Here is a 115,343-nt window from a genome sequence, read left to right as displayed (position 1 = left end):
GCACGATAGCAGGACGCATCGGCCATGCAAAGGCCGCCGACGCCGCACTGCATCAAATCGGGCTGGAATTGCCCGGAACCGCTGACTATGGTGGAAGTCCACCGGGCCGCCTGCCCAGGGAGAACGCCATGCCCACCCATCCGATGTCCCTGTCCGATCACCGCCGCACGCTGGTCATGCACGTCATGGAAGACCCGCCCGGGCGCTACACGTGGCGCATCGTCGTGGAGGAGAAATGCGGCGGCGCCGACTGCGACAGCATGATCGAAGCCCAGACCGACTATCCGTCCCACGCCGAGGCCGAGGCCGCCTGCTGGGCCACCGGCAACGGCATGCTCGACGGGCGCCGCATTGCCAGCGAAGTGGGTGACCCGGGCGCCGCCCGCGCGGCCCACTGAACGTAGCCACCCGTGAACATGCGTGACATTACGTGACGATGCGACCCAATGAGCGCTTGAAGCGCCGCCGAGCCGCTTGAACCTGGCACGTCCCCGCCATAGGCTGGAGACCCGTAGGGAGACAGCGATGGACAAGCCAACCGTAAGCCCCAGCCGCTTTGTCGAGATCCTGAACGAGCGGCTCACCCAGCATCCCCTCTACCGCGAGGGGATGCACGTCTACGCCATTCCGGCGCATTCCGACCATCCACGCAGCCTGGTCTGCGTGGGGCCGCGCGGCACCGAAGGCATCTGCGCGACGATCGAGAACATCGTGCGCGGCGAGTGCGATGTCTTTCCGGACATCGCGCAGGACTGGCATCGCCAGCCGCCGGGACCGCGCCCGGCACCGGGCGTCCACCACGCGCGCTGACCCGGCCCGGCTGCCGGGCTGACACCGGACGGGGAACCACCTCCCCGTCCGGCTTTCACGACACACGCATCTGCAACAACCGCTCCGGCTGGCTACAATGGCTGCCGCCATCCTTGGCCCGGAGCGCCAGTGACAACACCATGCGACCGCCGCGTGACGGCGCTCCTGGCCAGGAACGAACGGCGCATCGCGGGGTATGATGCGCGCCTCGTCCGCCCCACCATCGTGCCGAATCCGGCCTGGCCGGCGCGACGCTTTCTCAAGTACATCTCATGCTGCTGTTCGGATTGTCCCTGCTGACCCTGGTGGTCTGGTGTGTCCTCGTGTTCGCGCGCGCCGGCTTCTGGCGCGTGCAGAAGCCCCTGCCCTCGCCCGATCCGGCCGCGTGGCCGCCCGTCATCGGCGTGATTCCGGCGCGCAACGAGGCCGACGTGATTGCCCGCGCGGTGACCGGGGTGCTGACCCAGCAATACCCGGGCCGTCTGCAACTGGTGGTAGTGGACGACCATAGCGCCGACGGCACCTCCGACATCGCCCGCGCGGCGGCCGTGTCGATCGGCAAGGCCGACGCGCTGACGGTTATCGCCGCGCGCGACCTGCCGGCTGGCTGGAGCGGCAAGGTGTGGGCCCAGTCCGAAGGGCTGGCCGAAGCTGACCGGCAGATGCCGGACGCGGGTTTCGTGTTCCTGACCGATGCCGATATCTGGCACGGCCCGCAGACCATCCGCGAACTGGTGGCACGCGCCGAGCACGAGCAGCGCGACCTGACGTCGCTGATGGTGCGGCTGCGCTGCGAATCGTGGTGGGAACGCATGATCGTGCCGGCATTTGTGTTCTATTTCGCCAAACTCTACCCGTTTCGCCGCGTGGCAGACCCCCGCAGCAAGGTGGCGGGCGCGGCTGGTGGCTGCATGCTGGCGCGCCGCTCGGCGCTGGCCCGAATCGGCGGTTTCTTGGCCATTCGCGGCGAGTTGATCGACGATTGCAGCCTGGCGGCGAAGATTAAGGCAGGCGGGTCAATCCGGCTTGACCTGGCCGACGACAGCATTTCGCTGCGTCCGTACGACGACTGGCAAAGCCTGTGGAACATGATCGCCCGCAGCGCCTACACCCAGCTCCACTATTCGCCGGCGATGCTGGCGGGCGCCACGCTCGGCATGGTCCTGACCTACCTGGCGCCGCCCGTGCTGGCACTGGCAGGCGGCGCGGCGCTGTGGCCGGCATGGCTGGCGTGGGTGCTGATGGCGGTCAGTTATCGCCCGATGCTGCGCGAGTATCGCCAGCCGGCCTGGCTGGCGCCGCTGCTGCCGCTGACTGCGCTTTTCTACCTGGGCGCGACGCTGGACTCCGCGCGCCGTTACTACCTGCGGCGCGGCGGCCAGTGGAAGGGCCGCAGCCAGGCGCCGGTGCGCTCCTGAGGCCCGGCTCCTGCCCGGGCGGCTACTTCAGGTAGCCGTTGCCGCGGAACCAGTCCAGCGCGTCTTGCAGCGCCTGCTGGTACGGGCGGGCGGTGTAGCCCAGCTCCCGCTCGGCCTTGGCCGATGTGAAGAACATCCGGTATTGCGACATCTTCAGGCCGTCAACGGTCACGAACGGCTCTTTTTTCCTGAACTGGGCGATGGTTTCCGCCACCCGGGCGATCGGGTACAGCGGCCAGCGCGGCAATTCGATGGTCGGCGCCTTGCGGCCCGCCATGCCGGCGATGTCGGCCAGCATCTGCCGCAGCAGCACGTCCTGGCCGCCCAGGATGTAGCGTTCGCCGATCCGGCCTTTGTCCAGCGCCAGGAAATGACCGTTCGCCACGTCGTCCACGTGGGCGAGGTTCAGGCCCGTATCGACGAAAGCCGGGATCTTGCCCGTGGCCGCCTCGACGATGATCCGCCCGGTGGGCGTGGGCCGGACGTCGCGCGGGCCAATCGGCGTGGACGGGTTCACGATGACCGCCGGCAGCCCCTCAGCCACCAGCCGCTCCACCTCGCGCTCGGCCAGCACCTTGCTGCGCTTGTAGGCACCGATGGCCTCGTGGCCGGCCATGGCGGCGGTCTCGTCGACCGGTCCGGTGGCCCCGGCCACCCGCAGCGTGGCCACACTGCTGGTGTAGACGATGCGCTCGACGCCGGCGTCGCGGGCCGCGTTCATCGTGGTCACCGTGCCATCGACGTTCGACCGGACGATTTCCTCCGGATCGGGCGCCCAGAGCCGGTAGTCGGCCGCCACATGGAACAGGTAGCGGACGCCCGCCATGGCCCGCGCCATCGACGCCGGGTCGCGCATGTCGCCCTCCACCACCTCCACGGGCAGGCCGGCCAGATTGGCGCGCGGGCTGGTGGGCCGCACCAGCACCCGCACCTGAAAGCCGCGCTCCAGCGCCTGGCGCATGACCGAAGAACCGAGGAAGCCCGAGGCCCCTGTCACGAGAATGCAATTGTGAATTTCAAATCCCCTGTTGGCGTTGCGTGCACGTTCCGCGACGATGGCGCGTTATCGCGGACGGCAGTCGCGCATTTTCACCGGAATGCCAGTGTTGGCAATACCCCACGCGGCGACTAGAAAATCCGACCCGGTATATAGTACCTACCGTGAACCGGGGAAGTGATGCCGGAATACCAAAAAAAGTAATGTCCAGGAATTGTCACAAGAGGGTCGGGGGGCCGTCTGCATGCAGGTAATACTTGCCCAGCCCAGGGGCTTCTGTGCCGGCGTGGTCCGGGCGATCGACATTGTCGACCGCGCTCTGATCAAATACGGCGCCCCCGTCTACGTCCGCCACGAGATCGTCCATAACAAGCACGTCGTGGCCGGGCTGCGGAAAAAAGGCGCGCGGTTCGTCGAGGAACTCGACGAGGTGCCGGGCGATGCCGTCACCATCTTCAGCGCCCACGGCGTGTCGCGGAAAGTGATTCAAGAGGCGCAGCGACGCGAGCTACATGCCATCGACGCCACCTGCCCGCTCGTCATCAAGGTCCATAACCAGGGCCGCCAGTACGCGGCGGCCGGGCGCCACGTGGTGCTGATCGGCCATGCCGGGCACCCCGAGGTGGAAGGCACGATCGGCCAGATTCCGGGCAGGGTGATCCTGGTGCAGAACGAAGCTGACGTGGCCAGGCTGGACCTGCCGGCCGACGCGCCGGTTGCCTATATCACCCAGACCACGTTGTCCGTGGACGACACCCGTAATATCATTGCGGCGCTCGGCCGGCGGTTTACCGACCTGGTCGGGCTCAGTACGCGCGATATCTGCTATGCCACGCAAAACCGGCAAAGCGCCGTGCGCGACTTGTCCACACGCGTGGATGTGATTCTCGTGATCGGGGCCACCAACAGTTCGAATTCGAACCGGCTGCGCGAGATCGGCACGGAAAGCGGCGTGCCGAGCTACCTGATCGCCGACGGCAGCGAACTGGACCCGGCCTGGGTCCGCGACGCGAATGTCGTGGGCATTACCGCGGGCGCCTCGGCGCCCGAAGACATGGTGGAAGACGTCATTGCCGCCCTGCGACGCCTTGGTCCGGTCGACGTATCGGTCATGGAAGGCATCGAGGAACATGCCGAATTCCGCCTGCCGGCTGAACTAGCCGATGCAACGCTGGCCCCAGGGGCCAGAAGAACAACCGACATCAGTGACGCCCGGCTTGCCAGCCAGACGGCTGCAGGCTGAACCGACACACTGAACCAGAAGGAAGCACCCCCTTGGCCATCCCGTTTCTCCAGGTCGCCCGCGTAGGCGCCTACATCGTCCGCAAGCATCTTTCCGGCCAGAAGCGCTATCCGCTCGCCCTGATGCTCGAACCCCTGTTCCGCTGCAACCTGGCCTGCTCCGGCTGCGGCAAGATCGACTATCCGGACCCCATCCTGAACCAGCGCCTGTCGGTGGCGGAATGCCTGGAAGCCGTGGACGAATGCGGCGCGCCCGTGGTGTCCATCGCCGGCGGCGAGCCGCTGCTGCACAAGGACATGCCGGAGATCGTGCGCGGCATCATCGCCCGCAAGCGCTTTGTCTACCTGTGCACCAACGCGCTGCTGCTGGAAAAGAAGATCGACCAGTACGAGCCGAGCCCGTACTTCGTGTGGTCGATCCACCTGGACGGCGACCGCGAGATGCATGACCACTCGGTCAACCAGGAAGGCGTCTACGACCGCTGCGTCGAAGCCATCCGCATGGCCAAGGAGCGCGGCTTCCGCGTGAACATCAACTGCACGCTGTTCAACGACGCCAAGCCGGACCGCGTGGCCCAGTTCTTCGACTCGGTCAAGGCAATGGGCGTGGACGGCATCACTGTGTCGCCGGGCTACGCCTACGAGCGCGCCCCGGACCAGCAGCACTTCCTGCACCGCGGCAAGACCAAGCAGCTCTTCCGCGACATCCTGGCCCGCGGCAACGCCGGCAAGAACTGGGCGTTCAGCCAGTCGACGATGTTCCTGGACTTCCTGGCCGGCAACCAGACCTACAAGTGCACGCCATGGGGCAACCCGGCCCGCACGGTGTTCGGCTGGCAGCGTCCGTGCTACCTGGTGGGCGAAGGCTACGTGAAGACGTTCAAGGAACTGATGGAAGGCACCGACTGGGACGCCTACGGGGTTGGCAACTACGAAAAGTGCGCCAACTGCATGGTCCACAGCGGCTTCGAGGCCACGGCCGTGGCCGACACGTTCGCCCACCCGATCAAGGCGCTGGGCGTGAGCCTGCGCGGCGTGAAGACCGACGGCCCGATGGCCCCGGACATCCCGCTGGACAAGCAGCGCCCGGCCGAATACGTGTTCTCGCGCCACGTGGAAATCAAGCTGGCCGAAATCGGCAACCTGAAGAAGGCGCAGGGCAGCCGCGCCGAGAAGGTCCAGGCGACCGCCCAGGTCCACTGATCTGGACGTCCCTCTCCCGCGCTGCGGGAGAGGGCAAAACCCAACCGCCTACCGCGCGTTGTGACTGGTCAGGTACTTGATCAGCCCGTCGATCCCGTCGCGTGCCACGATGTCCGCAAACTGCTTGCGATAGACCTCGATCAGCCACGCACCCATCATGTTGATGTCGTAGATCTTCCAGCCGTCGGCGCCTTTCTGCAGCCGGTAGTCGATCAGCATCTCGTCCCCGTTGTTCAGCACCCGCGTCGCCACGACCGAGTCGTTGGCGTTGCTGCCCGTCTTGGCCGGCTTGTACGAGAACTTGGGGCTCTGCTCGCGCAGTTGCGACAGCGACACGGCATAGCTGCGCACCAGCAACGAAGTGAACTGTTCCTGGAGCGTTTTTTGCTGCTCGGGGGTGGCCTGTTTCCAGGCGTTGCCGACGGCCAGCCGCGTGGTGCGGCCGAAGTCGGTGTAAGGCAGGAATTCGCGGCGGACCACTGCGGTAATTTTTGCAAGGTCGCCGGCGCGGGTTTCGGGGTCGGACTTGATCTTCGTGATCACGCCTTCGACAGCCGCCTGCACCAGCTTGTCGGGCGACGCGCTCGCGGTGGCCTGCGCATGGGCGGTGGACACGATGGCCACCATGGCGATGGGCGCGATGATCGCGGCGGGGAGGATTCCGTAACGGTTCATGACTCTTCGGGGCAACACGGCCGGGTTGGCCAGTCGGGCCAGTATATAGCGGATCGCGATGGGGTTCGGGCCGCCCCGCGCGCGCGGGTTACCCGCCTCCAACCGCTATACTCCGGGTGCCGCCCGCGCGCCCCCGCCGCTTGCGGGCGTTGAAGATACACAGACACATGATCAGACCGCTGCTGGTTCGCACCGTTAAGTTCGCCACCGTTCACGCCTGGCTCGTGATCGGCATAACCCTGCTGCTCACCGTCGGCTGCGGCGTCTACGCGGCACGCAATTTCGCCATCAATACCGATATCAGCAAGCTGCTCGAATCGGACGCGCCCTGGGCGACCAACGATGCCGCGATCAGCGCCGCCTTTCCGCAGCGCGACAAGATGATCCTGGCCGTCGTGCAGGCCCCGGCCAAGGAACTGGCCGACGCCGCCGCCAACGAGCTGGCCGACGCGCTGCGCCAGCAGCCAAACCGCTTCAAGGCCGTCGGGCAGCCCGGATCGGGCCCGTTCTTCGAGCGCAACGGCCTGCTGTTCGCCGATACGGCCAGCGTGCACGACATGGCCGACAAGCTCGGCCAGGCGCGCCCGCTGCTCAACAACCTGGCCCACGACCCCACGCTGCGCGGGCTGTCGGACCTGCTGACCACCACGCTGAACCTGCCGCTCCAGTTGGGCCAGGTCAAGCTGTCCGACATGGACAAGCTGCTGGCCGAAAGCGCCCGGACCGTCGATGGCGTGCTGGCCAACAAGCCCGCGGCGCTATCCTGGGCCGGACTCGTCGACGACAGCCTGAAGCCGAATGCCGACGGCCGCGCGTTCAGCTTCGTCACGCTGTCGCCGGTGCTGGATTTCAGCGACCTCAAGGCCGGCTCGGGCGCCAGCGACGCAATCCGCGCCGCCGCCACGCAGCTCAAGCTGGCCGAGCGCTACGAAGCCGTGGTGCGCCTGACCGGCCCGCAGCCGCTGGCCGACGACGAATTCGCCTCGGTCAGCGAAGGCGCCGTGCTCAACGGCGTGCTGACGCTGGTCGTCGTGATCGGCATCCTGTGGATGGCGCTGCGGTCCGCGCGCCTGATCACCGCCGTGCTGGTCAGCCTGATCTCGGGCCTGATCATCACCGCCGCGCTGGGCCTGATGATGGTGGGCGCGCTGAACATGATCTCGGTGGCCTTTGCCGTGCTGTTCGTGGGCCTGGGCGTGGACTTCGGCATCCAGTTCGGCGTGCGCTACCGGGCCGAGCGCCACGACCACGGCGACCTGAACGACGCGCTGACGCTGGCCGCCCGCGACGTGGCCGGACCGCTCACGCTGGCCGCCGCCGCCACGGCCGCCGCGTTCTTCTGCTTCCTGCCCACCGACTACCGCGGCGTGGCCGAGCTGGGCAAGATCGCCGGCGTCGGCATGGTCATCGCCTTCGCCACCACGTTCACGATGCTGCCGGCCCTGATCCGCGTGCTGGCGCCGGGCGGCGAGGCGGAAATGCCTGGCTTCGGCTGGCTGGCCCCGGCCGACGCGTTCTTCGAGCGCCACCGCAAGGGCACGCTGGTCGGCGTGCTGGCCGTGCTGATCGGCGGTTTCCCGCTGCTGCCGCACCTGCGGTTCGACTTCGACCCACTGCACCTGAAGGACCCCCATTCCGAGTCGATGTCCACGCTGCTGGCGCTCAAGGACGCGCCGCAGGCCGGCACCGACGACGTCAAGGTGCTGGCCCCGACGCTGAAGGACGCCGAGGCCGTGGCCGCCCGGCTCAAGGCCGTGCCCGAGGTGGCGCGCGTGGTCACGCTGAAGACGTTCATCCCGGACGACCAGGCCGCCAAGCTGCCAATCATCGCCGGCATGGCGAAGAACCTGATGCCGGTGCTGACCCAGCAGACCGCCACGCCGGCCACCGACGCGCTGCGGGTGGCGTCGCTGCGCAACGCGTCGCGCCAGTTGTCGCTGGCCGCGCTGGACCACCCCGGCCCGGGCGCCGCGTCGGCCGAGCACCTGTCCCGGTCTCTCAAGCAACTGGCCGATGCCCCGCCCGCCACGCGCGACCGCGCCGAGCGGGCCGTGGCGCTGCCGCTGCGGCTGGCGCTGGCGTCGCTGCAACGGGCGCTGCAGCCGCAGACGATCACCCAGCAGACACTGCCGCCCGAGCTGGTGCGCGACTGGCTGGCCCCGGACGGCCAGGCGCTGGTCAACGTCAGCCCCAGGCTGCCGCCCCCGGGCGCCAAGAACGAAGCCGCCCGGCAGGCCACGCTTGACCGATTCATCGACGTGATGGCGCGCGTGCAGCCGGACGCCACCGGCGGGCCGATCGCGATCAAGGGCTCGGCCGACACGATCATGACCGCGTTCATCCACGCGGGCATCTGGGCCGTCATCTCGATCACGGTCTTGCTCTGGATCACGCTCCGGCGTGTCGGCGACGTGCTGCGGACGCTGATCCCGCTGCTGGTGTCGGGCCTGATCACGCTGGAGCTGTGCGTGCTGTTCGGCATCTCGCTGAACTTCGCCAACATCATCGCGCTGCCGCTGCTGCTGGGCATCGGCGTGGCGTTCAAGATCTACTACGTGATTGCGTGGCGCCACGGCAAGACCAAGCTGCTGCAGTCCAGCCTGACCCACGCGGTGCTGTACAGCGCGGCCACCACGGCCACGGCGTTCGGCAGCCTCTGGCTGTCGCACCATCCCGGCACGGCCAGCATGGGCAAGCTGCTGGCGCTGTCCCTGGCGTGCACGCTGGCCGGCGCGGTGTTCTTCCAGCCGATCCTGATGGGCCGCCCGCGCCGCGAGCTGCCCGGCCGGCCCGAGCCGCTCGGCCCGTCGCTGCCGCCACTCACGGTGGCTACGACCATGGCACAATCTGCCGATAATTCAGCAGGGTCGGAATCCGGCAAACCCCGGCGCTAGTCCGGGCGGCCTGCCGACGCACGCCAGACGGCCACGCCCGGCGCCACGGGGCGCGGCCGTCCTCCATGACAAGAACCGAGAAAGACAGACCGTCTCACCATGCTCTCCCGCCTTCCGTCCTTGCGCGCCGCGGCGCCCGTTTCGTCCCGGCTGGCCACCGCGCTGTGCGCGGCATCGCTGACCCTGCTGGCCACCGGCTGCGCCACCGGCCCCAACGCCAACCCGGCCGACCCGCTGGAACCGCTGAACCGGGCCATCTTCACGGTCAACGACAAGGCCGACACCTACGTGGCCCAGCCGCTGGCCAAGGGCTACCAGGCCGTGACGCCGGAACCGGCGCGGCTGGCGGTGACCAACTTCTTCAACAACTTCTCGGACGTCGGCAACTTCGCCAACAACGTGCTTCAGGGCAAGCCCGTGGAAGCCGTGGAAACGATGATGCGGGTGGCGATCAACACGGTGCTGGGCATCGGCGGCCTGATCGACGTGGCCACGGCCGCCGGCATGCCGCGCCATTCCACCGACTTCGGCCTGACGCTGGGCACCTGGGGCGTGCCGTCCGGCCCGTACCTGGTACTGCCGCTGTTCGGCCCCAGCTCGTTCCGCGACGGCGTGGGCGTGGCCGGCAGCATCTTCCTGGACCCGGCGCACTATTTCGACGACGCCTGGCGCTATTCGATGTTCGGCGTGAACCTGATCAACACCCGCGCCAACATGCTGGGCGCCACCGACCTGCTGTCCCAGGCCGCGCTGGACAAGTACGCCTTCGTCCGCGACGCCTACACCCAGCGCCGCCAGTACCTGCTCAGCGGCGGCGGCGACGCCCTGCCGTCCTACGAGGACGACGAGGACACGCCCCCGGCCGACAAGGACGACAAGAAACCTGCCGAAGCCCCGGCCACGCCGGCGCCGGCCACCCCCGCAACGCCGGCACCGGCGCCGGGGATGGCCAAATAGGCGGTCTGGCTTGAGGGGCGGGTATCGCGGTTTGAACGGCTTGCCCTCTCCCCCAGCCCCTCTCCCGCAGGCGGGAGAGGGGAGCTAAACCCCGCAGCCGGTTCGGGCCGCAGCCTAATCAATTCCACCGTCCGACTCCCCTCTCCCGCATCGCGGGAGAGGGGTTGGGGGAGAGGGCGTAGAGGCTCTGCTTGCCGACCACCCCCAAAAAAACGCCCACGCCGGGGCACGACGTGGGCTGGAAGGCCACGGATGCGGTGTCCGTGGTCCGACAGATCGTAGGCAATTTCTGCACAGGGGATTGCCAACAATTGTGTCGGCAGCGGTCAGCCGGCGCGGTAGCGGAGCGGCAGCCAGATCGAGAACGTGGCGCCCTCGCCCGGGGCGCTGCGCAGCATCACGCGGCCGCCGTGGCGCTCGGCCACGGTCTTCACGAATACGAGTCCCAGCCCGCTGCCCGACGGCGCATCGGTCGATGGCGCGTGGACGCGGCTGAACGGGCGGAACAGGCGTGCCTGGGCTTCCGGCGCGATGCCGGGGCCCTGGTCGGTCACCTCGATGGCCATGTACGGGCCCAGCTTGCGCAGGCCCACCGTCACCGGGGCGCCGTCCGGACTGAACTTGATGGCGTTGCTGACCAGGTTGGCGATGGCCCGCACCAGCAGCGCCGGCACGGCGCGCAGCGCCACCCCGTCGCCGTCCAGGTCCAGCCGCAGTTCGATGCCGCGCGACTTGGCCAGCGCCCACATCTCGTCCGTGGCATCCAGCACCAGCGCGGTCAGGTCCGCGTCGGCGAACGGCAGGCTTTGCGATTCGGCCTGGGCCAGCCGGATGAAATCGTCGGCCAGCGCCAGCGTGCGGTGGGCGTGCTCGCCGATGCGGCCCAGCAGCTCGGCCTGCGGCAGCGCCCGCTCCGGGCGCGATTGCAGGTCGATCAGCGCCAGGATCGACGCCTGGGGCGAGCGCATGTCGTGCGACAGGAAGTGCAGCGTCTGCTCGCGCTGGCGCTCGGCGCGGCGCACGGCCGTGATGTCGACCAGCGTGACGATGACGCCGGCCGGGCGGCCCGTCTCGCCGTGCAGCGGCGCGCCGTGCAGCAGGTAGCGGCGGTCATCCTCGGTGGCCAGCTCCACGCCGTGCGAATCGGATGACGACGTGACCGGCGCGTCGGCGTCCAGCGCGCCGCACAGCGCATCCCAGTACGCCAGCCCAGGGCCGGGCACCGGAAACAGTGTCTCGATCACGTCCGGCAGGCCGGGACGGCCCAGCCCGCCGTAGATGTCCGCGTAGGCGTCGCCGCCCATGCCCGCCGCCGACGGCGGCTGCGGCAGGTCGTTGATGCCCCGCAGCACGGCCGGCACCAGCGCCACGGCGCGGCGGTTGGCCACCAGGATGCCGCCGTCGAGATCGCAGATCACGGTGGCCTCGGGCAGGCTCTCCAGCCCGTCGGACAGGAAGCGCCGCATGTCGCGCAACCGCGACGTCATGTCGTACACCGCCTGCATGCGGCCGTCCAGCGAATGGTCGACGCGCGCCGGCACGCCCGGCAGCCCCGGCTCGCGCACCAGCCGCGCCAGTTCCTCGGACAGGAACCGCAGCGCGGCCTCCTGGCGCCGCCAGCTCCAGATCGGATAGACGAGCAGGCAGCCGAACACGGCCGCCGACGGCGCGAACCATAGCTGCAGGCTGCCCATGAGCATGATGCTGCCGCCGACCAGCGCGGCCACCAGCACGGCCACGGCCACCAGCGCGTCGCGCGGCGTCAGCATCCAGACGGCCAGCGCCGCCAGCGTCACGGGCACCAGCGTGGCCAGCCAGCGCACCAGCATCGGCACGCGCGCGATGCCCGGGCCGCCGCGCAGCGCCTCGGGCATGTTGGCCACGGCAAAGTCCAGCACGGCCAGGTCGGCCCGCTCGAAGCCGTTGAAGCGCACCACCAGCGTGGTCAGCACGATGACGGCGGCCAGCATCAGCACCCATTCCACGCGGGTGCGGCGATGGAAGACGACGGCGGCCGGATCGGCGGGGGTGCGGCGGGCCATCACCGCCCGGCGCTCCCGGCGGCGGCGCCGCGGCTAGGCATCGGTGGCACCGGTGGCATCGGTGGCACCGGCGGCCTCGAACCGATAGCCGTGCGAGTAGACCGAGCTGAGCCGCACGCCGTTCTCGGGCCGCAGCGCCAGCTTGATGCGCAGCCGCGACACGTGGGTGTCGAGCGTGCGCGAGCCGGCATCCATCGCCCGGCCCCAGACGGCCTGCTCGATCACCTCGCGCGACATCAGCCGGCCGATATTGCGGAACAGGAACAGCGCCAGGTCGAACTCGCGCGGCGACAGGTCGGCCAGCTGGCCGTCCACCGCGACGGTGCGGCGCCGGGCATCCACCACGTAGTGGCCCTGGCGGATCAGCTCGTCGTCGTGCATGGCCTCGGGATACGCCCGGCGCAGCAGCGCACGCACGCGGGCGATGAACTCGGCCGGGCGCAGCGGCTTGGCCAGGTAGTCGTCGGCGCCCACGCTCAGGCCCGCGACGATGTCGGCCTCGTCGATCCGGCTGGTCAGGAACAGGATGGGCGGCAGGCGGCCCGAGTGCTGGCGCACCCAGCTCACCAGCTCGTAGCCGCTGGTATCGGGCAGTTGCCAGTCCATCAGCACCAGGTCGAACGCCTGGTCGCGCAGCGCGCGCAGGAACGCGGCACCCGTGGCAAAGCTCGTGCAGCGGTAGCCCGCCTCTTCGAGCAGTTGCCGGATCTGGTCGGCCTGTGCGGGATCGTCCTCGACTGAGGCAATTCTCATCTACTTCCCTCTGGTGACTGCGGCCGGTGTCTGGCGCGGCGGCGTCATGTTACCGAAACGCGCCATGGCGCGTCGAGGCTACATTGGAGGGGGGCCACCCATGCGGGTGTTGCAGGCGCGCCGCAGACTGCCGCCTGGACGGCGCGCGCCTTGCGGGCGTAATGAAAACCTGAGCCGCCATGCGCGGATGGCGCATGGCGGAGCGGCGGCACCGGCACATGGCCGGCCCGGCCTATTGCAGCATGTACGTCTCGTATTCCAGCCGGTCGAGCTTGCGGTCCAGCAGGTACAGCGCCAGCGCCACCACGATCAGCAGCGACACCGCGAAGCCGTAGCCGTACCAGGCCGGCCCCAGCGACAGCGTCAGCCGGGTCAGCGCGAAGTTCAGCACCACGAACGTACCCGTCAGCAGCAGCACCTCGCGCCGGCGGTCAAGGTAGAAGTAGATGTTCAGCACGCCCAGCAGCACCACCTGCAGGCTGGCGCCGATCACGTCCACGTACAGCAGCGGCAGGTACAGCTCGGAGATGCCCAGCAGCCGCAGCAGCCAGCCGCCCACCACGAACAGCAGCAGCGACGCGATGGCCTGCACCTTGACGATCTCGTACAGCCCCAGCCGGATGGTCTGGACCATCGTGTTGCGCATGTCCTCGATGTGCTCCAGCGAGCTGCCGCCGCGCACCGCGTTGTAGAACGCGTCGTAGTACTCGACGAAATCGGTCTCGATCCGCACCAGGAACACGGCCATGCCCGGGATGATCGCCAGGTAGGCCAGGAACACCGGGATGTCGTAGATGATCGACGCATGCAGCGGCCCGATCACGGGCTGGCCCGTGGACGGCGCGTACCAGAACATGAACTTGTCGATCCAGATGCCCAGGTTGTAGAACAGGCCGATGGCCACCAGGCTCGGGTAGGCGTAGCGGCGCTGGAAGACCTCGAACGACATGAACCGGTGGCTCGTGTAGTTGCGGTAGATCAGCGTGATCATGCCCACCAGCAGGCAAAGCTGGCCGAACACGAAGCCGCCCAGCAGCCCTTCCAGCCCGTGCGTGCGCAGCGCCAGCGCCGTGAGCACCGTGATCGTGTAGCCCACGGCGAACGTCCAGACGATGGCCTTGTACTGCTTCATGCCCGACAGGAAGATGGCCGCGATCCAGATGTTGCTCATGATCACGAAGCCGGCAATCATCAGCAGCCGGTACAGCACCGACTGGTCGTCGAACGCCCACACCGCGCAGGCCAGGCCGATGGCGCCGGCCAGCCCGGTGCACAGCAGCGCCACCGCGTGGTAGTTCGACAGCACCATGTCCGCGCGCTTCTCGAACAGGCGGTCGGACGTGAAGCGCGTGAACGACAGCTGCATCGGCCCGGTCAGTATCAGGCTGCACGCGATCAGGTACGTGACCGACACCTGGAACTGCGTGATCAGCGCCCCCGGCACGACCCAGCCGATCGACATCATGCCGATCAGCAGGATGCCCAGGATCGACAGCACCCACGGGCCCGAGCTGATGACGCCCGCGTAGGCGTAGGCGCTGAGCATGCCCGACAGGCTGTCCCGCCGGAGCATCTTGCGAAGTTCGAATCCAATGCCGGCCATGTCAGCGTCCTCCCCCGTGCACCGGGCACTTCGCGGGGCTGGCGCCACGCTCGCGGCGCGCGCCGTCGGGCATCGCCATCAGATCCGTATAGAGCGTGCGGTAGCTACCCACCATCTGTTCCTGCGTGTAGTACTTCTCCACCCGCGCGATGCCCGATGCCTGGGCCGCCTGCCAGCGCTGCGGATGCTGCAGCAGCCCCAGCGCGGCGGTGGCCAGCGCGGCCGGATCGGCAATGCGCACCACGTCGCCGGCCGCACCCAGCGCGGCGTCCTCGCCGGGCAGGCCGTAGACCAGCTCGCTGCACGAGCCCACGTCCGTCGTCACGCACGGCACGCCGGCTGCAAAGCCTTCCAGCACCACCAGCGGCAGCGCCTCGGAGATCGAGCTCAGGATCAGCACGCCCACCTTCGGCAGCAGGTCGTCGATCTTCTGGAAGCCCAGGAACCTGACCTTGTCGCCCAGCCCCAGGCTCTCGGCCAGGCTGCGGCATTCGCGCGCGTACTCGGGGTCCTCGTCCTCCGGCCCGGCAATCCAGCCCTCGGCGTCGGGGTACTCGCGCACCACGGTCAGCATGGCGCGGATGAAGGTCTTGATGTCCTTGATCGGCACCACGCGGCCGATCAGGCACAGCACGGGCGGCACGCCGGGCGCGCGCCTGTCGCGCAGGGCGGCCAGGCGCGGCAGGTTGATGCCGTTCGGGATATTGCGCGTGCGCTCGGCCAGCGCGCCGTCCAGCACCTGTCGGCGGCGGTTGCCCTCGTAGAGCGCGGTGATCTCGTCGCCGGCCTCGTAGCAGACCCGGCCGAGCGTCTCGAAGAACCGCACCCACAGCTCGCGGAAGTAGCTGATCTGGGAAATGTCGCGCTCGAAGATGTTCCGGTTGTCGCGGATCCACTGGCTCTGGAACAGGTCGATCTTGCGTTCCTTGGTGTAGATGCCGTGCTCGGACACCAGCAGCGGCCGGCCGTTGCGGTGGCGCAGCATCGCGCCCAGAAAGCCCGCGTAGCCGGTGGACACCGTGTGGTAGACCCTGGCCGGGATCAGCCCGTCGGCAATCCGCACAAGCTGCCACAGCGGCTTGTGCATGATGCGGATGGTCCAGAAGTAGTCGGTGAACGACGGGTCCGTGCAGAACTGGCGGTACTGGTCCGTGATGGTGTCCCAGGCGCGCTTGCTGTACAGGAACGCGTCCTCGGACAGCGCCCCGCCCTCGCGCAGTTGCGGCATCAGCTCGCGGATCAGCGCGCCGGCCTCGGCCTCGCGGCCCGGCTGGCGCAGCAGTTCGTGCAGCGCGTCGGACTTGTCGAACGCGCGCGCGTCGCCGGCCGTGCCGTGTACCAGCGGCGGCGGCGGGAAGTCGTACAGGAAATGGGTTTCCAGGTGCACCACGTTGTCGGGCAACGGGTAGGCCATGTCGCCATAGTCCTCGCGGCGGCTGCCGATGAAGACGATGCCGAAGCGGATATCGGGAAACGCGCGGATCATCTGGTTGACCCAGCTCGACACGCCCCCGCTTACATACGGGAACGTGCCTTCGAGCAGCAGCATGACGTCGGCAGACGTTCCCTTGACCAGAATTTCGCTCATGATTGCCAGTACCGCAGCAGGGGCCGCACCAGCGGGAGCGGCGAAGGACTGTCGAAAGCCGCCATCAGGCGGCGCACCGCGGCATAGTCGCGTTCCAGGTAGGCGGCCTCGGCCAGCAGCGGCAGCACGCGCTCGCGCGCAAAGCCCAGCGCCTCGGCGCGGCCGAGGAAGTCGCGGGCCTCGCCCGGCGCGTTGCGCGACAGCGCCAGCCGGCCGCGCATGTACCACAGCGCGGCATTGCCGTCGTCGATCTCCAGCGCGGCGCTGGCGTAGCGCTCCACCTGGCTGGCCGTGTAACGGTAGACGTCGCCCTGCACCAGGTTCTGGTAGATCAGTTCCCAGTACAGGTCTGCCAGCCGCTTGTTGATTTCCAGCCGGGCCTGCGGTGTGTCGGCGGCCTGCAGGCGCGGCAGTTCGGCCAGGATCTTCTGCGTCAGCTGCTTTTCGGCGCCGTCGAGCATGCCGTAGGCCAGCAGCCGGATGTCGTCGGTGCTGTCGGCCAGCAGCTCGCGCAGCACCGGGCTGGCCGTGCGCGTGGGCATCGACTGCATCGCCACCAGCGCGGTCATCCGTTCCGGCAGCGGCGCGCGCGTATTGCCAAGCTGCGCGCGCAACCGGGCGCCGCCGCCGTGCGTGACACGCTGGATCAGGTGCGTGACGAACTCGGGCAGCGCGATCGACGCAATGCCGGAACTGTCACGCTGCTTCGGGAACAGCTTCGAGAACAGCAGGCTGCCCAGGCACACCAGCGCGCCGCCCAGCGGCACGAAGAAGCAGAACGCGGCCAGGTAGGCGTAGCTCCACGCAAACGGCGTGCGGAAGCGGCGCGGCAGCAGGCGCCACAGCGCCAGGCCCAGCAGCGCCGCGGCCACGGCCTGCAGGCCCAGGAACGACAGCAGCAGCGGCAGGCCCGTATCGCCCCGGAACAGCAGGTACAGGGCCGCGATCTGGATGGCGGTGCCGCCGATGGTCAGCTTGCCCATGCGTCAGCCCGCCTGCGTCTGGCCGGCGGCCGGCGCGGGGCCGGCACCGGGCGTGGCCGCCGCCACCTGGTCCGGCGCGATGCCGTCCAGATGGCAGCGATGCAGCAGCCGCACCAGCGCTTCCTCGGCGCCGGCGGCCGGCACCGGCAGCGTGTACACGCCGATGTGCGCGGTGGCGAAGTCGGTGCCGAACTGGGCGCGCAGCATGTCCTCGATCCGCACCAGGTAGGCCGACACGGCCTGGCTGTCCGACAGCGGCATCAGCGTCAGCATTGCCCGCTGATGGGCGCCGCGCGCAGGCCAGGCCACGTCCAGCGCCCGGCGGCTGCGCACCACCTGTTCGAACAGCGCGTCGCGGGCCTCGTCCAGGTCGAACACCAGCGCCACCACCGAACTCTGGATGCCGGTCTCGCGGCGCAGGCGCGACAGCCGCGCGTAGTCCAGCGCGAACGCGTACGGAATGGCCGGCGCCAGTTCCTGGATGCCGTGCGTGGCCTCGGCGTGCTCCACGCCGTCGGCGTAATAGCCCATCAGCACCATCAGGAGCTGCAGGTTTTCATAGGTCAGCGACAGGAACGGCATGCGCTCGACGACCAGCACGCCGATCAGGCGGTCGGACCCGGCCAGCACCGGCGCCACGGCCACGTAGCGCGTCTCGGCGTCGTCCTGCAGGCCGGCGGTGCGCAGGTGCGCCAGTTCGCGCGTGTCGATGCAGTGGCGCACCAGCGGGTCGTTCACGTCGAGCGTGAAGCCCGGGCCGATGGCCGCCACGGCATCGGGCAGCACCGTATCGCCCTGGCAGGCATACAGCGCCGCGCCTTCCACCTGGCACGCCTGCGCCACCACCTGCAGCATCGGCTGCGCGCCGGCCAGCCGCTCGGTGCGGGCAACCCGTCCGGCGTCCTGCAGCGCCACGGCACGCAGCTGCGACAGCGTGTCGCGCAGCGTGGTGGGGCGGGCCAGCAGGTCGTTTTCCAGCCGCGCGTGCGAGATGCGCAGCAGGTAGTGGTTCTTGGTCAGCGCCGACAGCCGCTCGTCCAGGTAGCGATTGACGGCCCGGGCCCGCGCCAGGCGGGTGTTCCAGACGTCGCCGAACTGCCCGGCCACCAGCACCAGCAGCAGGCCACCCAGGAAGAACATGCGCGGAAACGCCTCGTGGTGCGCGCCCATGCCGTCGAAGAAGAACCAGCCGCCCAGCAGCATCAGCACGGCGCCCACGCCCAGCAGCGTGCCGTAGCGCAGCGCCAGGATCACCGGCAGCAGCCATGCCCACGGAAAGCCCAGCCCCAGCAGCAGCGGGTTCTGCGGCAGGACCACCCAGGCGATGGCCATCGCCGCCACCATCACGACGATCATTTCCAGCACGGCCACCGCCCCGCCTCCCGCGGGGGCCAGCCAGCGCGCATAGCGCCCGCCCAGGCTGATGCCCTGCCCCTTGCGAGCCGTCTGGCGCGTTTTTTCCGCGGTGTGTGCCACGCTTGTCACCCGTCCTTGTTTTCCACTCGATTCCATCCGGGCCGTTGCATCAGCCCTGCATCAGCGGGGCCAGCAGGCGGCGCAGCAGCTTCTGGGCCACGCCCGACAGCGACTCGCGGCTCCAGCCCGCATTGCTGCCCGTGGCCGACCACACCACCTGGCCCGAGGCCACGTCGATCAGTTGCAGCGAGATGCCCACGGCCGGCTCGCCGTCCACGCCCACCTTGTAGCGCCATTCCTGCACGGCACCGGTCAGCGCGTAGCGCGCACGCTCGCCGCGCGCCCATTCCAGCGCCTTGCCCACCGACTCGCGCTCGGCCGGCTCGAACAGCGTTTCCGGGTTCAGCGACGCCGGGTAGCGCTTCAGGTTTGCCACGCCGCCGGTCTTCAGCAGCGATTCGGCGATGGCTTCGGCGCGCAGGCCAGCCTGCGGCGTCTCGGTGTAGTTGACGATCGGCAGCACGGCCACGGTGTCGCCGGCGGCCATCTGCGGCGCGCGGCCCACGTCGGTCACGGCGCAGCCGGCCAGCCACAGTGCCGCACCGGTGGCGGCGCACCAGGCCATCAGCCGGCCCATGCGGGTATTGGTCCTGTTCATCATAGATTCCCCTCGTTATCTGGAAACAATCAATAGAGCCAGCGGTAGCGCAGGCCGACTTCGGTCAACGGCGTGCCCGTGGTACGGGCCGCGGTGTCGTGCGAGACATACAGCGAAAGGTGGTCATTGCCGAACACCGACCCGGCCACGCCAACCTGCCCCCGGAAGTTGTGCCCGGCGCGCGTGTCGTACAGCGCGCCGGCCTCCAGGAACGGCCGCCACTTGCGGGTGTAGTCGTCGATCAGGTCCGTGCCGAAGCCGAACAGCACGCCAGCCTGCGTGAAGCTCTGCGGCATGTAGAACGACGGGCTCGCCTCGTCGTCGCCGGCCGGCAGCAGCCGCTGCATGGCGGGCGACAGCGTGCCGCCGTTGGTGCTGTAGATGCCGCGCGTGCCCACCACGCGCACCGTGTAGTCCGGATACTGCGTGCGGATGCGGTAGCCGGCCTCGACGTCGAACACCATGCCGTGGCCCAGCGCCGTGCGGTCCTGCCCGTAGAAATGGTTGTACTGCACGCGCCCGCCCACGAACTCGCGCAGGCCCAGGCGCCACTGCGCGCCCAGTTCGGCCACGTCCTTCATGCCGCCCACGCGCAGTTGCGACGACTCGTCGGCCGGCTGGTTGTAGCCCAGCGTGCCGGTGTATTGCACGCGGCCGTCCTGGTTCCAGTTGCCGGTCAGGCGGGCCGTGGTGAAGCTCTGCAGCCCGTCGCGCCGGCCCACGCCGAGCAGCCAGTTCTTCTGGCTGTCGCGGTAGGTCAGCGCCAGTTCGGCGCGGCGGTCCGACGCGGGCACGTTGTCGATCTGCGTGCGGTCGGCCGAGCGCTGGTCGCGGAACACGCCGCGCAGGTTCAGCGCAAAGCCGTCCCACAGCCGCGCGCCGCCGGCCAGGCTGTACTCGTAGAACTCCAGCGGCTTCTGGCGCTGGAACGACGCGCGCGGCTCGATGGCCTGCGCGTTGAACAGCAGCGCGTCTTCCAGCGTCTGCTGCAGCGTGTCGTCGGTGCGGGCCAGCTCCTGCGTCTCGAACGCCTGCGTCTGCGCGGCCGACAGGCGGTCGAGCTGGCGGTTGGCCTCGATCTGGCTCGTCACGGGCACGCGGCCGGCCTGGCGCTCCAGGATGCGGTCGAGCTGGTCCATGTCGTTGCGGTCCAGCGCAATCGCGATCTCGGCATAGGCCGGGCGCTGCAACCGGCTCGCGTACTGGCGGGCCAGCCACGCGCGCGCCAGTTCGTTCGATTCCGACGACATCGCCCAGGCCAGCGCCACCTCGCGGCTGGCCGCCGAAATCTGCTCCTGGCGGCGGCCCTGCGCCTGCGCCATCTCGGCCGGCGGCGCCACGTCCAGCGGCGGCAGGCCCGGCACGTCGCCCAGTTGCGACGGCGACTTCGCGTCGCCCGGCGCCTGGCGGCGCGCCGCCACTTCGGCGCCGTCGCGGCGCAGCATCTCGATCACCAGGCTGCGCGAAACATCGCCCGACGCGAAGATCTGGCCCAGCGCCACCCGCTGGCGGCGCAGGTCTGCGCGCGGCGGGCCGTCCTGGCCGTCGTCCTCGTCCTCGCGCTCGGCCGCGCCGGCCCAGTTCGGGCCGCCCGGGCCCCAGGCGTGGTGGAGCTCGTTCCACGCCTGCCGGCGGATGCGCAACGCGGTGGACGTCTGGCCGATGGCCTCGTAGGCGTCGGCCGTCAGGCCCAGCCACAGCGGATCAGGATGCTTGCCCTGCTGCATCTTGGTCAGGTAGTGCAGCGCGGTGCGGCCATCCTGGAAGCGCATGGCGCCGGCGGCGTAGGCGCCCCACAGGTTCGGGTCCTGCTCGGCGCTGGGCTTCAGCCGCTGCATCACCGCGCGCACCTCGCTGTCGGTGCCGTTGTCGACCAGTGCCCACAGCAGCGCGCCAAAGGTCTCGCTGTCGGCGTCGGGCTGGCCGGCCGCGCGGCGCAGGTCGGCCATCGCGCGGTCGCGGTTGCCGGTCAGGCGCCAGTATTCGGCACGCCGCATCAGGAACAGCGCCGACGATTCGGCTTCGCGCAGCTGCGCGGGCGTCAGCTCCGCCAGCAGGCCCTCGATGCGGCGGTAGGCGTGGGCGCGCGTGTAGTAGTACATCGCAAGCTGGAAGTCCTCCAGCTTGCCGCCCTTGCGCCAGCCCGCCTCGGCAATGCGGCCCGCGTCGATCGGCGAACGGTCGTAGTACTGCACCATGTTCGCGAAGTCGGCTTCCTCGGTGTCGCGCACTTCGGCAATGCAGTCGTTGCGGGCCGCGCCCGGCGGCAACTGCATGCAGTGGTCGTCATGCTTGGCAGCCATCGCGAACATCATCTGGCGATAGCCTTCCTTGAGCAGGTCCTCGCGCTGGGTCAGTCGGGCCAGCTCGGTAAACGAGCGCCAGTACAGCAGATCCTGCGGGCCGGCCTGGTTGCGCGCCGGCAGCAGCGCGTCCATGGCTTCGTCCAGGCGGCCGCGCACGAACAGGATGTTGGCGCGCTTGACCGCGTAGCGGGGCCGCGCGCCAAAGCGCTTCTGCAGCTGGCCGTACAGCGCGAAGGCGCGGTCGTCCTTGCCCGCGCGCTCGGCCAGTTCGGCATTGCGCTCCATCACCTGGCGGCCGTTCGGGCCGTTGGCGAGCGCATCCAGGAAGGCCATGCCTGCCTCGGGCTCGCCCAGCCGCTCGTAGGCCGCCACCACCTCGTCGATGACCTTCAGGTCGCCGCCGCCGGCACGATGGCGCAGCGCGGCCAGGTAAGCGCGGTCGTCGTTGAGCCCCGGCGCCAGCCGCAGCACGTTGTTCCATGCGCGGGCGTCGTTGGTGGCCTGCGCGTATTCGAGCCAGCTTTGCAGCGCCACCGTCGGCTGGCGATTCCATTCGGCCACCTGTGCCAGCCGTTCGCGCCAGACCGGCTCGTTCGGCAGCTTGCGCACGGCGGTCTGCGCCACGCTCTGGGCCTGGTCGAGCTTGCCGGCCGCCAGGAACACGCGGTAGGCCAGGTCGTGGTCGTCGGCGTTGAAGGACTTGCCGGCCGCCACGGCAGCGGCCACGTCTTCCTTGGCCGCGGCCTGCGCCTCGGCCTGCGTCGGGTTGCCCGGGCCGGGACGCGGCGTGGCCTGGGCCAGCACGGCGGTCTGCTCGGCATGCACGCGGCGCACGCCGAACTGGTCCATGCGGGCGCGCAGCGCGCTGCCTTGCGGGCCATCCAGGTACACGTACTGGCGGGCCAGCCACGGCTCGCTGTCGGACACACGGCGCACGCCGGCACGCGCCTCGTCGCGGCGCAGTTCGGCCAGCGCGATCCGCGCGGCATCCGATGGCCGGCTGGCGGACAGTTTGAGCAGCCGTTCCACGTACTTCGCCGCCACGTCCGGCTTGTTGGCGGCCAGCGCCAGCCGGGTCAGGAAGCGCAGCACGTCCGGATCGTCGAGCAGCTTGCCGCCACGGCGCTCGGCTTCCGCCAGTGCCTCGTCGAGCAGGTTGCCCGACTGGAGCGTCTGCAACGCCTGCAGGAACAGCGTGCGCTGCTCGTACAGGTTCTTCGAGCGCGCCTGGGCGTCGAACAGCGCCTGTGCGGAGTCACGATAGTTGCCGCCCGCCAGCGCGATGCTGGCAAGCTGGCGGTTGTAGAAGTCGGCGTTGGCCGGGTCGCGCTGGCCCAGCGCGCGGAACAGCACGTTGGCCGCGTCCGCATCGCCGATCTGGCGGGCCTGCGTGGCCAGCGTCTGCAGGTCGGCCAGCGTCCAGCGGCGCATGGTGTCGGCGGCCGTGGCCTGGCGCATCAGGTCCTTCATCAGCGCCAGGCGCTCGGCGCGCTCGGGCGATTCGGGCTGGGCCGCATAGGCGCGCTGCTGCGTGATCTCGATGCGGGTGCGCAGGATATGGCCGGTCAGGTCCTGGCCGTGCACCGCCATCATCCGCTCCAGCATCTTCTCGGCGTCATCGAGGCGGCCGCTGCGCGCGTATTGCTCCGCCAGCACGCTCATGAAGCTGGTGTCGTCCGGCGCCACGCGCGACCACGCCTCCAGGTAGGCCACGGTCAGGCCATCGACCGTACGGCCCTGGCCAAGCAGGCGCTCGCGCAGCGTCTCGCGCGGGAACATCAGCGCCAGGCCCACCCCCACCATCGCGGTAAAGGTCAGAACCAGCGCCGGCGGCAACAGCCGCTCGCGCTCAGGCGCCGCAGCGGACTTCGACTTGTTGCTGGACATGGATCGGATCATTCACCGCAGGGGTATCGAAACGCAGCGTATCGTTCTCGCGCACGCCGCGGGCCGGCTTGCCGTCGATGGTCACGCTGCACTGGCCGGCGTTGGCAAGCCGGAAGAACGGCTTGTAGTAGCCGGAAAAGGCAAAGCGGGTGGTGGCGCCATCGCGGCGCCAGTCGCGCACCAGGCCGTTGGCCTCGGGCAGTTCCGGCACGGCGCGCGTGGCGGCCGGCACGAAGCGGAAGCGCGCGTCGCCGCCGTCCAGGTGGACGTAGACGCCGCCGCCCGGCGCCGGCGACGAGCCGGTCACGCCCTGCGCCGTGGCCACGTCGGGCACGCCGGCGCCGGTCCAGCGCAGGTTGCGCAGGTTGCCGTCGCCGCGCACCACCCAGGCGCCGCTGGCCGGCGCGCCGTCGGCGCCATCGCCCAGCTCGCGCGCCACGGCCATGCCCTGCCAGTCCAGCACCTTCAGCACGTAGTCGGTGGAATGCATCGGCAGCAGGTTCTGCGTCAGCACGTAGTCGTACACCTTGCGCAGCGCCTTCAGCGACGCCGCCTTGGTGCCTGCGTAGCTGTGGTAGTAGATGTTCACGGCCTTGAAGCGGTACGGCTTCTCGGTCATCTCGAAGGTTTCGATTACGCGCTCGAAGCCGTAGTACGGGCCCCGCCAGAGGTTCGTGTAGACGTTCTCGTTCTGGTTGGTGGCGAACACCTGGAACGTGTTGTCGGCCTTGTGGATGCCCAACGGCGCGATGGCCGTCCACGTGGGGTTGCTGCGCGTGATCAGCGTGTCGCCGCCGTTCATGTTCAGCACGCCGGCGGCATCGGCCAGCTTGATCGCCTCGGGCGGCGCCTGGCAGTCGCCGGGCCACAGCAGCATCTTCACCGGCTTGTTCGGCGACAGCACCTTGTTGATGTAGTCGATCGAACCGCCGATCTCGCGGTTCAGGTCCATCTTGTAGCCGGGAATGGCCAGGTGGAATTCCTCGTCGCCCTCGGTCACGCGGGCGTCGCCGCCCTGCCCGGTCACGGTGCGGCCCCATTCGAACGGATGCGAATAGGTGTGGCTGGCCACCTCGACATACGGCTGGGCGAAGATCTTGCGCGCGATGGGCTCCAGCTCGGCGGTCAGCTTCGGGTACATGCCGGTCTTGCCCACCTCGCCCTCGATGACCGACATGGTCATCGGCAGCCGGTAGCGGTCGAAGATTTCGCGGAACAGCACCTCGCCGGAGAAGCCGCCGCCCGGGATCTCGGCCTTCGACGCAAACCCGTCGCCATCGATATGGATCGTCAGCAGCCGCCGGCCGCTTTCGGTGGTGGTGTCGGGCACGGGCATGGCCGGCAGGCGCAGCGCCTCGCGCAGGAAATCGAGCGGCTGCACGATCCAGCGATCCTGGTCGCTCGACGAGTTCTGGCGAATGGCGTAGTTCTGGCGAACCGCGTACGGGCCGGTCACGTAGCCGCCCCACGGCGTGATGGCCGCCGCGTCGTAGGTCACCGCGCCAGCGCGCAGGCGCAGCAGCGAGCGCGTACCGGCGGCGCCGTCCTGCACCTGCACGGCCACCGCGTCGGTGGCATCGGGCGCCACGGGCTGCTCGAAGCCCATCATCTTGTCCTTCGACACGATCTGCACGGGCCCGGTCAGGCGACCCTTGGCCTGGGTCAGGCCCAGGCCGCGCAGCAGCGGGCTGCTAGCCGGCATGCCAAAACCGTTCATGAACACCACGGGCACGCCCTGGGCCGTCAGCTTTTCCAGCCAGGCCTGGTAGCGGGCCGCGTTGCGCGTGAAGTAGCCGTTGGACCAGACCACCACGCCCGCGTAGCGGTCCGGCGTGATTTCGGGCGGCGCGTCGCGCGTCTCGGCAAAGTCGACGCGGTAGCCCAGGTAGTTCAGCGGCATCGACACAAAGCGCACGCCCTCGCTGTTGTCGATCGACACGCCCGGCTGGCTTTCCTGCAGCACCAGCACGCGGCGCGGCATGACCTCGATCTGGCCCACGCCCACGGTCTGCAGGCCGGAGTCCGTCACGTACGGCGTGATGCCCAGCGCGCGGATGCGGCGCGCGGTGTCGCGCCGGCAGCGCTGGTCCGCCGGCGGGCAGTAGTCGATCGAGATGACCGGCAGCTTGTACTGGTCGCGGATGATGCGGGCCTGGTTCAGCAGCCAGTCGCGGTCCTGCTGGCTGACCTCGGTATAGGCGCCCTGCGCCTGGTTCCAGCCCCGGAACAGCGATTCGAACACCACGCCGTAGGCCAGCCCATGCACCTGCGGCAGGATTTCGAAACCGCGGTTGAACAGCAGCCGGGCCTCGGGGTAACGCGCCTTGATGGCCTGGATCACGCGGACCATGCCGGCTTCCTGACGGGCGCGCTCGGCGTCGGTCTTGGCCACCAGGTGGTACGAATCCATCGTGTCCATGAAGAAGCCACGGTAGCCGCGCTCCCACAGCGGCTTGATCACGCGGTCCACATAGAACGCGGGCCAGCCGTCGGCGGCCTGGTCCACCACGCGGGCGTTCCAGGCGTCGTTGCTGCCGGTGAGCCACGCCTTGGGGATATCGGCAAAGTAGGCGCGGCTGGGCAGCACTTCGCCCAGGCTGACGTAGGCAAACCACGCGGTATTGGGGGTCTTGGCCTGGCGCGGGTCGAAGCCGCTGTCGGGCTCGACCACGGCCACGTCGAACGCCTGCAACTGGTCGACGGGCGGCTTGGCGCCATAGTGGAAGGCCACATTCGGGGCGGCGGGGGCCTGGGGAGCGGGCTGCGCCTGGGCATCGCCCGACGGCGTCAGCGCGCCGAGCAATGTCGCGCCCAGCGACGCCATGACCGCGACGGCCAGCATCGCATGGCGGCAGACGCGCGCTGCCGCACGCCGTGACCCATGGTTGCCAACCTTCTGGAAAAGCCCCCGGATAGAACGCTGCAAGTGCTTCACTGCTGTTGTCCGCTTTTTTTCGTGTTGGTATGGCCCGCGCGGCTGGCGCTGCGCGTACCGGACGGATCTTCGCCCGTTGGCCCGCGCCCCGCATTATGCCGTCGCCTCCGTATCGAACTAGCGTTTTTACTAATTCACGGCAGGTCGGATGCTAGGCCATTCGTACGACGGAGATTGTCAAAAATTGTGCCGAAAGACCGGTGACATATGCCGGACACGGACGCATGTCACCCTGCCGGGCTTTGGCGCGGCAATGGCTTCGGTCTCGCAGCAAAATACGGCGGAAAATGCCCGGCGCATGCCGGTGGCGGGCCCGCCGGCCCGTTGTGCCATGGTTTCTGGCTAAGAATGCATCGACATCCCGATTCCCCGTTCCATTCGTCTGGCGCGCCAGCTGCCACGCCGCCCCGGCGCGCTCGCCCATGGAGGGCGGCAACCGGTTCTGGTTTTGACGCGCATTGTCCCGGCATCATCCATCGGTAGCCATAGTCCATATGGAGTAGGCTCGACCGGACCGATTTGTGGCATGGCACTGGGGAAACCCCGCGTGGCGGTACGCACTGCCGATACCACAGATACCGGAATACGTGTCATACCATCCAATCCATTCCGCCTGATGTCGGACAAACGCTGAAATGATCTAGAAATCTCTAATATCTGCTGTTCGCATGCCGAAATACCGTTAGGGGCTAAGGCTGATTGACACGCGAAAAAAAACCGTCAGAATGGCTGCTCGCATGTGCACCGGCTGTAGCGTTAATGCTCCGGTTCGTAGTGGGCACCATGCTTGGTCGGGCAATCACGCTCATCTGAAATTCAAGGTTGGATAGAAATATGGAAACCGGTACCGTTAAGTGGTTCAACGACGCCAAGGGCTTCGGCTTCATCACCCCGGACGCAGGCGGCAACGACCTGTTCGCGCATTTCTCGGCGATTGAAGGCAATGGCTTCAAGTCGCTGAAGGAAGGCCAGAAGGTCCGCTACGTGAAGGCCATGGGCCAGAAGGGCGAACAGGCCACGAAGATCCAGGCCATCTGAGCCCGGATACGCCGGGCCGGTTTTCAGGCCTGGGAAGCCCCGCTTCGGCGGGGCTTTCTGCTTTTATGCGCCCGATAATGTATGGCATTGCTGACGTTTTGACCGGCCGGTCGATTAATCAGTGAAACTCATGCAGCGCCGGCATTTCGTTTGCCGGTTTTCTTATATGGACGATGGATTTGGCACGGCCGCCGTCGCCCACCCGATTCTGGTTGCCGATGTCCCCGCGCGGGCGAACCTCGGCATCCCTGCCAGCGTGGCCCATGCTGCGCTTGAAGTGCGCCATGCGCCACAAATTCGCCGGATCGGTGAAGTTGCTATAATCGCCCGACTCTAAAAACCCAGAAGCCAGGCTGCCTGCCATCACAGCCGTCTGGACATCGAAAGCGTGCCGAGGAAACCTGTGGCCGGTACTGAAATTGCAACGCCCGGCGCCCCGCCCGCCGGACCCGCCGTGTCTTCCGGAAGCTCGTTCCACACCGCCATGCGCATCCTGCCGCCGTCGCAGCGGCAGGCCATGTTCGAGATCTATGCGTTTTGCCGCGCCGTGGACGACATTGCCGACGGCGATACCCAGCACGCCGACCGCCTGGCCGCGCTGGAAGACTGGCGCCGCGACATTGCCGCCTGCTACGCCGGCAACGCGCCCGCCGCACTGCACGCGCTCGACGCGCAGATCCGCACGTTCCACCTTCAGCAGCAGGATTTCGAGGCCGTCATCGACGGCATGATCATGGACGTCGTGGCGACGATCGTCGCGCCCGACGCCGCCACGCTGGACCTGTACTGCGACCGCGTGGCCAGCGCCGTCGGCCGCCTGGCCGTGCGCGTGTTCGGCCTGGACGAGGCGCCCGGCATCGAACTGGCCCACCACCTGGGCCGCGCGCTGCAACTGACCAACATCCTGCGCGACCTGGACGAGGACGCCGACATCGGCCGGCTCTACCTGCCCGCCGAATCATTGGCCGCCGCCGGCATTCCGCCGGGCACGCCGCACCAGATCATCGCCCACCCGGCCATCGACATGGTCTGCCGGGCCGTGGCCCGCGACGCGCAGGCGCACTACGACGCCGCCGCCGCCGTCATGGCGCGCTGCCCGTCGCGCGTGGTGCGCTCGCCGCGCATCATGTACGAGGTCTATCACGAGATCCTGACCCGCCTGCTGGCCCGTGGCTGGCGCGCGCCGCGTACGCGGGTGCGCGTGTCCAAGGCCCGGCTTGCCTGGATCGTGCTGCGGCATGCCATTGCCTGAACGTTGTTTGGATGCCGATGCGCGTGGCCCCGGCCGCGCCGTGGCCAAGAGAGAAGTGCCCCCGAATCGATGAACCAGGCTGCAACGATCACCCGCCCGCATGCAGACGCGCTGAGCCGGCGCGCCATGGCTGCGTCCCTGCCCGATCCGCTCGACGACGGCATCGCCAAGGCCGTGGATGCGCTGCTGGCCCAGCAGCGCGACGACGGCCACTGGGTCTACGAGCTGGAAGCCGACGCCACCATCCCGGCCGAATACATCCTGATGGTGCACTACCTGGGCGAGACGCCCGACGCAGTGCTGGAGGGCAAGATCGCCAACTACCTGCGCCGCATCCAGGGCGCCGATGGTGGCTGGCCGCTGTTCCACGCCGGCGCGTCGGACGTCAGCGCCAGCGTCAAGGCGTACTTCGCGCTGAAGATGGCCGGCGACGACCCCGAGGCCGCGCACATGCGCCGCGCCCGCGCCCGCATCCACGCCATGGGCGGCGCCGAGCAGAGCAACGTCTTCACGCGCACGCTGCTGGCGCTGTACGGCGTGATGCCGTGGCAGGCCGTGCCGATGATGCCCGTGGAGATCATGCTGCTGCCCGAGTGGTTTCCGTTCCATCTGTCGAAGGTCTCGTACTGGGCGCGCACGGTCGTCGTGCCGCTGCTGGTGCTGAACAGCCTGCGTCCGCAGGCGCGCAACCCGCGCAACGTGGGCATCGACGAACTGTTCGTGCGGCCCTGCCAGGCCACCCGGCTGCCGCGCCGGGCGCCGCACCAGAGCCCGCTCTGGGTGGGCGTGTTCCGCGCGCTGGACGCCGTGGTGCGCGTGGCCGAGCCGCTGTTTCCGCGCCGCATGCGCGACCGCGCCATCGCCCGCGCCCGCGCGTTCACCGTCGAGCGCCTGAACGGCGAGGACGGCCTGGGCGCCATTTTCCCGGCCATGGTCAACGCGGTGATGATGTTCGACGTGCTGGGCGTGCCGCCCGACGATCCGGACCGCGCCATCGCGCGCAAGTCGATCGACAAGCTGCTGGTGATCCGCGACGACGAGGCGTACTGCCAGCCCTGCCTGTCGCCGGTCTGGGACACCGCGCTGGCCGCCCATGCGCTGCTGGAAGTGGGCGAGCCGCGCGCCATCGCCGCCGCGTCGCGCGGGCTGGACTGGCTGGTGCCGCTGCAGGAGCTGGAGCTGCGCGGGGACTGGACGGTGCGCCGCCCCGACGTGCGGCCCGGCGGCTGGGCGTTCCAGTACAACAACGCGCACTACCCCGACGTGGACGATACCGCCGTGGTGGCCGCCGCCATGGACCGCGCCGAGCGCGGCGACTGCTCCAACCGCTACACGCCCGCCATCGCGCGCGCCTGCGAGTGGGTCATCGGCATGCAGAGCAGCAACGGCGGCTGGGGCGCGTTCGAGCCGGAGAACACGCATCTCTACCTGAACAACATCCCGTTCGCCGATCACGGCGCGCTGCTGGACCCGCCCACCGCCGACGTGTCGGCGCGCTGCCTGGCCATGCTGTGCCAGTTGGGCCAGATGCCGGCCAGCAGCGAACCGGCGGCGCGCGCGCTGCGCTACCTGCTGGACGAACAGGAGGCCGACGGGAGCTGGTTCGGCCGCTGGGGCACGAACTATATCTATGGCACGTGGAGCGCGCTGTGCGGGCTCAACGCCGCCGGCATCGGCACCGACGCGCCCGAGATGCAGCGCGCCGCGCAATGGCTGGCATCGATCCAGAACGCCGACGGCGGCTGGGGCGAATCCGGCGACAGCTACAAGCTGGACTACCACGGCTACGAGCCGGCGCCGAGCACGGCATCGCAGACCGCTTGGGCCATGCTGGGCATGATGGCGGCCGGCGCCGGCGATCATCCGGCCGTGGCGCGCGGCGTGGAATACCTGCTGCGCACCCAGGCCGGCGACGGGTTCTGGAACGAGCCGCACTTCACGGCCGTGGGCTTTCCGCGCGTGTTCTACCTGCGCTACCACGGCTACGCCCGCTTCTTCCCGCTCTGGGCGCTCGCGCGCTTCCGCAACCTGCTGCGCGAGGGCAACCGCGCCGTGGCATGGGGGCTATGAGTTCCGCGGCGCCGCTGGCGCCCGTGCTGGCGGTCTGCGGCATGGATTTCGAGGCGCGCATCGCGCAGGGGCCAGGCGTGCAGACGCTGTACGGCCAGCGCGGCGTGATGCTGGCACGCGCGCTGGACATCCGCCTGATGCAGGGCTGTGCGGGGCTGATCAGCGTGGGCGTGGCCGGCGGGCTCGATCCCACGCTGACGCCGGGCACCGTGATCGTGGCGACGGCCGTGCGCAGCGGCGAGGCGTCGTACAGCACCGCGCCCTACTGGACCGCCGCGCTGCGCCGCGCGCTGCCGCACGCGGTGTCCGGGCTGCTGGCCGGGTCTGACACGCCCGTGCTGACCGTGGCCGACAAGACGGCCCTGCATGAAGCCCACGGGGCGCTGGCCGTCGACATGGAATCGCACGTGGCCGCCCGCGCGGCCCAGGCCCACGGCATTCCCTTCGCCGCGCTGCGCGTGGTGCTCGATCCCGCCGACCGCGCCGTACCGCCGCTGGCCTTTGCCGGCATGGCCGCCGACGGCAGCACCGACGTGCGCGCCGTGATGCTCGGCCTGCTCAAGGCCCCGCACCAGCTCGGCGGCCTGCTGCGGCTGGGGCGCGATGCCTCGCAAGCCAAGGCCGCCCTGACCGAAGCCTGCCGCGCCACCGGCGCGGGCTTCGCCCTGCCGGCAGTGGTTGCCGCCTGAGGCGGCGTTTTCCCGTTCTCCTTCCTGAAAGAACCCTCGCGCAGCGTGGCGAGGGCCGCCCTGCCACGTCCCGGCAAGGCGCGCCAACGCGTGCCAGATCTACGCCGCGAATCCTGCCGCTCGCCCCCCCCCGCCTTGACAGCCCCACCCATCCCTCCTATTCTCCCGTTCATTCTTTCTTTAAGACCAACGTTCTATCTTATAGAACAATAGAACACACGGAGACACGCATGACCCTGCGCCGCACCTTCCTGCAATCGCTGCTTGCCCTGGCCGTCGCGCCGGCCCTGATGACCGGCGCCTTGGCCGCCGATGCCTACCCGGCCCAGCCGATCCGCCTGGTCGTGCCGTTCCCGCCGGCCGGCGGCACCGACGTGCTGTCGCGGCTTGTGTTCAACAAGGTCAGCACGTCCACGCGCTGGACCGTGGTAGTGGAAAACCGCGCCGGGGCCGGCGGCAACATCGGGCTGGACCTCGTGGCCAAGGCGAAGAACGACGGCTACACGGTCGGCATGGGCCAGACCGCCAACCTGGCGATCAACCCCACGCTCTATCCCAAGATGCCGTACGACGCGGTGAAGGACTTCACGCCCATCGCGCTGGTGGCGTCGCAGCCGGTGGTGCTGATCGTGCGCCAGGACGCCCCCTACAAGACCCTGGCCGACCTGGTGGCTGCCGCCAAGGGCAAGCAGTTGTCGATGGCGTCGGCCGGCACCGGTACGGTGGGCCACCTGACCGGCGAGATGTTCCAGCGCCGCGCCGGCATCAAGGCGCTGCACGTGCCGTACAAGGGCGCGTCGCCCGCGCTGACCGACCTGATGGGCGGCCAGACCGACTTCTACTTCGCCACGCCGCCCATCGCCATGCCGATGCTGAAGGCCGGCAAGCTGCGCGCGCTGGCCGTGACGTCGGCGCACCGCGTGGCGCTGCTGCCCAACGTGCCGACCGTGGCCGAGCAGGGCTACGCCGGCTTCCAGGCCGAGGACTGGAAGGCGCTGGTGGCGCCGGCCGGCACGCCGGCCGACGTGGTGGCCCGGCTCAATACCGAGGTCAACAAGGCGCTGAAGGACAAGGAAACGATCGCCCGCCTGCACGACGAAGGCAGCGAGCCGCGCGGCGGCTCGCCGGCCGAGCTGGCCGCCTTCATCAAGAGCGAGAACACCCGCTGGGGCGCGATCGTCAAGGAATCGGGCGCACGCGCCGAATAATCATCCGGGCAGGAACCCTATGCACAAGCCGCTACGCAACATCCGCGTGCTCGACCTCACCAACGTGCTGGCGGGGCCGTTCTGCTGCCACCAGCTCGCCCACATGGGCGCCGAGGTCATCAAGGTGGAAACGCCGGGCACCGGCGACCTCGCGCGCCAGCTTGGCGCCGATGCCGAACTCAACCGCAACCTGATGGGCGTGTCGTTCCTGGCGCAGAACCCTGGCAAGCGCTCCATCACGATCAACCTCAAGCACGCGCGCGGCAAGGAAGTGTTCCGCAAGCTCGTGCAGGGCGCCGACGTGGTGGTCGAGAACTTCCGCCCCGGCGTGATGACGCGGCTCGGGCTCGGCTACGACGCGCTGAAGCTGGAGAACCCGCGGCTGATCTACTGCGCGATCTCGGGCTTCGGCCAGGACGGCCCGCTGTCTGACCTGCCCGCTTACGACCAGATCATCCAGGGCATGTCCGGCGTGATGAGCATCACCGGCGACGCGGCCAGCGCGCCGCTGCGCGTGGGGTATCCGGTGTCGGACACCATCGGCGGCATGACGGCCGCGTTCGCCATCGCCGCGTCGCTGGCAGACCGGGACCGCACCGAGGGCTATTTCCTGGACGTGTCGATGCTGGAAGCCACCATGGCGACGATGGGCTGGGTGGTGTCCAACCACCTGATCGCCGGCAAGAACCCGGTGCCGATGGGCAACGAGAACATGACCGCCAGCCCGTCCGGCACGTTCCGCACTGGCGACGGCCCGCTCAACATCGCCGCCAACAAGCAGGAACAGTTCGAGGCCGTGTGCCGCGTGGTTGGCCGCCCCGATCTGGCCACCGACGCGCGCTTTGCCGAGCGCCAGGCGCGGCTGGCCAACCGCGCCGCGCTGACCGCCGAGCTGGAAGCGGCGCTGGCGGGCAAGTCGGCCACCGAGTGGTGGCAGTTGCTGAACGCGGCCGGCGTGCCGGCCGGGCCGGTCATGCAGGTGCCAGACGTGCTGGCGCATCCGCAGGTGCGCGATCGCGGCATGATCGGCGACTTTGCCGACGTGCCCGGCGTGGGCCGCGACATCCGCGTGGTCCGCACCGGCTTCAAGGTGAACGGCACAGCGCCCGCGGTGGACACGCCGCCGCCGCAACTGGGCCAGCACACCGACGACATCCTCGGCGAACTCGGCTACGACGCCGACGCCATCGCCACACTGAAACAGGAGCGCGCGCTATGAGCGAGACTTTCCCGATGGACGCGGGCCGGCAGGCGTCGCAGGACTGGTGGCGTACGTCGATCATCGACATGAAGCCGGGCGAGATCCGCTACCGGGGCTATCCGATCGAGCAGCTGATCGGCAACGTGTCGTTCGCGCAGATGATCTGGCTGATGCTGCGCGGCGATCTGCCGGAGAAACGCGCCGGCGACCTGCTGGACGCGGCGCTGATGGCGGCCGTGGACCACGGCCCACAGGCGCCAAGCATCGCCATCGCGCGCATGGCCGCGACGTGCGGGGTGGGCCTGAACAACGCGATGGCGTCGGCCGTCAATGTGCTGGGCGACGTGCACGGCGGTGCCGGCGAGCAGGCCGTGGAGCTGTACCAGGACATCGCGCGGCGCCAGGACGCCGGCGAATCGCCCGACGCGGCCGTGGCCGCCGGCCTGGCCCACTATCGAGACCTGCACGGCAAGTTCGTCTCCGGCTTCGGCCACCGCTTCCACCCGCTGGACCCACGCGCGCCACGGCTGCTGGCGCTGGTGGACGACGCCGCGCGCGACGGCGTGGTATCGGGCCGGTACGCCGCCATCGCCCGCGCCGTCGAACGCCACCTGAGCCAGGGCCGCGACAAGCCGATCCCGATGAACATCGACGGCGCCACCGCCGTCATCTACGCCGAACTGGGCTTCCCGGCCCCGCTGGCCCGCGGCCTGTTCTGCCTCTCGCGCTCGGTGGGCATCCTGTCCCACGCCTGGGAACAAACCCAGCAAGGCGGCCGCAACAAGGGCCCGATCCCACGCCAGTTCCTGTGGACCTACGACGGACAGCCGCAGCGGGATGTGCCAGGGGCAGCGTAGATCGGTGTAGCCGTGGTACCGCTGGTTTTCGCTCCCCTCGACGTTCGCCAGCGGCGTTTTTTGCTCCCCTCTCCCGCCTGCGGGAGAGGGGTTGGGGGTGAGGGCCAGCGGCTCAAATTGCGACGTCGATCGGCAAGCAGACACGCCACGCCCTCTCCCCCGGCCCCTCTCCCACTTTGTGGGAGAGGGGAGAAAAACCAGCGACATACATTCGCCAACGGCATTTCTTGCTCCCCTCGACGTTCGCCAACGACGTTTTTCGCTCCCCTCGACAATCGCCAACGACGTTTTCTGCTCCCCTCTCCCGCCTGCGGGAGAGGGGTTGGGGGTGAGGGCCAGCGGCTCAAATTGCGACGTCGATCGGCAAGCAGACACGCCAAGCCCTCTCCCCCCGGCCCCTCTCCCACTTTGTGGGAGAGGGGAGAAAACCGGCGACATACATTCGCCAATGGCATTTCTTGCTCCCCCTCGACAATCGCCAACGACGTTTTTCACTCCCCTCTCCCGCCTGCGGGAGAGGGGTTGGGGGTGAGGGCCAGCGGCTCAAATTGCGACGTCGATCCGCAAGCAGACACGCCACGCCCTCTCCCCCGCCCCCTCTCCCACTTTGAGAAAACCAGCGGCATTACATCCGCCAGCGGCGTTTCTCGCCCCTAATGAAAATCCCGGCTTCCCACCATCAGCCGGCCCAGCAGCGGGCTCAGGTCGACGAGTTCGTCGGCGACCAGGTGGCGGACTTCGCCCTGGCGTTGCCAGGTGCCGATCACGCCGAGCAGGGTGGCGCCGAGGACTTCCTTGCGCTGGCGTTCCACCAGGCCGGGCCAGATGATCACGTTGATGGCGCCGGTCTCGTCCTCGATGGACGTGAAGATCGTGCCGCTGGCCGTGGAGGGCCGCTGGCGGACCGTGACGATGCCGCACGCGCGCACGCGGCGGCCGTTGCCGAGCCGGGACAACTGCTGCGCGGTCACGTACCGCAGCGCGGCCAGGCGGCGTCGCAGCAGCGTCAGCGGGTGGCACTTCAGTGACAGCCCCAGGCTCGCATAGTCGGCCGCCACATCCTCGCCAAGCTTCGGTTCGGGCAGCGCCAGCGCCAGTTCCTGCGGCGGCGCCTCGTGCAGCAGGTCGCGGTGTGCGCTCTGCACGGCGGCGCCGCGTGCGTGCCAGCGGGCCTGATGCCGATGACCGGCCAGCGACACCAGTGCGTCGGCGGCGGCCAGTACGTCGATGTCGTGCGCGTCCAGCGCCGCGCGGTGCGCCAGGTCTTCCACGCTGTCGAAGGGCCGCGCGGCGCGCGCCGCCTCGATGCGCAGCGCGGCCGCCTCGCGCATGCCCTTCACGCGGTTCATGCCCAGCCGCACGTCGCGATGGCGCTGCCCGGTGCGGCGCGGCTCCAGCGTGCTTTCCCAGCCGCTGATGGTGACGTCCACCGGCTGCGTCGCCACGCCATGGCGGCGCCCGTCCTGCACGAGCTGGGACGGCGAGTAGAACCCCATCGGCTGGCTGTTGAGCAGCGCGCACAGGAACGCGTCGGGGTAGTGGCACTTGATCCATGCGCTGACGTAGACCAGCTTGGCAAAGCTGGCCGCGTGGCTTTCCGGAAAGCCGTACTCGCCAAAGCCTTCGATCTGCTTGCAGATGGCCAGCGCGAAGGGCTCGGGGTAGCCGCGCGACGTCAGCGCGCGCACCAGCGCGTCCTGGTGCTTCTTGAGATCGCCGCGCCGCCGCCATGCCGCCATCGACCGCCGCAGCTGGTCCGCCTGGCCCGGCGTGAAGCCGCCCGCCTCGATGGCAAGCTGCATCACCTGTTCCTGGAAGATCGGCACGCCCAGCGTGCGGCCCAGCACGCGGCGGATCACGTCGTTGAAGTAGGTCGGCATCTTGCCGGTGCGGCGCAGGTCCTCGCGCCGCTTCAGGTACGGGTGCACCATGCCGCCCTGGATGGGCCCGGGCCGCACGATGGCCACCTCCACCACCAGGTCGTAGTACTGGCGCGGCTGCAGGCGCGGCAGCATCGACTGCTGGGCGCGCGATTCGATCTGGAACACGCCGATCGTGTCGGCCTTGCAGATCATCTCGTAGGTGGCGTCGTCGGTCTCGGGCAGGTCCTCCATGCGCGTGGGCAGGCCCGCGCGCTCCGGCTCGGGGTTCGGGATCATCGCCAGCGCGCGCCGGATGGCGGTCAGCATGCCCAGCGCCAGCACGTCCACCTTGAGCAGCCCCAGAGACTCCAGGTCGTCCTTGTCCCACTGGATCACGCTGCGGTCCTTCATCGCCGCGTTCTCGATCGGCACCAGCCGCGACAGCTTGTGCCGCGCGATCACGAACCCGCCCACGTGCTGCGACAGATGGCGCGGAAAGCCGCGAAGCTGCTCGGTCAGGCTGGCCCACTGCCGCACGGCCGGCGAATCGGGGTCCAGCCCGTAGCGCGAGATCCGCTCGATGAACGCGGTGCCGCCGTCCCACCACGCCTGGCCCTTCACCACCTGCTCCACCACGCTCGGGTCGATGCCCAGCGCGCGCCCCACGTCGCGCAGCGCGCTGCGCGAGCGGTACGTGATCAGCGACGCGGCCAGCGCGGCGCGGTGGCGGCCGTACTTGTCGTAGATGTACTGGATGACCTCCTCGCGCCGCTGGTGCTCGAAGTCGACGTCGATGTCGGGCGGCTCGTCGCGCTCGCGCGACAGAAAGCGGCCGAACAGCAGGTTGGCCTGCTCGGGGCTGACCTCGGTGATATGCAGGCAGTAGCAGACCAGCGAGTTGGCGGCCGAGCCCCGGCCCTGGCACAGGATACCGCGCTCCCGCGCGAAGCGGACGATGTCGTGCACGGTCAGGAAGAACGGCTCGTAGTGCTTCTCCTCGATCAGCGCAAGCTCGCCTTCCAACTGGGTCTCCCAGTCGGGCTCCATGCCGTGCGGAAAGCGTTCGGCGATGCCCTTCTTCACTTCCTGGCGCAGGTAGCCGATGGGCGTCAGGCCGGCCGGCACCAGTTCCTCCGGATACTCGTAGCGCAGCGCGTCGAGCGAGAAGCGGCATTGCGCGGCGATCTTCAGCGTCTGCGCCAGCGCGTCGCGCGGGTACAGCCGCGACAGCACCTGCCGCATGCGCAGGTGCGCCTCGGCGTTCGGCGCCAGCGCCATGCCGCACTGCGGCAGCGGCTGGCCCAGCCGAATGGCGGTCAGCACGTCGGCCAGCGGCTTGCGCGAGCGCACGTGCATGTTGACCGCGCCGGCCGCCACCAGCGGCACGCCGGTATCCCGCGAGACGTCCTGCAGCCGCGTGCGGTGCAGCGCATCGGCATGGCCCTGCAGCAGTTCCAGCGCGATCCACGCGCGCGCGCCGAACACCTCGCGGCACCACTGCGCCTGCGCGCGCAGCACGTCGGTATCGGCGCAGTAGCCGGGCAGCAGGATGGCCAGGCAGTCGGGCATGCCGCGCAGGTGGTGTTCGTCGGGCTGGGGATCGGCGATGTCGGACGGATACAGCAGGTAGCTGCCTTTTTCCGCGCGGCGGCGGCCGAGCGTGATGAACTCGCTGAGATTGCCGAAGCCTTCGCGGTTGCACGCCAGCAGCACCAGGCGCGGCGCCGGCATGGCGTCGCCGGGCGCGGCGGTCAGCGTGAAGCGGCTGCCGATGACCAGGTTGAAGGCGTCGGCCGCGGCCGCCAGCGTTTCCAGCATCGCGTGGCGGCGCTCGGCGGCGGTGTGGTCGTCGGCGGGGCCGGCCGTGGCCTCGCCATCCTCGCCGTCCTCGTCGCCTGCCGCGGCGTCGCCGGCATCCGGGTCGTCGTCATCCTCGTCGACGAACACCACGATGTCGTCCACGTCGTCGGCCTCGCCGGCGGCCTGCCCGGCCGACAGCCGCCGCGCGCTGCGCGCCACCGCTTCCCACATGTCCTCGCGCAGCACCTTGATGGCGTGGTGCGCGCGGGCCGTGCCGGCCACCGAGCACTCGTCGGTCAGCGCCAGCCCGCTGTAGCCCAGCTGGAACGCGCGGGCGATCAGCTCCTGCGGGTGCGACGCGCCGTCCAGGAACGTGAAGTTCGAAATGCAGTGCAGCTCGACGTAGTCGGGCAGCGACGGCAGCAGGGAAGACAGTCCGGGCAGCATGGTCGAGGGTGGTATTCAGGCGAACAGGCCGTGCAGGAACCAGCGGTAGTCGCCGCCGTCTTCCTGCCCGTCGCGCGTGGGGCGGCCGGGGCGTTCGCGATAAACCCAGCAGCGCAGCCCGTCGGCGCGTTCGGCGATGAAGTAGTCGCGCGTGGCCAGCCCGCCGTCCCACCAGCCGGCCTCGATGCGCTCCGGCCGCGTCAGCATGACCAGCGGCCCCTGGTAGACGGGGCGGTGCTTTTCCACGCGCAGCGCCTGGGGCGATTCCAGCAGCCACAGCGGGCGTTCGGGCGGCAGCGCGCCCGGGGCCGGCGCACGCGCGGGCGCGTCGCCCAGCGGGCCCCAGCGGTTGGCGCATTCGGGCCGATGGTCGGCCAGCGGCTGCGGCTGCAGCACGTTGTCGCGGCCCAGCCGGGCCACCAGCGTATCGAGCAGCCGGCCCAGCTCGGCCGGCTCCGCGCCGGGCTCCGGGAACAGCGAATCGCTCTGCGGCAGGCACGTCTCCATCGCCTCCACCCGCAAACCCAGCCCGCTCACCGGCGCGTGAAAACGCACCTTGTCCAGCTTCTCGCGCAGCAGCTTCGACAGGTGGACCGGGTCGCGGCTCGGCTGCGCCAGTGCCAGCGGCACCGGCGTGCTGTCGGTGTCCTCGCCCAGCCGGTAGCGCTCGTGTTCCAGCACCAGCACGCAGCGCGTGACGCCGGCCTGCTGCGCCGCCAGCCAGCCGGACAGCGCCAGCAGCAGCCGCTGCGCGCCGGCCAGCACGCCATCGGCCGCTTCGATGCGGCCGGGCAGCTCCATGCGCTGCGCAAAGGCCGGCGGCGCCTCGAACCAGGCAAAGCCCGATAGGGCGTGGCCATAGGCCTGGTCCAGCCGCGCCAGCAGCTCGGTGCCGATGCGGCGCGACAGCCCCGCGCGCGGCAGGCGCCGCACCTGTGCGAGCGTGCGGCAGCCGATGCCTTCGAGCCATTCCGGGTCGGTGTACGCGTGCAGGCAATCCACGGGCAGGCGGTCCAGCAGCCGCGTCATGCGCGCCGGCTGGATTGCGCGGCGGGCCGGGCGGACGATGCCGCGCGGCGTGCGGCGCACCGGCTGGCGCGCCAGCCATGCCGCGCCCTGCGCCGTGGTGCCGCTGCCCACCTGCGCGAACGTGCCCAGTTGCCGCACGCGGGCGCGCACCTGCCGGCACAGCGCGCGATGGCCGCCGAACAGCCGCAGGCTGGCCGTGACGTCGAGCATCACCGTGGCCGATTCCGGCTCGGTGTCGATCGTCACGGCCGGCGTGAAGTGCAGCAGCGTCAGCGCCACCGACGTCAGCAGGTCCGCCTCGGCCGCCAGCCCGCGTTCCAGCTGCACCACATCGGCGGACAACGCCTGCACGCCGCCGCGCCGCATGCCGTAGCACACGCCCAGCGCCATGGCCGGCCCGTTGGCCAGCACCACGCGCTCGTGCTCCACCACCGCCACCGGCAGCTTGTGCAGCGTGCCGATGCCGGGGGCGGCCGGGCCGGGCGGGCCGGCGGGCTCAGGCCAGCTCGGCTGCAGCGCGTCCAGCGGCAGGCGCGGCAGGTGGACCGCGATCCAGTACGTCATCGGCAACATGGTCGGCACCCGCCGGCGTGGCGGGCAGGACGGCGGGCATGCCCGTGCGTTGCGGCACGTGGGCCATGCCTTCCAGCGGCAAGAGCAGCGGCGTGTCCCGCACGGGGCCACGCCGCTTGTGGAAGTCGATCGACATCAGGTTGCCCGGCTGCGGCGACAGCGCCAGCCGCAGCACGGCGGGCGACGACTCATGCAGCACCCGCAGCGGCCGGAGCACCCAGACCACGGTGTCCCCGCCCTGCGCCAGCACCTGCAGGCGCCGCAGCGCCTCGGGCCGCGCGCGGCCCAGCCAGACCAGCACCGCGCCGAATGCCTGGCTGCGCAGCATCTGCTCGGCGGCCCAGAGCATGTCCGTGCGCTGCGACGCCAGCGTTGCCGCCGGGGTCGGGCGCACCCAGTACACCTGGCGCGCGGGCAGCCGGGCCGCCGCCAGGCTGGCGGCATTGGGCAAGTAGGGCGGATTGACCAGGCCGATGCGCCGGCCGCCGGCGGCCAGCGTGCGCAGCGCCGGCATCAGCAGGCGCAGTTCGCCCGTGCCGTCGTGCGCCAGCATCAGCTCTGTCACGGCGCCGGCGGGCCAGCCGCCGCCGGGCAGCTCGGCGGTCAGCGCGTCGTAGCCGGTGGGACAGACGGGCAGGCGCCCGGCGCGGCCAAGCTGGCCCGCGCGCCACAGGCCCGGATAGCGCTGCTCCAGCTCGCGCACCGATTCGCGGGGCGCGGCCGGCGGCGGGCCATCGGGCGACGGCGCGGGCGGGGTGGAAGGTGGCACATGGTCCGGTGCCGCCAGCGGCAACTGTCCATGCGGGGATGCGGTCATGGTGGGGCAGTCGTCCGGCCGGGGGTCACCGGCGCGGACATAGGAATTCGTCGAATACTGTATGTTTATACAGTATCGGGGCGAGCGCAAGCGCCGGACACCGCAAGTGGCGCGTCCAGCGCTTTGGCGGCCGGATTTGCGCGCTTGCCACAGTTGCGTGCGGTGGATTGCAAACAAGTGTCAAGTGTCATTGTGAAGTGTCAGGCAGTGCGGAAAAATGCGCTGCATGAAAAGGAATACGCGCGAGTGCGTTCATCTTCTGATCGAAGGCTTGCAACGTCAGGGCCCCCTGCGCCGTGACGCGCTGGCCGACGGGTGCGGCCTGACGGCCGAGGAAACCACGCGCGCGCTGAAGGCCGCGCGGCAGATGAGCGTGATCGACCATGTGCCCTACGGCCCCGGCACCCCGCCGGCCGCCGTCTTCTACCAGTTGACCGGCCGCCAGTTGCCGCCCGCGCGCAAGAGCACGCGCGTGCCGCCCGCCCCGGACGACCGCTTCCAGCCGTTGCTGGAAGCATGGTGGAACAGCAACGAACTCGACCGCGCCTGATCCAGCCTGGTCCAGCCTGATTCAGGCCGCCCGGGCCACCCCCGGGCCGGCCGCCTCCTTCCCTAGCGTTCCCGCCGGTAGCGGGCCTGCATGATCTGGATCCACTCGCCGCTGTCGGTCTGCATGAACGACGTCAGCGTGCGGTGGTCGTCATCCTGGAACGCGATGACGTCACGGTACTTCGCCATCTTGCCCGGCACCACGCTGCCGTCCGGGTTGAAGGCCGGGCCATCGGCGCGCAGCGTCAGCGTCTTGCCATCGGCCTCCAGGTCGCCTTCGTAGACCCACATGTGCGTCATCATCGAGCCGACGAAGGTGCCGACAAAGTGCTTGCGGGCCGGGTCGTAGCCCAGCGTCATCACCGTCACGGCCGGGCCGCAGCCGGGAAAATCGCCCTCCGAGCGGGTCTGCACCCAGGCGTCGCCGATCTTGCTGACCTGCTCGGGAATCCGCCACTTCTCGGTGGGGCCGTCCGGGCCCATCTGTGCCTCGCCCTCGGCCATCCAGTTGCCAGCCAGCTTGTGCAGCCAGCGGTGTTCGTTGGTGGTTTCGATGTTCATGCAAACGTCTCCAGTTCGGTTGCCACGGTTGCGCCGCCATCTTGTGTACAGCGTACACAAAGCCTAGTCGACGATCCGTCCGATGTCCACATTCGATCCGGAACATGACGAAAATGTCATGCGTCAACCCGATTGAGACGAATCAGCAACAGCTTGAGCCGGTCGCGTCAACGCCGCGCGCCAAGGCTGCGTACCATCCAAGGCATCAACCGGCACTTTTGCGAGCACATCATGGGCGCCCCCACCCCATCCTCCGTTTTTCGTACCATCCCGCTGTCGTTCTTCGGCATGGCGGTCGGCACGCTGGCCCTGGCCAACGCGTGGCGCGGCGCCGTGCGCATCTGGGCTATCCCGGCCCTGCCCGCCGTGGTGCTGGCGGGCTTCGGCCTGGCGCTCTGGACGGTGCTGATCGGCGCCTACCTGCGCAAGTGGGCCGTGGCGCCCGATGCCGCGCGCGCGGAAATGGCCGATCCGGTGCAGTCGTCGTTCGCGGCGCTGATTCCCACCTCGACGCTGCTGGCGACGCAGCTCGTCCACCCTTACGCGCCGCAGGTGGCCATGGTGATGTTCGGGGTGGCGACGGTCGGACAGCTCGCGCTGGGCGCCGCGCTGCACGGGCGGCTCTGGCAAGGCGGGATGGAACCGGCGGCCATCACGCCGGCGGCCTACCTGCCGGCCGTGGCGCCGGGTTTTGTCGGGGCCACGGCGGCGGCCATGTTCGGCTGGCACCAGGTGGGCATGATGCTGTTCGGCGTGAGCCTGCTGTCGTGGCTGGCGATCGAGTCGATGCTGCTGAACCGCGCGGCGGTCAACGCGCCGCTGCCCGAGGCGCGGCGCGCGCTGCTGGGCATCCAGATTGCGCCGCCCGTGGTGGGCGGCACGGCGTGGATGGCGCTGACGCACGGCCAGCCAGACCTGTTCGCGTATGCGTTGCTGGGGTACGGCCTGTACCAGGCGCTGGTGATGCTGCGGCTGGCGCCGTGGATTGGCGTGCAGCGGTTTTCGCCGGGGCTCTGGGCCTTCAGCTTTGGCGTGGCGGCGCTGCCCGGCATGGCCATCCGCATGGTGGAGCGCGGCGCCGGCGGCGTCATGCCGCAACTGGCGTTCGGCCTGTTCGTCGCCGCCAATGCCATCATCGGCGTGCTGCTGTGGAAGACGGCGGCGCGGCTGCTGCGCGGCGACCTGCTGCCCGCCGCGCGCCGGCCCGACCCTACTGCGGCAGCCGGACCTTCGGCACGATGAACTGGTTGCCCGGTGCGCGCATGACGTCGCACTGGGCATCGCCCTGCCGCGCCTCGCCGGCCTGGTTCACGAACGCGATGGTGCCCACCACGCTGTAGACGTCCTCGGCCACGCGGCGCGTGTTGCTGCCCAGCCAGCGGAACCGGTCCGGATTCGGCAGCTTGGCCTTGACCGCCTGCATGCAGGCAAGCGGAGCTTCGGGCGCCTCGGGGCGGCCGCCGCGCTGGCCCAGTTCCACGTTGACCGGGGCATCGGCCGCCGGGGCGATGGCCGGCAGGGCCGCGGCCGTCACGAAAGCGATAGACGCCAGCAGCAAGCGGCGTGCATGCGTTGTCATGGGTATTCACTCCAACAAAAACGGCCGGCACGCGCGATGCATGCCGGCCGGTTGCCATTGTACTGCGGCGGTTGCCTGGGCGATTACACGGACATGTCGCGCGCCTCGGGCTTGCGGTCGTCGAACCAGCGGTAGAGCACCGGCACCATCACCAGCGTCAGCAGCGTCGATGTGATCAGCCCGCCAATCACCACCACGGCCAGCGGCCGCTGCACCTCGGAGCCCGGCCCCGACGAGAACAGGAACGGCACCAGGCCCAGCATCGCGATGGTCGCGGTCATCATCACCGGCCGGAACCGCTGCGTGGCGCCGCGCACCACGGCGTTGCGCAGCGACATGCCCTGCTCGCGCAGCGTGCGGATGTACGACACCAGCACCACGCCGTTCAGCACCGCCATGCCCCACAGCGCGATAAAGCCCACCGACGCCGGCACCGACAGGTATTCACCCGTGACGAACAGCCCGATAATGCCGCCGATCGACGCGAACGGCAGCACCGTGATGATCAGCGTGGCAAAGCGCAGCGAGTTGAACAGCAGAAACAGCAGGAAGAAGATCGCCGCGATGGTGAGCGGCACGATCAGCTGCAGGTGGCCCATGGCGCGTTCCATGTTCTGGAACTGGCCACCCCACTCGTAGTAGTAGCCCTCCGGCAGCTTGACCTTGCTCTCCGTGGCCGACTGCAGCTCGGCCACGAAGCCGCCCAGGTCGCGGTCCTTCACGTTGATCATCACCACCACGCGGCGCTTGGCCATCTCGCGGCTGATCTGCGCGGGGCCGTCGCTGACCTCGATCTTCGCCACGCTCTGCAGCGGCACCTGCACGCCGTCCGGCGCCTGCACCAGCAGGTTGCGGATGGCCTGCACGTTGCTGCGGAATTCCTCGGGCAGGCGCACGGCCGCCGCAAAGCGGCGCTCGCCCTCGAAGATGTCCGTGGCACGCTTGCCGCCGATGGCGATCTCGATGATGTCGTGGATGTCCGACACGTTCAGCCCGTAGCGCGCGATGGCCGCCCGGTCGATCTCGATCGACAGGTACTGCTGGCCCGAGATCCGCTCGATCCGGATGTCCTGCGAGCCCTGGATGCCGCCCGCCACGCGCGCGATCTCGCCGGCCAGGTCACGCAGCTTGTCCAGGTCGTCGCCGAAGATCTTCACGGCGATGTCCGAGCGCACGCCGCTGACCATCTCGTCCACGCGGTCCGAAATCGGCTGCGCCATCACGATCTGCACGCCGGGAATGGCCTTGAGCTTGTCGCGGATGGCGTTGGCGATGTCGTCCTGCGTCCAGCCGTCGGGCCACTCGTCGCGGTCCTTCAGGCTGGCAATCGGGGTCGACTCGTTCTGGCCCTGCGGGTCGGCCGGGCTTTCGCCGCGGCCCACGCCGGACACCACCGACTTCACGCCGGGCACTTCCAGCACCAGCTTGTTGGCCTGCTTCTCCAGCTTGATCGACTCTTCCAGCGAGATGTTCGGCACGCGGTCGATGGCCGGCACGATCGAGCCTTCCTTCATCTCCGGGATGAACGACGTGCCCAGCATCGGCACGATCAGCACCGTGGCCACGAACATCCCCACCGCGCCCAGCACCGTCTTCTTGCTGTTGAGCAGCGCCCAGTGCAGCATGCGCAGGTAGTGGCGCTTCATGAACGCAATGATGCGCGTGTCATGCTCGGCGCCGCCCTTGAGCAGGTACGACGACAGCACCGGCGACAGCGTCAGCGACAGGAACAGCGAGATCGCCAGCGCGATCGAGATGGTCACGGCCAGCGGCGCGAACATCTTGCCTTCCATGCCCTGCAGCGTCATCAGCGGCAGGAACACCAGGATGATGATGCCCACGCCCACGATCACCGGCGTGGCCACCTCCTGCACGGCCTTGACCAGGATCTCCGTGCGCGTGAGCCCGCTCTTGTCGGCGTGGCCCAGCCGCTCGAACGCGTTCTCCACCACCACCACCGATCCGTCCACCATCAGGCCGATGGCGATGGCCAGCCCCCCCCCAGCGACATCAGGTTGGCCGACAGCCCCATGCGGTTCATCACCATGAACGTCAGCAGCGGCGTCAGCACCAGCGTGGCCAGCACGATGACCGACGAGCGCACGTCTCCCAGGAACAGGAACAGCACGATCACCACCAGCACCACGCCTTCGAGCAGCACCTTGGTGACCGTCCACAGCGCGGCGTCCACCAGTTCGCTGCGGTCGTAGTACGGCACGATCTGCAGGCCGCCGGGGATCATGCCCTTGTCGTTGATCTCGGCCACGCGGGCCTTGATCCGGCTCACCACCTCCTTGGCGTTGCCGCCGCGCATCATCATCACGATGCCGCCCACGGCCTCGGTCTGGCCGTTCTTGACCAGCGCGCCCTGGCGCACCTCGTGGCCGATGGTCACCCGCGCCACGTCGCGCAGGTACACCGGCGTGCCGTTGACCTCCTTGAGCACGATGCTGCCGATGTCCTCCACGCCCTTGGCCAGGCCCACGCCCCGGATCAGGTACTGCTCCGCGTAGTGCGGCAGCACGCCGCCGCCGGAGTTGGCGTTGTTGCGCGCCAGCGCCTGGTAGACCTGCTGGATGTTGACCTCGTAGTGGCGCATCCGCTCCGGGTTGACCAGTGCCTGGTACTGCCGCACGAAGCCGCCCTGCGAGTTGATTTCCGCCACGCCCGGGATCGATCGCAGCAGCGGCCGCACCACCCAGTCCTGCGCGATGCGGCGCTCGGCCAGCTCTTCCTGCGTCAGTTCGCGGTTGCCGTCGTCGGCGCGGTCCAGCGTGTACTGGTACACCTCGCCCAGGCCGGTCGAGACCGGGCCCAGCACCGGCGCCACGTCCTGGGGCATGCGCCCGCCCACCTCGATCAGCCGCTCCATGACCAGCTGCCGCGCGAAGTAGACGTCGGTCTTGTCGGTGAACACGAGCGTGATCAGCGACAGGCCGGCCTTGTTCAGCGAGCGCATTTCCTCCAGCCCGGGCAGGCCGGTCATCGACATTTCGATGGGCACCGTGACAAAGCGCTCCACTTCCTCGGGCGAGCGGCCGGTGGCTTCCGTGGCGATCTGCACCTGGACGTTGGTCACGTCCGGGAACGCATCAACCGACAGCTTGCCCGCCGCCCGCAGCCCGAAGAAGAACAGCACCACCGCCACCACGCACACCACCAGCCGCTGCTTGATCGCGGCTTCCACAAGCGATGTCATCATGGCGGCTTACCCCTGTTCCAGTCGCTTGCGCTCGTTGTCGAGGTGGAACGCGCCCTCCACGACCACGCGGTCGCCCGACTTGATGCCGCTCTGCACCACGCGCATGCCGTCGCTCTCCGAGCCCAGCTTCACCTTGGTCAGGCGGTACTGGCCCGGCGCGGTTTCCACGTACACCTGCTCGTCGTTGCCGTCACGCACCACGGCGGACCCCGGCACCACCAGCGTGTCCACCGGCTTGCCGGCGATCAGCATGCTGGCCAGCATGGCCGGCTTCAGGCGCCCTTCCTTGTTCTCCAGCTCGGTGCGGACCAGCACCGTGCGCGACTGCGGGTTCACGGTGCGGCCGACGTAGATCAGCTTGCCCGTGATGCGGCCGTTGCTGTTGGCCAGCGACGGCACCTCGATATCGACGGCCTGGCCCTCGGCCACCTGCGCGGCCTGCTGCTCGGGCACTTCGGCCACCACCCAGACGCGCGACAGGTCGGCCACGGTGTACAACGCGTCGGCCGGCTGCACCACCTGGCCCTGGGCCACGTTGCGCTCCACCACCGTGCCGTTGATGCTGGAGAACACCGGCGAATACGATTCGATGCTGCCGTTCTTGGCCAGCGTGGCAATGGCCTGCGCCGACATGCCCAGCACGCGCAGCTGGTCGCGGTAGGCGCGCATCTCGGCCGCGGCAATCGCGTACTCGCTCTGGCGGCGCTGCAGTTCGGCGCGGCCGATCACGTCGGCGTCGAACAGCTGGCGCGCGCGCTCGGCGTTGCGGGCCTGCAGCTCGTTCTGCGCCTCGGCCTTCAGGAAGGCCATCTGCGCGGCGCCCAGTTCGCTGCTGTGCAGGCGCGCCAGCACCTGGCCGGCCTTCACTTCCTGGCCCAGGATGGCGTACAGGTCGGTCACGCGGCCGGTAACGGTGGCGCCGATGCGCGACACGCGCTGTTCGTCGAAGTCGACGCGGCCGGCCACGCGCAGCATCTCGCTGAACGGGGACGTGGCCACCACGGCCACCTTGAGGGTCTTCTGGAGGTTTTCTTCGGGCTTGACCACGCCGGGCGGCAGCTTGGGCGCCTCGGCAACGGCTTCGGGCTCCTTGGAGCAGCCGGCCAGCGACAGCGCCAGCACAACGGCGGCGGCAATGGAAAGCAGGGAATGGTTGGGGCGCATGGTCAGTTCAGATTCGGGGATACAGGCATGGAGGGCGCGGGGCCGGTGGGGGCACCGGGCGTGGCCGACATGAGCTTTTCAATCTGGATGGCGGCGATCTGCATCTCGTACTGCGCGTTGATCAGCTCGGTGCGCGCATTGCGCAGCACGCGCTGCGCGTCCAGGTAGTCCAGGATGCCGCGCTCGCCAAAGCGGTAGGCGGCTTCCGCCACGCCCAGCGCCGACTCGGCCTCGCGCACGATGCCCGATTCGAGCGCCGTGACCTGGGCCTGCGTGATCTCGTACTGCTGGAACGCGGTGTCCAGCTCCTGGGTCAGTTCGAACTCGCGCGCTTCCAGCGCGGTGCGCGCCTGCGTGGCCTGCGCCGTGGCCTCGCCCACGGGGCCGCTGCGGCGGTCCCAGAGCGGAATCGTCATCACCAGGCCGATCTGCGAGACGTTGTTGTCCGGCTGGCGGTCGGTGCTGGCCCGCAGCGCCACCTCGGGCAGCCGCAGCGAGCGCTGGTAATCCACGCCCAGCCGCGCGCGTTCCAGTTCGCTGCGGCGCTGGATCAGCTCGGCGTTGTTGGCCTGCATGGTGTCGCGCAGCACGGCCAGCGTGGGGATGTCGGGCGTGTTGGCCAGGCTGCCGTGCAGCCCATAGCGCATCGGCATGGCGCCGCCCACCTGCTGGCGCAGCGATGCCTTGGCCTGCTCCACGCGCAGCTCGGCGGTCTGCAGCGTCTTCTGCGCGGCCAGCAGTTCGGTATCGGCCTTGATCAGTTCGTAGCGCGGCGCCTCGCCCACGTCCACGCGCACCTTGGCGCGTTCCTGGATCTGGCGCATCAGGTTCAGGTCCTCGCGCGCGGCGGCCAGTTCGGTCTCGCGGCGCAGCACCTGGTAGTACGACGTCTTCACGCGTGCGGCCAGTTCGGCACGAAAGCTCAGCCGCTGCGCCTCGGTCGCCTCCAGCCCGCGGCCCGCCATGCGCTCGCGCAGGCTGCGCTGGTTCGGATAGTCGAATTTCTGGACCACGGCATACGACGGCGCGTTGCCGCTGGCCACACCCGGCTGCTTGCCGGACAGGCGCCCGTACATCACTTCCACCTGCGGGTTCGGATACGCGCGCGACGTGGTGATGGCCGCGGTGGCGGCATCCACGTTCGCCTGCGCCGCTTCCACGCCCTTGTTGGTCGATTGGGCGAGTTCCAGCAGTTGGGACAATTCGAAGGTTTCGGCCGCGGGCGTGGTGGCGCGCGGCATGGCCTTGGCGGCCAGGAGCTGCGTGGACGGCCGCATGGACGACGCCGGGGCGGCGTCCGGCTGGGACTTCGACGCAGCGGCGCCGCCCGGCACCGGCTGGGCGGCCCAGACCGGCGCCGCCAATAGCGACAGCGACGCGACCCAGGTCAACGTTTTCTTGGTCTTCATGTCGGAAAGGTTCTAACGGTACGGCTGCCCGGCAACCCACGCCGCACCGTGCCGCCATGCGGGCCGGGCGTCAGTTCAGGACACCGGGTGCATTGACAGGCAGGGCACGCCGCGACACACGCGGTTCGCGGACAGATCGGGGGCGCAAGGGCAAGGAAAGCGCGCCACCCGGCAGGAACGCCGGGCGGGGGCCTGGAGAATCAGGCGCGCAGGTTGGGCGGGCGGAACAGCCCTTCGGATTCGAACGTGGTGCGGGCCGTGGGCGCCAGGAACAGGTCGTCCACGGACAGGCCAGGCTTGAAGGTGGGCAGCACGAACAGCGCGCTGGTTTCGTCCACCGCGTCGAACAGGTCGAGCGGGTCGAGCAGGTCGGCGGACCAGATGTTGCAGTAGCCCGGCGGCGGGCCGTCATCGGCCACGTCGTCGGCGCCGTAGTCGGGGTCGCCCGGCAGCACGAGCTGCGACAGGTCGTCGCCGGTGGCCAGCATCGCGTAATCGGGCGTCTCGGTCGTCATGCCGGCCGCCGCCTCGATCGCGGCATCGACCTGCGCGTCCGCGCGCACGTTCGCCGCTGCCGTGAACGACAGCGCGGACAGGCACAGGGCAGTCAGCAGGAAGAGGACGAAACGTAACAAGATGGGGGCGCGATTGCAGACAATTGCGAACAATGCCGAATATGCATTGCTGCGGGACAGCATTGTAACCGAACGCAACATGGACTCGTAAAACGGCCATGAGTTCCAGCCTGCCGGCTGCCGGCACGACTCTTATTCGTCACAAATTGGCCGGAAAGCGGTGCCTGGCGTGCAAAAGCTGCAAAGCGAGATAACCGGAAAAAAGCCGGCGCGCAGGCGTCCGGCTCTCTGCTTCCCCCGGCCGTCAGGCAGCCTTGGCGTCCAGCGCCGGGTAGTCGGTCAGGCCACGGGCGCCGCCGCCAAACAGCGTGTCGCGGTCGTGCAGGGCCAGCGGCGCGCCGGTCCGCAGCCGCTCGGGCAGGTCCGGGTTGGCCACGAACGGCCGGCCGAACGCGATCAGGTCCGCCCAGCCTTCGCGCAGCGCCGCGTCGGCACGCTCGGCCGTGTACTTGCCGGCGTAGATCAGCGTGCCGGGGAACACCTCGCGCAGGCGCTGCTTGAACGCCAGCGGCATGTGCGGCGCATCTTCCCAGTCGGCTTCGGCAATGTGAAGGTAGCCCACGCCAAGCTCGCCCAGCAGCCGGGCGGCCGCCGTGTAGGTGGTCTCGGGATCGGCATCGACGCAGCCATTGAGCGTGGTCAGCGGGGCCAGCCGGATGCCGACGCGCGTCCGGTCGCCGGTGCCCTCGATCAGCGCCTGCGCCACTTCGCCCAGAAAACGCAGCCGGTTTTCCAGCGAGCCGCCATAGGCGTCCGTGCGGAGGTTGGCGCCGGAATCGATGAACTGGTTGACCAGGTAGCCGTTGGCCGCGTGCAGCTCCACGCCGTCAAAGCCGGCTTCCATGGCATGGCGGGCCGCCTGGCGGAACTGGTCGACAATCGCCTGGATCTCGTCCACGGCCAGCGCGCGCGGCGCCGACGCCTGCACGAATCCCGGCGTGCCGTCCTGGCCGGCGGCAAAGACGTTCACGCCAGTGGCCTGGATGGCCGACGACGACACCGGCGACTGCCCGCCCAGCAGGCTGGTGTGGCTCAGCCGGCCCACGTGCCAGAGCTGCGCGAAGATGCGCCCGCCCGCCGCGTGCACGGCCGACGTGACCTTGCGCCAGCCGGCCACCTGCTCCGGCGTATGAATGCCCGGCGTCCACGCATAGCCCTTGCCCAGCGGGGCAATCCACGTGCCCTCGGCCACGATCAGCCCGGCGCTGGCGCGCTGGGCGTAGTACGCGGCCATCAGGTCGTTGGCCACGTCGCCGGGCTGGCTGGCGCGCGAGCGCGTCATCGGCGGCATGACGATCCGGTTGGGCAGCGTCAGGCTGCCGAGCTGGTGGGGCTGGAACAGCGGCGCGGCGGTATCGATCGGGGAAGTAGGCATCGGAAACTCCTGTTAACCATTCGGAATGGTCACAGTGTGCCCGCTGCGCTCTTGCGGATTAAGCCTTGAATCGACGAAATACCTTTGAAACGGGATCAACAATCGCCCATTCAGTCCCACTGCGGCGCCAGGCCGTCCGGGCTCACTTCGCGGCCATTGCGCTCCAGCGCGGCGATGGCGGCCAGGTCGGCATCGTCCAGCTTCAGGTCGCGCGCCAGCAGGTTGCTGGCCAGGTTCTCGCGCCGCGTGGACGACGGGATCACCGCGTAGCCAAGCTGCAGCGCCCAGGCCAGCGTCACCTGCGCCACCGTGGCGTGGTGCTTGTCGGCAATGCGCGCCAGCACGGGGTCCTTCAGCACCTTGCCGTAGGCCAGCGTCATGTACGACGTCACGGCGATGCCCTGCTCCTGCAGGAACGCCGCCAGCTTGCGGTTCTGCAGGTACGGGCTCAGTTCGATCTGGTTGGTGGCGATCTGCCCGGCGCCCACTACGTCGATGGCCTGGCGCGTCAGGTCGATATTGAAGTTGGACACGCCGATCTGGCGCGTCAGCCCCTGCGCCTTGGCGTCCGCCAGCGCGGCCATGAACTCGGGCAGCGGCACGCCGTTGCCGGGCGCAGGCCAGTGGATCAGCGTCAGGTCGACGTAGTCGGTCCGCAGCTTGTCCAGGCTCTCGCGCAGGCTGGGCACGAGCTTGTCGGCCGCGTAGTTGGCCGTCCAGATCTTGGTGGTCACGAACAGATCGCCGCGCGCCACGCCGCTTTCGGCCAGCGCCTGGCCCACGTCGGCCTCGTTGCCGTAGATCTGGGCCGTATCGACGGCGCGATAGCCAAGTTCCAGTGCCTGGCGCACCGAGTCCACGGCCGCCTGGCCGGTCAGACGGAACGTGCCGACGCCGAAGGATGGGATGCTCATGGGTCAACTCCTGTGATGGGAAAGCGGCATCTCGCCGCGGATGACGCAGTGTGCCGGATCGGCCGTTGCGGATTAAGCCGCGTATCGACGAATCACCATTGAGCCGGAATCAACAATCGGCCGCCCCGCTGTTATCGCATCCTCGAAGGCCGCCTTCTTGAAATGCAAATTGCCTGGGGGGCGGCGCTGCCGCACAGTCTGCTCCCACAATCCTGAAAAAGGAGGAGACGATGCTGCGAATCATGCTGGCCGGCGCGGTACTGGCGCTGGCCCAAGGGACGGCGCTGGCCGACACCTATCCCGCGCGCCCTGTGCGGCTGCTGGTCGGCTACGCGCCGGGCGGCCCGGTGGACACGGCCGCGCGCATCTACGCCGACTACATGGGCCGGGTGCTCAAGCAGCCGGTGGTCGTGGACAACCGCGCCGGGGCCAGCGGCGCCATTGCCGCCGGCATGACCACGAGCGCGAAGCCCGACGGCTACACGCTCTACTTCGTGGCCAGCCCCACCATGACAATGACCCCGCTGATCCAGAAGTCGGTCAGCTTCAAGCCCGCGCAGGACTTCAGCTACGTGGGGCTGATCACCGACTACACCAACGTCCTGCTGCTGAACAAGGACTTCCCGGCCAAGAACGTCGACGAACTGGTGGCCTACGCGCGCAAGCATCCGGGCGAGGTCAGCTACGGGTCGGCCGGCGTGGGCGCGTCAAACCACCTGTCGGCCGAGTTGCTGGCGCAGATGACCGGCGTGAAGATGCTGCACGTGCCGTACAAGGGCAACGCGCCGGCCATGGCCGACGTGATGAGCGGCAAGGTCACGTTCATGTTCGACATCACCGGCACCGCCATCGGCCACATCCAGGGCGGCAAGGTGCGCGCGCTGGCCGTCACGTCGAAGACGCGCAACGCCGCGCTGCCGACCGTGCCGACGCTGGTGGAATCGGGCCTCAAGCAGTACGACCTGACCGGCTGGTACGGCCTGGTCGGCCCGCCGGGCATGCCTGCCGACGTGGTGGACCGGCTGGTCAAGGCCCAGCAGGCCGTGGGACAGGACCCCGCGTTCCGCACGCGCATGACGGAGGTGGGCTACGACCTGAACATCACCGGCCCGGCGCCGCTGCAGGACCGCATCAAGCGCGAACTGGCGCTGTGGGGCAACGTGGTGAAGACCGCCGGCATCGAGGTGGAATAGCGCTGCGCGTGGGGCTTCCGCCGGGCCGAAGCGCCGCTTTCCCGATCACGAATTGCGGGGCCGGCAAGGCCGCCCCTACACTGCGACATGCCGGAAAGCCTCCGGCCCGGACGACCCCGAATCCCCCTTCGAAAAGGACTTCAGCGAGATGCCGCAGGACCGAGCCAGCGCCACCCGCATCAGCGACATCGCCCGCCACTGGGCCACCCAGGCCCCGGCCAACGTGGCCGTGCTGGAAGGCGAGCGGACCGTCACGTTCGCGCAGCTCTGGCACGCCGTGGGGCTGGCGCGCGACTATCTGGCCGCGCAGGGCGTGGACACCGGCGACCGCGTGATGATCATTGGCGAGAACTGCCTGGCCGTGATCACGCTGGTCTTTGCGCTATCGGAAATCGGCGCCTGGCCCGTGGTGACGAACGCACGGCTCACGGCGCGCGAGATCGAGGAAATCCGCGCCCACTGCACGCCGCGCCTGATGCTGTTCACCCACGCGGCCTCGCCCGACGCGCTGCGGCACGGCCTGCGCTACCGCGCGCGCGAGATCGCCCCGGCCGGGCTCGGGCCGCTGATGGCCGCCGATGTCGATACCAGCAGCGCCCGCGAACCGGCCGACGTGGCGCGCGACGTGGCCGCGCTGATCTACACGTCCGGCACCACCGGCCAGCCCAAGGGCGTGATGGTCACCCACCGCGGCCTGCTGCACTACGCGCGCGTCACGGCCGACACGCGTGGCATCGGCCCCGGCGACTGTGCCTACGCGGTAATGCCGATGTCCCATATCTTCGGGCTGGCCACGCTGCTGCTGGCCACGTTCCAGGGCGGTGGCAGCCTGTACCTGGTGGCGCGCTTCAACGTCAACGACGCCTGCGCCGCGCTGCAGCGCGAGGCCATCTCGATCCTGCAGGGCGTGCCGGCCATGTTCAGCCGCATCCTGGCGCACCTGCACAAGCAGGGCATTGCCACGCTGCCCACGCGGCGGCTGCGCTACCTGTACACGGGCGGCGGGCCGCTGGAGCCCACGCTCAAGCGCAACGTCGAGACCCTGTTCGGCCAGCCGCTGCACCATGGCTACGGCATGACCGAGTACGCGGGCTCGCTGTTCATCACGCGGATGGATCGCCCGCGCAGCGACTGCTCGGCCGGCGAGATTGTCGAAGGCGCGGCGCTGCGCATCGTCGGCCCGGACGGCGAGCCCGTGCCGGCCGGCACGCCCGGCGAGCTGTGGGTCAAGGGCCCGGGCGTGATGCGCGGCTACTACCGCGCGCCGGCGCAGACGGCCGAGGCGCTGCGCCCGGACGGCTGGCTCAACACCGGCGACATCGGCCGGCTTGGCCCCGACGGCGCGCTGTACATCGTCGGCCGCACGCGCGACCTGATCATCCGCTCGGGCTTTAGCGTCTACCCGATCGAGGTGGAATCGGTCATCAACGGGCACCCGTCGGTGCGGCTGTCGGCCGTGGTGGGCCGCCCGGCCGCCGACGGCAACGAGGAAGTGGTGGCGTTTGTGGAACTGCGCGACGGCGAGACGTTCGACGCGGCCGCGCTGCACGCCTACCTGGCCGAGCGGCTGTCGCCGTACAAGCGCCCGGCGCGCATCGTGCGCGTGCCGGCCATCCCCACCACCGCCAGCGGCAAGCTGCACAAGCACCAGTTGCGCGGCATGCTGGCGGAGCTGGCCTAGCGCAGCCGGGCGCGCGCCAACTCAGGCCGGCTCGCCGGTGCCGTCCGCCACCAGCAGGTCCACCAGCTTGCGCGCGAACACCGGCAGCGCGTCCAGGTCCGCCACGCAGATCTGCAGCTTGCGCTCGGCCCAGTCATCCTCGATCTGCACGATGTTGAGCGCCATGGTCTGCGCATGGCGGCGCGCCGTGCTTTCCGGCAGCACGCCAATGCCGACGTTGGCCTCGATCATGCGGGCGGCGGTCTCGAAGTTGCTGACCTGGATGCGCCAGTGCAGCGTGCGCTGCAGGTCGGCGGCGGCGCGCTTCAGGAAGTTGTGGATCGCACTTTCCTCGGGCAGGCCGATGAAGTCGTAGTCCAGCGTCTCCACGAACCGCACGCGCTTGCGCTGCGCCAGCGCGTGGCTCAGCGCCGTGGCCAGCACCAGGCGGTCGCGCCGGTAAGGCATCACCTCCAGCCCTTCCATGTTCACGCCGCTGGCCGCGATGCCGATATCGACCATGCCTTCCTGCACGGCCCGCACGATGTCGGGGCTCAGCCGTTCGCGGATGTCGACGGTCACATCGGGATGGTTGACCAGGTACGTACGCAGCACGCCGGGCAGGAATTCGCTCATGGCCGTGGTGTTGGCGAACACGCGCACGTGGCCCTTGATGCCCGACGCGTACTCCTGCAGGTCGCCGCTCAACTGCTCGATCTGGCGCAGCACGCGGCGCGCGTGGGCCAGCAGCGTCTCGCCGGCCGGCGTGACCTTCACGCCCTGGCTGCTGCGGCTCAGCAGCTTCACGCCCACCTGCTCTTCCAGGTTCTTGATGCGCGTGCTGGCCGCCGGCAGCGACAGGTGGCAACGTTCTGCACCGCGGGTCAGGCTGCTGGCTTCCGCGATATGCGTGAAGAGGTTCAGATCGACCAGATCGAAGCGCATGACGTTGTCTCCCGGGGTGGTCGGCGATTATCCCCCGAACCGCCGCCCCTTCGCCATGCTCGCAACTACGGGGGGACTTCGCGGCAGGCGAATGCCGGATTCCGAACATCGGAATAGCCGCGCCGCCACGCATCGTTCAAGCTGTGCCATCGAACGCGCCCGGAGACAAGGCATGACCGAGGAACACACGCTGCTGGTGGACGTCGCGGACGGCGTGGCCACGTTGACGCTGAACCGCCCGCAGCAGAAGAACGCGCTGAACGGCCCGATCCGCGATGCGCTGCGCGAGGCCGTGCAGAACATCCGCGCCAACCGCGACGTGCGCGCCGTGGTGCTGCGCGGCGCCGGCACCGACTTCTGCGCCGGCGGCGACATCCGCGCAATGAACGTGGCCGCCGCCGACGCCGGCCGCAACCGCATGGACGATCTGCACGGCTGGATCGCCCTGCTCGCCGACCTGGACCGCCCCGTGGTGGCCGCGGTGGACGGCGTGGCCTACGGCGCCGGCTTCAGCCTGGCGCTGCTGGCCGACTTCATCGTCGCCACGCCGCGCGCGCGGTTCTGCATGCCATTCATGAAAGTGGGCCTGGTGCCCGACTGCGGCGCGCTGTACACGCTGCCGCGCGTGGTCGGCATGGCCCGCGCGCGCGACCTCGTCTTCAGCGCGCGAGAGATCGGCGCCGAGGAAGCGCGCCAGATCGGCGCCGTCTTCGAGATCGTGCCCGCGGAACGGCTGCACGCCCGCGCAGACCAGCTCGCCCGCGCCATGGCCGCCGCCTCGCCGGTGGCCTTCGCCCTGACCAAGCGCGCACTGCACCAGTCCCTGGGCAACGACGTGCGCGGCATGCTGGAACTGGAATCGCTCGGGCAAGGCATTGCGTTCACCACCGACTACCACCACGAGGCAGTCAGGCGCTTCAAGGAAAAGGAGCCGCCGCTGTTCCGGTGGCCGGGGGCGGAAGGCGGGTAGTGGTTCTTGCTGGCTGGGCTGGGGGCTCTACTGGGACTGGTCGGCAAGCAGACCCTCGACGCCCTCTCCCCCAACCCCTCTCCCACGCGTGGGAGAGGGGAGCGCATAGCGGCGGGCGTGCCTGCTGCTGACGGCTCAAACCCCGCCGGTCTGCTCCCTCTCCCACGCCGTAAAAAAGGCAGCGCATAGCGGCGGGCATGCCTGCTGCTGATGGCTCAAACCCCGCCGGTCTGCTCCCCTCTCCCGCCGTGCGGGAGAGGGGGCGGGGGTGAGGGCATGGCAGTTCAAACCATCTCCCACGCCGTAAAAAAGGCAGCGCATAGCGGCGGGCATGCCTGCTGCTGACGGCTCAAACCCCGCCGGTCTGCTCCCCTCTCCCGCCGTGCGGGAGAGGGGCTGGGGGAGAGGGCCAGCCGTCCAACCTGCGACGCCGCCCAAACCTCACCCCGCCGTGATCGCCGCGGTCTGAATCACCTTGCGCCATTTGGCGATCTCGGCATGCAGCCGGTCGCGCATCTGGGCCTGGGTGCCCGCGTCGGCCTCGGCGCCGGCCTGCAGCAGGCGCTGCTTGACGGCGGGGTCCTTCATGGCGACGTTGAAGTCGGCATTGATCTTGTCCAGCACGGCCTTGGGCGTCTGGGCTGGCGCGAACAGCGCGGCCCAGGAATACGCCTCGTAGCCGGGCAGGCCCGACTCGGCCACGGTGGGCACGTCGGGCAGCATGCCCGAGCGCTGGCGGCTGGCCACGCCCAGTACCTTGATGCGGCCCGACTTGATGTGCTGCAGCGCGGTCGGCGCATCGCTGAACATCAGTTGCACCTGGCCGCCCAGCAGGTCGTTCATGGCCGGGCCGCTGCCCTTGTACGGCACGTGCTGCAGCTTGGTGCCAGCCTCGATATTGAACAGTTCGCCCGCCAGGTGCGTGCCGCCGCCGTTGCCCGACGACCCGTAGGCCAGCGTGTGCCCCGCCTTCGCGTACGCGACCAGTTCCTTGATGTTGCTGGCCGGCACCGACGGGTGGGCCACCACGAACACCGGAAACATCGCCGCAAAGCTGACCGGGGCGAAGTCCTTCTCGATGTCGTATGGCAGCTTGCCCATCAGCGACGGGTTCACCGCATGGTGGATCGATCCCAGGAACAGCGTGTAGCCGTCCGGTGCCTCCTTCGCCGCGATGGCGGCGCCGATCGTGCCGCCGGCGCCGGCGCGGTTGTCGATGACCATCGGCTGCTTCCAGATCTCGCCGAGCTTCTGGCTTGCGATGCGCGCGGTGCTGTCCACCGGGCCGCCTGGCGGAAACGGCACGATCAGGCGCACCGGCTTGGCGGGCCAGGCATCGGCCGCCAGCGCCGCGAACGGGTGTGCCACGGCGCCGAACAGGCCGGCCGCCATCAGCCGCCGGCGCAGGGCGGAAGGCGCTTGGAAAGAGCGGGTCATGCGGGGTCTCCTTGGGTCAACATCGAGCCGGCCTGCTCCTGCAGCACGCGCTTGAGGATCTTGCCGTTGTTATTGGTGGGCAGTTCGGGCAGCGCCACGATGCGCGCGGGCCGCTTGTAAGGCGCCAGCCGCTCGCGCAGGTGGCCGTGCAGCGCGGCGGTGTCCAGGCCGGCGCCCGGGCGCAGCTCGACGAACGCGACGATTTCCTCGTTGCCGTCCTGCTCCGGGCAGCCAACTACGGCGCTGCGCTGGATGCTCGGATGCGCGTTCAGCGCCGTCTCCACCTCGGCCGGATAGACGTTGAAGCCCGAGCGGATGATCATTTCCTTGAGCCGGCCGACCACGAACAGCGCGCCGTCGGCGTGCATCTCGCCCAGGTCGCCGCTGGCGTACCAGCCCCCTTCGCGCATGACCGCCGCCGTGGCGGCCGCATCGCGGAAGTAGCCGGGCATCAGCCCCCGCCCGCGCAGCCATAGTTCGCCGCGCGTGCCCAGCGGCAGCGGCTGGCCCGTCACGCTGTCGGTGACCTGCACCTCGGCCTCGGCCACCGCGTAGCCGGCGCTGGTATCGGGCCGCTGCTCGCCCAGCCGCGTCACGTGGACGGATCCGGCGTACTCGGACAGCCCGTAGCCGTGGTGCAGCGCCAGACCGAACATCGCCTCCACGCGGCGCTTCAGCGACAGGTCCAGCGGCCCGGCGCCCGTGTAGAGGTAGCGCAGCGCCGGCGCCACCGGCTGGTCGATGCCCTGCTCCTGCAGGTAGGCCAGCAGCCGCGAGAACAGCGTGGGCGGGCCCTGGAGCTGCGATACGCCGTGCTGGGCCAGCGCGTCGAGCAGGTCCGCCGGGTCGAACTGCGGACGCATCACAAGCTGCGCGCCGGCCAGCAGCGAGCTGAGCAGCACCGTGCCCAGGCCGAAGATGTGCGTCATCGGCACGAACGCATAGCTGCGGTCGGCGGGCCCCAGCGCGCGGGCGTCGCGCGTGACGCGGGCGAAGTGGATCAGCGCGTCGTGGGTCAGCATCACGCCCTTGGGCGCGCCCGTGGTGCCGGACGTGAAGATCAGCGCGGCCACCGCGTCGCGCAGCGGCTGCGGCTCGGGCGTGGCATCGGCACGCACCGGGCCGCGCTGCATGCCCGGCAGCGCCGATGCCACCGCGCCGAAGCGGCTGGCATGGCCGGCGGCAGCGCGCGACGCCGCCGCCGTGAAATAGACCACGCGGGCATCGGCCTTGGCGGCGAAGGCGTCGATCTCGGCCGGCGCCATCCGCGCGTTGACGCCGCAGGACCACGCGCCCACGCGGCTGCACGCCAGGATCAGCGCGGCGTGCTCGGGGCAGTTCTCGGCCACCACCATCACGCGGTCGCCAGGCCGCACGTCGAGCGTGCGCAGCTCGGCCTCGGCGGTGGCGGTCAGCGCGCCGAGCGCGGCAAAGTCCAGCGTGCGGCCGTCCGGCAGGTGGATGAACGGCTGGCCGGGCGCCTGGGCCAGCCAGTGGTCGAGCAGTTGATGGATCCGCTTGGTCACGCCTGCCGTCCTTTACGAATGCGATGAAGAAGTCCGCGCAGCATGAGCCGAAAGCCCGCACGCCGCCATTCGTAAATCACAAGGGGCGGCTTTGCCGGCCTGAAAGCGCGCCAGCGGGGCGCCGGGCGGCATTTTGCGATCCGGAAGGCCGGATTCGGCATTCTCGAACCGGCGCGGCGCGCCGGCCCCTAGAATCGGCCAGATCGGCTTGCATACGCGGCACGGCAGCCAGGACATTGGAGGAAGACCCACGCATGACAATCCACGGCAAGGCATACATCGTCGGGGCCTACGAGCACCCGACCCGCAAGGCACCGGACAAGACCGTGCCCCAGCTTCACGCCGAGGCCGCGCGCGGCGCGCTGCAGGACGCCGGCCTGACGCTGGCCGACGTCGACGGCTACTTCTGCGCCGGCGACGCGCCCGGGCTTGGCATGGTCAACATGGTCGACTACCTGGGCCTGAACGTGCGCCACGTCGACTCCAGCGAGATGGGCGGCTCGTCGTATATCGCGCACGTGTCGCACGCCGCGCAGGCCATCGCCGCCGGCAAGTGCGACGTGGCACTGATCACGCTGGCCGGCCGGCCGCGCTCCGAGGGCTCCAGCGGCACGCAGGCGCGCAACTGGGGCGCCAACCTGCCCGACCAGCCATTCGAGGCACCGTACAGCCCGGTGACTGTCAATCTCTACGCGATGGTGGCGCAGCGCCACATGCACGAGTTCGGCACCACGCCGGAGCAGCTCGCGTGGATCAAGGTGGCCGCGTCGCACCATGCGCAGCACAACCCCAACGCAATGCTGCGCGAACTGGTGACCGTCGAGGACGTGCTGAATTCGCCGATGATCTCAGACCCGCTGCACCGGCTGGACTGCTGCGTGGTGTCCGACGGCGGCGGCGCGCTGGTCGTGGCCCGCCCGGAAATCGCCGCGAAGCTGAACCGCCCGCGCATCAAGGTGCTGGGCGCCGGCGAGCACGTGAAGGGGCTGCTGGGCGGCGAGGTGGACCTGTCGTGGTCGGCCGCGCGCGTGTCGGGCGCGGCGGCGTTCGAGGAAGCCCGTGTCAAGCCGTCGGACATCCAGTACGCGTCGATCTATGACAGCTTCACGATCACCGTGCTGATGCAGCTGGAAGACCTGGGGTTCTGCCGCAAGGGCGAAGGCGGCCGGTTCGTGATGGACGGCAACCTGATCGCCGGCGTGGGCCGGATGCCGGTCAACACCGACGGCGGCGGCCTGTGCAACAACCACCCGGCCAACCGCGGCGGCATCACCAAGGTGATCGAGGCCGTGCGCCAGCTGCGCGGCGAGGCCCATCCCGCCGTGCAGGTCAGGAACTGCCAGCTGGCGCTGGCGCAGGGCACGGGCGGCTACATGGGCTCGCGCCACGGCTCCGCCACCCTGATCCTCGAACGCGAATAGCCCGGACGCCTACCATGACCACTCCCTACGTTCCCACCGTCCACAAGGCCCCGGACGAGTTGCCCGACAACGCCGCGTTCTGGCAGGCCGCCCGCGACGGCAAGCTGCTGGTGCGCCACTGCAAGGCGTGCGGCAAGCCTCACTGGTACCCGCGCGCGCTGTGCCCGTTCTGCCTGGGCGATACCGACTGGAAGACCGCCAGCGGCCTGGGCGAGATCTACTCGTTCAGCATCACGCGCCGCGCCGGCCCGCATCCGTTCTGCATCGCCTACGTGAAGCTGGACGAAGGCATCACGATGATGACCCACATCGTCGATACCGATCTGGACACGGTACGCATCGGCCAGCGCGTCAGGGTGCGGTTTGCCGAGACCGACGGCGGCGCGCCGGTGCCGGTGTTCGCGCCGGTCGACCAGGCGCCGGCATGACGTCGGCCGCCGCCTCGCCCGGCTTGCCGCCGCCGTCCGCGCGCACCGGCGCGCTGAGCCATCTGCGCGTGCTGGACCTGTCGCGCGTGCTGGCCGGCCCCTGGTGTACCCAGAACCTGGCCGACCTGGGCGCCGACGTGATCAAGATCGAGAAGCCCGGCGCGGGCGACGACACGCGCCACTGGGGCCCGCCGTACCTGCACGGCGAGGACGGCCCCACGCCGCAGGCCAGCTACTTTGCCGCGTGCAACCGCAACAAGCGATCGGTGACCGTGGACATCGCCACGCCCGACGGCCAGCGGCTGGTGCGCGAGCTGGCGGCCCGCAGCGACGTGGTGATCGAGAACTACAAGACCGGCGGGCTGAAGCGCTACGGGCTGGACTACGACACGCTGGCCGCGCTGAATCCGCGCCTGATCTACTGTTCGATCACGGGCTTCGGCCAGACCGGGCCCTATGCGGCGCGGCCCGGCTACGACCTGCTGGTGCAGGCGATGAGCGGGCTGATGAGCATCACGGGCCAGCCCGATGGCGAGCCCGGCGAAGGGCCGCTGCGCGTGGGCGTGGCCGTGATCGACGTGTTCACGGGCATGTACGCCACCACGGCCATCCTGGGCGCGCTGGAAGCGCGGCACCACACGGGGCGCGGCCAGCGCATCGACATCGCGCTGCTGGACGTGGCCATGGCCGTGCTGGCCAACCAGGGCGCCGGCTACCTGAACGCGGGCGTGGTGCCCGCGCGGCAGGGCAACGTGCATCCCAGCGTCGTGCCGTACCAGGACTTTCCGACGCAGGACGGCAAGATGCTGCTGGCGATCGGCAACGACGGGCAGTTCGCACGCTTCTGCGAGGTAGCCGATGTGGACTGGGCGCGCGACGCGCGCTACGCCACCAACAGCGCCCGCGTCACGCATCGGGCGACGCTGATACCGATGATGAACGCGGTCACGCGCGGCAAGGCCACGCATGAGTGGATTGCCCTGCTGGAGGCGGCGTCGGTGCCGTGCGGGCCGATCAACGACATCGGCCAGGCGTTCGCGGACGAACAGGTGCGGCACCGGGGCCTGCGCGTGGAGCAGTACCGTTACGCCGACGGGGCGCAGCCGGCGTCCGACCCCATCAACCGGATCTGCAGCACGGCCAGCCCGCTGCGCCTGTCGGACACGCCGCCCACGCTGCGCCACGCGCCGCCCGCGCTGGGCCAGCACACCGATGAGGTGCTGCGCGAGTGCCTGGGGCTGCGCGAGCAGGACGTGGCGGCGCTGCGGGCGCGCGGCGTGCTGTAGACGCGCCGGCGCAGCCTAGCGGCCGCCCGGCTCGCCGTTCTCGATGATTGGGCGCAGCAGCGTGAAATCGTTGGGAAAGAAAGGCGGCACGGCCGACGGGCTTTTCTTGCGCGCCACTTCCACGAAGGGACGGTCGGCCTCGATGGTCAGCATCAGGTCGAAGCGCTTGACGCCGGCCGCCTTGGCGCGCTCGGCGTCGCGCTCGCTCTTGGCGCGGTAGGCGATGGTGCGGATCAGCAGGTCGTAGAGCAGGCGCGGACGCCGTTCGGCGGCGGCCTGCGCGTCCTGCCGGCGCGTGGCCAGCACGGCCTGCCAGAGGGTGGAATCCTCCAGCCCCGGCGTGACCTCGGCCAGCGCCACGAGCTGCGCCTTGGCGGCGTGCGGCGGATACTCGACGCCCCGGCCGTCCAGGAACGCGCGAATGTCGCCCACGCGCTGCGCGAGCAGTTCCTCGGTGCGGGTGCAGGGCTTGGCGGGCTGGTCGATATCGGTCCAGTGCGACGGATACGCGCCCATTTCGGCAAAGATGCGCGCCCACTGGTCGTACTCGGTCCAGGTCCAGTCGCGGCCGCGAAAGTACGCCGCGTACACCTGCTCGAAGTAGCCGGCCATGTTCAGGCCGTCGGAGCCGCTGCGGTTGACCATCGCCAGGATCTCGGACGCCTCCTCCTCGGAGATGCCCACCACCGTCGCCATCACGCGGTTGAACACGCGTTCGTAGGAGCTGGTGGTGTCCTGGACGTAGAGCGCAGGCGCGGCGCCCGGCGGCGTCCTCGGCGGGACGGCCGGTACCGGCTTGCGCTTGCGGAAAAATTTGAAAACGCCCACTTCCGTTGCCGATGCGATCTTGACCGGCGACATTCTTGCACAATTGCCCGCGCCGGGTCACCGGCCGGCGCCGGCACCCCACGGCCGGGGGATCACGCGGCGCGCCGGCGTTCCGCCGCCACCGCCCGCAGGAAATGCGGCAGAAAGCGCCGCACGCTGTCGTCCGGAAAGCGCACCTCGACCCATTCGTCCGACACGGCATTGACCACGCCCGCGCCGAAGCGCCGGGCGCGCACCGCGTCGCCGGTGGCAAAGGCGGGGCCGGCCACCGGCGTGGATGCGGGACGTTTTTCGGGCGTCGGCGGCGCGGCGGCGGCCGGCTGTGCCAGTTCGTCCATGCGGCGGCAGCTATCGCAGGTGCCGCAACGCGCCTGCGCGAACGCCTCGCTGTAGTAGGCCAGCAGCGTGGCCCAGCGGCAGCCGCCGCTGCGGGCGTAGTCCAGCATCGCCTGCAGCGTGGCGTGGTCCTCGCGGCTGCGCGCTGCGTAGCGGGCGGCAATCACGTCGACGCCGGCCGCGGCCGGGTCGCGCAGCGCGAAGCGGCCGGCGCGGTCGCGCGCCACGATGCCGAAGTCGCGCAGCATCCGCATGCCAACCTGCAGCCGCCGCACGCCGATATCGGGCAGCGCCGTGGCCAGCGCCGGCAGCGCCAGCGGCGCGTCCTGCACGGCCAGGGCCATGCGGTGCAGGTCCGTGGCCGCCGGGTAGCGGCCGGCCAGGAAGAACTGGTGAATGCGCCGGTCGCGCTCGTCGAACACCAGCGTGCAGCGCGCCGGCGCGCCATCGCGGCCGGCGCGGCCCGATTCCTGGTAGTAAGCGTCCAGGCTGCCTGGCGACTGCGCGTGCACGATAAAGCGCACGTCAGGCTTGTCGATCCCCATGCCGAAGGCATTGGTCGCCACCATCACGGCGGCCTGGCCGGTCATGAACGCGTCCTGCGCCGCGCGCCGCTGGGCGGCGGTGCGCCGGCCGTGATAGAGCGCGGCCTCGACGCCCGCTTCGCGCAGCAGCCCGTGCAACTGCTCGGCCATGGCCACGGTGGCCGTGTAGACAATGCCGGCCCCGCCCTGCCCGGCTTCGCGGCCCACCAGCCGGCGCACGGCGTCCAGCCGCCCGGCATCGCCCGACACATGCTCCACGGCATAGTGCAGGTTCGGCCGGTACAACGGCGCCCGCACGATGCGCGGCTGGCGCATGCCCAGTTCCTGCACGATGTCCTGGATGACCGCGTCGGTGGCCGTGGCGGTCAGCGCCAGCAGCGGCGGGCGCGACAGCGCCTTGGCGGCGTCGCGCAGGCCCAGGTAGGCGGGGCGGAAGTCGTGGCCCCACTGGGAGATGCAGTGCGCCTCGTCGACCACGAACAGCGCCACGCGGTTGCGGCGCAGCGTATCGACCACCTCGGGGTCTTCGAGCTGCTCGGGCGTGGTCAGCAGGATGCGCTCGCGGCGGCGGGCCAGATCCGCCAGCGCGGCGTCGCCCACGGCGCTGTTGAGCACGGCCGGCGCCAGTTCCAGGTTGCCGAGCTTGGTGGCCTGGTCCTGCATCAGCGCAATGAGCGGCGACACCACCACGGTAAGCCCGTCGCTGACCAGCGCCGGTAGCTGGAAGCAGAGCGACTTGCCGCTGCCGGTGGGCATCACGGCGATGGTGTCGCGGCCGTCGAGCACGCTGCGCAGGACGTCGGCCTGGCCGGGCCGCAGGCGCGTGACGCCGAAGCGGTCCTCAAGGATGCGCATCAGCGCGGCGGGAAGCGTCTGGGTCATGATGGGTGGCGGGTGGCGACAAGCCGGTGCGCAGCAAAATCCGCACCACACCGGGCGGCCCCGGCCGCACCGCCGCCGGGGGCGCCAGCCGCTGTAGTTACTGCACCGCGTGCGTCCATGGATTGCACGCCACGCCATCGGGCCGGGCGGCCAGCGCGGCGCCGGCCGTTGCCGGCCCGCTGGCATATCGATTGCGAGACAAACCGGAATCCCACGTTCATCTTGCCGCCATCGCAGCCTTCGCAGCCATTGCCGCCATGTCAGATTCCAACCACTCCCCGCCTTCGTCGACCGGCCACCGCGGCCTGCTGGCAAGCCTTGCCACGGTGGTCGCGGCCGGCGCCGCCACCGCGCTCTGGGTGCGCCATCGCGCGCGCCAGGCCGAGCGCGAGCACTTTCCCATCGGCCGCTTCCTGGAAGTGGACGGCGTCTGCCTGCACTATCTGGAGCGCGGCCAGGGGCCGGCCGTGGTGCTGCTGCACGGCAACGGCGTGCAGCTGGAAGACTTCATCGCCAGCGGGCTGGTGGACGCACTGGCGCGCCGCCACCGCGTGATCGCCATCGACCGGCCCGGCTTTGGCTACAGCCAGCGGCCCCGCCTGCGGCGCTGGACGCCCCAGGCGCAGGCCGCGCTGCTGTGGAAGGCGCTGGGCTGGCTGGGCGTGGAGCATCCGGTCATCGTCGGCCATTCGTGGGGCACGCTGGTGGCCGTGGCGATGGGGCTGCGCGCCCCGGCCGACGTGGCGGGGCTGGTGCTGATGTCCGGCTACTACTACCCCACGGCCCGGCCCGACGTCTGGCTCAACCTGCCCGGCGCGGTGCCCGGCGTGGGCGACGTGCTGGGCCATACCGCGCTGCCGCTGGCGTGGCGGGCGCTGCTGAGGCGGGCCGTGCGCACGATGTTCGCGCCCTGGCCGGTGCCCGACGACTACCTGGACGTGGTGCCGCGCGAGCTGATCCTGCGGCCCAGCCAGATCCGCGCCGCATCGGAGGACGCCACGTTCCTGGTGCCGGCCGTGGAGACGCTGCACCGCCTGTACCCGCACCTGACCATGCCGGTCACGGTGCTGGCCGGCGAGGAAGACCACGTCGTCGACCCCGCCCGGCAGAGCGAGCAGCTGCACCGCGACATCCCGCACAGCGTGCTGGTGCTCACCCCCGGCGCCGGCCACATGATCCACCATGGCGGCACGGCGGCCGTGGTCAATGCGGTGGGCGCCATGACGGGCATCGGCCTGCATCTGGTGGTGTAGCGGCCGGCGGCGCCGCGCAGGCCCGCCCGGTTGAAAAAAAGGCGTCGGGACGGCCGGGTGTGCACGATGGCGCGCGCAATTCTTGCAATCCGCCTTGCGCCGGCGCGGGGCGCGAACCGGCATGGCTCCTGCTTGGGAGGGCTCTTCCGAAGGCACGCCTTCCGGCAACACGCACAGTCAAGCGGAGAGAACCACCATGCAGCAATCGCGCATCAGCGAGGGCCACCCCTTCCCCCTGGGAGCCACCTGGGACGGCAGCGGCGTCAACTTCGCCCTGTTTTCGGCTCACGCCACGCGCGTCGAACTATGCCTGTTCGACGCCGACGGCCGCGAGCAGATCGACCGGATCGACATGCCCGAATTCACCGACGAGATCTGGCACGTCCGGATCGAGGGGCTGGCGCCGGGCACCGTCTACGGCTACCGCGTCCACGGCCCCTATGCGCCCGAGGAGGGGCACCGCTTCAACCCGAACAAGCTGCTGCTGGACCCGTACGCCAAGGCGTACGTGGGCGAGCTGAAGTGGGACCACGCCGTGTTCGGCTACACGATCGGCGCACCCGAGGAAGACCTGAGCTTCGACACCCGCGACAGCGCGGCCTTCATGCCGAAGTGCGTGGTGGTGGATCAGGCGTTCAGCTGGGAGCACCCGCTGGCTAGCCGCGTGCCGTGGGACCAGAGCGTGGTCTACGAGGCACATGTGCGCGGCTACACCAAGCGGCACCCGCTGGTGCCCAAGCCGCTGCAGGGCACGTTTGCCGGGCTGGGCCAGCAGCCGGTGATCGACTATCTGAAGAGCCTGGGCGTGACCACCGTGGAACTGCTGCCGGTGCACGCCTTTGTCAACGACAGCCACCTGCTGGACAAGGGCCTGACCAACTACTGGGGCTACAACACGATCGGCTTCTTTGCGCCGGACCAGCGCTTCCTGTCCGGCAAGGCCGGCAACGTGCAGGAGATCAAGCAGACCATCGACCGCTTTCACCAGGCGGGGCTGGAAGTGATCATGGACGTGGTCTACAACCACACCGCCGAGGGTAGCGAGCGCGGGCCGACGCTGTCGTTCCGGGGCATCGACAATGCGTCGTACTACCGGCTGCTGCCCGATCAGAAGCGCTACTACATCAACGACACGGGCACGGGCAACACCGTGAACCTGTCGCACCCGCGCGTGCTGCAGATGGTGGCCGACAGCCTGCGCTACTGGGTCACGGAGATGCAGATCGACGGCTTCCGCTTCGACCTGGCGACCATCCTGGCGCGCGAGCCGCAGGGATTCGACTACGAGAGCGGCTTCCTGAAGGCATGCCGGCAGGACCCGATCCTGTCCAGCGTGAAGCTGATTGCCGAGCCGTGGGACTGCGGCCCCGGCGGCTACCAGGTGGGCAACTTCCCGCCGGGCTGGGGCGAGTGGAACGACAAGTTCCGCGACACCGCGCGCCGGTTCTGGAAGGGCGACGAGGGCATGGCGCCCGAACTGGCGCGGCGGCTCACCGCGTCGGCGGACCTGTTCGACCATCGTGGCCGGCGCCCGTGGGCCAGCGTCAACTTCGTCACCGCGCACGACGGCTTTACGCTGCACGACCTGGTCTCGTACAACGACAAGCACAACGACGCCAACGGCGAGGAAAACCGCGACGGCAGCTCGGACAACAACGCCTGGAACTGCGGCGCCGAGGGGCCGACCGACAACCCCGACATCATCGCGCTGCGCGAGCGCCAGAAGCGCAACCTGCTGGCCACGCTGCTGCTGTCGCAGGGCACGCCGATGCTGTGCGCGGGCGACGAATTCGGCCGCACCCAGCAGGGCAACAACAACGCCTACTGCCAGGACAACGAGATAAGCTGGGTCGACTGGGACCGCACCGAGGACGGCCAGGCGCTGACCGCGTTCGTGCAGAACCTGATCACGCTGCGCCGCAAGCTACCCGTGCTGCGCCGCAGCCGCTTCCTCTCAGGCGATCTGGACGAGGCCACGCAGGTGGCCGACGTGCGCTGGCTGTCCCCGACCGGCGACGACCTGACGCCCGAGCAATGGGGCGACGGCAACATGCGCTGCTTCGGTTTGGTGCTGGACGGCCGCGCGCGCACGTCGGGCATCCGCAAGCCGGCGTCGGACGCCACGGTGCTGCTGGTGGTCAACGCACACCACGAGCCGGTGAACTTCGCACTGCCGGACATCCCCGGCGAGGACGAATGGACCTGCCTGATCGACACCAACATGGCCGTGCGCGACGAACTGCCGGTGTTCCAGTCCGGCGACGTCTACCAGGTCACCGCCCACTCGCTGCTGCTGTTCTCGCTGGCGGCCAAGGGCGCCACGGCGCGGGTGTTCGACGAACTGGAGAAGGCGCTGACAACGTCGGAGTCGTGACCCCCATCCCTGGAACGCTGGAAGCCGTTTGGCCGTGGCCGCAAGGTGCGGCTAGCCAAGCCGGCTTGCAGCACCAGAAAATGTCTGAGCAGCGTCTTGCGCTTGGGCATCTACAGGGTCTCCCCCTTACTCTCCCGCGCACCTGAGTTCAAAGGTCGCGCTGGCACCGCCGCCCGATCCACAAAGATCCGCTCCGGCAGGCGCAAATCGCGCAGTTCCAGCGCCTCCAGCGGGCCCCGGCCGACGGCCGTGCGCATCTGGTAGTGGATCGGATGGACGAGCGTGGCCGGTGCGGCGACGCGCTCGGCGCGCGGGAGCAGGCTGGCGGCGCTGTCGGAGGGCTCGACGGATTCGGGCTTGGGCTTTGCCATGCCCGGGCTGGTATCGCCGGTGTCGGGACGCGCGTGGAAGGTCAGCTGCACCGTGGCGCTGTCGATGGGCGTCACGCGTGCGTGTTCCAGCATCCGCACCCACGCCCAGACGCCCTCGATCTCCAGCGTCTTGTTCGTGCCGGCCCGCTCGGTCTGCCATTGCAGCAGCGTGCGCGGCTCCTGCAGGTTGGCCACCGGCCACGACATCGCCTGCCAGGTCTCGCGCTGGTTGTAGTAGTGCAGCGTCTGGCGATCCAGGGTCAGCCGGGTGTCGGTCAGGCCCGGCGTCGGGATCGGGCGCAGTTCGAACTGGTACCTCGGTTCGCCCTGCACCAGCAGATGGGCGCCGATGCGCTGCAGCGTGTTGATCGACTTCAGGAACGCCGGGTCGAACGTCAGCCCCGTGCCGCTGCCCACCGGCACCCACTGGTCGCCCTGCAGCGCCAGCACGCCGGCCAGTTCGGCCAGCAGGAACGTGTTGATCAGGCCACTTTGCGGCCGGATGTAGCGGGCCAGCTCGGGCAGCGAGGCGTCGTTGGCGGTCGCCGCGAACGGGTAGCGGCCGGCGAACGCGCGTTGCCACGGCAGCGCGATCGAGCGGCGCCACGCCTCGTTCAGGCTGGCCTGCGCGGGCTGCAGCACCGACTGCTCGGCCTGCACGACCGGGCGCACGAACAGCGTCTCGCCCATGCCGGCCCATTCGGCGCCGAGACTGGCCGCCATGAGCCGCGCGTACGCCTGCGTGTCGGCCAGATCGGACCCCTTGCCCTGGAACAGCGACTGCGCCATCTGGCGCGCCAGCGCGTTCGCGTCGGCGCTCTGGGTCATCTGCTGCAGGCGCAGCCGCACGGCCGTGACACGGTCCAGATAGCGCTGCAGGCTCAGTTCGCTGCCGCCGGTGTTGCCGGTGGACGGCTGCCCGGCCAGCCGCAGCACCGGCCCGAAGGCCGCGCCGAGCGGGCCCGCGGGGTCAGGCCGGACGGCTTCCGGCGTCTCGTCCTTGCGGCCCAGGATGCCCTGCGCCTTGGCGACCAGCGTGTCGGACAGCGAATCCTTGCGCGCCCCGGCGCCGCCCTGGTAGGCGAGCGACTTCATCAGCGCGATCACCGGCGACTGCCGCGCGTCGGCCAGCAGCTTGAGCTGGTCGACCACGCCCGGCAGCGTGGTGGCCGGCTCCCACTGCAATCCGTTCATGAACTGCTGCCAATGCTCGGCATAATCGGCGAAGTAGCGCTGCGCGAGGGCGTCGCGCAAGGCATCGGCCGAAGTTGACGGTTGCGTCGACGATTGGGCGGCCTCCGGATGACCGTCGGTCAGCACCCAGTCATGGGCGACGTCCTGGCTGCGGGTGGCTTTCTCGATCGCCGCCTCGACGTAGCCCTCGTAGCCCTGCCGCGTGAAGACGCCCGGCACGGCGCCGGTGGCGCGCACGAGGCCCCGGGTATCGGTGCCCGCGGCGAGCGCGGCCAGGGTCAGGTCGGGGTACTTGCGCCCGGCCCCTTCGAGAATCGTCTGATAGATCGTATCCACCGCGTTGCGCTCGCCGATTACGGCCAGCAGCGTCTGGCGCGCCCCGGCTACCAGTTCCGCGCGGGGCGTGACCCGCCAGTCGGGATGGGCCCGCAGGTGATCGGCATAGAACCGGGCCAAGCGCTCGGCCAGATCCTGCTTCCGGCCCGGCGTGATCCGGGCTTCGGTGGACCAGTGCCGGGCAAGCTGCTGGGCGAGGAAGTCGGGCTCGACCCGCTCGGGGTGGGCCAGCATCAGGTAGGCCTTCAGGGTATCCCGGCCATCGAGCGCCCAGCGGCTGGTTTCATCGGTCAGGCCCTGGACCTGCAACTGCGCCAGATCGACCAGCGTCGCCTCCATGTCCTGCACCACGGGCGTGACCAGCACGGCATGGCTGGCGGCCGCGTAGGGCTTCCAGAGCGCGGCCAGCGCCTCGGCGTCGCGGTTCATGCCGAAACGGGTGAACAGAGGGGCCGAGTGCTGCAGGCGGTGTTCGTAGCGCTGGATGTGTTGCTGGAGGGTGTCGAGGGCCTGGAGGCGGGTTTCGGGGTTGGTTCTCGCGGTGTGGAGGGCTTGCACCGCCTGGCGGGCGGTGCGGAGGTCGTGGTGGTTCTGGACGGCGGAGAGAAGCATGGCGGTGGTCCAGAGCGCGACGGCTGCCGTGGTCACGCCGGCGGCAATCGTCAGCGGATGCCAGACCGTCCGGCGGCCGGGGTGGCGGCGTGCTGCCTCGGTGAGGTATTGCCAGAGAAACGAATCTGTCTCGACTTCCGTGGTGGAGGTCGCCGGACCTGGTGGATATGGCGCAAACACTATGCCGTGGACGGCCCGACGCCGTTGAGCCGCGTTCTGCGACAGCCATGCCGCAAGGGCGTCCGCGCGATGATCGAGCCGTTGCGACAGGCGCGCCAGATAGCTTCGAGGTTGGCTACCCATCCTTTGCGAGAGGCTGCGCGACGCAAGTTGGTCCCGAACCGCCAGCAACATTCGAGACAGGTCTCCCGTACCCGTTTCCTCACCGCATTCACAAGCCACGATGGGCGTAGCAGTGTCTTCTCCTGAACGCCGGGCGGTCATGGCAACCTCAAGCATGAAGGTCGGTGCCGACGAACGAAGCACGGCTGCGATACGCGACGCTACGTGTCGCCACGCAGGCGAACTCCGCCGGGGTTCGGGTACTGCCAGATTGCCGTCTGTCACGATGACAACCGCGTCAACAGGACGTCGTCGCCTGCATTGACACAACCGCTTCAGCCATGGCGCGTCCACGGTGCCTTCCTCGACCGGCCTGTGGGACAGCAACACCGCGTCGGGCGTCAGCAACCAACTGCCATGCCCGAAGCCGGGAAGGAGCCGATCCAGCGCCGCATCGTCCCCTGTCAGCAGCAGCCAGGGCCGGCGATACCGCCACCGCCAGCCCTCCTCATCCTTCAGTCGTCGGCACAGCGCTTCCAGGTCGGCAACCTCTTGCGCATTGCGACGTGTGTCTTCTTTGCCAAGGATCAGTGACTGCGTAGTGCCGTCGAGCTGAGCGGCATTCTGGCGAAGCAGCCTGGCCAGGCGCTGCGCTGCCTGGGCCTCGTCACGCCGGCTCTCGAAGCCGAAATAGAGCGCAATCAGCAGCAGCAAGCCGCACAGTACGCTGATTGCAGCGGCTCGCTGGGTTTCCGATTCCAGCCCAAGGGTATCGCCCTTGTACCAGATGACGGTCCCCATGACGACTGCCACCAGCACATACGACATTACGTCGACACGAAACTTGAACATTTCACCTACCTTCCTGCTGTTCATGTGCAAAGGGCACCAAGACCGCCAGCAAGGTGCGTTGCTCATCCTGCGTCGCAACGATGCACGGCCTTCCCGACTGCTTTGCCTCCGCCAACGCCAAGGTGCCAGCGAGCCATGGCGCGGCAAGCCCGGCATCGCCGACCATCGTGTCGAGCACAACATCCGCGGAAGCCGCATTACGCTCCGAGCGTCCCGCCTTATGCAAGCCGATACTCAGCTGCGAGGCGGTCTCCTGTTGCAGGCCAGCGCTGATGACGCCGCCTATCGCCTGGGCTTCGACCCGGCCCCATTTCAGCGCATAGCCCAACGCCTGCTCCATCGACATGCCGTTGCATTGCTGCGGACGATGGAGCCACCCGTCAATGGAAAGCCCCAGCCGCAACGCGAGATCCTCCGGGCACGCCAGAAGTATCGACGCTGCCTCGCAACTACCAAGCTGCGGGTCTGCTTCGCGGACCTCGCTCAGGCAGACGCTGACGAGCATGCTGACGCCATCCCGCACGTCAGACGCGGCACGGTCGAGCCACGCGTCGACCAGCCACAACCCGCCGGTCGGCGCGAACACGGGATCGCCCACGAGTCTGGGCGAACGTACCGATGAAGGAAGCTGCCGCCAAACCTCCTGGAGGTCCGACTGATCGAGCACCGACTGAATATCGAGGTGGATCGTTACCGGAATGCTCGGAGGAATCGTCTCCAGCTTGTCGGCAACCGACGCCAGCAGTGACTTGAGTACCCATGACAGCGTGGCCTTCTGGCGCGCGCTGTCATCCACAGTCAACGCCGCCGCCAAGGGGTCCAGTACGCGAGCCTGTATCCGCTCGCGCGAATGCAGGGACTGGCGCGTGCGTTTCACGGCAGGTTGCCTGATGACGTGCAACGCATTGTCAGCTTCATCCACGTCCACGATGTATGCGGAAGACAGCACCGCCAACGGCGTGCTGGCCACCTTGAATACTGCGTTGCGGAATGCCCTGACCGCCGTGTTCATGGCCCGCGCCTGGTTCTTCTGGCCTTCGATGCGGGCGAAGTGTCGCAGTACCAGGGCACCGGCCAGACACAGCGGGAGCAAGACGACCGAGATCCAGAACCAGGCTGTGGGCGACGTAGCTTGTCTGGGCCAGAGCCACAGCGCGGAGGCAGAGCCAGACAGCACAAGCACGATGAAGACCATCGACCAGACGAGGAGTGATGGCCTGGCCTCGGGAACGGGTACTTCCTCCGGCAAGCGCGAAAGATCGACTGCCATCTCTGTCCTAACGCGAGCCGCTGTTGGCCAATGAGGAGATCAGCCTGCAGCCACAGGCACATCGGTGGCCGTCCTCGGCCACTTCAAGGTCTCCATCGCGAATGTCTGGATTGCCCTCGGCGATGTAGTTGTAGCCGTGCACATCGCACTGCACCGGGTCGGAACGGCGTGCCAACGCACGCCCCATGAACATCCGGCCCCCGCCACGCAGCACCACTCCGCCTTGGCTCAAGCGGTCGCCTTCCCTGATGATCCCGGACATCATTGCCTCCGCGGCGCGACGCCTGAGCCTGCGGAGGGCCGCGCCGCAGGCGATGCCATCGTCGGCATCTGCTCGGCGCGCCGAGCGCGCATGTCGTCGCGCTGCCGCTGCATGGCTTCGGCCAAGTCGTCGGTCTCACCCAGCGTATCCGTGGCACGGGTCCTGAAGTACAGCGTTGACGACAGCACATGATCGTGCCAACTGGTCAACATCGTGTCGTGCACCAGCATGTCGAAGAGCATCATGACCTCATCCGGCAGCGGATGCTTGCCAGACAGGCCGTCTTTCCATGCCTGCACAAGCGCCAGGGCCTCCTGACTCATCAGCATGGACTCCACCGCGTCGGCGGCACTTTCTATTTCCTGGCGAACCGAGAAATCCGCGTCGTTCGACATCTGTCGGATCTTCTCTGCGGATCGCTTGAGACTCTCATGGGCGGCACGCTGCCGCACCTGTTCGGCCGCTTCATTCTCGATACGCTCCCAGACGCCCACGATGGGCTGTTGCAGCTGAAGCACGGTACCCGGCAAGGCGAGGACCTGCGCCTCGCGCGCGGCGTGCAACCTGGCAAGTGCCTTGCCCATCGCAACACGATCGGCCGGCAAGCGGCGACGTTCCTCGTTGTAGGCTGCTTGCGCCGCCCTGATCTCTTGTGCGCGCTCGACATGCTGTCGCTTGATCTCGTCAGTATGGGCGGCCGTTGTCTTGCGGAACTCGGGCGACTGGTAGCGGACGGCCAGCCAGCGAAGGAACACTTCCATGTGTGCCCGAAAGTTGAGACCCCGCTCGCGCGGCACCAGTTTGCGATACGCGTCGATGAGATCGGGAATCCTGTGGTTCGTCTTGCCGTTCGAGAGGGAGGCGGCCAGGGTGAATTTCTCGTAAGTCCGGGGCTTGTGTCTCTCCAAGTCTTCCATCGTATCTAGCATCGCGCCAGCCATCAACGCCTCATGCAGCATGTCCCGCAGGGCCACACGCTGCAGTTCGGCCCTGATCCCCAACGACCCTGGCGGTGCGCCGCCAGTGATGTCCTCGCTGGTGCCGGGATAAAGGTACTGTTCGCCGCGCGTCTTCTCCAGGCTGTCGAGCCGTTGGTAGAAACGCAGTTCGTGGGCAGCCGCGAAGTGCACACATTTCTGAACCGCCGCGGGCACCGCGAGTTCGCGGTCACCATGATGCTGTTTGATCATGCCGACGAATGGCAGAATGCCAACCAGCTCGTTCTCGGCCATGACCGAGGACACCGCGTCGAGCAGTCCGAGAAAGCGGATCTCGATCGGGTCACCCTTCTCGCCGACAGGCACCATCCGGAGATCGAGATCACTGCGGCCCTTGTACTTGCGCACAAGTTCATTGACGAAGGCGCGCGCGATCACACAGCCACGGTCCGCCGCGAACACCGATACCTCGATGCGTTGGACTTTTCCGGCGCTGGTTTTTACGTCACGATAGGCATACTCGAACTGTTTCAGCGCGGCATTGAGCCGGTCTTCGACGCCCGTTCCGAACACCATTGCGGCAAATCGGCTATCCCTGACAAAGGGAATGGCATCAAGGACGACGTCAACAGAAATGGCTTTCGCAAATACAACTGCGGCCTTCAGCGGATTCTTCTTGATGTCGTACATGGCCGCCCGCCCCGCTGCCATGGCCCGCCTCACCCAGCGCCGTTCCGCAGCCAGTTGCAGCACCCTGATCGTCTTGTCGGGCAACGTTCTTGCGTGCGCGATGGCGTCTTCGAAGGTCTGCGCAATGGGGCGCCACGACATCTCGTCCAGCGCATCGATCAACGCTTGCCGGGCCCGCTTGCGTGCCTTCTCGATATCACCCATTCTGGACACGCCGCTGACGTCCCGCGCGGTGTTTTGGAGTATGTCCGCGGCCGCTCCCGCCGATCCGGCCGCGGCCTTGGCTGCGGCTGACACTATCTCGTTGTTCTCGGCGTCCTTGTTTAGCGGCGTACCGAGTCCGGAGTAGTAGAAGCGGTACCAGAATTGATTGGGCACATTCTTTCGTCGTGAATCGCGGTTGTTTCGATGCGCTTCCCATAGGCGGCAAATGTTCGAATAGCGAGACGTATCTGGATCGTCGATGTCGCGATGGCGCCCAAAACCGTCGAAGAAGAACCCCATCTTGGCGACTGCGCCGCACGGAATACAGTCGTCCGCCTTGTAGGGCTTGTGGGCGGCCATCATGCCGTCCAATACTCGGTTCGGCGTTCGGTCTGCTGAGTCGAGTGACGTCGTGTTAGTCATCAAAGTCTCCTGTCGGGGACGGCTTAAACTGCTTGCCTTTCAGTTCTTCCAGGATCTTTGGTGCGATGTTGTCCATGGCCTCGCCAAAGGCGCCCGGTCGACCCTTGGTTTGCTCGATGATCTTCCGTACCGCCGGATGCTGGTCGAAGTTGGGATTCAACAGCGTGAAGTAGGCGTACTGCTGCAGATCCGCTGTATCGGTGAATCGGTACTTGTTCCAGCCTTCGGCCGCAAGCCTTGCGGCTCGACGAAACACCACGCTTGTTTCATGCTCTTGATGGGGATTGAGAAGCGGTCCGTGAGTCTTGCGAAGCCAGTCCCAGACGTCGTCGTAGAAAATTCGCGTACCCCGCAGATCCGTCCGGAACTCGAACTCGACGTGGTCATCGGGGTAGAAGTGCAAGCCGAGTACGATCGAGCCCAAATCACCCGATATCTTGGTGGGCGGCATACGAACTGCCGCGGTCTTTTGGATTACTTTGATCGGCTGCTTAGCGCGGAGGGAAAGAATTGCTTCGTCGGCGTCATAAACCTCCCACTTCACCGTGAACTCCGTCCCCTTCAGCTTGTAGCAGCAACTGAGTGAGCCCTCCCCGGAGCCGGGCATCAGGTCACCTCCACCGCTTGCGCGGTTGCCATACCGGTCGGTGATGACAAAGCGGACCAGGTTGTAAGGGGTGTAGTTGAACCCAGCGATGCTCAGACCACCGTAGGTGGGCTCCGTAGACAGCGCATCACAGCCGGCCAGCGTTATCGTGACCAAGAGTCCGAGCGCAGCGATCGCGGTTCTTAGTCTTCTATTCATGGCTTGCTCCTTGGTGCCGCCTGTTCCACGTTGCTACGCCTCAGGGCCGCCACGACCGACGCGGGCAACGCTTCCATGGCTTCGCCAAACGCGCCCGGCCGACCCTTGGTCTCTTCGATGATCTGCCGTACCGCCGGATGCTGGTCGAAGTTGGGATTCACCAGAAGCGTGTAGTACACGTACTGCTTGAGATCCTCCGTGTTGGCAAACCGGTACTTGATCCATCCTTCCCCGGCGATCCTTGCGGTTCTGCGGAATGCGACCCAGTCTTCCCTCGTGGCGTTGAAAGTCTTCCCTTGCTTCTTCAGCAGCCATTCATCAATGGCGCCGTAGAAGATGCGCGTACCACGGAGATCCGTCCGGAACTCGAACTCGATGTGGTCATCGGGGTAGAAGTGCAAGCCGAGTACGATCGAGCCCAAATCACCCGATATCTTGGTGGGCGGCAGGTGTACTTCGGTGGTCTTGTGAATCTTCTGGAGAGGTCCGTATGGATCCTTCAGAAATTCATCCTGATCGACCACAATCCACTTCACCGTGAACTCTGTCCCCTTCAGCTTGTAGCAGCAGCTCAGTCTGCCCTCGCCGGAGCCGGGCGGCAGGTCACCTCCACCGCTTGCTCGGTTGCCATACCGGTCGGTGATGACAAAGCGGACCAGGTTGTAAGGGGTGTAGTTGAACCCTGCGATGCTCAGACCACCGTAGGTTGGCGCAGGTTGCCAGGCGTCGCAGCCGGACAGGAATGTCGCCGCGAGCAGCAGGTTGCATAGGATCCGGCGTCTCATCTTTCCATATCCGTCGTATCCGGCGTCTCAGCGGTTCCGACATCGGACAGGACCACGGCAAAGGGAAGGTCGCCGTACCTTGCAGCCTGCAAACGCCTGTGAATCTCGGGGTGTTGATCGAACTCGGGAGACACGAGCAGGCCTTTGGCAACATAGCGCAGCATGTCGGCCTCGCTCGTGATGCCATACGCTGCGGCCCTTTCCATCTGCGTTTGCACGGCGCCGTAGAGCGCATCAGGCGATAGCGGATCAAGGTGCGTGCCATACACGTCTCGCAGTTGCAGGGCGATCTTGTCCGCATAGCCAAGTTCGAGCAGCGCCGCGTGCTGCTCTGCGGTCATGACTGGCGCCGATGCCGTCAGGGACTCGACTGGTACCGGATGCTGAGCGTCGACGACCGGCGCGCCCGATCGGTCCCGATACCAGATTTCGCACGCGATGCTTGCGAATGCAGACCACTGCTCCGGTGTCCAGACCTTCCGCAGTCGCTCCAGCACGCGGTTGTCGTAGAAGTGAAGATAAAACGCGCGCCGATCGGGCAGTGCGTACTCGCAATAGCCCCGCAGATGCGCTTCGACTTCCGGCAGTGAACAGAAACTCCACAACCACGTCACCATGAACCCATCGGCAGGGAGTTCTGCAAGCCGGTTCAGCAGGGACAGCGATCCGTCGTCGCCGTCGCCGTCGTCCTTGTCCTCGTAGCCCTTGATGCCTTTGGCGCCGTCCACCACGGTAATCAGCAGTGGAGAGATGTCACGATGCGGAGCGAGATCGGTGCCGTCCCACAGGGCCGCGAACGCTATCCCGCCATGCCGCTCGATGGCCGCCCGCAGTTCGGGGAATCCGCGTGTGTCTACCAGTGCAAACAGCGACACGGCTGTGCCGGCGTCGTGCCGGTCCAGCCTATGACGAGCTGCAAGGACTTGAGCGGCAAGACTGCCGGTGTCTTGATCCGATGGAGCCGTCAATGGCCGTTCATCGCTGAGTTTCATGCTCATGCCTTCTCGGTCATTGCCTCGACACCGCGATGTGCATCCAGCAGGCAGTCGCGACACGCCCCCACGGGAAGATCTGGCAGGGGCGGGTTGAGGCTTGCCGGGCCCGTCCACGTGAAGCTGCCTGTCTTCAAAGTAATGCTGCCAGGACAGCCCAGTTCGATATTGCCGCCTTCCAGCTTGATGTAGGCACCCTGGCTGGCCAATGTGAGGGTTTCCGCGGCCACTGCTGTCAGCTTGCCGTTGACGCTGGACAGGCTCATGTCCTGGGATGACATCAACTGCATCAAGCCGGAATGCGCTGCAGCGGAGAAGTCCGCCTTGGCGGCCACGAGCCGGATGCCGTTTTCTTGCGAGAAGATCGACGCGCCTTGTCCCGCGGCGATGGTGACGTGTTTGCCAGCGCCAAGGTCCAGGTGAGAGCGAGCCGAGGCGACGACGTTGCCATTGGCTGCAAGCTGGATACTCTGCGCTGTGGCGATGGCGACGCCCGCCGGCGCACTGGCCAGGATGACGGCCTGCTGCAGGTCCTGCAGCCTCGCTTCCATCAGGTCGCGCTGACGCTCGATATCAGCAAGTTGGACTTTCGCGACGGCGGCGCAATCATTGAGCCGCTGCATTTGCTCCAGCGCTTCGGAAAGAACGGCCTCGGCCGCGCCCATCGCCAATTGCTGCCCCCCAGCCCCAGGCTGGTCATCGGCCGAAATAAACACCCCCCTCCCACCCCGGATCGCCCCCCACCCCGACGTCCGCAGCTCGAACCCTTCCCCGCGCTTCTTCCTCTGTCCGTCGACCAGATAGCCCAAATTCAACTGGCTCTTGCCGCCGTAATCGGTCGACAGCTTGACGCCTTCCTCACCCTCCCAGTCCTCGAATCGCAGCTTGTTGTTGCTTTGCGTCCGGATGACGTTGCGCGACAGCCAGCGGTCCTGGTTCGTGATCAGGTCCTCGTGCTCGCTGTGGTGGTGGGCGTGGGCGATGTAGGGCTTGTTCGGATCGCCGTCCCGGAAGGCCACCGCGACCTCGGTGCCGTCGATCAGCGGGAAGTGGAAGCCGGTCTGCCGCGCGCCCGCGAACGGCTTGGCCAGCCGCAGCGGCACGCTTTCGCTGCCCTTGGGCCAGTCGTCGAAGTCCAGGTCCAGGCGCACCACGTACAGGCCCTGCTGCGTCAGGTAGGCGTACTGGTACTCGCCCGGGGAAGTCACCCGGCCGCTCAGCGTGCCGGCGATCCGCGGCCACCGGCTTTCGTCGATCGGCAGGCGGAAGCGCCGGTCCGACGGGATCGCCTTGAAGGTATTGCGATAGGCCTCGTCGCGCGCCCCGGAATGGACGACCTCGGTGATGACCTGCCCGTTCGGCGCGTCGTCGAGCGCCATGTCCAGCCGCAGGATCCGTGCCGGACACAGTCCGATGACATTGCTCTGCCCCGTGTAGACGATCTGCCCGGCCAGCGCCGCCTCGTGTCGGAGTTGCGCCTCCCAGGTGGCGCTGGCCGCATCCAGGTGGTGGGTGCCATAGAGGTAGGACTGGCCGTAGTTGGCCTTCTCCTTGCGGGCGACATTGGCCTCGGCGGCAAGGCGTTCGTAGGCGCTTTCCGGGTTGTAGTCGGCCACCCGGATCGATTCGGGCACGGTCCGCACGTGCGTCTGGATGTCAAAGACGGTCTCGACCCCGGCCTCAAGGCCGGCCGTTTCCCGGTACGGCACCCGCAGGGCGGGCTGGTAGAGGTAGTGGTCGATGTCGTCGCAGACCTGGAACACGTCGCCGAAGTGGGCTCCGAACTTGCCGGGCACGAAGTAGCTGTACAGCCCCTCCTGCTCCATCAGCAGCCGGATGTAGTCCCAGTCGGACATCTGATACTGGAGTCGGAACTTGTGCTCGGGATAGGCGCGCCGGGTGCGGAACGCGAACTGGCTGCCTTCGAGCCCGTGCCGGCGCAGGATCGACTCGATGATCTGCGGCGCGGTCTGGTGCTGGTAGACGCGGCTCGCCTTGGTCAGCGTCAGCAGCGCCACCTTCGGACGCACCTCCAGCTCGTAGGCGTGGAAGTCGCGGGTCTGGCGGGTTCTGGAGAAGCGGAAGATGCAGCCGGAGAACTGGCGCGGCGGCGAGCCATCGCCGGGATCGATCGAGAAGGTGGCGTCCTTGCGCAGGTACTCGTGGCGGTCCAGCGGCAGCGGGTGGGTGACGCGGACGGTCACCGTGTAGGGCTCGCCGAGCCGCTCGACGGCGTCGAAGGAGACCACCGACAGCGCCACGGCGCTCGGTGCCGCCGGCACTTCAAGAAAGTATGACTGATGGGCAGTCGCTCGCCGCAGCCCTTCGCCCAACGCCTTCAGTCCATCGACCACACCAGCCATCGTCCTTGCTCCGTTTCCCGTGGGATCGACATCGCTGTGCGATCCGTCACTGAAGATGCATCAATCGCTCGGAGCGGGACGTTACGCGGTTTTGAATCGCTTCGTGGGCCTGAATAAACGCCGCTTGACTTCAATCATTGGGCAGGGGGACTTCGGCCGTCTGACCGGCCGTCAGACACCCACCGCTTCTGCCGGAAACAAAAAAAATAGCCCGCCACTGGAGATGGTTCGGGCCGGAAGGGTCGCTACTACCTGCCGACGACTGTAGCGCCCCCGGCCCCACGCCCGTGTCAGTCATCGTCTGATTTTTTGCAGTGCACCATGCCGGCGCGCATCAGGGCGTGGCCGCCAGTGGCCCGGCCGGGGTGGCGGGCGCGGCATCCCCTTCGATCCGCAGCTTCGGCAGCCCCTGCGGGTATTCGCGCTGCATGAAATCGATCAGGCCCTCGCGCACGGCGCAGCGCAGGTCCCAGGCCAAGCCGGACGACGCGGCCGTGCACAGCACGCGGAGCTGCATGGTCGTCTGGGTGGTATCGCTGACCACCAGGTTGAAGAAGCGGCCGTCCCACTCGGGCCGCGACTTGACGATGCGCTCCAGCGCCTCGCGCAACGGCGCCAGCGGCATGCTGTAGTCGACATGAAAGAACACCGATCCCATGATCTGGGCGCTGTTGCGCGTCCAGTTCTGGAACGGCTTCTCGATGAAGTACTGCAGCGGGATGATCAGCCGCCGCTCGTCCCAGATCTGCAGCACCACGTAGGTGCTGGTGATTTCCTCCACGCGGCCCCATTCGCCCTCGACGATCAGCACGTCGTCCAGCCGCAGCGGCTGCGTCAGCGCCAGTTGCAGCCCGGCGATCATGTTGCTGAACACGGGCTTGGCCGCGAAACCGGCGATCAGGCCGACCACGCCGGCCGATGCCAGCAGGCTGGCGCCCACCTGCCGCGCGCCCGGAAACGTCATCAGCAGCATCGACACGCCAATCACGATCACCAGCGTCATCGCGATCCGCGAGATCACGCGGGTCTGCGTGTGGATGCGGCGCGCGGCGATGTTGTCCGCGACGTTGACCGGGTGCTGGTCCAGGATGCCCTGCGCAAAGCCGGCGATGATCCGCACCACGAGCCACGTCACGGCCACGATCAGCAGCAGCCCGTTCAGGTGCCGGAAGCTGTCGATCCACGGCAGTTGGTCCGGCGCGGCCTGCCATGTGGTCTGCAGCAGCACCAGCGGCACCACGGCCTTGGCCGGCGCGCGCGCCTTGAGCACCATCATGTGCAGCACCGGCGTATGCCGCGTCATCCGCAACAGCAGCAGCCCGCCCAGCCGGTGGGCCAGCAGCCCGAGCAGGATGGCCGCCACGGCGCCCATCGCCGTGCCGAACCAGGGATGCCTTACCACGATTGCCATGTCCATGTGCAAAACCCTCGATCTGTGCGCATTATTCGAAAGATGCCTATAGCGACGCCCCGCCGCCGGAAAAGGTTCCCAAACGGGGGCCGTCCGGCGGCGGCCGGGGCCGGGGTCCATTAGAATCTCGGCCATCCGCCGGCAGCCCACTGCCGCCTTACCCGATCCCCCAGGAGCCTGCCATGACCGATCCACAGAAGTCGCCGCCGACCATCGCCGAGGGCTGGCAGGCGCCGCCCGACCGCACCAGCGTGACCGACGACGCCCATGTCGAGGACATCATCCCGCTGCCGCCGCCCGAGCACCTGATCCGCTTCTTCCCGATCCGGGGCACGCCGGTAGAGGCGCTGGTCACGCAGACGCGCCAGCGCATCTCGCGCATCCTGCACGGCCACGACGACCGCCTGCTGGTGATCATGGGCCCCTGCTCCATCCACGACCCGCAGGCCGCGCTGGAATACGCGCGGCGGCTGCTGGCCCAGCGCGCGCACTATGCCGACACGCTGGAGGTGGTGATGCGCGTCTATTTCGAGAAGCCGCGCACCACGGTGGGCTGGAAGGGGCTGATCAACGACCCGTACCTGGACGAAAGCTACCGTATCGACGAGGGCCTGCGCATCGCGCGCAGCCTGCTGCTGGACATCAACCGGCTGGGCCTGCCGGCCGCCGGCGAGTTTCTGGACGTGATCTCGCCGCAGTACATCGGCGACCTGATCTGCTGGGGCGCCATCGGCGCGCGCACCACCGAGAGCCAGGTGCACCGCGAGCTGGCCTCGGGCATCTCGGCGCCAATCGGCTTCAAGAACGGCACCGATGGCAATATCCGCATCGCCATCGACGCCATCCAGGCCGCGTCGCGCCCGCACCATTTCCTGGGCGTGCACAAGAACGGCCAGGTGGCCACCGTCCATACCAAGGGCAACCCCGACTGCCACGTGATCCTGCGCGGCGGCAAGGCGCCGAACTACGATGCCGATTCGGTGGCCACCGCGTGCCGGGAGCTGGAGACGGCCGGGCTGGGCCACGCGCTGATGGTCGACTGCAGCCACGCCAACAGCAGCAAGCAGCACCAGCGCCAGATCGACGTGGCGGCGGACGTGGCGAAGCAGGTGGGCGGCGGCAGCGCATCGATCTTCGGCGTGATGGTGGAAAGCCACCTGCTGCCCGGCGCGCAGAAGTTCACCCCGGGCACGCACGACCCCTGCAACCTGACCTACGGGCAGAGCATCACCGATGCCTGCATCGGCTGGGATGACTCGGTGGCCGTGCTGGAGACGCTGAGCCAGGCCGTGCGCCAGCGCCGCGCCGCGAAGTAACCGGTGCGCCACAGGCGGCGGCGCCGGGGCGGCGTGCGCCTTCGCCTAAACGCAGCCAACGAAAACATTCACTTCGGGCCGGGCCGCCGATGGACGAACATTCGAAGGCCTGGCCGTCCCGCGCGGCGGCTTCCGTCCCGACGATATGCGCGCCGCCCTGCCCTCTCCCCTGCCCCTTGCCTTGCTGGCGGCCGCCTGCGCCGTGCTGGCCACGCCGCCGGCCCGTGGCGCAGATGCTGACCAACCCACCGCAGCCACCGCCACCGATCCTGCCGGGCCGCCAGCCGGGGCCGCGCAGCCGGGCTGGATCGACCGCATGCTGAACAAGCTGGGCGCGTCGAAAGAGGTGGACCTGAGCCACGGCATCGACTGGGGCGTGCTGCCGGGGCCGTTCTACAACCCGGAGATGGGATTTGGCGTGGGCGCGGCCGCCATCGGCCTGTACAAGCCGAAGAACGCCGAGAAAGACACGCAGCTTTCCACGCTCACGCTGACCGGTTTCCTGACCACCACCGGCGCCGTGGGCATTGGCGTGGACAACAACACCTTCTTTGCCGACGACAGCTACCGCTTCGTCTTCAGCGGCGGCCTGATCAACATGCCCACCGCGTACTGGGGCATCGGCTACGACAAGGCGGCCAACCCGGCCAACAAGGAGGACTACACGCGGCGCGGCGTGGTAATCCAGCCGCGCATGATGGTGCGGGTGCGGCCCAACGTCTACATCGGCGGCGGCTACGACTTCGAGTACGACAACGCCGCCCAGTTGCAGCGCGGCGCCGACAGCGCGCTGGCCACCGACCCGCACGGCACGCGTGTGCTGAGCAGCGGCCTGACGGCCCATTTCTCGTACGACACGCGCGACTTCCTGCCCAACCCGTACCGGGGCCAGGCGCTGCTGCTCAACGGCACGGTCTACCGGCGCGCCATTGGCAGCGACAACGACTTCGAGACGCTGGAGATTACCTACGACCGGTACTTCCGCATGCGCGACCGCGACGTGCTGGCCTTCGACGTCTACGGCAAGTTCAACTGGGGCGATGTGCCTTGGAGCATGATGTCCAAGCTTGGCGACAGCCGGCGCATGCGCGGCTACTTCATGGGCCAGTACCGCGACAAGGCGCTGCTGACCGCGCAGGTGGAATACCGCTGGCATATCGCCGGGCGGCAGGGGATGGTGTTCTGGGCCGGCACCGGCGCCATCGCCGGAAACCCGGGCGCGCTGGCGTCGGCGCACTGGCTGCCGAACGTCGGCGTGGGCTACCGGTTCGAGTTCAAGCCGCGCGTGAACGTGCGCTTCGACGTGGGCGTGGGCAGCAACACCAAGGGCGCCTACTTCCAGATCAACGAGGCGTTCTGACGCCGCCCAACGAAAAAAGGCGCCGCGGACCCTTCGGCCCGCGGCGCCCTGCCAGCCCCGGAGGGCCGGGGATTACTTGCCCAGCTTCATGCTCGTCGGGTCGGCGGTCAGGTAGCCCACCGCGGCGCCCAGGCCGTTCTTGTAGTTGGCAAACACCAGCGGCTCGACGGCGGTCTTGACCTGCGTCTTGATGCCGTCGCCGGCGTGCTGGAAGTTGCTCATGATGTACGTCCAGCCGTTGAGCTCGTCCACGGCATGCAGGCCCGTGGATTCGCCGCCGGCCGGCACCGACAGCAGGCGCGACAGCTTCTTCGTGTCGACGTTGTACGCCCACAGGAAGTTGTTGGTGTGGCGGCTGCTGTCTTCACCGATGAACAGCGTGCGCAGCTTCTCGGAGAACTTGAGGTTGTCCGGGTTGCCGATGGTTTCCGGGTCGGACGTGTTGCCCAGCGCGTCGGCCGTGATGTCCTTGCCCACCAGCAGCGCCTTGGTATGCACCGGCACCCATTCGCTGTTGATGGCCGCGCCGGTCGTGTCGGCCTGGCCGCCGGCCAGCTTGTGCTGCATCACGCCGCCCGAGTTCACGGCCGCCGGCACGCCGATGTTGCTCTCGGCATACCAGCCCTTGGCCGTGTTGTTGACGACCATCGAGTCGACGATGTTCTGCAGCGCGGAGTAGGCGATCTTGTCCTTGATGTTGACCGTCGTGCCTTCCATCTTGGTGAAGCCCATGCTGCCGCCCTTCAGGGCCGCGTAGCGGTGGGTTTCCAGGAACGCGGCAACCAGTTCCTTGCCGGCCTTGACGCGCACCCACTGGGCCGCGCCGCTGTACATGATCTTCGTGTACGTGGTGTCGGCCGGGTCGGTGGCCGAGAAGTCCATGATGTCGGCAAACGTGTGCGATTTGGCCCAGGCTTCGACCTGCGCGCTCGTGGCATGGCCCAGCTTGATCCAGGTGAGGTCGGCGCCGGCGGCGGCCGGGTCCACCGAGAAGCCCGTGCCAACCTTGGCCACGTACAGCGTGCCGGCCGACAGGTCCTTCTCCACGTCGGCCACGAACATGAACAGGCCGCTGTTGGTGGCGTCGTCGCCCATCAGCACCGTGCGGTTGTCCGGCATCACCTGCACCAGCTCGTGCGAAATGCGGCCCAGGCAGTAGTGCTTCTTGATCGAAGCGGTGCCGTCCGGCTTGACGGTGACTTCCGGCAGGTGGCCGTACAGGTACGGGTTGAACGGGACCGACGCCGTGCCGTACAGGTTGGCGGCAAAGTCGATGCACTGCTGGTTCGTGGCAGCGGTACGGGCGTCCGGCTCGTACTCCTCGCTCGACAGGTGCGTGTTCCACGGCGACAGGCTGGCGCCGCAGGTGATCCACAGGCCGTTGGCGCCCGAGGTATCGACGTTGTGGTACTTCACCAGCGTCAGCTTGCCGGTGTTCGGGTCCTGGTCCAGCGTCAGCACGGCGATCGGCGACGGCAGGCGGCCGTACATGTCCTTGACCTTGACCGCGTCCCACGTGGTGTACTCGAACTGGACCACGGCAAAGACCGGGTTGCCCTTGACGCCGTCGACCTTGGCGCCTTCCACCTTCAGCAGCGACGTGCCGTCGGGCGAATCCGAGAAAAACTGCTTCGACACCGACGGATCGATGATCGGGCTGTTGTTGATGTTGTAGTAGCCGCCGGCCAGGATCTGGCCGCCCTTGCCGTCCGGGACCATGTCGCCGGTGATGAAGAACGGCTGGTAGGCCAGCTTGTACGTCTGGCTGGTGCCGTCGCTGAGCTTCACGGTCAGGCTGGAGCCCACCGTCGTGGTGGCCATCGAGGCCGGGTTGCTCAGCGCCGGGGCCGGCATGCTCGTGAACTCGGCCGAGGCAAACGTCGGCGTCACGGTCGGCGGGGTGGTCGTGCCACCGCCCGGCGTGGTCGTGGCGGGCGGCGGGGTATCGTCGTCGCCGCCGCAGCCGGCCAGCAGCGAGGTGGAAGCCAGGCCCAGCGGCAGCATCGGAGCGCCGGCCAGGAATTTCAGTGCCTTGCGGCGCGAAGCATCAGGTTTCTCGTACATCTGGAAAGTTTCCCGTCTGATAGTTATCGAACGCGGCCGGCGCCGGACTGGCGCGGACGGTTCAGGCCCCTGTGAGGTTGGCGGCACAAAGCACGCGGGAACGAATGCTAGGTGTCGTTTATGACAACAGGTTGAAGACGGCGTGAATGGCACACATCCCGCAGGCACTTGCATGGCTGCAGGTCGGGCCACGAGAATCGCGGAGGAGGGAAAAAAACGCCGCAGCCAGGTGCTGGCCGCAGCGCATCAATGCGCCGGTCCGTGCGACACCCACTATGTCGCGCGTTGCACCTTATTGCTGGTTCTACCGGCTTGGCCTTTCATGGCAGAGGAACCGCCACGGAAACCGATCGTAGAGACCGGCCATGTCGGTTTCATGACAGCCTGTCCGGACATGGAGTCAGCCAGCAACGCGCGACGATGTCCGCCCTGCGGGCTGCCCGAGTGTGGTGAAAATCAAACGGAGAAAACGAAACCACTGCGGATTTTTTCTCATCAGCACCAGAAATTCAGGCCGGCCGGGAATATGTCATCTTTAGCCTATTGAAGTCGTCAATCTGGACGGCTATGGTTCTGCGCATAATATTTTCCACGGCAATATATGCAAATCCGAGCATATATTGTTCGCCCCAGCCGGAAAAACAATGAACCAATCCATTCCGGGACGCACCGCGTCTCCAGCCGCCCTCATGCCCCGCCTTGCCGGGTCCCGCCGGCGCGCGTCCGCGCGCCCGATTCCGCCTGTCCGTTTTGTAGCAACCTCGTAGCAACCGTCGCCACGACCGGGCAATAACGCCTCCCAAAGCCCGGTCCGGCGCACAACCTCTGGAGGTAATCCGACCCGGGGTGTGACGGGGTCACCGACGGCCGACCAGACCGGCGGACGCGCCAGACTGCATGGGCGGATTACCGAGGATCCACGACTGGAGAAAGTCCAATGAGCAGTGTCATCAATGATGGCGGCAACCCGTCCCGCGGGCCGGCGCCGTTCTTTTCCAAGGAAGCGACCTACGCCAAGCCGGGATTTTCCCGCTGGATGGTCCCGCCCGCCGCGCTGGCGGTTCACCTCTGTATCGGCCAGGCCTATGCCTTCTCGGTGTTCAATGCACCGCTGTCCAAGGTCATCGGCATTACCGAATCGGCGCCGGACGACTGGAAGCTGACCACGCTGGGCTGGATCTTCTCGCTGGCGATTTTCTTCCTGGGCATTTCGGCCGCGTTCGCCGGTAAATGGCTGGAGCGCGTGGGCCCGCGCAGGACGATGTTCACGGCGGCCTGCTGCTTTGGCGGCGGCTTCCTGATCTCGGCGCTGGGCGTCTACACGCACCAGATCGTGCTGCTGTACCTGGGCTACGGCGTGCTCGGCGGCATCGGGCTGGGCCTGGGCTACGTGTCGCCCGTGTCCACGCTGATCCGCTGGTTCCCGGACCGCCGCGGCATGGCCACCGGCATGGCCATCATGGGCTTTGGCGGCGGCGCGATGATCGCCGCGCCGCTGTCCGTGGCGCTGATGAACTACTTCAAGAGCGCCACCTCGGTGGGCGTGACCCAGACCTTCCTGGTCATGGGCGTGGGCTACTTCATCTCGATGGCCATCGGCTCGCTGGCCATCCGCGTCCCGCCGCCCGGCTGGAAGCCGGAAGGCTGGACCCCGCCCGTGGTCGAGAACAAGATGATCACGCGCAACCACGTGCACATCGACGAAGCGCTGAAGACCCCGCAGTTCTACCTGCTGTGGCTGGTGCTGTTCCTGAACGTGACCGCCGGCATCGGCGTGCTCGGCCAGGCGTCGCTGCTGATCCAGGAAAGCTTCAAGGGCAGCGTTACCCCGGCCGCCGCGGCCGGCTTCGTGGGCCTGCTGTCGCTGTTCAACATGGGCGGCCGCTTCTTCTGGGCGTCGTCGTCGGACTGGATCGGCCGCAAGAACACCTACTTCGTGTTCTTCGCGCTGGGCGCCGTGCTGTACTGGCTGGTGCCGCAACTGGGCGCCAGCGGCAACATCGCGCTGTTCGTGCTGGGCTACTGCGTGATCATGTCGATGTACGGCGGCGGCTTTGCCACCATCCCGGCCTACCTGGCCGACATGTTCGGCACGGCCTTCGTGGGCGGCATCCACGGCCGCCTGCTGACCGCCTGGGCCGCCGCCGGCATTGCCGGCCCGGTGCTCGTGAACTACATCCGCGAATACCAGGTGGCGCACGGCGTGACCGGCGCGCAAGCCTATGCGATGACGCTGCACATCATGGCCGCGCTGCTGGTGGTCGGCTTCCTCTGCAACCTGCTGGTGTCGCGCGTGAATGCCAAGCGCCACATGAGCGATGCCGACGTGGCCCGCCTTGGCGCCAGCGCCGGCGCGGCCCACTGACCGGCCGCCCCCGCGACAAGGAGTCTTTCGAATGCAAAACCAGAACCTGAACGCACATCCGACCAACAAGGGCCTGCTGGCCGTCTTCTGGCTCTACGTGCTGATCCCGCTGGTGTGGGGCGTGTCCAACACGATCACCCAGGCGCTCAAGCTGTTCCAGTAAGCGCCCACCCATCCGCAGAAAGGCCGCGACACGTTCGCGGCCTTTTTTTTGGCCCGCGCCGCCGGAACGCAGCATTCCGGCGCCGCGCCTTGGCGCCATGCGCCCCGCTTCCTACACTGGACGGGCCGTACCCTCCACCCTACCCCTCCGGAGCACACATGAAGATCGATCTGTCGGGCAAGACCGCCCTGGTGACTGGTTCCACGGCCGGCATCGGCTTTGCCACCGCGCGTGGCCTGGCCGAATCGGGCGCGCGCGTGATCGTCAACGGCCGCAGCCAGGCCAGCGTCGACAAGGCCATCGACACGCTGCAGTCCGCCCTGCCCCAGGCCGACGCCATCGGCTTTGCCGGCGACCTCGTGGACGCCACCGTGGCCGACGCGCTGGTCAAGGCGCATCCCGACGTCGACATCCTCGTCAACAACCTGGGCATCTTCCAGCCGCAGGACTTCTTCGACATTCCGGACAGCGAATGGTCGCGCTTCTTCGAGGTCAACGTGCTGTCCGGCGTGCGGCTGTCGCGCGCCTATGCGCCGGGCATGGTCCGGCGCCAGTGGGGCCGCATCGTGTTCGTGGCGTCCGAATCGGGCATCAACATCCCGGTGGAGATGATCCACTACGGCTTCACCAAGACCGCCCAGCTGGCCGTGTCGCGCGGGCTGGCCAAGCGGCTGGCCGGCACCGGCGTGACCGTGAACGCGGTGCTGCCCGGCCCCACGCTGTCCGAGGGCGTGGAGGCGATGCTCAAGGACGAGATCGCGCGCACCGGCAAGTCGGCCGAGGCCGTGGCCGCCGACTTCGTCAAGGCCCACCGCAGTTCGTCGCTGATCCAGCGCGCCGCCAGCGTCGACGAGGTGGCCAGCATGATCGTCTACGCGTGCTCCAGGCAGGCGTCGGCCACCACCGGCGCGGCGTTGCGCGTCGACGGCGGCGTGGTCGATACGATCATCTGACGGCCGGGGTAGCCGCCATCGGCTAGCTGCGCCGGTGGCGCATCATCGCCGCCATGGCCGCCGAGGCGCCCAGCACCAGCGCCGTCGCCAGGATCGGGTGGCGCGTGGATGCCGTGTACGGGCACGACTTCAGCGCCCGGCGATCCCCGGCGCGCTCGACCAGGCTGTTGCCGGCCGCGTGCAGCGCGTTGTCATCGCGCGGGCCGGCCGGCGTGTCGGTCTGCTGCGCGCGGCCCATGAAGCGCCGCATGAAACGGTCGAACGTGTGCGGCGCGTGGTAGGCCGCGGCCGAGAACGCCTTGGCCGCGGCACCCACGAACATGTCGCGGCGCGGATGCTCGGCGGCAAACAGGATCGCGTCGGCCGCCATGGCCGGATCGTAGAGCGGCGGCGCCTGCCGGGGCTCCACGTGCAGGAAATTCTTGGCGTGGGTGACGATCGGCGTATCGAGCGCCGCCGCCTTGATCAGCGTGACCGAGACCGGCGCCTTTTCCTGCTCCAGTTCCAGCCGCAGCGTGTCGGTGAATCCCTTGATCGCGTGCTGCGACGCCGCGTAGGCGCTCTGCAGCGGCAGCGGGCAGTCGCACGACTCGCTGCCCATGTTGATGATCGCCCCGCCCTCCTGCCGCAGGTGCGCCACGGCGGCCAGCGATCCATGCACCACGCCCCAGTAGTTCGTCTCGAACAGCCGGCGATGGTCCTCCAGCGGCACGTCGTCGTGGCGGCCGAAGATCGTCACGCCGGCGTTGTTGACCCACGTATCGAAGCCGCCAAAGCGCTCGATGGCCGACTGCGCGACATGCGCCACGTCCTCGTGCCGGCCCACGTCGGCGGTCACGGTGATGACCTCGGTGCCGTGCTCGCGCAGTTCCTCGGCCAGCTTGTGCAGCGCATCCTCGCCGCGCGCCACCAGCACCAGCCTGGCCCCCCTGGCAGCCGCCTTGCGGGCCGTCACCAGCCCCACGCCGCTCGTGGCCCCGGTCAGCACGATGACCTGCGAGCCCACCTTCTTGTGCGTCTTCATCTTGCCTCTCTTGGCTGAGTTGGATCGGAATCGAAGCCAGGGTGACGTCGCACATCCCGTGCCCGGCCAGCCGGCGGGAGACGCCGATGTGCGCCGCAGCAATCCCGGCCAGGATTTACAAACGCGGTAAAAAGTCCGCCATCCATGTAGGACGGCTACTGCTTTCGCACGCGACGTGGGCTGCATAAGCTGGAACGGACCCCGCTTTGCGCGCTTCGCGCAATACGCCACCACCCGCTGCCATGGCCAAGACCGCCTCCGCCACACGCCCCGCCTCCCGCAAGCCGGCCGACGCCGCCCTGGGCAAGTACCAGGACATGCGCGACTTCGGCGCTACGCCCGAGCCCAGCGGCAAGACCGCGCGCGGGCGCCGCGCGGCGACCAACGGCGCCCACGCGTTCGTCATCCAGAAGCACGCGGCCCGGCGGCTGCACTACGACTTCCGGCTGGAACTCGACGGCACGCTCAAGAGCTGGGCCGTGCCCAAGGGCCCGAGCTTCGACCCCGCCGACAAGCGCATGGCCGTGCATGTGGAAGACCACCCGCTCGACTACGCCGACTTCGAGGGCGTGATTCCGGCCGGCCATTACGGCGCGGGCACCGTCATCGTCTGGGACCGGGGCGTCTGGATTCCGGACGAAGACCCGGCGGCCGGCTACCGCGCCGGCAAGCTCAAGTTCGAACTGCGCGGCGAAAAGCTGCAGGGCCACTGGACGCTGGTGCGCATGGGCGGCCGCAAGGCGCGCGACGACAACGCCTGGCTGCTGATCAAGGAGCGCGACGCCTTTGCGCGGCCGGCGTCCGAATTCGACGTGGTCGAGGCCATGCCCGACAGCGTGCTGGCCGGCACGGCCAGGCCGGGCAAGAAGAAAGCCGGCGCCGCCAAGGCCGACGCCAAGGCCAAGCCCGCGCGCGGCAAGCGCACCGCCGCCATCGAACTGCCCGAAAAGGCGAAGCCGGCCGCGCTGCCGCTGGCGCTGACGCCGCAACTGGCCACGCTGGTCGAAGCCCCGCCGGCCGACCCCACCGCGTGGCAGTACGAGATCAAGTTCGATGGCTACCGCATCGTGGCCCGCGTCGACGGCGACGACGTGCGGCTGTTCACGCGCAACGGGCACGACTGGACGTCGAAACTGCGCCCGCTGGCGGCCGAGATTGCCGGCCTGGGCTGGCCCGACGGCTGGCTCGACGGCGAGATCGTGGTCGTGGACGCCCAGGGCATCACCGATTTCCAGGCACTGCAGAACGCCTTCGAGACCGCCCACGCCGAGGCCATCCAGTTCTACGCGTTCGACCTGCCCTACTACGCCGGCCACGACCTGCGCGCCGTGCCGCTGGCCGAGCGCCGCGCGCTGCTGTACCGGCTGCTGGCCGACAACAAGTCCGGCCGGGTACGCTTCAGCGACAACTTCGAGGGCGACCCGAAAGACATGCTGGACGCGGCCTGCCGCATGAAGCTCGAAGGCATCATCGGCAAGCGCGCCGATGCGCCGTACGTCAGCACGCGCGCCGGCACGTGGATCAAGCTCAAGTGCCAGAACCGCCAGGAATTCGTGATCGGCGGCTACACCGATCCCAAGGGCAGCCGCAACGGGCTGGGGTCGCTGCTGCTGGGCCTGCACGATCCGGACGGCAAGCTGCGCTACGTGGGCAACGTGGGCACCGGCTTCGACACGGCCATGCTGGACGCGCTGCGCAAGCAACTGGACGGGCTGGCCGCCGACAAGACCCCGTTCGACCCACTGCCGCGCGGCATCAAGGGCCACTGGGTCAAGCCCAAGCTGGTGGCCGAGGTCACGTTTGGCGCCTGGACCCGCGAGGGCCGCATCCGCCACTCGGTCTTCCATGCGCTGCGCACGGACAAGCCGGCATCCGCCGTGACGCTGGAAAAGCCGGCCAAGCCCGCCGACAAGGCGCCGAAGACGGCGGCCAAGGCAGCCGCAAAGACGGCAACCGGCCGCAAGACGTCCGGCAAGACCGCCATCGGCAACGTGGCCGTCAGCCATGCGGACCGCGTGATCGACAAATCCACCGGGCTGACCAAGGGCGACCTGGTCACCTATTACGCCCGCGCCGCCGCGCTGATGCTGCCGCACCTGAAGGGCCGGCCGCTGGCACTGGTGCGGGCGCCGGCCGGCATCGACGGCGAGCAGTTCTTCCAGCGCCACGGCGATACGCTGAAGCTGAAAGGCGTGCGGGCGCTGGACCCGGCGCTCTGGCCCGGCCACCCGCCGCTGCTGGAAATCACCGGCGCCGACGCCATCGTCGAGGCCGCGCAGCTGAACGTCGTGGAATTCCACACCTGGAACGCACTGGCGCGCAATATCGGCAAGCCGGACCAGATCGTGTTCGACATCGACCCCGGCGAGGGCGTGACCTGGCGCGAGATCCAGGAAGCCGCCACGCTGGTCAAGGCCATGCTCGACGAACTGGGCCTGCAGGGCTTTCTGAAGACCAGCGGCGGCAAGGGCCTGCACGTGGTGGTGCCGCTGGCCGCGCGGGCCGGCTGGGACGAGGTGCGCGACTTCTCGCAGGACGTGGTGAACCACATGGCCAGGACGATTCCGGACCGCTTTGTAGCAAAGAGCGGCCCCCGCAACCGCGTTGGCAAGATTTTCATCGATTACCTGCGCAACGGTGTCGGCGCTACCACGGCGGCCGCGTTTTCGGCGCGCGCCCGGCCCGGCCTGGGCGTCTCGATCCCGGTGAGCTGGGACGAGCTGGACGACCTGACCGGCGCCGCCCAGTGGACCATCGCCAACGTCGAAGGCCGGCTGGCCGAACTGGCCCGTCACGACCCTTGGGCCGGCCACGACAAGGTTCGCCAGACACTGACGCGCGCCCGCAAGCTGCTCGGCGACGGCTGAAACCAGCCCCCGCCGCCCGTGTATCCCCCACGCCATGGCGCGCGCGGCGCGCTGTAGGCGTCCGTCTGTCAGCCGCTTGGCCATAAGCGGCACGGTTCTTGCCACGATGCTCCCAGAACACGGCCGAAAAGGGCCGCCGAGAGCTGATGGAACCGATGAGACAAGACCCCGATCCCTGGTATTCGAGCGAATTCTGGCAGCGCGCCGTCATCGGCGTGTTGATGCTGGCACTGGCCTGGATGCTGGCTTCGCCGGCCGATGCCGGTGCCGCCGGGCTGCGCGCGCCGCATGGCGCGGTGGCGCCATGAAGTGGATGAACGGGCCCGCCGGGCCTTCGGGACGTTACGTCGAAAATACAAATGCCATGGGTGGAATGCAGGTAAAAACTACAATTCAGGATCGTTTGGCGCCACTTGCGCGGTTTGCAGGGGATGGCGCCGTGCCGCTTCGTGCCCTGATCGCTTCAGATTCCGCCATTATCAAAGCGGCGCCGCTTGCCGCCTGCCAGCCATGAACGCTTCGACCGTGCCCCATCCGACGCGCCGCCCGCTGGTCCTCAACGTCGAGGGCCGCGAGGGGCCGCGCTACGTCAAGAGCCGCATCCTGAACCGAGCAGAGTTTTCCGTCCTGGAAGCCTCCGACGGCCAGGCCGCGCTATCGCTGGTCCGCCAGCACGCGCCAGACCTCGTGCTGCTGTCGGGCCAGCTGTCCGACATCGACGGGCTCGACGTCTGCCGTCTGATCAAGAGCGATCCGCAGACCGCCCGGACCATGGTGCTGCTGACCTCGCCCGGCGTGACCGATTCGCACCGCCGGGTGCAGGCGCTGGATAGCGGCGCCGACAGCCTGCTGGTGGAGCCGGTGGAGCCCGAGGAGCTGATCTCGAACATTAACGCGCTGCTGCGCATGCGCGGCGCCGAGGATGCCTACCGCCGCACATCCGAGGCGCTGCACGAGAACGAAGACCTGTTCCGCCAGCTGGCCGAGGCACTGGCCGACGTGGTCTGGATCCTCGATCCGGCCGCCCAGCGCTTCCTGTTCGTCAGCCCGGCCTTCGAGGCGCTGTGGGGCCGGCCGGCCGACATCGTCAAGCAGGACCCGACGCAGTGGCTGCAATGGGTCTCGCCCGAGGATCGCCCGCGCATGGAAGCCGAATGGCAGAGCATGCTGCGCGACGGCCGGCTCGACGCCGGCTTCCAGCTCGAACGCCCCAACGGCGAAATCCGCGAAGTCCACATGCGGGCGTTCCCGGTACGGGGCGCCGACGGCCGCTGCCTGCGCGTGGCCGGCATCTGCCAGGACGTGACGCGCCACAATCGCGCCGAACGCACGCTGTACAACGAGGAACGCCGCAAGGACGAATTCCTGGCGATGCTGGCGCATGAGTTGCGCAACCCGCTGGCGCCGATGCGCAGCGCGGTGGACCTGCTGCAGCAGTTCTCGCCGTCGCGCGAGGACATGTTCCGCGCCCGCGACATCATCGGCCGCCAGCTTCATCACATGACCCGGCTGGTCGACGAACTGCTGGACGTGTCGCGCTTCAACCAGGGCAAGATCACGCTGCGGCGCGACCTGGTGGAACTGCGCGGCGCGCTGAACACGGCCGTCGAAACGGTGCGGCCGCTGCTGGAATCGCGCCAGCACACGCTGCGGCTGTCGCTGCCGGAGCAGCCGCTGCCGGTGCGCGGCGACATGGTCCGGCTGACCCAGATCTTTGCCAACCTGCTGCACAACGCGGCCAAGTACACGCCCGAAGGCGGCCAGATCACGGTGGAGGCCACCGTATCGGACGGCAAGGTGTTCGTGCGCGTGCGCGACAACGGCAACGGCCTGTCGCCAGCGCTGCAGCGCCAGCTGTTCGATCCGCTGGCGCCCGAGGTGGGCGCCGCCGATGGCGCCGCGGGCAGCGCGGGCGGCGAGCACGACGACCGGCCGCCGGTGCCGCAGGACGCCTTTACCGACCCCGACAACTTTGCGGCACGCGAGGGCCCCGGCATCGGCCTGACGCTGGTGCAGAAGCTGGTGACGCTGCACGGCGGCCGTGTCAGCGCCGAAAGCCCGGGCCGCAACCTGGGCAGCACGTTCACGGTGGAACTGCCCGTGGAGCCGTGGCAGAACTGGCACCCGACCAGCGGCAAGACGCGCGCGCAGTCGTCGGCCACGCACACGATCATGCTGGTGGACGACAACGTCGACGCGCTGGAAGCGATGACGATGACGCTGGAAACGCTGGGCCACACCGTGGTGACCGCGGCCGACGGCCAGAGCGCCATCGACCGCGCCGCCAGCGTGCGGCCGGACGTGGTGCTGCTGGACCTGGGCATGCCGACGATGGACGGCTTCGAGACCGCCCGCCGGCTGCGCGAGATTCCCGAGCTGCGCAACGCGCGGCTGGTGGCGCTGACCGGTTTCGGCCAGCCCGACGACCGGCGCCGCACCCGTGCCGCCGGCTTTGACCTGCACCTGGTCAAGCCGGCGGATCTCAACGCGCTCACGCGGCTGCTGGACGAGCTGGACGCCTGACCGCCGAGCGCCTGGACGAGGAACACCATGCACATCACCCCCGAACCCGACATCACGCCCCCGAAGCCGGAGATGCCGCCGCCCGAGCCGCCCGACAACACGCCGGAGCCGGTGAACGACCCGCCCCCGGGCGACATGCCGCCGCCCCCGCCGCAGCGCGCGGCCTAGCCGGGCGTCGCCATGTCCCGTGCCATCTGGAAGGGCGCCATCAGCTTCGGGCTGGTGAACATCCCCATCGCCGTCAAGCCCGCGTCGCGCACGCATTCGCTGGACCTGGACCTGCTCGACAAGCGCGACATGGCCCCGGTGGGCTACCAGCGCATCAACAAGCACACGGGCAAGCCCGTGGAGCGCGACGACATCGTCAAGGGCTACGAGTACGAGAAGGACGAGTACGTGGTGCTGAGCGACGAGGATTTCCGGCAGGCCAACGTCGAGGCCACGCAGACAGTGGACATCGTCAGCTTTGTCGACGCGGCCGCCATTCCGCCCTATTTCTTCGACACGCCGTACTACCTGGAGCCGGACAAGCGCGGCGAGCGCGGCTACGCGCTGCTGCACGAGACCATGCGCAAGACCGGCCGCGCCGCGCTGGCGCTGGTGGTGCTGCGCAACCGCCAGCACCTGGCCGCGCTGATGGTGGCCGGCAAGGCGCTGGTGCTGAATACGATGCGCTTTGCCGACGAGGTGGTGCCCGTGGCCGAACTGAGCCTGCCCGGCGGCAAGAAGAACACGGCCAGCCCGCGCGAGGTGCAGATGGCGACCAAGCTCGTGGAAGACATGAGCGAGGACTTCAAGCCCGAGCAGTACCACGACACCTACCGCGAAGACCTGCTCGCGCGCATCCACGACAAGGTCAAGGCCGGCAAGACCCACCTGCTGACGCCGGCGTCGGACGAGCCGGCCGCCGGCACCGGCAAGGGCGCCAAGGTCATCGACATGATGGCGCTGCTCAAGCAGAGCCTGGGCGCACGCGGGAAGCGTGGCGGAGACAGGGGGGACGGGAGCGGGGACGATAGCGCCAACGACAGCGACGCGGCGCCGCGCAAGGGGTCGCGGCGGGCGGCGGCGAAGGCGTCGGGCAAGGCTTCGGCGAAGTCATCGGCGAAGTCATCGGCGAAAACGTCGGCGAAAGCGTCGGCCAGGACGTCGAAGACATCGGCGGGCAAGGCTTCGGCCAAGACTTCCGCGAAGACATCGGCAAAGATCTCAAAGGCTTCGGCCAAGGCCAGCGCCACAAAGCCGGCCAGCAAGCCGGCGACCAAGCGCGCCAGCAAGAAGACCCCGGCCACTGCCGCCCAGCGCCGCAAGGCGGCCTAGCCTCGCCCGCCCTCCCAAAGAAAAAGAGCCGCGACACGTGGGAGAGTCGCGGCTCAGCGCAGGGGCGACCAGGGTCGCCGCGCATCATCAACCGGTTGGGTCAGTCAGTCTGTCAATCCGTTGGCCAGAAAACCTGTACCTCCAGTCATCTTCGAGGTCGGCCACGCCATCGGGCGTGGCCGGTCATGCGGCATGGCGCCTGCTTAGCGCGCCGACACCTTCAGGTGGTCGTCGACCGAGCTCACGCCCTCCACCGAGCGCACCGTTTCCACGGCCATCTGCCGCTGTTCGGCGCTCGGCACCGATCCCGTCAGGTTCACCACGCGATCCTTGGTCTTGACGTGGATGCCGGTGGACTTCAGGTCCTTCGTCGCCAGCAGCTTCGTCTTGACCTTGGTGGTCAGCGCGCTGTCGGTCACCGCCTGCTTGGCGTTGTCGACGTTCGCGTCAACCTTCGCGCCCGACGTGGCCGCCGGCAGCTTTTCCTTGTCGCCGTCCGAACGGCCCGGCATGCCCGACGGCGTATTGGTCGGATTCGCCTGCGTCACGGTGCTGCCCGTGGCATCGGCAACCTTCATGAAGCCGCCGTTGTCCAGCGCATAGGCGCCGCCCGCCGTGGCAAGCGCGGCAATCATCGTGGCAATGCGAAGCGTCTTTACAGCGTGGGTCATGGCCCTTTTCTCCTTGTTAGCGTTTGAATCGCGATGAATCAAGCTTTTCGCGTGGTGTCCGCACGGACACCGGTATCCATCACTTGCAAGGAGTGTTCCAAAGCGGCGAAGCCTTTGCTGGCGCGGCCCGGCAAGGTTTTGGGCATGCCGGCCGCCGCGCCGGCGTATGAAAAGCATGCATCCGTTGTAAATCGGGAAGGCCTGCCACAGCCGCTGCAAGTCGCGCATCCGCTACGTTTGCATCCCGCAGATGCCATACGCCCCACATTGCCGACGCCCGCCGGCCGTGGCACGCGCATTGCTCAATCCTCCATGCGGCACCCCCCGCCGCGCGACTTGGAGACAGCAATGGGACAGCAGCAAGGCCAAGGTGGCCAACAAGGTAGCCAATCCCAACCGGGACAGAAGCAGCAAGAGCAGCAGTCCGGCCAGCGCGGAAACCAGCAGCAAGGCGGCCAGGACCAACAGCGTCAGCAAGGCGGCGGCCAGATGGGCAACCAGGACAAAGGGTCCGGCCAGCCCCAGCAGGAAAGCGGCATGGGTGGTCAGCAAGGTGGTTCGCAGCAGGGCCAGCAAGGCTCCCAGCAGCAGCAACAACAGAAGGATCGCCAGTAACCCGCGTGCCCACACGCACGGCTTTCCGGGCCCCGCAGTGACATCTCCACGGTTGTCACATCACGCCTGAAGTCAAGGCGTGCCTCACAGGAGCGGGCCCACCGGCCGGAACATCCGCAAGGGTGTTCCGGCTTCTTGCGTTATGGCTCACCCCAACCGCCCCGACACCGCCGCGATCGCCTGGCGCCATACCTCGCGTTGCCGGTCCAGGTAGTCCACGGCCTGCGGGCCGGTCAGGCTCAGCGGTTCGGCGCCGTCCTGGGCCAGGCGCTGGCGTAGCGACGGGTCGCGCAGCACGCGGGTCAGCCTGTCGGAGAGCGCGGCGCGGCGCGGTTCGGGGATGCCGGACGATGCCAGCACGCCGTACCACGCGTCCTGCCCCATGCCGTCGATGCCCGATTCCGCGAAGCTCGGCACGGCCGGTGCCAGCGGGCTGCGCGACTTGCCGGTAACCGCCAGCGCGCGCACCCGGCCCTGCCGCATCAGCGGCAGCGCGGCCTGCAGCGTGCTGACCAGCACCGCCACATGGCCGCCTTGCAGGTCCACCAGCGCCCGTGCGCTGCCTGGGTACGGCACGTGCGCCATCGAGACGCCCGCCTGCCGGCACATCAATTCGCCCACCAGGTGGGCGCTGGAATGGACCCCCAGCGACGCGTATGCGATCTCGCCCGGCCGCCGGCGTGCCTCGGCGATCAGGCCAAGCAGCCGCGCGCGGGCATCGTCGGCGCGGGCGCGCGTGCCGTCGCCGGCGATCAGCAGGACATGGGGGGTACTGGCGACGATGGCCAGCGGATGCAGCGGACGCGCCGGCGCTTCGGGCGTGCCGGCCAGCAGTGGACCGATGCTGACCGAGCCCACCGTGCCCAGCAGCAGCGTGGGCCGTTCATTGCCCGCGCGCGCCGCCTCGTGCATGGCGATCTGCCCGGCCGCACCGGGGCGGTTGTCGACGATCACCGGCTCGCCATCGGCGGACAGGCTGTCGGCCACGATGCGCGCCACGTGGTCCGCGCCGCCGCCCGCACCATAGCCCACCAGCAGGTGCAGCGGCGCGGCGGCGTGGGCGGATGGCCAGGGGCGCGCCAGCGGCAGCATCAGCAATGCGGCCGTGAGGCGCCGGCGGACGGGAACAGACATGAAGGCGGAAAGACTGGACGAAAGGCTGCGCGCATCGTAGCACCGCCCGTCCGCGCCCGCCGCCCGGACAAACCCACCCGGCCCGGGCCGCGATGGCACCCGGCGCCAGGTACTCGGGACAGCCGCTCAGGGCTGCGGCGCGCGGCAGGCGGCGCCGCTGGCGTTGGCGGCCGGGTCCATGCCGAAGACGGCCTGCGCGCCGCATTGCGATCCGAACATGCGCGCCTGGTCATGGCCCACGCCCACCACTTCCATCGACCGGTGCGCGCTGGCCTGCCCCGGCCCCGCCAGCACCTGCTCGTAGCGCCAGTACGCCCGCGCGCGCTGCAGCCGCGTGGGGCCTTCGGCCTCGGCGCCGCACGCCTTGTCCAGCACGCGATGGTTCGGGTCGTTGTCCTCGCTGCCCACCAGGTACGTCACCTGCCGCTGCATGTAGCGCCGATAGAGCGTCATGCCGTCCGCGCCCCGGGCGTACGCCACCATGTCGCGCATGCCGTAGCGGTACTTGTCGTAATCGGCGCAGGTGGCGGTGCTGTACGGCGCAAAGCGCCGGTAGTCGGGCGCCACGGGCCGGTCCGGCGTGAAGTACAGGTACGACGACGGATTGGCCACCACGTAGCGCAGGTCGATGCCCGACGCGCGCACCTTTTCGTCCACGTTGTTGAGCACCGCGTAGCGGTGCACGATCTGCGCGCCGCCCGAATGGCCGGCCACGGTGACCTTGCGGACCATCGGCAGCCGCTGGCGGTCGGTGACGTAGGCCAGCAGATCGTCCAGCACCTGCAGCGAACTCACACCGGCGCCGGGCCACGACACCGCGTCCTCGCCGCCGATCCAGCCCTGCACCGTCCACACCGGCATGTTGTCGAAGCGCTTGGCCGCGTCCGGCGTGCCGGGGAAGTTCGGCGCGATCAGCAGCACCTCGTCCGGATTCCGGCCGCTGGCCTTGAGCAGCGCCGCGCCGGCTTCGTAGTAGTCGTCGCCGTTGCGCTGCAGCCCGTGCTGGACGAACACCACCTCGCGGATGCCGCGCAGGTCGCCGCCGAGCGCGTGGTTGGCATAGACCGGGAAGTCGTAGCCGGCGCCCGTGCCCAGGTGCACGCGCTGCCATTGCGGCCTGGCCGCAGCGGACGGGCTTGCGGACGCGCCTGCCGAAGGGCTGGCGGACGGGCTCGCGCAGCCGGCCAGCGCGGTGGCGGCCACCACGGCGGCGAGCGCCACGGCCGGAATCGGTCGGATGCGGGGTTGGCGAAGCATGGGCGTCTCCTGTCGTTGTCGGTATGGGTGGGTATGGGTCGGCAAGGCCGCCCGGCCGCCTGCCGGCGCATCGGGCGAAACGCCAATACTACGGCGCCAGGGGCGGCACGTAAAATATATGCTTTCCCGCATTCCCATATACGACGGATATATCGATGGAGCTCAGACACCTGCGCTACTTCCTGGCCGTGGCCGAGACCGGATCGGTCACGCGCGCCGCCGAACAGCTCGGCATCCAGCAGCCGCCGCTGTCGCAGCAGCTCAAGGCGCTGGAGGCCGATCTGGGCGTGACGCTGTTCGAGCGCCAGCCGCGCGGCGTGACGCTGACGCCGGCCGGCGCCGCGCTGCATGCCGATGCCGTCGACCTGTTCGCGCGGATCGACCAGATGCGCGCACGCATGGCGCGGATGGCGCGCGGCGACGAGGGGTCGCTGGCCATCGGCTTCACCAGTTCGGCCGCCGCGCACAAGCTCACGCCCGAGGTGCTGCGCGCCTGCCGGCGCCAGTTTCCGCGCGTGGCGCTGTCGCTGACCGAATGCAACGCGGCAGAGGCCATCGAGCGGCTGGCCGACGGCACGCTGAACGCGGCGCTGCTGCGCGCGCCCGTGCAGCACCCGGAAGGCGTGCGGTTCGACCTGCTGCTGGAAGAGGAGATGGTGATCGCGCTGCCGCTGGACCACGCGCTGCTGCGCCGCCGCGCCCTGCGGGGCCAGGCGGCCACCGCGCCGGTATCGTTGAAGGAGCTGGCGTCCGACCCGTTCATCCTCGTGCGCCGGCCCGGGGCGCCCGGCATGTATGGCGACCTGCTGCGCGAATGCGAGGCGCTGGGCTTCACGCCGCGCATCGGCGCCGAGGTGGAACGCATGCTGACCAACCTGAACCTCGTGGCGGCCGGCGCGGGCGTGAGCGTGGTGCCGGCGTCGATGGCGGGGCTGAACCGCCATGGCGTGGCCTACTGCCGGATGGTCGAGGCCGATCGCCTGCGCGCGCCGCTGACGCTCGGCTACCGCGAAGGCCAGGACGACGCCGCGCTGGCGGCGCTGGTGGCGCTGACGCATCGCATCGCGGCGCGCCATCGCAAGAAGGGGCAGGACGACGCCTAGCCGCGAGCGGGATCGCCCCTTCCCCGCAACCACCGGGGCGACCCCATGCGGCAAGCGGCGGCGTCAGTGCAGCAGGCCAACCTCGAAGCGGCCCGTGGCGGTGCCGATGAGCAGGCCGCCGTTGTACAGGTACGATGCCACCACGCCGCCCGTGGCGCCAAGCACGCCCGGCACCGGCGTGTTGTACGTCAGCGTGCCCGATGCCCCGTTGCGCACGATGGCCGTGCCGTTCAGGCTGGCGTCGATCTGCGCGCCGTCGGTGGCGACGATGCGGTAGGCGCCGTCGGCCGCGCCCGCCGGCAGCCCGGACGCCGATTGCTGGGCGTAGATGTTCATGCCATACGCCGTGGCCGAGCGCGTGAGGATCACCGGCACCGGCGTGCCGTTGACCATGCCGCTGATCAGCGACCCGCTCAGCACGCCGTCACCGGCGGCGATGGTGCCGCCCACGAAGTAGTCGAACGCGTTGCGCGCGGCATTCCAGACGATGTAGCCCTTGGTGGTGTTGGTGCAGGCCGCGTCGTAGACGATGAAGCCGCCGCCCGCGCCCGCCGCGCACGTCTGCCACGTGGCCGCCGACGACCGCAGCCGCGCCGACCCCGTGCGCACCGTGACCGCGCCATCGGCCACGGCTGTCTGCACGCCATTCACGTTGTAGATGTCCGCCACCTGCTTGTAGTCGGCCGACACGTTCTGGAACGCCACCATCGGCAGGAAGCTGCCGCCCGACACGGGCCGCACACCGCCCGCCAGCACGCCGCCGCCGGTGAGCGTAAACTGGGCGCCGTTCTCGTCGCTGGCGTAGGTGCAGCCGCCCTGCGAGACCAGCTGGCCGGTCCAGGCCGTGGCCGCCGCGCGCTGGGCGCTGGCGTCGATGGTCACCGTGTACTTGAGCGTGGCCGGATCGATCCGCACCGACAGTTCCTCGCCGTGGGTGTTGCCGCCCTTCCACGTGGTAGCCACCGACGGCAGGTTCAGACACGACTGGACGATGCCCGAGGCGCCTTCGCACGTGTAGTTCACCGCGGCGTCAGCGCTGCCGGTGCCCTTGTACTTGGGCCACGACGGGTACTGGCACAGCGGCCGCGTGCGCCCGTAGGTGCCGGCATTGGTGTCCATCACCTCGCGCGTGCCCGGCGCCACGCCCATCTCGACCCAGTTTTCGAGCGCGGTCAGCGAATTCCACGCCGGCAGGAAGCTGCCCGTGCCGTGGCCCATGCCGGGCACCGTGTAGAACCGGATGCCCTGGTCCACGGCCGGCTGGCCAACCCGCGCGATCACGGCCTTGTACCAGGCGATGGTCGAGTTCGGGCTGATGACCTCGTCGGCCAGGCCGTGCAGCATGATCAGCCGGCCGCCCTTGCCCAGGAACGCCGACAGGTCCGGGTTGGTCGCGTCGGTCAGCGCCGACACCGCCTGCACGCGCGACGTCCAACTACCCGGGCTGGCCGGGTCGAATGTCAGCGCGTCGAACGTGGCGTTGCGCGTGACGAAGAACTTGACCCACTGGTCGCCCGTCACGTACATGTTCGCGTCAGCCGTGGTGGCCGGGTTGCCGGGCACCGCGCGCGTGCCCAGGTCGCGCGTGGTGAACGGTCCCGCCACCAGCGCGCCTTCCAGCAGGTTGTAGCCGCCGGCCACGGTCACGCCGTTGGCCAGCGGATAGTTGAGCTGCAGCGGCTGCTCGGTGGTCTTGACCGTCGCGATCTGCGCGTCGGACAGGCAGGTGTCGCCAGTGTCGGCCCCGCCCACGCAGCGCAGGCTGGCCAGCACCTGCATCGCGCCGACGCGGCAGCCTTCCACGTTGCTGACGACCTTGTCGGCCACGCCGTCCAGCGTGTCGCAGGCATCCATCGCGGCCTTCTGCACCAGCAGCGTCTTGTTGATGTTGAGCCAGCCCGCGCCACCGTTCAGGTACAGCGCGCGGCCCACGGCCACGTTCGACAGCCGCGTGCCCGTGTAGTTGAGCGCCGGTTCGTTGGCGATCACGCCGTCATAATCGGCCGGCCAGCGCTGGATGTAGCTCAGCGCGTCGCGCCCGCCCGTCGACGTGCCCAGGAAGTAGGCGCGCGTGGGCGCCTTGCCGTAGCGCTGCTGGATCAGCGCCAGCGCCACGTCATGGGTCTTCTTGAGCGTATCGCCGCCGTAGTTGGTCAGCGCCTCGTCGTTGGTGGCAAAGCGGCCATCGGTGATGCTGGTGCTCTGGTGGCCCGAATCGTCGCCCCAGGTGGCATAGCCGCGCGACAGCGGCGCGGGATCGTCGGGCAGCGCAAAGCGCACGGTCTCGGTGCCGTCGATCAGCGTGCCGTCGAAGCCGCCGCCGCCGAACTGGATGCCCTTGCCGTTCCACTGGGTCGGCAGGTTCACCGCGAAGTTGATGCTGGGCGACGAGCCGTCGACCGGCGCAATCGCGCCGCGCACCTGGCAGTACTCGCCCAGCGTGTTGCCGGTGGCATCGGCCGCGATCAGCGTCGCCTTGGTGACGCTGGCGCCGCTGGTGGGCAGGGCCAGGCTCGATGCGGGCAGGCTGACGCCGTTCAGCGCGTTGCAGGCTTCCAGTGCGCTCAGTACCGGCGTGGCCGGGTTGCCGGGGTTGGCCGGGTCGCCGCCCTGCCCGCCGCTGCCGCTGCCGCTGCCGCTGCCGCCATTCGATGCGGCCGGCGCATCGTCGCCACCGCCGCAGGCCGCCAGCAGCAACGCCGTCGCGCATGCGGCAGCCAGCCGCCACGTGCGGCGGCCATGGATTCGGGATGTCATCAGTTGTCTCCTCCAGTGCAGCCGGTACTTGTGCCGGCATGCTGGAGCGAGACGGTATCACCGGGGAGGGGCCACGTAAAATATATGCCGGCTCACGTATCCATATGGACGACATATGGATCTGCGAGTGGCCGCCCGGCCGCCGCGACTAGCGTGGCAGCCCGACGTAGTTCTCTGCCAGGGACCGGCACGCGGCCTCCGAACCCACCAGGTAGTCCAGTTCAGCCTGCTGGATGCGGTGCGCGAACGCGTCAGCGTCGGGAAACCGGTGCAGCAGCGACGTCATCCACCACGAGAAGCGCTCGGCCTTCCATACCCGCCGCAGGCAGGTCTCGGAATACTGGTCGAGCCCGCGGCGGTCGCCGTCGCGATAGTGGGCCACCAGACCGTCGGCCAGGTACACCACGTCGCTGGCGGCCAGGTTCAGCCCCTTGGCGCCGGTGGGCGGCACGATATGCGCGGCATCGCCAGCCAGGAACAGCCGGCCGAACCGCATCGGCTCGCACACAAAGCTGCGCAGCGGCGCGATGCTCTTCTCGATGCTGGGCCCCGTGACCAGCGCCTCGGCGGCGGGCGCGTCGAGCCGGCGGCGCAGTTCGTCCCAGAACCGCGCGTCGGACCACGCCTCGGGTTGCTCGGTGGCCGGCACCTGCACGTAGTAGCGGCTACGCGTCTTCGACCGCATGCTGCACAGCGCAAACCCGCGCGGATGGCTGGCGTAGATCAGTTCGTCGGCCACCGGCGGCGTGTCGGACAGCACGCCAAGCCAGCCGAACGGATATACCCGCTCGAACACCTGTGTGGCGGTGGCCGGCACGCTGGCGCGGCTGACGCCATGAAAGCCGTCGCAGCCGGCGATGAAATCGCACGCTACCTCATGCATGGCGCCGGCCTTGCGATAGCGCACGCGCGGCCGCTGGCCGTCAAAGTCGTGCAGCGACACCTCTTCGGCGTCGTAGACGGTCGGCATGCCGCTGGCCTGCCGCGCGGCCATCAGGTCGCGCGTGACCTCGGTCTGGCCATACACGGTGACGTCGCGTCCGATCAGCGCGTGAAAGTCGATACGGTGCCGCGCGCCGCCAAACGACAGTTCGATACCGTGGTGCACCAGCCCTTCGCGGCGCAGCCGCGCATCCACGCCCGCGCGTGCCAGCGCGTCCACGGTGCCGCATTCGAGGATGCCGGCACGGATGCGGGCCAGCACGTGTTCCGGGCTGCGCCGCTCGATGACAATGTTGTCGATGCCCGCCACGGTCAGCAACTGGCCGAGCAGCAGCCCGGCCGGGCCGGCGCCGACGATGGCGACCCGTGTGGAAGTGGAGCCGTTGGCGGCCATGGCGTCTCCTGGGATGGACCGCTCAGCCGCGCCCGGCATCGATCTCGGCGAAGACTTCCCCGGCCATGTGGAACGCCGAATTGGCCGCCGGCACGCCGCAGTAGATGGCGGTCTGCAGCAACACCTCCTTGATTTCGTCGCGCGTCACGCCGTTGTTGGCGGCCGCGCGCAGGTGGAGCTTCAACTCCTCGGACCGGTTCAGCGCCACCATCATCGCAATCGTGACCAGGCTGCGCGTATGGCGCGGCAAGCCCTCGCGCGTCCAGATCTCGCCCCAGGCATAGCGCGTGATCAGGTGCTGGAATTCCTCGTTCAGCGGCGTGAGTTTCTGCAGCGACCGATCGACATGGGCGCAGCCCAGCACCGCGCGCCGCACCGACAGCCCGGCGTCGTAGCGCGCGTGGTCGTCGGTCACCGGCAGCCGCCCCAGCACGAAATCGAGCACCGCCGCCGTGAAGCGGCCCGGCTGTTCGCGGTTCGACAGATGCGCGGCGGGCAGCTCCACGTAGCGCGCGTCGGGAATCGCCTCGGCCAGCGCCCGGCCCTCGGCAGCCGTGGTCGACGGATCGTCGCGGCCGGCAATCACCAGCACCGGCACGCCGATGGCCTTGACCGCCTCGCGCAAGTCCGCATCGCGCAGCGCCGTGCAGCCCAGCGCGTAGCCGCGCGGGTCCAGCCCCGCCAGCACGGCGCGCAGGTCGGCGATGGCAGGGCCGGCCGTGCGCCGGAAATCCTCGGTAAACCAGCGCCCGAGAGACGCGTCCACCAGCGGCCCCATGCCGTCGCACAGCACGCCGTCGATGCGCGCGGCCCACGACTCGGCCGTGCCAATCCGGGGCGCCGTGTTCGCCACGATCACGTGCGAGAAGCGCTCGGGCGCCCGCGCCGCCAGCCACTGGCCGATCAGCCCGCCAATCGACAGCCCGCAGAACACGGCCCGCTCCACGCGCAGCGCATCGAGGATGGCCAGCACGTCGCCGCCCAGCACGTCCACGGTAGTCTGCGTGGCGTCGGTCACCGAGCGGCCGTGGCCGCGCATGTCGTGCCGCACCACGCGGAAGCGGCCGGCCAGCGCGTCCACCTGCGGTTGCCACATCGTGTGGTCGGTGCCCATCGAGTTCGAGAAGACGATGACGGGCGCGGTGTCGGGGCCGTCGACGGTGTAGAACAGCCGGGCGCCGGCGTGGTCGAGGTAGGGCAAGGTTGTCTCCAGTCAGTCTTGTTGTCGTGATGCGCGCGCCTGCCGCCACGCGGCCACGGCGGCATCGGCAAACGGCGCCGATTGGCCTGCGTACGCGGCCGGGTCGCCCAGGCGGTCGAGCGTGGCGGCGTCCAGCAAGCCGCGGTGCGCGGGATCTTCATCGAGCGTCTGCGCCAGCGCGTCGCGCAGCGTGGTGCCGTCGGCCACCGCGCGACGCGACGCCTGCTCGACCACGTGATGGGCCGGCAGCCGGCCAATGCGCCGGCCGAGTTCGAGCATCGCCGCCTCGCCCAGGATCAGCCCGCGCGTGAGATCGAGATTGGCCCGCATGCGCGCGGCGTCCACCTGCAGGCCGGCCACCACGTCGCCCATCTGCCGCAACGCGCCGGCGGCCAGCGTCACGATCTGCGGCAGCGTGTCCCATTCCGCCTGCCAGCCGCCGAGCGCGCGTTCGTGCTCCTGCGTCATGCCGGCCAGCATCGTCGCCACCAGCGGCGGCACGCGCACGGCGGCCGTCAGCACGGCGGCACAGCCGACCGGGTTGCGCTTGTGCGGCATCGTGCTCGATCCACCGCGCCCGGGGGCCGATGGCTCGGCCACTTCGGCCACCTCGGTCTGCATCAGCAGCGAGATGTCGCGCGCGATCTTGCCCAGCGTGCCGACCAGCAGGCCCAGCGTGGTCGCCACCTCGGCCAGGCGGTCGCGGTGCGTGTGCCACGGCAGCGCCGGCAGATCGAGCGTCAGCGCCTGCGCCAGCGCGCCGGCCACGGCCGGGGCATCGTCGCCCAGGCTGGCCAGCGTGCCGGCCGCGCCGCCGAACTGGAGCGTGCGGGCCTGGGCGCGCGCCGCATCCAGCCGTGCCAGGTGGCGGCGCAGCGCATCGAGCCAGCCCGCCGCCTTCAGGCCGAACGTGGCGGGCAGCGCGTGCTGCAGCCAGGTGCGGCCCACCATCGGCGTGTCGCGATGCGCGGTGGCCAGCGCCGCGCAGGCATCGCCCAGCCGCAGCAGGCCGGCGTCGATCTCGTGCAGCGCGTCGGCCAGTTGCAGCACCAGCGCGGTGTCGATGATGTCCTGGCTCGTGGCGCCCCAGTGGACGTAGCGGCCCGCCTCGGCATCGCGCCGGGTCACGGCGGCCGTGAGCTGCTTGACGAAGGGTATGGCGAGATTGCCGGCGGCATCGGCATCGTGGGCCAGCGCGTCGAGGTCGATGACGCCCGCGTCGGCGCACACCTGCGCGATGACGTCGGCGGCGGCGGTGGGGATGACGCGCACCTGCGCCTCGGCCCGGGCCAGCGCGGCTTCCACGTCGAGCATGCGGCGTACCGTGCCGGCATCGGAGAAGATTGCCAGCACGGCGGGGCTGCCGGACATCGGGTCGGTCAGGCGTGAATAGGTAGGCATGGTCGGTTTGGGGGCGAACCGCTCGTCGAATGCGATTTTGCTGCAAATCCCGACGCCGGTGTTTCCCGGTGCCGGGCGTGCGTCAGATGTCGAAGAACACGGTTTCGCCCGGGCCCTGCAGCACGACGTCCCAGCGATATTGCCCCGCACCATCGGCCTGCGCCACCAGCGTTGCACGCCGGTCAGCCGGCACGCACGCCAGCACGGCATCGGCGCCGTGCGCGGCGGCGTCTTCGGGGAAGTAGAGCCGCGTGGACACATGCCGCACCAGCCCGCGCGTGAAGACCGACACGACGATATGCGGCGCCTGCGGCCGCCCGTCGCCATCGGGCACGGCGCCCGGCTTGACCGTGGTGAAACGGAACGCGCCGTCGGGCCCGGTCGGCACGCGGCCGAAGCCGGTAAAGCCGGCGGTCAGCGGCAGTTCGCGCGCATCGTCGGGGTGGCGGTAGCGGCCGGCCGGGTTGGCCTGCCAGATTTCGACCATACCGTCGGGCACGGGCTGGCCCAGGCCATCGAGCACGCGGCCTGCGATCACGATGCGCTGGGCGGCCAGGTCGTGGGCGTCGGCGGTCAGGTCGGCGCAGTTCAGCGCGGTCAGGCCGATATGCAGGTACGGGCCGACGGTCTGCGAAGCGGTGGCGTAGAGCATGGCGTTACTCCATCGGCGTGGCATCGCGGCCGCGCAGCACGATATCGAAGCGGTACCCCAGCGCGTACTCGGGCGCCGTGGTCTCCCAGTCGAACGCGGCCACCAGCCGGTTGCGCGCCTTGTCGTCGGGCACGCACTGGAAGATCGGGTCGTAGTCCAGCAGCGGGTCGCCGGGGAAGTACATCTGCGTCACCAGCCGCGTGGCATAGGCATTGCCGAACAGCGAGAAGTGGATGTGCTGGGGCCGCCAGGCGTTGTGGTGGTTGCGCCAGGGATAGGCGCCGGGCTTGATCGTCTTGAACTGGTAGTGGCCGCTGGCGTCGGTGATGGTGCGGCCTTCGCCCGAGAAATACGGGTCGAGCGGCGCGTCGTGCTGGTCGCGCGGATGCGTGTAGCGGCCGGCGGCATTGGCCTGCCAGATTTCGATCAGCGCGTGGGGCACTGGGCGGCCGTTCTCGTCGAGCACGCGGCCGGTCACCAGGATGCGCTCGCCGATGGGCTCGCCGCCGTGGCCGACGGTCAGGTCGTTGTCGCCTTCCCGGACGAATTCGGGGCCGAAGGTCGGGCCGGTGACCTCGGACAGCGACTGCGGCAGCGCGATCAGCGGCTGGGCCGGCGCGCGAAGCTGCGTGGAGGCGTAGGGGTCGAAGCGATAGTCGGGCTGGGTGTTCCAGTACGGACGGCGGTACTGGGCGGGGCGGCCAGGGCGTGGGGGCATCGCGCTGTCTCCGGTATGGGTGGGGTCGATGGGCACGACTGTATGGCGCACCAGAATTCATGTAAATTGAGTTCTTGCGTGACAACGATGAATTTCCGTTATGCAACGGCCGCCCCCGCCCCCTGCCCCCGCCCTCTCTATCCCATCCGCCGATGCCTTCCGCAGCCGCGTCCGCCTGCGCCACCTGCACTGCTTCGTGGCCGTCGCGCGCACGCAGCACCTTGGCCGCGCGGGCGATCAGCTTGGCCTGACGCAGCCCGCTGTTTCCAAGACGCTGACCGAACTGGAGGATCTGGTCGGCACGCGGCTGCTGGTGCGGCAGCGCGCTGGCACGGAGTTGACCGCGGCCGGCATGCGCTTCCTGCGCCACGCGCTGCGCGTGATCGAGGACCTGGACGCCGCCGCAGACAGCGTGGCCGGCCGCGACGCCCCGCGGCACGAACGCATCCGCATGGGCGCCCTGCCCAGCATCGTGCCGGCGCTGCTGGTGGACGCCGTGGCGGCGTTTCGCGCCAGCCATCCCGAGGTGGGCCTGGCCGTGCAGAGCGGCATGAACCGCACGCTGATCGACCTGCTCAAGGCCGACGTGCTGGACGTGGTGATCGGCCGCATGGACGACCCCGCCGCGATGGAGGGCCTGTGGTTCGAGTCGCTGGCCGCCGAGCCGCTGGTGCTGGCCGTGCGCGCGGGCCATCCGCTGGCCAGCCAGCCCCGCCCGACGATGGCCGACGTGCTGGCGTGGCCGCTGGTGGTGCCTGCCGTCGGATCGATCCCGCGGCACAGCACCGAAAGCCTGCTGGCGCGGCACGGTTTCACGCTGCCGCCGGGCTGCCTGGAGACCGCCGACGCCTACCTGGGCCGCCTGCTCGTGCAGCAGGGCGACAGCGTCTGGGCCGCGCCGCTGTCCGCCACGCGGCGCGCCGTGGCCGCCGGCGAACTGGCGCGGCTGCCCATCGACACGCACGGCACCGAGGAACCGATCGGCCTGCTGCGCCGGGCCGACCGCACGCCGGGCCCGCTGGCCGAGGCGCTGGCCGAGACCATCCGCCGCATCGCCGCCGGGCGCCAGCCATGACGGGGGCGGCGTAGTCTGCCATTACGTGCTACCGTGACGCATCGGCACGGCACGCTGCGGCGCACACACGTGGACTCCCCTTCCGACTCGGGCAACCTCTTCTTCATCGGCTTCATGGGCGCCGGCAAGACGACGATCGGCCGCACCGTCGCGCGCCACCTGGACCGGCCGTTCTTCGACACCGACCATGAGATCGAGTCGCGCTGCGGGGTGTGCATCACGACGATCTTCGAGCTGGAAGGCGAGGAAGGATTCCGCCGACGCGAAACGCGCGTGCTCGACGACCTGTCGCGGCGCAGCGGCATCGTGCTGGCCACGGGCGGCGGCATCGTGACGCGCCCCGAGAACCGCGAGATGCTGCGCACGCGCGGCCACGTCATCTACCTGGACGCCGCGCTGCCCGAGCTGTGGCGGCGCGTGCGGCGCAACCGCAACCGTCCGCTGCTGCAGGTGGAAAACCCGCGCGCGCGGCTGGAGGCGCTGTTCTGCGAGCGCGATCCGCTCTATCGTGAAATCGCCCACCTGATCATGCCGGCCCACGCCGGCACCGTGGCGCAGGCCGCGGCCAGCGTGCTGGCCCAGCTTGGGCTGGCCGCCGCCATCCCGTTCGATGCCGAGCTGTCGCCCGACGCCGCCACCCACCCTGCCACCGACCCCGCGCCGCACGATTGAGCCATCGGCCGACAGCGTTTTCGGCGCCCGCCGACAGCGGCGCCACGGGCGCTGCGCAGCACGGCGCACGGTTTGAACTTCGCGCCGGGCACGCGGCTCTGACGGGAATACGGCACGGAGACTCACCATGCAACTGCAAGGCAAGACAGCGCTGGTCACGGGCGGCGCGGGCGGTATCGGCAGGGCCATTGCGCTGCGGCTGGCGCGCGAGGGGGCGGACGTGGTGGTGGCGGTGCACCGGCATGACGCCGATGCCGACGAGACCGCCGACGGCGTGCGCGCCGCCGGGCGCCGCGCCCACGTGGTGGCCGGCGACATCGGCAACGTGGCGCAGGCGTTTGCGCTGGTCGACGCGGCCGTGCAGGCGGTGGCCCCGTCAGGCAGCCTCGACATCCTCGTCAACAACGCCGGCGTGGAGGTGCGCGCGCCGTTTGCCGACGTGACCGAGGCCGACTACGACCGCGTGCTCGACACCAACCTCAAGGGCCCGTTCTTCCTGACCCAGCGCTTCGTCAGGCACCGGCTGGACCGCAAGCTGGGCGGCAAGGTCATCAACATCAGCTCGGTGCACGAGGACCTGCCGTTCCCGCACTTCACAAGCTACTGCGCCAGCAAGGGCGGCCTGCGGATGATGATGCGCAACCTTGCCATCGAACTGGCGCCGGCCGGCATCACCGTCAACAACATCGCGCCCGGCGCGATCCAGACGCCGATCAACCGCAAGCTGATGGCCAGCCCCGACCAGCTGCAGTCTCTGCTGACCAATATCCCGCTGGGCCGGCTGGGCCAGCCCGAGGAAGTGGCCGGGCTGGTGGCCTACCTGGCCAGCGCCGACGCGGACTACATCACGGGCGCCACGCTCGTCATCGATGGGGGACTCCTCTGGAACTATGCGGAACAATGACGCCCCACCCGCCGGCCGCGTGCCGCACGTTGCCGCGCGCACCGCGCCGGCCCAGGCTGACGCCACGCCGCGCCCCGCCGCCAGCGACGCCGGCACGGCCCCCCCGGCTGACGCACTGCCACGCGCACGCGCCGTCCATCACCCACCTGCCCACGCCCGCGCCATGCACGCTGCCGGGCTGCCACGATGCGGATACGGTGTCGCCGGCCGAGCGCTACGCCGAGCTGTTCGTCGACGTGCAGTCCAGTGGCATGTTCGCCGACAGCAAGACGTTTCCGGACTGCATCCCGCTGGCGCCGCCCGAGACGATCCTGGCCTGCTACCGCGAGCAGCGCGACGCGGACGGGTTCTCGCTCGAAGCGTTCGTGCGCACCTATTTCGCGCGCGAGACGGTGCCGGACGACCACTACGAATCGAACC

88 protein-coding genes and 1 pseudogene (1 of these 89 running past the window's edge) are annotated in these 115,343 nt (G+C 69.0%); 41 read left to right on the top strand and 48 right to left on the bottom strand.

Features of this window, described 5'->3' with window-relative positions; all coding sequences use genetic code 11:
* Positions 1 to 128: 128 nt before the first annotated feature.
* From EPAKOI_RS18370 to EPAKOI_RS18360, 3 genes are all read left to right on the top strand, one after another.
* A complete protein-coding gene (locus tag EPAKOI_RS18370; protein WP_423194220.1) occupies positions 129 to 398 on the top strand; it encodes a hypothetical protein in 270 nt (89 codons plus the stop codon).
* Positions 399 to 525: 127 nt separating this feature from the next.
* On the top strand, positions 526 to 810 hold the full coding sequence (locus tag EPAKOI_RS18365) for a hypothetical protein (RefSeq protein ID WP_124685328.1): 285 nt from the start codon (positions 526 to 528) through the stop codon (positions 808 to 810).
* A 272-nt stretch (positions 811 to 1,082) separates the two neighbouring features.
* Entirely contained in the window at positions 1,083 to 2,228 is a 1,146-nt protein-coding gene (locus EPAKOI_RS18360; RefSeq protein WP_423194219.1) for a glycosyltransferase, read from the top strand.
* Positions 2,229 to 2,250: 22 nt separating this feature from the next.
* Here EPAKOI_RS18360 and hpnA read toward each other — a convergent pair whose 3' ends face one another.
* Positions 2,251 to 3,189: a hopanoid-associated sugar epimerase gene (hpnA, locus tag EPAKOI_RS18355; protein WP_423194218.1), complete on the bottom strand. Its 939-nt coding sequence runs from the start codon at positions 3,187 to 3,189 to the stop codon at positions 2,251 to 2,253.
* Positions 3,190 to 3,469: 280 nt separating this feature from the next.
* On the opposite strand from hpnA, the gene ispH reads away from it, so the two are divergent.
* Together ispH and hpnH are read left to right on the top strand one after the other, a co-directional pair.
* A complete protein-coding gene (ispH, locus tag EPAKOI_RS18350; protein ID WP_423194217.1) occupies positions 3,470 to 4,468 on the top strand; it encodes a 4-hydroxy-3-methylbut-2-enyl diphosphate reductase in 999 nt (332 codons plus the stop codon).
* Positions 4,469 to 4,500: 32 nt separating this feature from the next.
* Positions 4,501 to 5,670 (top strand): adenosyl-hopene transferase HpnH, encoded by a 1,170-nt coding sequence (gene hpnH, locus EPAKOI_RS18345; protein ID WP_124685331.1) that lies wholly within the window; start codon positions 4,501 to 4,503, stop codon positions 5,668 to 5,670.
* 48 nt (positions 5,671 to 5,718) lie between these two features.
* On the opposite strand, the gene EPAKOI_RS18340 is transcribed toward hpnH, so the two are convergent.
* Complete coding sequence (locus EPAKOI_RS18340) at positions 5,719 to 6,345, bottom strand: MlaC/ttg2D family ABC transporter substrate-binding protein (RefSeq protein ID WP_124685332.1); 627 nt, start codon at positions 6,343 to 6,345, stop codon at positions 5,719 to 5,721.
* 167 nt (positions 6,346 to 6,512) lie between these two features.
* Between EPAKOI_RS18340 and EPAKOI_RS18335 the strand changes: the two genes are divergently transcribed.
* Together EPAKOI_RS18335 and EPAKOI_RS18330 are read left to right on the top strand one after the other, a co-directional pair.
* Positions 6,513 to 9,239: an MMPL family transporter gene (locus EPAKOI_RS18335; protein WP_124685333.1), complete on the top strand. Its 2,727-nt coding sequence runs from the start codon at positions 6,513 to 6,515 to the stop codon at positions 9,237 to 9,239.
* Positions 9,240 to 9,338: 99 nt separating this feature from the next.
* Entirely contained in the window at positions 9,339 to 10,196 is an 858-nt protein-coding gene (locus tag EPAKOI_RS18330; protein ID WP_313837008.1) for a VacJ family lipoprotein, read from the top strand.
* 326 nt (positions 10,197 to 10,522) lie between these two features.
* Here the strand turns inward: EPAKOI_RS18330 and EPAKOI_RS18325 are convergent, their stop codons facing one another.
* The 9 genes from EPAKOI_RS18325 to EPAKOI_RS18285 form a co-directional block, all read right to left on the bottom strand.
* Positions 10,523 to 12,238 carry an ATP-binding protein gene (locus EPAKOI_RS18325; RefSeq protein WP_423194216.1) on the bottom strand — a complete coding sequence of 572 codons (1,716 nt, stop codon included), beginning with the start codon at positions 12,236 to 12,238 and terminating at the stop codon, positions 10,523 to 10,525.
* Positions 12,239 to 12,271: 33 nt separating this feature from the next.
* A complete protein-coding gene (locus EPAKOI_RS18320; RefSeq protein WP_423194215.1) occupies positions 12,272 to 12,991 on the bottom strand; it encodes a response regulator transcription factor in 720 nt (239 codons plus the stop codon).
* A gap of 232 nt (positions 12,992 to 13,223) precedes the next feature.
* On the bottom strand, positions 13,224 to 14,594 hold the full coding sequence (gene pelG, locus EPAKOI_RS18315; RefSeq protein ID WP_124685337.1) for an exopolysaccharide Pel transporter PelG: 1,371 nt from the start codon (positions 14,592 to 14,594) through the stop codon (positions 13,224 to 13,226).
* Position 14,595: 1 nt separating this feature from the next.
* Positions 14,596 to 16,182: a GT4 family glycosyltransferase PelF gene (gene pelF, locus EPAKOI_RS18310; RefSeq protein WP_124685338.1), complete on the bottom strand. Its 1,587-nt coding sequence runs from the start codon at positions 16,180 to 16,182 to the stop codon at positions 14,596 to 14,598.
* Entirely contained in the window at positions 16,179 to 17,165 is a 987-nt protein-coding gene (locus tag EPAKOI_RS18305) for a tetratricopeptide repeat protein (RefSeq protein ID WP_124685339.1), read from the bottom strand. Before EPAKOI_RS18305 ends, pelF begins: the two co-directional genes overlap by 4 nt.
* A gap of 3 nt (positions 17,166 to 17,168) precedes the next feature.
* Positions 17,169 to 18,677, bottom strand: coding sequence for a PelD GGDEF domain-containing protein (locus EPAKOI_RS18300; protein WP_313837015.1), 1,509 nt, complete (start codon positions 18,675 to 18,677; stop codon positions 17,169 to 17,171).
* Positions 18,678 to 18,690: 13 nt separating this feature from the next.
* The gene (locus EPAKOI_RS18295) at positions 18,691 to 19,239 is read right to left on the bottom strand and encodes a penicillin-binding protein activator LpoB (RefSeq protein ID WP_124686675.1); all 549 of its coding nucleotides are present in this window, start codon (positions 19,237 to 19,239) and stop codon (positions 18,691 to 18,693) included.
* 29 nt (positions 19,240 to 19,268) lie between these two features.
* Positions 19,269 to 23,432 carry a tetratricopeptide repeat protein gene (locus tag EPAKOI_RS18290; protein WP_423194214.1) on the bottom strand — a complete coding sequence of 1,388 codons (4,164 nt, stop codon included), beginning with the start codon at positions 23,430 to 23,432 and terminating at the stop codon, positions 19,269 to 19,271.
* Entirely contained in the window at positions 23,395 to 26,274 is a 2,880-nt protein-coding gene (locus EPAKOI_RS18285) for a bifunctional glycoside hydrolase 114/ polysaccharide deacetylase family protein (protein ID WP_423194213.1), read from the bottom strand. Before EPAKOI_RS18285 ends, EPAKOI_RS18290 begins: the two co-directional genes overlap by 38 nt.
* Before the next feature lie 927 nt (positions 26,275 to 27,201).
* Between EPAKOI_RS18285 and EPAKOI_RS18280 the strand changes: the two genes are divergently transcribed.
* Positions 27,202 to 27,405 (top strand): cold-shock protein, encoded by a 204-nt coding sequence (locus EPAKOI_RS18280; RefSeq protein ID WP_008650922.1) that lies wholly within the window; start codon positions 27,202 to 27,204, stop codon positions 27,403 to 27,405.
* A gap of 118 nt (positions 27,406 to 27,523) precedes the next feature.
* Here EPAKOI_RS18280 and EPAKOI_RS18275 read toward each other — a convergent pair whose 3' ends face one another.
* The gene (locus tag EPAKOI_RS18275) at positions 27,524 to 27,769 is read right to left on the bottom strand and encodes a hypothetical protein (RefSeq protein ID WP_423194212.1); all 246 of its coding nucleotides are present in this window, start codon (positions 27,767 to 27,769) and stop codon (positions 27,524 to 27,526) included.
* Between the two features lie 39 nt (positions 27,770 to 27,808).
* Here EPAKOI_RS18275 and hpnD point away from each other — a divergent pair, with 39 nt between their 5' ends.
* From hpnD to EPAKOI_RS18245, 6 genes are all read left to right on the top strand, one after another.
* Positions 27,809 to 28,657 (top strand): presqualene diphosphate synthase HpnD, encoded by an 849-nt coding sequence (gene hpnD / locus EPAKOI_RS18270; RefSeq protein ID WP_423194211.1) that lies wholly within the window; start codon positions 27,809 to 27,811, stop codon positions 28,655 to 28,657.
* Positions 28,658 to 28,726: 69 nt separating this feature from the next.
* Positions 28,727 to 30,727, top strand: a complete 2,001-nt coding sequence (gene shc / locus EPAKOI_RS18265) for a squalene--hopene cyclase (protein ID WP_423194210.1) — start codon at positions 28,727 to 28,729, stop codon at positions 30,725 to 30,727.
* The gene (locus tag EPAKOI_RS18260; protein WP_124685346.1) at positions 30,724 to 31,416 is read left to right on the top strand and encodes a phosphorylase; all 693 of its coding nucleotides are present in this window, start codon (positions 30,724 to 30,726) and stop codon (positions 31,414 to 31,416) included. Before shc ends, EPAKOI_RS18260 begins: the two co-directional genes overlap by 4 nt.
* Positions 31,417 to 31,646: 230 nt before the next feature.
* The gene (locus tag EPAKOI_RS18255; RefSeq protein ID WP_313837034.1) at positions 31,647 to 32,624 is read left to right on the top strand and encodes a tripartite tricarboxylate transporter substrate binding protein; all 978 of its coding nucleotides are present in this window, start codon (positions 31,647 to 31,649) and stop codon (positions 32,622 to 32,624) included.
* Positions 32,625 to 32,643: 19 nt separating this feature from the next.
* Positions 32,644 to 33,843 (top strand): CaiB/BaiF CoA transferase family protein, encoded by a 1,200-nt coding sequence (locus tag EPAKOI_RS18250; protein WP_124685348.1) that lies wholly within the window; start codon positions 32,644 to 32,646, stop codon positions 33,841 to 33,843.
* Positions 33,840 to 34,682 (top strand): citryl-CoA lyase, encoded by an 843-nt coding sequence (locus tag EPAKOI_RS18245; RefSeq protein WP_124685349.1) that lies wholly within the window; start codon positions 33,840 to 33,842, stop codon positions 34,680 to 34,682. Before EPAKOI_RS18250 ends, EPAKOI_RS18245 begins: the two co-directional genes overlap by 4 nt.
* 653 nt (positions 34,683 to 35,335) lie before the next feature.
* Here EPAKOI_RS18245 and EPAKOI_RS18240 read toward each other — a convergent pair.
* Genes EPAKOI_RS18240 through imuA form a run of 3 tightly spaced genes read right to left on the bottom strand, consistent with a single transcriptional unit; the run spans position 35,336 to position 41,210 of the window.
* Positions 35,336 to 38,791, bottom strand: a complete 3,456-nt coding sequence (locus EPAKOI_RS18240) for an error-prone DNA polymerase (RefSeq protein WP_423194209.1) — start codon at positions 38,789 to 38,791, stop codon at positions 35,336 to 35,338.
* A 15-nt stretch (positions 38,792 to 38,806) separates the two neighbouring features.
* The gene (locus EPAKOI_RS18235) at positions 38,807 to 40,384 is read right to left on the bottom strand and encodes a Y-family DNA polymerase (protein ID WP_423194537.1); all 1,578 of its coding nucleotides are present in this window, start codon (positions 40,382 to 40,384) and stop codon (positions 38,807 to 38,809) included.
* The gene (gene imuA / locus EPAKOI_RS18230; protein ID WP_423194208.1) at positions 40,317 to 41,210 is read right to left on the bottom strand and encodes a translesion DNA synthesis-associated protein ImuA; all 894 of its coding nucleotides are present in this window, start codon (positions 41,208 to 41,210) and stop codon (positions 40,317 to 40,319) included. Before imuA ends, EPAKOI_RS18235 begins: the two co-directional genes overlap by 68 nt.
* A 226-nt stretch (positions 41,211 to 41,436) precedes the next feature.
* Here imuA and EPAKOI_RS18225 point away from each other — a divergent pair, with 226 nt between their 5' ends.
* Complete coding sequence (locus tag EPAKOI_RS18225) at positions 41,437 to 41,760, top strand: hypothetical protein (protein ID WP_253700256.1); 324 nt, start codon at positions 41,437 to 41,439, stop codon at positions 41,758 to 41,760.
* 62 nt (positions 41,761 to 41,822) lie between these two features.
* On the opposite strand, the gene EPAKOI_RS18220 is transcribed toward EPAKOI_RS18225, so the two are convergent.
* On the bottom strand, positions 41,823 to 42,320 hold the full coding sequence (locus EPAKOI_RS18220; protein WP_313837042.1) for a DUF1579 domain-containing protein: 498 nt from the start codon (positions 42,318 to 42,320) through the stop codon (positions 41,823 to 41,825).
* Between the two features lie 231 nt (positions 42,321 to 42,551).
* On the opposite strand from EPAKOI_RS18220, the gene tehA reads away from it, so the two are divergent.
* Entirely contained in the window at positions 42,552 to 43,562 is a 1,011-nt protein-coding gene (gene tehA / locus EPAKOI_RS18215; protein WP_423194207.1) for a dicarboxylate transporter/tellurite-resistance protein TehA, read from the top strand.
* Here the strand turns inward: tehA and EPAKOI_RS18210 are convergent.
* The 7 genes and pseudogenes from EPAKOI_RS18210 to dkgB form a co-directional block, all read right to left on the bottom strand.
* Positions 43,531 to 43,899 (bottom strand): DUF2880 domain-containing protein, encoded by a 369-nt coding sequence (locus tag EPAKOI_RS18210; protein ID WP_423194206.1) that lies wholly within the window; start codon positions 43,897 to 43,899, stop codon positions 43,531 to 43,533. The two genes, tehA and EPAKOI_RS18210, sit on opposite strands and share 32 nt — an antisense overlap.
* An 83-nt stretch (positions 43,900 to 43,982) precedes the next feature.
* Positions 43,983 to 47,101, bottom strand: a pseudogene (locus EPAKOI_RS18205) (efflux RND transporter permease subunit).
* Positions 47,102 to 47,107: 6 nt separating this feature from the next.
* Entirely contained in the window at positions 47,108 to 48,265 is a 1,158-nt protein-coding gene (locus tag EPAKOI_RS18200; RefSeq protein WP_124685358.1) for an efflux RND transporter periplasmic adaptor subunit, read from the bottom strand.
* Positions 48,266 to 48,267: 2 nt separating this feature from the next.
* Positions 48,268 to 49,674, bottom strand: coding sequence for a TolC family protein (locus EPAKOI_RS18195; RefSeq protein WP_423194205.1), 1,407 nt, complete (start codon positions 49,672 to 49,674; stop codon positions 48,268 to 48,270).
* Between the two features lie 200 nt (positions 49,675 to 49,874).
* Positions 49,875 to 50,309, bottom strand: coding sequence for an auxiliary protein of the heavy metal cation-transporting efflux system HmyCBA (locus tag EPAKOI_RS18190; protein WP_124685360.1), 435 nt, complete (start codon positions 50,307 to 50,309; stop codon positions 49,875 to 49,877).
* A gap of 244 nt (positions 50,310 to 50,553) precedes the next feature.
* Entirely contained in the window at positions 50,554 to 51,684 is a 1,131-nt protein-coding gene (locus EPAKOI_RS18185; protein WP_423194204.1) for an alkene reductase, read from the bottom strand.
* A 110-nt stretch (positions 51,685 to 51,794) separates the two neighbouring features.
* The gene (gene dkgB / locus EPAKOI_RS18180) at positions 51,795 to 52,598 is read right to left on the bottom strand and encodes a 2,5-didehydrogluconate reductase DkgB (RefSeq protein WP_423194203.1); all 804 of its coding nucleotides are present in this window, start codon (positions 52,596 to 52,598) and stop codon (positions 51,795 to 51,797) included.
* A gap of 230 nt (positions 52,599 to 52,828) precedes the next feature.
* Here dkgB and EPAKOI_RS18175 point away from each other — a divergent pair, with 230 nt between their 5' ends.
* The gene (locus tag EPAKOI_RS18175; protein WP_313837056.1) at positions 52,829 to 53,791 is read left to right on the top strand and encodes a tripartite tricarboxylate transporter substrate binding protein; all 963 of its coding nucleotides are present in this window, start codon (positions 52,829 to 52,831) and stop codon (positions 53,789 to 53,791) included.
* Between the two features lie 148 nt (positions 53,792 to 53,939).
* Entirely contained in the window at positions 53,940 to 55,472 is a 1,533-nt protein-coding gene (locus tag EPAKOI_RS18170) for a class I adenylate-forming enzyme family protein (protein WP_423194202.1), read from the top strand.
* 21 nt (positions 55,473 to 55,493) lie between these two features.
* Here the strand turns inward: EPAKOI_RS18170 and EPAKOI_RS18165 are convergent, their stop codons facing one another.
* Positions 55,494 to 56,396 carry a LysR substrate-binding domain-containing protein gene (locus tag EPAKOI_RS18165; protein ID WP_124685365.1) on the bottom strand — a complete coding sequence of 301 codons (903 nt, stop codon included), beginning with the start codon at positions 56,394 to 56,396 and terminating at the stop codon, positions 55,494 to 55,496.
* A gap of 172 nt (positions 56,397 to 56,568) precedes the next feature.
* Here EPAKOI_RS18165 and EPAKOI_RS18160 point away from each other — a divergent pair, with 172 nt between their 5' ends.
* A complete protein-coding gene (locus EPAKOI_RS18160) occupies positions 56,569 to 57,366 on the top strand; it encodes an enoyl-CoA hydratase/isomerase family protein (RefSeq protein ID WP_423194201.1) in 798 nt (265 codons plus the stop codon).
* Between the two features lie 441 nt (positions 57,367 to 57,807).
* Here EPAKOI_RS18160 and EPAKOI_RS18155 read toward each other — a convergent pair whose 3' ends face one another.
* Both EPAKOI_RS18155 and EPAKOI_RS18150 read right to left on the bottom strand, forming a co-directional pair.
* Positions 57,808 to 58,803, bottom strand: coding sequence for a tripartite tricarboxylate transporter substrate binding protein (locus tag EPAKOI_RS18155; RefSeq protein ID WP_423194200.1), 996 nt, complete (start codon positions 58,801 to 58,803; stop codon positions 57,808 to 57,810).
* Entirely contained in the window at positions 58,800 to 60,329 is a 1,530-nt protein-coding gene (locus tag EPAKOI_RS18150) for a class I adenylate-forming enzyme family protein (RefSeq protein ID WP_423194199.1), read from the bottom strand. Before EPAKOI_RS18150 ends, EPAKOI_RS18155 begins: the two co-directional genes overlap by 4 nt.
* 254 nt (positions 60,330 to 60,583) lie before the next feature.
* Here EPAKOI_RS18150 and EPAKOI_RS18145 point away from each other — a divergent pair, with 254 nt between their 5' ends.
* From EPAKOI_RS18145 to EPAKOI_RS18135, 3 genes are read left to right on the top strand one after another with little or no spacing between them, the layout of a single operon-like run.
* Entirely contained in the window at positions 60,584 to 61,750 is a 1,167-nt protein-coding gene (locus EPAKOI_RS18145) for a thiolase domain-containing protein (RefSeq protein WP_124685369.1), read from the top strand.
* Positions 61,751 to 61,764: 14 nt separating this feature from the next.
* Positions 61,765 to 62,178 carry a Zn-ribbon domain-containing OB-fold protein gene (locus EPAKOI_RS18140; RefSeq protein ID WP_423194198.1) on the top strand — a complete coding sequence of 138 codons (414 nt, stop codon included), beginning with the start codon at positions 61,765 to 61,767 and terminating at the stop codon, positions 62,176 to 62,178.
* Positions 62,175 to 63,464 (top strand): CaiB/BaiF CoA transferase family protein, encoded by a 1,290-nt coding sequence (locus EPAKOI_RS18135; protein WP_423194197.1) that lies wholly within the window; start codon positions 62,175 to 62,177, stop codon positions 63,462 to 63,464. The genes EPAKOI_RS18140 and EPAKOI_RS18135 overlap by 4 nt, the downstream gene beginning before the upstream one ends.
* Positions 63,465 to 63,479: 15 nt before the next feature.
* Here the strand turns inward: EPAKOI_RS18135 and EPAKOI_RS18130 are convergent, their stop codons facing one another.
* Positions 63,480 to 64,292, bottom strand: a complete 813-nt coding sequence (locus tag EPAKOI_RS18130; protein ID WP_423194196.1) for a hypothetical protein — start codon at positions 64,290 to 64,292, stop codon at positions 63,480 to 63,482.
* Between the two features lie 92 nt (positions 64,293 to 64,384).
* Positions 64,385 to 66,055: a RecQ family ATP-dependent DNA helicase gene (locus EPAKOI_RS18125; protein WP_423194195.1), complete on the bottom strand. Its 1,671-nt coding sequence runs from the start codon at positions 66,053 to 66,055 to the stop codon at positions 64,385 to 64,387.
* Between the two features lie 257 nt (positions 66,056 to 66,312).
* On the opposite strand from EPAKOI_RS18125, the gene EPAKOI_RS18120 reads away from it, so the two are divergent.
* Together EPAKOI_RS18120 and glgX are read left to right on the top strand one after the other, a co-directional pair.
* Positions 66,313 to 67,308, top strand: coding sequence for an alpha/beta fold hydrolase (locus tag EPAKOI_RS18120; RefSeq protein ID WP_423194194.1), 996 nt, complete (start codon positions 66,313 to 66,315; stop codon positions 67,306 to 67,308).
* A 196-nt stretch (positions 67,309 to 67,504) separates the two neighbouring features.
* Positions 67,505 to 69,682 (top strand): glycogen debranching protein GlgX, encoded by a 2,178-nt coding sequence (gene glgX / locus EPAKOI_RS18115; RefSeq protein ID WP_423194193.1) that lies wholly within the window; start codon positions 67,505 to 67,507, stop codon positions 69,680 to 69,682.
* A gap of 110 nt (positions 69,683 to 69,792) precedes the next feature.
* On the opposite strand, the gene EPAKOI_RS18110 is transcribed toward glgX, so the two are convergent.
* The 9 genes from EPAKOI_RS18110 to EPAKOI_RS18070 all read right to left on the bottom strand — a co-directional run bounded on the left by EPAKOI_RS18110 (position 69,793) and on the right by EPAKOI_RS18070 (position 83,478).
* Positions 69,793 to 72,195, bottom strand: a complete 2,403-nt coding sequence (locus EPAKOI_RS18110) for an ImcF-related family protein (RefSeq protein ID WP_423194192.1) — start codon at positions 72,193 to 72,195, stop codon at positions 69,793 to 69,795.
* 1,135 nt (positions 72,196 to 73,330) lie between these two features.
* Complete coding sequence (locus tag EPAKOI_RS18105; RefSeq protein WP_423194191.1) at positions 73,331 to 74,599, bottom strand: hypothetical protein; 1,269 nt, start codon at positions 74,597 to 74,599, stop codon at positions 73,331 to 73,333.
* A gap of 7 nt (positions 74,600 to 74,606) precedes the next feature.
* A complete protein-coding gene (locus EPAKOI_RS18100; RefSeq protein WP_367613712.1) occupies positions 74,607 to 74,864 on the bottom strand; it encodes a PAAR domain-containing protein in 258 nt (85 codons plus the stop codon).
* A complete protein-coding gene (locus EPAKOI_RS18095) occupies positions 74,861 to 77,116 on the bottom strand; it encodes a hypothetical protein (RefSeq protein ID WP_423194190.1) in 2,256 nt (751 codons plus the stop codon). Before EPAKOI_RS18095 ends, EPAKOI_RS18100 begins: the two co-directional genes overlap by 4 nt.
* Positions 77,109 to 77,921: a hypothetical protein gene (locus tag EPAKOI_RS18090; RefSeq protein WP_423194189.1), complete on the bottom strand. Its 813-nt coding sequence runs from the start codon at positions 77,919 to 77,921 to the stop codon at positions 77,109 to 77,111. Before EPAKOI_RS18090 ends, EPAKOI_RS18095 begins: the two co-directional genes overlap by 8 nt.
* On the bottom strand, positions 77,918 to 78,706 hold the full coding sequence (locus tag EPAKOI_RS18085; RefSeq protein ID WP_423194188.1) for a hypothetical protein: 789 nt from the start codon (positions 78,704 to 78,706) through the stop codon (positions 77,918 to 77,920). Before EPAKOI_RS18085 ends, EPAKOI_RS18090 begins: the two co-directional genes overlap by 4 nt.
* Positions 78,703 to 79,704 carry a DUF4123 domain-containing protein gene (locus EPAKOI_RS18080; protein ID WP_423194187.1) on the bottom strand — a complete coding sequence of 334 codons (1,002 nt, stop codon included), beginning with the start codon at positions 79,702 to 79,704 and terminating at the stop codon, positions 78,703 to 78,705. Before EPAKOI_RS18080 ends, EPAKOI_RS18085 begins: the two co-directional genes overlap by 4 nt.
* The gene (locus tag EPAKOI_RS18075) at positions 79,701 to 82,061 is read right to left on the bottom strand and encodes a type VI secretion system Vgr family protein (RefSeq protein WP_423194186.1); all 2,361 of its coding nucleotides are present in this window, start codon (positions 82,059 to 82,061) and stop codon (positions 79,701 to 79,703) included. The genes EPAKOI_RS18080 and EPAKOI_RS18075 overlap by 4 nt, the downstream gene beginning before the upstream one ends.
* Before the next feature lie 334 nt (positions 82,062 to 82,395).
* Positions 82,396 to 83,478: a mechanosensitive ion channel family protein gene (locus tag EPAKOI_RS18070; RefSeq protein WP_124685387.1), complete on the bottom strand. Its 1,083-nt coding sequence runs from the start codon at positions 83,476 to 83,478 to the stop codon at positions 82,396 to 82,398.
* A gap of 176 nt (positions 83,479 to 83,654) precedes the next feature.
* Between EPAKOI_RS18070 and EPAKOI_RS18065 the strand changes: the two genes are divergently transcribed.
* Positions 83,655 to 84,788, top strand: a complete 1,134-nt coding sequence (locus EPAKOI_RS18065) for a 3-deoxy-7-phosphoheptulonate synthase (RefSeq protein ID WP_313839612.1) — start codon at positions 83,655 to 83,657, stop codon at positions 84,786 to 84,788.
* Between the two features lie 145 nt (positions 84,789 to 84,933).
* Positions 84,934 to 86,148 (top strand): BamA/TamA family outer membrane protein, encoded by a 1,215-nt coding sequence (locus EPAKOI_RS18060; RefSeq protein ID WP_423194185.1) that lies wholly within the window; start codon positions 84,934 to 84,936, stop codon positions 86,146 to 86,148.
* A gap of 72 nt (positions 86,149 to 86,220) precedes the next feature.
* Here the strand turns inward: EPAKOI_RS18060 and EPAKOI_RS18055 are convergent, their stop codons facing one another.
* The gene (locus EPAKOI_RS18055) at positions 86,221 to 88,212 is read right to left on the bottom strand and encodes a PhoX family protein (protein WP_124685390.1); all 1,992 of its coding nucleotides are present in this window, start codon (positions 88,210 to 88,212) and stop codon (positions 86,221 to 86,223) included.
* 937 nt (positions 88,213 to 89,149) lie between these two features.
* Between EPAKOI_RS18055 and EPAKOI_RS18050 the strand changes: the two genes are divergently transcribed.
* From EPAKOI_RS18050 to EPAKOI_RS18040, 3 genes are all read left to right on the top strand, one after another.
* Positions 89,150 to 90,577 (top strand): L-lactate MFS transporter, encoded by a 1,428-nt coding sequence (locus EPAKOI_RS18050; protein ID WP_423194184.1) that lies wholly within the window; start codon positions 89,150 to 89,152, stop codon positions 90,575 to 90,577.
* Positions 90,578 to 90,608: 31 nt separating this feature from the next.
* On the top strand, positions 90,609 to 90,740 hold the full coding sequence (locus EPAKOI_RS18045; RefSeq protein WP_124685392.1) for an MFS transporter small subunit: 132 nt from the start codon (positions 90,609 to 90,611) through the stop codon (positions 90,738 to 90,740).
* A gap of 158 nt (positions 90,741 to 90,898) precedes the next feature.
* Entirely contained in the window at positions 90,899 to 91,693 is a 795-nt protein-coding gene (locus EPAKOI_RS18040; protein WP_313839606.1) for an SDR family oxidoreductase, read from the top strand.
* A 22-nt stretch (positions 91,694 to 91,715) separates the two neighbouring features.
* Here the strand turns inward: EPAKOI_RS18040 and EPAKOI_RS18035 are convergent, their stop codons facing one another.
* A complete protein-coding gene (locus EPAKOI_RS18035; RefSeq protein WP_124685393.1) occupies positions 91,716 to 92,717 on the bottom strand; it encodes an SDR family oxidoreductase in 1,002 nt (333 codons plus the stop codon).
* A 242-nt stretch (positions 92,718 to 92,959) separates the two neighbouring features.
* On the opposite strand from EPAKOI_RS18035, the gene ligD reads away from it, so the two are divergent.
* From ligD to EPAKOI_RS18005, 6 genes are all read left to right on the top strand, one after another.
* Positions 92,960 to 95,584 (top strand): DNA ligase D, encoded by a 2,625-nt coding sequence (gene ligD / locus EPAKOI_RS18030; RefSeq protein ID WP_423194183.1) that lies wholly within the window; start codon positions 92,960 to 92,962, stop codon positions 95,582 to 95,584.
* Between the two features lie 146 nt (positions 95,585 to 95,730).
* Complete coding sequence (locus tag EPAKOI_RS18025) at positions 95,731 to 95,892, top strand: hypothetical protein (protein WP_172966133.1); 162 nt, start codon at positions 95,731 to 95,733, stop codon at positions 95,890 to 95,892.
* Positions 95,889 to 96,098: a hypothetical protein gene (locus EPAKOI_RS18020; RefSeq protein WP_423194182.1), complete on the top strand. Its 210-nt coding sequence runs from the start codon at positions 95,889 to 95,891 to the stop codon at positions 96,096 to 96,098. The genes EPAKOI_RS18025 and EPAKOI_RS18020 overlap by 4 nt, the downstream gene beginning before the upstream one ends.
* Positions 96,095 to 98,107: a response regulator gene (locus EPAKOI_RS18015; RefSeq protein ID WP_423194181.1), complete on the top strand. Its 2,013-nt coding sequence runs from the start codon at positions 96,095 to 96,097 to the stop codon at positions 98,105 to 98,107. The genes EPAKOI_RS18020 and EPAKOI_RS18015 overlap by 4 nt, the downstream gene beginning before the upstream one ends.
* Positions 98,108 to 98,134: 27 nt before the next feature.
* Positions 98,135 to 98,275 (top strand): hypothetical protein, encoded by a 141-nt coding sequence (locus EPAKOI_RS18010; protein ID WP_172966134.1) that lies wholly within the window; start codon positions 98,135 to 98,137, stop codon positions 98,273 to 98,275.
* A gap of 12 nt (positions 98,276 to 98,287) precedes the next feature.
* Entirely contained in the window at positions 98,288 to 99,427 is a 1,140-nt protein-coding gene (locus EPAKOI_RS18005; RefSeq protein ID WP_423194180.1) for a Ku protein, read from the top strand.
* A 203-nt stretch (positions 99,428 to 99,630) separates the two neighbouring features.
* On the opposite strand, the gene EPAKOI_RS18000 is transcribed toward EPAKOI_RS18005, so the two are convergent.
* On the bottom strand, positions 99,631 to 100,098 hold the full coding sequence (locus EPAKOI_RS18000) for a BON domain-containing protein (RefSeq protein WP_313839594.1): 468 nt from the start codon (positions 100,096 to 100,098) through the stop codon (positions 99,631 to 99,633).
* A gap of 33 nt (positions 100,099 to 100,131) precedes the next feature.
* Between EPAKOI_RS18000 and EPAKOI_RS17995 the strand changes: the two genes are divergently transcribed.
* Positions 100,132 to 100,713 carry a hypothetical protein gene (locus EPAKOI_RS17995; protein WP_423194179.1) on the top strand — a complete coding sequence of 194 codons (582 nt, stop codon included), beginning with the start codon at positions 100,132 to 100,134 and terminating at the stop codon, positions 100,711 to 100,713.
* 147 nt (positions 100,714 to 100,860) lie between these two features.
* On the opposite strand, the gene EPAKOI_RS17990 is transcribed toward EPAKOI_RS17995, so the two are convergent.
* A complete protein-coding gene (locus EPAKOI_RS17990) occupies positions 100,861 to 101,847 on the bottom strand; it encodes a Bug family tripartite tricarboxylate transporter substrate binding protein (protein ID WP_423194178.1) in 987 nt (328 codons plus the stop codon).
* 126 nt (positions 101,848 to 101,973) lie between these two features.
* Positions 101,974 to 103,104 carry an alpha/beta fold hydrolase gene (locus EPAKOI_RS17985; protein ID WP_423194177.1) on the bottom strand — a complete coding sequence of 377 codons (1,131 nt, stop codon included), beginning with the start codon at positions 103,102 to 103,104 and terminating at the stop codon, positions 101,974 to 101,976.
* Positions 103,105 to 103,259: 155 nt separating this feature from the next.
* Between EPAKOI_RS17985 and EPAKOI_RS17980 the strand changes: the two genes are divergently transcribed.
* Positions 103,260 to 104,207 (top strand): LysR family transcriptional regulator, encoded by a 948-nt coding sequence (locus EPAKOI_RS17980; protein ID WP_423194176.1) that lies wholly within the window; start codon positions 103,260 to 103,262, stop codon positions 104,205 to 104,207.
* A gap of 63 nt (positions 104,208 to 104,270) precedes the next feature.
* Here EPAKOI_RS17980 and EPAKOI_RS17975 read toward each other — a convergent pair whose 3' ends face one another.
* The 6 genes from EPAKOI_RS17975 to pcaH form a co-directional block, all read right to left on the bottom strand.
* Positions 104,271 to 106,964, bottom strand: a complete 2,694-nt coding sequence (locus EPAKOI_RS17975; protein WP_423194175.1) for a tannase/feruloyl esterase family alpha/beta hydrolase — start codon at positions 106,962 to 106,964, stop codon at positions 104,271 to 104,273.
* Between the two features lie 148 nt (positions 106,965 to 107,112).
* Complete coding sequence (gene pobA / locus EPAKOI_RS17970) at positions 107,113 to 108,300, bottom strand: 4-hydroxybenzoate 3-monooxygenase (RefSeq protein ID WP_423194174.1); 1,188 nt, start codon at positions 108,298 to 108,300, stop codon at positions 107,113 to 107,115.
* Between the two features lie 22 nt (positions 108,301 to 108,322).
* Positions 108,323 to 109,501: a 3-oxoadipate enol-lactonase gene (gene pcaD, locus EPAKOI_RS17965; RefSeq protein WP_423194173.1), complete on the bottom strand. Its 1,179-nt coding sequence runs from the start codon at positions 109,499 to 109,501 to the stop codon at positions 108,323 to 108,325.
* Between the two features lie 12 nt (positions 109,502 to 109,513).
* Positions 109,514 to 110,872, bottom strand: a complete 1,359-nt coding sequence (locus tag EPAKOI_RS17960) for a 3-carboxy-cis,cis-muconate cycloisomerase (RefSeq protein ID WP_423194536.1) — start codon at positions 110,870 to 110,872, stop codon at positions 109,514 to 109,516.
* A gap of 112 nt (positions 110,873 to 110,984) precedes the next feature.
* Positions 110,985 to 111,554 (bottom strand): protocatechuate 3,4-dioxygenase subunit alpha, encoded by a 570-nt coding sequence (pcaG, locus tag EPAKOI_RS17955; protein ID WP_423194172.1) that lies wholly within the window; start codon positions 111,552 to 111,554, stop codon positions 110,985 to 110,987.
* 4 nt (positions 111,555 to 111,558) lie between these two features.
* Positions 111,559 to 112,272: a protocatechuate 3,4-dioxygenase subunit beta gene (gene pcaH / locus EPAKOI_RS17950; protein ID WP_124685407.1), complete on the bottom strand. Its 714-nt coding sequence runs from the start codon at positions 112,270 to 112,272 to the stop codon at positions 111,559 to 111,561.
* A gap of 100 nt (positions 112,273 to 112,372) precedes the next feature.
* On the opposite strand from pcaH, the gene EPAKOI_RS17945 reads away from it, so the two are divergent.
* The 4 genes from EPAKOI_RS17945 to treF form a co-directional block, all read left to right on the top strand.
* Positions 112,373 to 113,347 (top strand): LysR substrate-binding domain-containing protein, encoded by a 975-nt coding sequence (locus EPAKOI_RS17945; RefSeq protein ID WP_423194171.1) that lies wholly within the window; start codon positions 112,373 to 112,375, stop codon positions 113,345 to 113,347.
* Between the two features lie 114 nt (positions 113,348 to 113,461).
* On the top strand, positions 113,462 to 114,019 hold the full coding sequence (locus EPAKOI_RS17940) for a shikimate kinase (RefSeq protein WP_423194535.1): 558 nt from the start codon (positions 113,462 to 113,464) through the stop codon (positions 114,017 to 114,019).
* Between the two features lie 127 nt (positions 114,020 to 114,146).
* Positions 114,147 to 114,923 (top strand): SDR family NAD(P)-dependent oxidoreductase, encoded by a 777-nt coding sequence (locus tag EPAKOI_RS17935; protein ID WP_124685409.1) that lies wholly within the window; start codon positions 114,147 to 114,149, stop codon positions 114,921 to 114,923.
* Positions 114,920 to 115,343, top strand: the 5' portion of a protein-coding gene (gene treF, locus EPAKOI_RS17930) for an alpha,alpha-trehalase TreF (protein WP_423194170.1). It continues 1,346 nt past the right edge of the window; only the first 424 of its 1,770 coding nucleotides appear in the window; the start codon lies at positions 114,920 to 114,922; its stop codon lies off the right edge, out of view. Before EPAKOI_RS17935 ends, treF begins: the two co-directional genes overlap by 4 nt.

The organism is Cupriavidus sp. H18C2 (assembly GCF_049393795.1).
Lineage (GTDB): Bacteria > Pseudomonadota > Gammaproteobacteria > Burkholderiales > Burkholderiaceae > Cupriavidus > Cupriavidus pauculus_C.
Note: the sequence above shows the minus strand (reverse complement) of the source record. Positions and strands in the feature narration are given on the sequence as shown.

What these genes read in the sequence shown, in the direction of transcription:
- EPAKOI_RS18370 (WP_423194220.1), top strand. Translation starts at nt 129, where the DNA reads ATGCCCACCCATCCGATGTCCCTGTCCGATCACCGCCGCACGCTGGTC.
- EPAKOI_RS18365 (WP_124685328.1), top strand. Translation starts at nt 526, where the DNA reads ATGGACAAGCCAACCGTAAGCCCCAGCCGCTTTGTCGAGATCCTGAAC.
- EPAKOI_RS18360 (WP_423194219.1), top strand. Translation starts at nt 1,083, where the DNA reads ATGCTGCTGTTCGGATTGTCCCTGCTGACCCTGGTGGTCTGGTGTGTC.
- hpnA (WP_423194218.1), bottom strand. Translation starts at nt 3,189, where the DNA reads ATGCGCCAGGCGCTGGAGCGCGGCTTTCAGGTGCGGGTGCTGGTGCGG.
- ispH (WP_423194217.1), top strand. Translation starts at nt 3,470, where the DNA reads ATGCAGGTAATACTTGCCCAGCCCAGGGGCTTCTGTGCCGGCGTGGTC.
- EPAKOI_RS18340 (WP_124685332.1), bottom strand. Translation starts at nt 6,345, where the DNA reads ATGAACCGTTACGGAATCCTCCCCGCCGCGATCATCGCGCCCATCGCC.
- EPAKOI_RS18335 (WP_124685333.1), top strand. Translation starts at nt 6,513, where the DNA reads ATGATCAGACCGCTGCTGGTTCGCACCGTTAAGTTCGCCACCGTTCAC.
- EPAKOI_RS18330 (WP_313837008.1), top strand. Translation starts at nt 9,339, where the DNA reads ATGCTCTCCCGCCTTCCGTCCTTGCGCGCCGCGGCGCCCGTTTCGTCC.
- EPAKOI_RS18325 (WP_423194216.1), bottom strand. Translation starts at nt 12,238, where the DNA reads ATGGCCCGCCGCACCCCCGCCGATCCGGCCGCCGTCGTCTTCCATCGC.
- EPAKOI_RS18320 (WP_423194215.1), bottom strand. Translation starts at nt 12,991, where the DNA reads ATGAGAATTGCCTCAGTCGAGGACGATCCCGCACAGGCCGACCAGATC.
- pelG (WP_124685337.1), bottom strand. Translation starts at nt 14,594, where the DNA reads ATGGCCGGCATTGGATTCGAACTTCGCAAGATGCTCCGGCGGGACAGC.
- pelF (WP_124685338.1), bottom strand. Translation starts at nt 16,182, where the DNA reads ATGAGCGAAATTCTGGTCAAGGGAACGTCTGCCGACGTCATGCTGCTG.
- EPAKOI_RS18305 (WP_124685339.1), bottom strand. Translation starts at nt 17,165, where the DNA reads ATGGGCAAGCTGACCATCGGCGGCACCGCCATCCAGATCGCGGCCCTG.
- EPAKOI_RS18300 (WP_313837015.1), bottom strand. Translation starts at nt 18,677, where the DNA reads ATGGAATCGAGTGGAAAACAAGGACGGGTGACAAGCGTGGCACACACC.
- EPAKOI_RS18295 (WP_124686675.1), bottom strand. Translation starts at nt 19,239, where the DNA reads ATGAACAGGACCAATACCCGCATGGGCCGGCTGATGGCCTGGTGCGCC.
- EPAKOI_RS18290 (WP_423194214.1), bottom strand. Translation starts at nt 23,432, where the DNA reads ATGTCCAGCAACAAGTCGAAGTCCGCTGCGGCGCCTGAGCGCGAGCGG.
- EPAKOI_RS18285 (WP_423194213.1), bottom strand. Translation starts at nt 26,274, where the DNA reads ATGCTGGCCGTCGCGGTCATGGCGTCGCTGGGCGCGACATTGCTCGGC.
- EPAKOI_RS18280 (WP_008650922.1), top strand. Translation starts at nt 27,202, where the DNA reads ATGGAAACCGGTACCGTTAAGTGGTTCAACGACGCCAAGGGCTTCGGC.
- EPAKOI_RS18275 (WP_423194212.1), bottom strand. Translation starts at nt 27,769, where the DNA reads ATGGCAGGCAGCCTGGCTTCTGGGTTTTTAGAGTCGGGCGATTATAGC.
- shc (WP_423194210.1), top strand. Translation starts at nt 28,727, where the DNA reads ATGAACCAGGCTGCAACGATCACCCGCCCGCATGCAGACGCGCTGAGC.
- EPAKOI_RS18260 (WP_124685346.1), top strand. Translation starts at nt 30,724, where the DNA reads ATGAGTTCCGCGGCGCCGCTGGCGCCCGTGCTGGCGGTCTGCGGCATG.
- EPAKOI_RS18255 (WP_313837034.1), top strand. Translation starts at nt 31,647, where the DNA reads ATGACCCTGCGCCGCACCTTCCTGCAATCGCTGCTTGCCCTGGCCGTC.
- EPAKOI_RS18250 (WP_124685348.1), top strand. Translation starts at nt 32,644, where the DNA reads ATGCACAAGCCGCTACGCAACATCCGCGTGCTCGACCTCACCAACGTG.
- EPAKOI_RS18245 (WP_124685349.1), top strand. Translation starts at nt 33,840, where the DNA reads ATGAGCGAGACTTTCCCGATGGACGCGGGCCGGCAGGCGTCGCAGGAC.
- EPAKOI_RS18240 (WP_423194209.1), bottom strand. Translation starts at nt 38,791, where the DNA reads ATGCTGCCCGGACTGTCTTCCCTGCTGCCGTCGCTGCCCGACTACGTC.
- EPAKOI_RS18235 (WP_423194537.1), bottom strand. Translation starts at nt 40,384, where the DNA reads ATGACGTACTGGATCGCGGTCCACCTGCCGCGCCTGCCGCTGGACGCG.
- imuA (WP_423194208.1), bottom strand. Translation starts at nt 41,210, where the DNA reads ATGACCGCATCCCCGCATGGACAGTTGCCGCTGGCGGCACCGGACCAT.
- EPAKOI_RS18225 (WP_253700256.1), top strand. Translation starts at nt 41,437, where the DNA reads ATGAAAAGGAATACGCGCGAGTGCGTTCATCTTCTGATCGAAGGCTTG.
- EPAKOI_RS18220 (WP_313837042.1), bottom strand. Translation starts at nt 42,320, where the DNA reads ATGAACATCGAAACCACCAACGAACACCGCTGGCTGCACAAGCTGGCT.
- tehA (WP_423194207.1), top strand. Translation starts at nt 42,552, where the DNA reads ATGGGCGCCCCCACCCCATCCTCCGTTTTTCGTACCATCCCGCTGTCG.
- EPAKOI_RS18210 (WP_423194206.1), bottom strand. Translation starts at nt 43,899, where the DNA reads ATGACAACGCATGCACGCCGCTTGCTGCTGGCGTCTATCGCTTTCGTG.
- EPAKOI_RS18200 (WP_124685358.1), bottom strand. Translation starts at nt 48,265, where the DNA reads ATGCGCCCCAACCATTCCCTGCTTTCCATTGCCGCCGCCGTTGTGCTG.
- EPAKOI_RS18195 (WP_423194205.1), bottom strand. Translation starts at nt 49,674, where the DNA reads ATGAAGACCAAGAAAACGTTGACCTGGGTCGCGTCGCTGTCGCTATTG.
- EPAKOI_RS18185 (WP_423194204.1), bottom strand. Translation starts at nt 51,684, where the DNA reads ATGCCTACTTCCCCGATCGATACCGCCGCGCCGCTGTTCCAGCCCCAC.
- dkgB (WP_423194203.1), bottom strand. Translation starts at nt 52,598, where the DNA reads ATGAGCATCCCATCCTTCGGCGTCGGCACGTTCCGTCTGACCGGCCAG.
- EPAKOI_RS18175 (WP_313837056.1), top strand. Translation starts at nt 52,829, where the DNA reads ATGCTGCGAATCATGCTGGCCGGCGCGGTACTGGCGCTGGCCCAAGGG.
- EPAKOI_RS18170 (WP_423194202.1), top strand. Translation starts at nt 53,940, where the DNA reads ATGCCGCAGGACCGAGCCAGCGCCACCCGCATCAGCGACATCGCCCGC.
- EPAKOI_RS18165 (WP_124685365.1), bottom strand. Translation starts at nt 56,396, where the DNA reads ATGCGCTTCGATCTGGTCGATCTGAACCTCTTCACGCATATCGCGGAA.
- EPAKOI_RS18160 (WP_423194201.1), top strand. Translation starts at nt 56,569, where the DNA reads ATGACCGAGGAACACACGCTGCTGGTGGACGTCGCGGACGGCGTGGCC.
- EPAKOI_RS18155 (WP_423194200.1), bottom strand. Translation starts at nt 58,803, where the DNA reads ATGACCCGCTCTTTCCAAGCGCCTTCCGCCCTGCGCCGGCGGCTGATG.
- EPAKOI_RS18145 (WP_124685369.1), top strand. Translation starts at nt 60,584, where the DNA reads ATGACAATCCACGGCAAGGCATACATCGTCGGGGCCTACGAGCACCCG.
- EPAKOI_RS18140 (WP_423194198.1), top strand. Translation starts at nt 61,765, where the DNA reads ATGACCACTCCCTACGTTCCCACCGTCCACAAGGCCCCGGACGAGTTG.
- EPAKOI_RS18135 (WP_423194197.1), top strand. Translation starts at nt 62,175, where the DNA reads ATGACGTCGGCCGCCGCCTCGCCCGGCTTGCCGCCGCCGTCCGCGCGC.
- EPAKOI_RS18125 (WP_423194195.1), bottom strand. Translation starts at nt 66,055, where the DNA reads ATGACCCAGACGCTTCCCGCCGCGCTGATGCGCATCCTTGAGGACCGC.
- EPAKOI_RS18120 (WP_423194194.1), top strand. Translation starts at nt 66,313, where the DNA reads ATGTCAGATTCCAACCACTCCCCGCCTTCGTCGACCGGCCACCGCGGC.
- glgX (WP_423194193.1), top strand. Translation starts at nt 67,505, where the DNA reads ATGCAGCAATCGCGCATCAGCGAGGGCCACCCCTTCCCCCTGGGAGCC.
- EPAKOI_RS18110 (WP_423194192.1), bottom strand. Translation starts at nt 72,195, where the DNA reads ATGCTTCTCTCCGCCGTCCAGAACCACCACGACCTCCGCACCGCCCGC.
- EPAKOI_RS18105 (WP_423194191.1), bottom strand. Translation starts at nt 74,599, where the DNA reads ATGGCAGTCGATCTTTCGCGCTTGCCGGAGGAAGTACCCGTTCCCGAG.
- EPAKOI_RS18100 (WP_367613712.1), bottom strand. Translation starts at nt 74,864, where the DNA reads ATGATGTCCGGGATCATCAGGGAAGGCGACCGCTTGAGCCAAGGCGGA.
- EPAKOI_RS18095 (WP_423194190.1), bottom strand. Translation starts at nt 77,116, where the DNA reads ATGACTAACACGACGTCACTCGACTCAGCAGACCGAACGCCGAACCGA.
- EPAKOI_RS18090 (WP_423194189.1), bottom strand. Translation starts at nt 77,921, where the DNA reads ATGAATAGAAGACTAAGAACCGCGATCGCTGCGCTCGGACTCTTGGTC.
- EPAKOI_RS18085 (WP_423194188.1), bottom strand. Translation starts at nt 78,706, where the DNA reads ATGAGACGCCGGATCCTATGCAACCTGCTGCTCGCGGCGACATTCCTG.
- EPAKOI_RS18080 (WP_423194187.1), bottom strand. Translation starts at nt 79,704, where the DNA reads ATGAGCATGAAACTCAGCGATGAACGGCCATTGACGGCTCCATCGGAT.
- EPAKOI_RS18075 (WP_423194186.1), bottom strand. Translation starts at nt 82,061, where the DNA reads ATGGCTGGTGTGGTCGATGGACTGAAGGCGTTGGGCGAAGGGCTGCGG.
- EPAKOI_RS18070 (WP_124685387.1), bottom strand. Translation starts at nt 83,478, where the DNA reads ATGGACATGGCAATCGTGGTAAGGCATCCCTGGTTCGGCACGGCGATG.
- EPAKOI_RS18065 (WP_313839612.1), top strand. Translation starts at nt 83,655, where the DNA reads ATGACCGATCCACAGAAGTCGCCGCCGACCATCGCCGAGGGCTGGCAG.
- EPAKOI_RS18060 (WP_423194185.1), top strand. Translation starts at nt 84,934, where the DNA reads ATGCGCGCCGCCCTGCCCTCTCCCCTGCCCCTTGCCTTGCTGGCGGCC.
- EPAKOI_RS18055 (WP_124685390.1), bottom strand. Translation starts at nt 88,212, where the DNA reads ATGTACGAGAAACCTGATGCTTCGCGCCGCAAGGCACTGAAATTCCTG.
- EPAKOI_RS18050 (WP_423194184.1), top strand. Translation starts at nt 89,150, where the DNA reads ATGAGCAGTGTCATCAATGATGGCGGCAACCCGTCCCGCGGGCCGGCG.
- EPAKOI_RS18045 (WP_124685392.1), top strand. Translation starts at nt 90,609, where the DNA reads ATGCAAAACCAGAACCTGAACGCACATCCGACCAACAAGGGCCTGCTG.
- EPAKOI_RS18040 (WP_313839606.1), top strand. Translation starts at nt 90,899, where the DNA reads ATGAAGATCGATCTGTCGGGCAAGACCGCCCTGGTGACTGGTTCCACG.
- EPAKOI_RS18035 (WP_124685393.1), bottom strand. Translation starts at nt 92,717, where the DNA reads ATGAAGACGCACAAGAAGGTGGGCTCGCAGGTCATCGTGCTGACCGGG.
- ligD (WP_423194183.1), top strand. Translation starts at nt 92,960, where the DNA reads ATGGCCAAGACCGCCTCCGCCACACGCCCCGCCTCCCGCAAGCCGGCC.
- EPAKOI_RS18025 (WP_172966133.1), top strand. Translation starts at nt 95,731, where the DNA reads ATGGAACCGATGAGACAAGACCCCGATCCCTGGTATTCGAGCGAATTC.
- EPAKOI_RS18020 (WP_423194182.1), top strand. Translation starts at nt 95,889, where the DNA reads ATGAAGTGGATGAACGGGCCCGCCGGGCCTTCGGGACGTTACGTCGAA.
- EPAKOI_RS18015 (WP_423194181.1), top strand. Translation starts at nt 96,095, where the DNA reads ATGAACGCTTCGACCGTGCCCCATCCGACGCGCCGCCCGCTGGTCCTC.
- EPAKOI_RS18010 (WP_172966134.1), top strand. Translation starts at nt 98,135, where the DNA reads ATGCACATCACCCCCGAACCCGACATCACGCCCCCGAAGCCGGAGATG.
- EPAKOI_RS18005 (WP_423194180.1), top strand. Translation starts at nt 98,288, where the DNA reads ATGTCCCGTGCCATCTGGAAGGGCGCCATCAGCTTCGGGCTGGTGAAC.
- EPAKOI_RS18000 (WP_313839594.1), bottom strand. Translation starts at nt 100,098, where the DNA reads ATGACCCACGCTGTAAAGACGCTTCGCATTGCCACGATGATTGCCGCG.
- EPAKOI_RS17995 (WP_423194179.1), top strand. Translation starts at nt 100,132, where the DNA reads ATGAATCAAGCTTTTCGCGTGGTGTCCGCACGGACACCGGTATCCATC.
- EPAKOI_RS17990 (WP_423194178.1), bottom strand. Translation starts at nt 101,847, where the DNA reads ATGTCTGTTCCCGTCCGCCGGCGCCTCACGGCCGCATTGCTGATGCTG.
- EPAKOI_RS17985 (WP_423194177.1), bottom strand. Translation starts at nt 103,104, where the DNA reads ATGCTTCGCCAACCCCGCATCCGACCGATTCCGGCCGTGGCGCTCGCC.
- EPAKOI_RS17980 (WP_423194176.1), top strand. Translation starts at nt 103,260, where the DNA reads ATGGAGCTCAGACACCTGCGCTACTTCCTGGCCGTGGCCGAGACCGGA.
- EPAKOI_RS17975 (WP_423194175.1), bottom strand. Translation starts at nt 106,964, where the DNA reads ATGACATCCCGAATCCATGGCCGCCGCACGTGGCGGCTGGCTGCCGCA.
- pobA (WP_423194174.1), bottom strand. Translation starts at nt 108,300, where the DNA reads ATGGCCGCCAACGGCTCCACTTCCACACGGGTCGCCATCGTCGGCGCC.
- EPAKOI_RS17960 (WP_423194536.1), bottom strand. Translation starts at nt 110,872, where the DNA reads ATGTCCGGCAGCCCCGCCGTGCTGGCAATCTTCTCCGATGCCGGCACG.
- pcaG (WP_423194172.1), bottom strand. Translation starts at nt 111,554, where the DNA reads ATGCTCTACGCCACCGCTTCGCAGACCGTCGGCCCGTACCTGCATATC.
- pcaH (WP_124685407.1), bottom strand. Translation starts at nt 112,272, where the DNA reads ATGCCCCCACGCCCTGGCCGCCCCGCCCAGTACCGCCGTCCGTACTGG.
- EPAKOI_RS17945 (WP_423194171.1), top strand. Translation starts at nt 112,373, where the DNA reads ATGCAACGGCCGCCCCCGCCCCCTGCCCCCGCCCTCTCTATCCCATCC.
- EPAKOI_RS17940 (WP_423194535.1), top strand. Translation starts at nt 113,462, where the DNA reads ATGGGCGCCGGCAAGACGACGATCGGCCGCACCGTCGCGCGCCACCTG.
- EPAKOI_RS17935 (WP_124685409.1), top strand. Translation starts at nt 114,147, where the DNA reads ATGCAACTGCAAGGCAAGACAGCGCTGGTCACGGGCGGCGCGGGCGGT.